The 111445-nt window shown below is 72.1% G+C and carries 117 protein-coding genes and 5 pseudogenes (1 of these 122 cut by a window edge); 66 read left to right on the top strand and 56 right to left on the bottom strand.

Going from position 1 to position 111445, the window contains the following annotated elements:
* The 3 genes from rocD to KYY02_RS17965 form a co-directional block, all read right to left on the bottom strand.
* Positions 1–165 carry the start of an ornithine--oxo-acid transaminase gene (gene rocD / locus KYY02_RS17975; protein WP_371238984.1) on the bottom strand. 1062 nt of this gene lie to the left of the window's left edge, so only the first 165 of its 1227 coding nucleotides appear in the window; it begins with the start codon at positions 163–165; its stop codon lies off the left edge, out of view.
* Positions 162–974, bottom strand: a complete 813-nt coding sequence (gene ddaH, locus KYY02_RS17970; protein WP_371238983.1) for a dimethylargininase — start codon at positions 972–974, stop codon at positions 162–164. The genes rocD and ddaH overlap by 4 nt, the downstream gene beginning before the upstream one ends.
* A 124-nt stretch (positions 975–1098) precedes the next feature.
* A complete protein-coding gene (locus KYY02_RS17965; protein ID WP_371238982.1) occupies positions 1099–1602 on the bottom strand; it encodes an Lrp/AsnC family transcriptional regulator in 504 nt (167 codons plus the stop codon).
* A 77-nt stretch (positions 1603–1679) separates the two neighbouring features.
* Between KYY02_RS17965 and KYY02_RS17960 the strand changes: the two genes are divergently transcribed.
* The 4 genes from KYY02_RS17960 to KYY02_RS17945 are packed head-to-tail and all read left to right on the top strand — an operon-like array spanning position 1680 to position 5743.
* On the top strand, positions 1680–2435 hold the full coding sequence (locus KYY02_RS17960) for a LytR/AlgR family response regulator transcription factor (RefSeq protein ID WP_371238981.1): 756 nt from the start codon (positions 1680–1682) through the stop codon (positions 2433–2435).
* 14 nt (positions 2436–2449) lie between these two features.
* The gene (locus tag KYY02_RS17955; protein ID WP_371238980.1) at positions 2450–2809 is read left to right on the top strand and encodes a hypothetical protein; all 360 of its coding nucleotides are present in this window, start codon (positions 2450–2452) and stop codon (positions 2807–2809) included.
* Between the two features lie 19 nt (positions 2810–2828).
* On the top strand, positions 2829–4541 hold the full coding sequence (locus KYY02_RS17950; RefSeq protein WP_371238979.1) for a sodium/solute symporter: 1713 nt from the start codon (positions 2829–2831) through the stop codon (positions 4539–4541).
* Complete coding sequence (locus tag KYY02_RS17945) at positions 4538–5743, top strand: sensor histidine kinase (protein WP_371238978.1); 1206 nt, start codon at positions 4538–4540, stop codon at positions 5741–5743. Before KYY02_RS17950 ends, KYY02_RS17945 begins: the two co-directional genes overlap by 4 nt.
* 21 nt (positions 5744–5764) lie before the next feature.
* Here the strand turns inward: KYY02_RS17945 and KYY02_RS17940 are convergent, their stop codons facing one another.
* The 5 genes from KYY02_RS17940 to KYY02_RS17920 all read right to left on the bottom strand — a co-directional run bounded on the left by KYY02_RS17940 (position 5765) and on the right by KYY02_RS17920 (position 10812).
* Complete coding sequence (locus KYY02_RS17940) at positions 5765–5941, bottom strand: membrane protein (RefSeq protein ID WP_030822347.1); 177 nt, start codon at positions 5939–5941, stop codon at positions 5765–5767.
* A gap of 479 nt (positions 5942–6420) precedes the next feature.
* Positions 6421–7371: a cytochrome c oxidase assembly protein gene (locus tag KYY02_RS17935; RefSeq protein WP_371238977.1), complete on the bottom strand. Its 951-nt coding sequence runs from the start codon at positions 7369–7371 to the stop codon at positions 6421–6423.
* A 208-nt stretch (positions 7372–7579) separates the two neighbouring features.
* The gene (locus KYY02_RS17930) at positions 7580–8605 is read right to left on the bottom strand and encodes a 6-phosphofructokinase (protein WP_371238976.1); all 1026 of its coding nucleotides are present in this window, start codon (positions 8603–8605) and stop codon (positions 7580–7582) included.
* Between the two features lie 214 nt (positions 8606–8819).
* On the bottom strand, positions 8820–9548 hold the full coding sequence (locus tag KYY02_RS17925) for a type 1 glutamine amidotransferase (protein WP_371238975.1): 729 nt from the start codon (positions 9546–9548) through the stop codon (positions 8820–8822).
* 25 nt (positions 9549–9573) lie between these two features.
* Complete coding sequence (locus KYY02_RS17920; RefSeq protein ID WP_371238974.1) at positions 9574–10812, bottom strand: Mur ligase family protein; 1239 nt, start codon at positions 10810–10812, stop codon at positions 9574–9576.
* Positions 10813–10957: 145 nt separating this feature from the next.
* On the opposite strand from KYY02_RS17920, the gene def reads away from it, so the two are divergent.
* Entirely contained in the window at positions 10958–11503 is a 546-nt protein-coding gene (gene def / locus KYY02_RS17915; protein ID WP_371238973.1) for a peptide deformylase, read from the top strand.
* Between the two features lie 4 nt (positions 11504–11507).
* Here def and KYY02_RS17910 read toward each other — a convergent pair whose 3' ends face one another.
* The gene (locus KYY02_RS17910; protein WP_371238972.1) at positions 11508–12149 is read right to left on the bottom strand and encodes a TetR/AcrR family transcriptional regulator; all 642 of its coding nucleotides are present in this window, start codon (positions 12147–12149) and stop codon (positions 11508–11510) included.
* A gap of 168 nt (positions 12150–12317) precedes the next feature.
* Between KYY02_RS17910 and KYY02_RS17905 the strand changes: the two genes are divergently transcribed.
* Positions 12318–13544, top strand: a complete 1227-nt coding sequence (locus tag KYY02_RS17905; protein ID WP_371238971.1) for an acyl-CoA dehydrogenase family protein — start codon at positions 12318–12320, stop codon at positions 13542–13544.
* Between the two features lie 101 nt (positions 13545–13645).
* Positions 13646–14302, top strand: a complete 657-nt coding sequence (locus tag KYY02_RS17900) for a transcriptional regulator (protein ID WP_371239083.1) — start codon at positions 13646–13648, stop codon at positions 14300–14302.
* Positions 14303–14389: 87 nt separating this feature from the next.
* On the opposite strand, the gene KYY02_RS17895 is transcribed toward KYY02_RS17900, so the two are convergent.
* The 5 genes from KYY02_RS17895 to KYY02_RS17875 form a co-directional block, all read right to left on the bottom strand.
* Positions 14390–14623, bottom strand: coding sequence for a DUF6213 family protein (locus KYY02_RS17895; RefSeq protein ID WP_371238970.1), 234 nt, complete (start codon positions 14621–14623; stop codon positions 14390–14392).
* A 25-nt stretch (positions 14624–14648) separates the two neighbouring features.
* Complete coding sequence (locus KYY02_RS17890; RefSeq protein ID WP_371238969.1) at positions 14649–16034, bottom strand: NADP-dependent succinic semialdehyde dehydrogenase; 1386 nt, start codon at positions 16032–16034, stop codon at positions 14649–14651.
* Positions 16035–16110: 76 nt separating this feature from the next.
* Complete coding sequence (locus KYY02_RS17885) at positions 16111–16575, bottom strand: NUDIX hydrolase (protein ID WP_371238968.1); 465 nt, start codon at positions 16573–16575, stop codon at positions 16111–16113.
* Entirely contained in the window at positions 16572–18110 is a 1539-nt protein-coding gene (locus tag KYY02_RS17880) for an ATP-dependent DNA ligase (RefSeq protein ID WP_371238967.1), read from the bottom strand. Before KYY02_RS17880 ends, KYY02_RS17885 begins: the two co-directional genes overlap by 4 nt.
* 51 nt (positions 18111–18161) lie before the next feature.
* The gene (locus KYY02_RS17875) at positions 18162–19124 is read right to left on the bottom strand and encodes an NAD(P)/FAD-dependent oxidoreductase (RefSeq protein ID WP_371238966.1); all 963 of its coding nucleotides are present in this window, start codon (positions 19122–19124) and stop codon (positions 18162–18164) included.
* Positions 19125–19183: 59 nt separating this feature from the next.
* Between KYY02_RS17875 and KYY02_RS17870 the strand changes: the two genes are divergently transcribed.
* From KYY02_RS17870 to KYY02_RS17845, 6 genes are all read left to right on the top strand, one after another.
* A complete protein-coding gene (locus KYY02_RS17870; RefSeq protein ID WP_371238965.1) occupies positions 19184–19759 on the top strand; it encodes a helix-turn-helix domain-containing protein in 576 nt (191 codons plus the stop codon).
* 116 nt (positions 19760–19875) lie between these two features.
* Positions 19876–20853: an NADPH:quinone oxidoreductase family protein gene (locus KYY02_RS17865; protein WP_371238964.1), complete on the top strand. Its 978-nt coding sequence runs from the start codon at positions 19876–19878 to the stop codon at positions 20851–20853.
* Complete coding sequence (locus KYY02_RS17860; protein ID WP_371238963.1) at positions 20850–22031, top strand: acyl-CoA dehydrogenase family protein; 1182 nt, start codon at positions 20850–20852, stop codon at positions 22029–22031. Before KYY02_RS17865 ends, KYY02_RS17860 begins: the two co-directional genes overlap by 4 nt.
* A complete protein-coding gene (locus KYY02_RS17855; RefSeq protein WP_371238962.1) occupies positions 22028–23104 on the top strand; it encodes an acyl-CoA dehydrogenase family protein in 1077 nt (358 codons plus the stop codon). Before KYY02_RS17860 ends, KYY02_RS17855 begins: the two co-directional genes overlap by 4 nt.
* Positions 23105–23282: 178 nt before the next feature.
* Positions 23283–24146, top strand: coding sequence for a phosphatidylinositol-specific phospholipase C/glycerophosphodiester phosphodiesterase family protein (locus KYY02_RS17850; RefSeq protein WP_371238961.1), 864 nt, complete (start codon positions 23283–23285; stop codon positions 24144–24146).
* A gap of 102 nt (positions 24147–24248) precedes the next feature.
* Complete coding sequence (locus tag KYY02_RS17845; RefSeq protein WP_073934709.1) at positions 24249–24443, top strand: hypothetical protein; 195 nt, start codon at positions 24249–24251, stop codon at positions 24441–24443.
* 21 nt (positions 24444–24464) lie between these two features.
* Here the strand turns inward: KYY02_RS17845 and KYY02_RS17840 are convergent, their stop codons facing one another.
* From KYY02_RS17840 to xylB, 3 genes are all read right to left on the bottom strand, one after another.
* Positions 24465–24866, bottom strand: a complete 402-nt coding sequence (locus KYY02_RS17840) for a luciferase domain-containing protein (protein WP_371238960.1) — start codon at positions 24864–24866, stop codon at positions 24465–24467.
* Between the two features lie 323 nt (positions 24867–25189).
* On the bottom strand, positions 25190–26398 hold the full coding sequence (locus KYY02_RS17835) for an ROK family protein (protein WP_371238959.1): 1209 nt from the start codon (positions 26396–26398) through the stop codon (positions 25190–25192).
* Positions 26399–26540: 142 nt separating this feature from the next.
* Positions 26541–27986, bottom strand: coding sequence for a xylulokinase (gene xylB / locus KYY02_RS17830; RefSeq protein WP_371238958.1), 1446 nt, complete (start codon positions 27984–27986; stop codon positions 26541–26543).
* 113 nt (positions 27987–28099) lie between these two features.
* On the opposite strand from xylB, the gene xylA reads away from it, so the two are divergent.
* Together xylA and KYY02_RS17820 are read left to right on the top strand one after the other, a co-directional pair.
* Positions 28100–29266, top strand: a complete 1167-nt coding sequence (gene xylA / locus KYY02_RS17825) for a xylose isomerase (protein ID WP_371238957.1) — start codon at positions 28100–28102, stop codon at positions 29264–29266.
* A gap of 174 nt (positions 29267–29440) precedes the next feature.
* Positions 29441–29653 (top strand): hypothetical protein, encoded by a 213-nt coding sequence (locus tag KYY02_RS17820; protein ID WP_371238956.1) that lies wholly within the window; start codon positions 29441–29443, stop codon positions 29651–29653.
* 190 nt (positions 29654–29843) lie between these two features.
* Here KYY02_RS17820 and KYY02_RS17810 read toward each other — a convergent pair.
* Positions 29844–30299 (bottom strand): annotated as a pseudogene (locus KYY02_RS17810) (ATP-dependent helicase); the annotation flags it as partial.
* A 111-nt stretch (positions 30300–30410) separates the two neighbouring features.
* On the opposite strand from KYY02_RS17810, the gene KYY02_RS17805 reads away from it, so the two are divergent.
* Positions 30411–30593 (top strand): tail-anchor membrane protein, encoded by a 183-nt coding sequence (locus tag KYY02_RS17805; RefSeq protein ID WP_371238955.1) that lies wholly within the window; start codon positions 30411–30413, stop codon positions 30591–30593.
* Between the two features lies 1 nt (position 30594).
* Positions 30595–30823: pseudogene (locus KYY02_RS17800) on the top strand (oxygenase MpaB family protein); the annotation flags it as partial.
* Between the two features lie 36 nt (positions 30824–30859).
* Here KYY02_RS17800 and KYY02_RS17795 read toward each other — a convergent pair.
* A complete protein-coding gene (locus KYY02_RS17795) occupies positions 30860–31459 on the bottom strand; it encodes a class I SAM-dependent methyltransferase (protein WP_371238954.1) in 600 nt (199 codons plus the stop codon).
* 149 nt (positions 31460–31608) lie between these two features.
* On the opposite strand from KYY02_RS17795, the gene KYY02_RS17790 reads away from it, so the two are divergent.
* The 4 genes and pseudogenes from KYY02_RS17790 (at position 31609) to KYY02_RS17775 (ending at position 34122) form a co-directional block, all read left to right on the top strand.
* Positions 31609–31776 (top strand): hypothetical protein, encoded by a 168-nt coding sequence (locus KYY02_RS17790; protein ID WP_371238953.1) that lies wholly within the window; start codon positions 31609–31611, stop codon positions 31774–31776.
* Positions 31777–31948: 172 nt separating this feature from the next.
* A pseudogene (locus KYY02_RS17785) lies at positions 31949–32489 on the top strand (GTP-binding protein); the annotation flags it as partial.
* 177 nt (positions 32490–32666) lie between these two features.
* The gene (locus KYY02_RS17780; RefSeq protein WP_371239081.1) at positions 32667–33074 is read left to right on the top strand and encodes a roadblock/LC7 domain-containing protein; all 408 of its coding nucleotides are present in this window, start codon (positions 32667–32669) and stop codon (positions 33072–33074) included.
* A gap of 127 nt (positions 33075–33201) precedes the next feature.
* A complete protein-coding gene (locus KYY02_RS17775; RefSeq protein ID WP_371238952.1) occupies positions 33202–34122 on the top strand; it encodes a DUF6397 family protein in 921 nt (306 codons plus the stop codon).
* 1 nt (position 34123) lies between these two features.
* Here KYY02_RS17775 and KYY02_RS17770 read toward each other — a convergent pair whose 3' ends face one another.
* Entirely contained in the window at positions 34124–34990 is an 867-nt protein-coding gene (locus tag KYY02_RS17770; RefSeq protein ID WP_371238951.1) for an acyl-CoA thioesterase, read from the bottom strand.
* A 19-nt stretch (positions 34991–35009) separates the two neighbouring features.
* Positions 35010–37523 carry a DEAD/DEAH box helicase gene (locus KYY02_RS17765; RefSeq protein ID WP_371238950.1) on the bottom strand — a complete coding sequence of 838 codons (2514 nt, stop codon included), beginning with the start codon at positions 37521–37523 and terminating at the stop codon, positions 35010–35012.
* Between the two features lie 145 nt (positions 37524–37668).
* Here KYY02_RS17765 and KYY02_RS17760 point away from each other — a divergent pair, with 145 nt between their 5' ends.
* The gene (locus KYY02_RS17760; protein WP_371238949.1) at positions 37669–38463 is read left to right on the top strand and encodes a metal-dependent hydrolase; all 795 of its coding nucleotides are present in this window, start codon (positions 37669–37671) and stop codon (positions 38461–38463) included.
* A 20-nt stretch (positions 38464–38483) separates the two neighbouring features.
* Here the strand turns inward: KYY02_RS17760 and KYY02_RS17755 are convergent, their stop codons facing one another.
* The 5 genes from KYY02_RS17755 to KYY02_RS17735 form a co-directional block, all read right to left on the bottom strand.
* Positions 38484–38738, bottom strand: coding sequence for a type B 50S ribosomal protein L31 (locus tag KYY02_RS17755; protein ID WP_371238948.1), 255 nt, complete (start codon positions 38736–38738; stop codon positions 38484–38486).
* A 15-nt stretch (positions 38739–38753) separates the two neighbouring features.
* Positions 38754–39224, bottom strand: coding sequence for a DUF5709 domain-containing protein (locus KYY02_RS17750; protein ID WP_371238947.1), 471 nt, complete (start codon positions 39222–39224; stop codon positions 38754–38756).
* 542 nt (positions 39225–39766) lie between these two features.
* On the bottom strand, positions 39767–41548 hold the full coding sequence (locus tag KYY02_RS17745) for an ABC transporter ATP-binding protein (protein ID WP_371238946.1): 1782 nt from the start codon (positions 41546–41548) through the stop codon (positions 39767–39769).
* Positions 41545–43377, bottom strand: a complete 1833-nt coding sequence (locus tag KYY02_RS17740) for an ABC transporter ATP-binding protein (RefSeq protein ID WP_371238945.1) — start codon at positions 43375–43377, stop codon at positions 41545–41547. The genes KYY02_RS17745 and KYY02_RS17740 overlap by 4 nt, the downstream gene beginning before the upstream one ends.
* Positions 43378–43563: 186 nt before the next feature.
* Positions 43564–44037, bottom strand: a complete 474-nt coding sequence (locus tag KYY02_RS17735; protein WP_371238944.1) for a MarR family winged helix-turn-helix transcriptional regulator — start codon at positions 44035–44037, stop codon at positions 43564–43566.
* 105 nt (positions 44038–44142) lie between these two features.
* Here KYY02_RS17735 and KYY02_RS17730 point away from each other — a divergent pair, with 105 nt between their 5' ends.
* Positions 44143–45945 carry an ABC transporter ATP-binding protein gene (locus KYY02_RS17730; protein WP_371238943.1) on the top strand — a complete coding sequence of 601 codons (1803 nt, stop codon included), beginning with the start codon at positions 44143–44145 and terminating at the stop codon, positions 45943–45945.
* A gap of 43 nt (positions 45946–45988) precedes the next feature.
* A complete protein-coding gene (gene mltG / locus KYY02_RS17725) occupies positions 45989–46846 on the top strand; it encodes an endolytic transglycosylase MltG (RefSeq protein WP_371238942.1) in 858 nt (285 codons plus the stop codon).
* A 17-nt stretch (positions 46847–46863) separates the two neighbouring features.
* Here mltG and KYY02_RS17720 read toward each other — a convergent pair whose 3' ends face one another.
* On the bottom strand, positions 46864–47952 hold the full coding sequence (locus tag KYY02_RS17720) for an NAD(P)-binding domain-containing protein (RefSeq protein ID WP_371238941.1): 1089 nt from the start codon (positions 47950–47952) through the stop codon (positions 46864–46866).
* 86 nt (positions 47953–48038) lie between these two features.
* Between KYY02_RS17720 and KYY02_RS17715 the strand changes: the two genes are divergently transcribed.
* Entirely contained in the window at positions 48039–48461 is a 423-nt protein-coding gene (locus tag KYY02_RS17715) for a secondary thiamine-phosphate synthase enzyme YjbQ (protein WP_371238940.1), read from the top strand.
* 429 nt (positions 48462–48890) lie between these two features.
* Here the strand turns inward: KYY02_RS17715 and KYY02_RS17710 are convergent, their stop codons facing one another.
* The 5 genes and pseudogenes from KYY02_RS17710 to KYY02_RS17680 form a co-directional block, all read right to left on the bottom strand.
* Positions 48891–49223 (bottom strand): hypothetical protein, encoded by a 333-nt coding sequence (locus KYY02_RS17710; RefSeq protein ID WP_442538153.1) that lies wholly within the window; start codon positions 49221–49223, stop codon positions 48891–48893.
* 444 nt (positions 49224–49667) lie between these two features.
* Positions 49668–50105, bottom strand: a complete 438-nt coding sequence (locus KYY02_RS33955) for a hypothetical protein (protein WP_442538152.1) — start codon at positions 50103–50105, stop codon at positions 49668–49670.
* A gap of 14 nt (positions 50106–50119) precedes the next feature.
* Positions 50120–53033 (bottom strand): annotated as a pseudogene (locus KYY02_RS33950) (putative T7SS-secreted protein); the annotation flags it as partial.
* A 133-nt stretch (positions 53034–53166) separates the two neighbouring features.
* A complete protein-coding gene (locus KYY02_RS17685) occupies positions 53167–53691 on the bottom strand; it encodes a hypothetical protein (RefSeq protein ID WP_371238935.1) in 525 nt (174 codons plus the stop codon).
* A complete protein-coding gene (locus tag KYY02_RS17680) occupies positions 53681–54127 on the bottom strand; it encodes a hypothetical protein (RefSeq protein WP_371238934.1) in 447 nt (148 codons plus the stop codon). Before KYY02_RS17680 ends, KYY02_RS17685 begins: the two co-directional genes overlap by 11 nt.
* 1013 nt (positions 54128–55140) lie before the next feature.
* Between KYY02_RS17680 and KYY02_RS17675 the strand changes: the two genes are divergently transcribed.
* Entirely contained in the window at positions 55141–56274 is a 1134-nt protein-coding gene (locus tag KYY02_RS17675) for an acyl-CoA dehydrogenase family protein (RefSeq protein ID WP_371238933.1), read from the top strand.
* Between the two features lie 2 nt (positions 56275–56276).
* Complete coding sequence (locus tag KYY02_RS17670; RefSeq protein ID WP_371238932.1) at positions 56277–58361, top strand: SpoIIE family protein phosphatase; 2085 nt, start codon at positions 56277–56279, stop codon at positions 58359–58361.
* A gap of 176 nt (positions 58362–58537) precedes the next feature.
* Here KYY02_RS17670 and KYY02_RS17665 read toward each other — a convergent pair whose 3' ends face one another.
* From KYY02_RS17665 to KYY02_RS17650, 4 genes are all read right to left on the bottom strand, one after another.
* A complete protein-coding gene (locus tag KYY02_RS17665; RefSeq protein ID WP_371238931.1) occupies positions 58538–61447 on the bottom strand; it encodes an ATP-binding protein in 2910 nt (969 codons plus the stop codon).
* Positions 61448–61620: 173 nt separating this feature from the next.
* The gene (locus KYY02_RS17660) at positions 61621–62631 is read right to left on the bottom strand and encodes a (-)-alpha-amorphene synthase (protein WP_371238930.1); all 1011 of its coding nucleotides are present in this window, start codon (positions 62629–62631) and stop codon (positions 61621–61623) included.
* Positions 62606–64018 (bottom strand): cytochrome P450, encoded by a 1413-nt coding sequence (locus KYY02_RS17655; protein ID WP_371238929.1) that lies wholly within the window; start codon positions 64016–64018, stop codon positions 62606–62608. Before KYY02_RS17655 ends, KYY02_RS17660 begins: the two co-directional genes overlap by 26 nt.
* Positions 64019–64380: 362 nt before the next feature.
* The gene (locus KYY02_RS17650) at positions 64381–65217 is read right to left on the bottom strand and encodes a universal stress protein (protein WP_371238928.1); all 837 of its coding nucleotides are present in this window, start codon (positions 65215–65217) and stop codon (positions 64381–64383) included.
* Positions 65218–65495: 278 nt separating this feature from the next.
* Between KYY02_RS17650 and KYY02_RS17645 the strand changes: the two genes are divergently transcribed.
* On the top strand, positions 65496–65981 hold the full coding sequence (locus tag KYY02_RS17645; RefSeq protein ID WP_503167868.1) for a cation:proton antiporter regulatory subunit: 486 nt from the start codon (positions 65496–65498) through the stop codon (positions 65979–65981).
* Between the two features lie 4 nt (positions 65982–65985).
* Positions 65986–67233: a cation:proton antiporter gene (locus tag KYY02_RS17640; protein ID WP_371238926.1), complete on the top strand. Its 1248-nt coding sequence runs from the start codon at positions 65986–65988 to the stop codon at positions 67231–67233.
* Positions 67234–67372: 139 nt separating this feature from the next.
* On the opposite strand, the gene KYY02_RS17635 is transcribed toward KYY02_RS17640, so the two are convergent.
* The 3 genes from KYY02_RS17635 to KYY02_RS17625 all read right to left on the bottom strand — a co-directional run bounded on the left by KYY02_RS17635 (position 67373) and on the right by KYY02_RS17625 (position 69965).
* Positions 67373–68449: a DNA polymerase III subunit beta family protein gene (locus tag KYY02_RS17635; RefSeq protein WP_371238925.1), complete on the bottom strand. Its 1077-nt coding sequence runs from the start codon at positions 68447–68449 to the stop codon at positions 67373–67375.
* Between the two features lie 431 nt (positions 68450–68880).
* Positions 68881–69369 (bottom strand): hypothetical protein, encoded by a 489-nt coding sequence (locus KYY02_RS17630; RefSeq protein ID WP_371238924.1) that lies wholly within the window; start codon positions 69367–69369, stop codon positions 68881–68883.
* A gap of 203 nt (positions 69370–69572) precedes the next feature.
* Positions 69573–69965 (bottom strand): DUF5997 family protein, encoded by a 393-nt coding sequence (locus KYY02_RS17625; RefSeq protein ID WP_371238923.1) that lies wholly within the window; start codon positions 69963–69965, stop codon positions 69573–69575.
* A gap of 58 nt (positions 69966–70023) precedes the next feature.
* Between KYY02_RS17625 and KYY02_RS17620 the strand changes: the two genes are divergently transcribed.
* The gene (locus tag KYY02_RS17620; protein ID WP_371238922.1) at positions 70024–70821 is read left to right on the top strand and encodes a LysR family transcriptional regulator substrate-binding protein; all 798 of its coding nucleotides are present in this window, start codon (positions 70024–70026) and stop codon (positions 70819–70821) included.
* A gap of 5 nt (positions 70822–70826) precedes the next feature.
* On the opposite strand, the gene KYY02_RS17615 is transcribed toward KYY02_RS17620, so the two are convergent.
* The 4 genes from KYY02_RS17615 to KYY02_RS17600 all read right to left on the bottom strand — a co-directional run bounded on the left by KYY02_RS17615 (position 70827) and on the right by KYY02_RS17600 (position 75813).
* Complete coding sequence (locus tag KYY02_RS17615; protein WP_371238921.1) at positions 70827–71576, bottom strand: DUF4142 domain-containing protein; 750 nt, start codon at positions 71574–71576, stop codon at positions 70827–70829.
* 92 nt (positions 71577–71668) lie between these two features.
* Positions 71669–74485: a beta-L-arabinofuranosidase domain-containing protein gene (locus tag KYY02_RS17610; RefSeq protein WP_371238920.1), complete on the bottom strand. Its 2817-nt coding sequence runs from the start codon at positions 74483–74485 to the stop codon at positions 71669–71671.
* Between the two features lie 135 nt (positions 74486–74620).
* The gene (locus KYY02_RS17605) at positions 74621–75316 is read right to left on the bottom strand and encodes an HAD family hydrolase (RefSeq protein ID WP_371238919.1); all 696 of its coding nucleotides are present in this window, start codon (positions 75314–75316) and stop codon (positions 74621–74623) included.
* Between the two features lie 20 nt (positions 75317–75336).
* Positions 75337–75813, bottom strand: coding sequence for an Lrp/AsnC family transcriptional regulator (locus tag KYY02_RS17600; protein ID WP_371238918.1), 477 nt, complete (start codon positions 75811–75813; stop codon positions 75337–75339).
* Between the two features lie 208 nt (positions 75814–76021).
* Here KYY02_RS17600 and KYY02_RS17595 point away from each other — a divergent pair, with 208 nt between their 5' ends.
* Positions 76022–77509 (top strand): FUSC family protein, encoded by a 1488-nt coding sequence (locus tag KYY02_RS17595; RefSeq protein WP_371238917.1) that lies wholly within the window; start codon positions 76022–76024, stop codon positions 77507–77509.
* A gap of 88 nt (positions 77510–77597) precedes the next feature.
* Positions 77598–78638, top strand: coding sequence for a lactonase family protein (locus tag KYY02_RS17590; RefSeq protein ID WP_371238916.1), 1041 nt, complete (start codon positions 77598–77600; stop codon positions 78636–78638).
* 72 nt (positions 78639–78710) lie between these two features.
* Here KYY02_RS17590 and KYY02_RS17585 read toward each other — a convergent pair whose 3' ends face one another.
* From KYY02_RS17585 to KYY02_RS17560, 6 genes and pseudogenes are all read right to left on the bottom strand, one after another.
* Complete coding sequence (locus KYY02_RS17585; protein ID WP_371238915.1) at positions 78711–79634, bottom strand: sirohydrochlorin chelatase; 924 nt, start codon at positions 79632–79634, stop codon at positions 78711–78713.
* 84 nt (positions 79635–79718) lie between these two features.
* On the bottom strand, positions 79719–80726 hold the full coding sequence (locus tag KYY02_RS17580) for an N-acetylglucosamine kinase (protein WP_371238914.1): 1008 nt from the start codon (positions 80724–80726) through the stop codon (positions 79719–79721).
* The gene (locus KYY02_RS17575) at positions 80723–81400 is read right to left on the bottom strand and encodes a uracil-DNA glycosylase (RefSeq protein WP_371238913.1); all 678 of its coding nucleotides are present in this window, start codon (positions 81398–81400) and stop codon (positions 80723–80725) included. The genes KYY02_RS17580 and KYY02_RS17575 overlap by 4 nt, the downstream gene beginning before the upstream one ends.
* A 91-nt stretch (positions 81401–81491) precedes the next feature.
* Positions 81492–82647: pseudogene (locus KYY02_RS17570) on the bottom strand (WD40/YVTN/BNR-like repeat-containing protein).
* Positions 82648–82730: 83 nt separating this feature from the next.
* Positions 82731–83528: a pectate lyase gene (locus KYY02_RS17565; protein WP_371238912.1), complete on the bottom strand. Its 798-nt coding sequence runs from the start codon at positions 83526–83528 to the stop codon at positions 82731–82733.
* Between the two features lie 237 nt (positions 83529–83765).
* Positions 83766–84845 (bottom strand): NADH:flavin oxidoreductase/NADH oxidase, encoded by a 1080-nt coding sequence (locus KYY02_RS17560; RefSeq protein ID WP_371238911.1) that lies wholly within the window; start codon positions 84843–84845, stop codon positions 83766–83768.
* Positions 84846–84969: 124 nt separating this feature from the next.
* Here KYY02_RS17560 and KYY02_RS17555 point away from each other — a divergent pair, with 124 nt between their 5' ends.
* On the top strand, positions 84970–85329 hold the full coding sequence (locus KYY02_RS17555) for an ArsR/SmtB family transcription factor (RefSeq protein ID WP_371238910.1): 360 nt from the start codon (positions 84970–84972) through the stop codon (positions 85327–85329).
* A gap of 42 nt (positions 85330–85371) precedes the next feature.
* Here KYY02_RS17555 and KYY02_RS17550 read toward each other — a convergent pair whose 3' ends face one another.
* Complete coding sequence (locus tag KYY02_RS17550) at positions 85372–86715, bottom strand: FAD-dependent oxidoreductase (protein WP_371238909.1); 1344 nt, start codon at positions 86713–86715, stop codon at positions 85372–85374.
* A 200-nt stretch (positions 86716–86915) separates the two neighbouring features.
* On the opposite strand from KYY02_RS17550, the gene KYY02_RS17545 reads away from it, so the two are divergent.
* Positions 86916–87431: a DUF6214 family protein gene (locus KYY02_RS17545; RefSeq protein ID WP_371238908.1), complete on the top strand. Its 516-nt coding sequence runs from the start codon at positions 86916–86918 to the stop codon at positions 87429–87431.
* 61 nt (positions 87432–87492) lie between these two features.
* Here KYY02_RS17545 and KYY02_RS17540 read toward each other — a convergent pair whose 3' ends face one another.
* Complete coding sequence (locus KYY02_RS17540) at positions 87493–88155, bottom strand: DUF305 domain-containing protein (RefSeq protein ID WP_371238907.1); 663 nt, start codon at positions 88153–88155, stop codon at positions 87493–87495.
* Between the two features lie 191 nt (positions 88156–88346).
* On the opposite strand from KYY02_RS17540, the gene KYY02_RS17535 reads away from it, so the two are divergent.
* Positions 88347–89849, top strand: a complete 1503-nt coding sequence (locus KYY02_RS17535; protein ID WP_371238906.1) for an LVIVD repeat-containing protein — start codon at positions 88347–88349, stop codon at positions 89847–89849.
* On the opposite strand, the gene KYY02_RS17530 is transcribed toward KYY02_RS17535, so the two are convergent.
* The 4 genes from KYY02_RS17530 to KYY02_RS17515 all read right to left on the bottom strand — a co-directional run bounded on the left by KYY02_RS17530 (position 89837) and on the right by KYY02_RS17515 (position 92901).
* Positions 89837–90514, bottom strand: a complete 678-nt coding sequence (locus KYY02_RS17530) for a TetR/AcrR family transcriptional regulator (RefSeq protein ID WP_371238905.1) — start codon at positions 90512–90514, stop codon at positions 89837–89839. The two genes, KYY02_RS17535 and KYY02_RS17530, sit on opposite strands and share 13 nt — an antisense overlap.
* Before the next feature lie 186 nt (positions 90515–90700).
* Positions 90701–92008: a tyrosine-type recombinase/integrase gene (locus KYY02_RS17525; protein ID WP_371238904.1), complete on the bottom strand. Its 1308-nt coding sequence runs from the start codon at positions 92006–92008 to the stop codon at positions 90701–90703.
* A gap of 24 nt (positions 92009–92032) precedes the next feature.
* Positions 92033–92221 (bottom strand): hypothetical protein, encoded by a 189-nt coding sequence (locus KYY02_RS17520; protein ID WP_371238903.1) that lies wholly within the window; start codon positions 92219–92221, stop codon positions 92033–92035.
* A gap of 134 nt (positions 92222–92355) precedes the next feature.
* Positions 92356–92901 carry a helix-turn-helix domain-containing protein gene (locus KYY02_RS17515; protein ID WP_371238902.1) on the bottom strand — a complete coding sequence of 182 codons (546 nt, stop codon included), beginning with the start codon at positions 92899–92901 and terminating at the stop codon, positions 92356–92358.
* A gap of 289 nt (positions 92902–93190) precedes the next feature.
* Here KYY02_RS17515 and KYY02_RS17510 point away from each other — a divergent pair, with 289 nt between their 5' ends.
* From KYY02_RS17510 to KYY02_RS17415, 20 genes are all read left to right on the top strand, one after another.
* On the top strand, positions 93191–93388 hold the full coding sequence (locus tag KYY02_RS17510; protein ID WP_371238901.1) for a helix-turn-helix domain-containing protein: 198 nt from the start codon (positions 93191–93193) through the stop codon (positions 93386–93388).
* Entirely contained in the window at positions 93375–93701 is a 327-nt protein-coding gene (locus KYY02_RS17505; protein ID WP_371238900.1) for a helix-turn-helix domain-containing protein, read from the top strand. The genes KYY02_RS17510 and KYY02_RS17505 overlap by 14 nt, the downstream gene beginning before the upstream one ends.
* A 108-nt stretch (positions 93702–93809) precedes the next feature.
* Entirely contained in the window at positions 93810–94088 is a 279-nt protein-coding gene (locus tag KYY02_RS17500; RefSeq protein ID WP_371238899.1) for a hypothetical protein, read from the top strand.
* On the top strand, positions 94085–94384 hold the full coding sequence (locus tag KYY02_RS17495; RefSeq protein ID WP_371238898.1) for a hypothetical protein: 300 nt from the start codon (positions 94085–94087) through the stop codon (positions 94382–94384). Before KYY02_RS17500 ends, KYY02_RS17495 begins: the two co-directional genes overlap by 4 nt.
* Positions 94381–94860, top strand: a complete 480-nt coding sequence (locus KYY02_RS17490; protein WP_371238897.1) for a hypothetical protein — start codon at positions 94381–94383, stop codon at positions 94858–94860. The genes KYY02_RS17495 and KYY02_RS17490 overlap by 4 nt, the downstream gene beginning before the upstream one ends.
* Positions 94857–95093: a hypothetical protein gene (locus KYY02_RS17485; protein ID WP_371238896.1), complete on the top strand. Its 237-nt coding sequence runs from the start codon at positions 94857–94859 to the stop codon at positions 95091–95093. The genes KYY02_RS17490 and KYY02_RS17485 overlap by 4 nt, the downstream gene beginning before the upstream one ends.
* A 1-nt stretch (position 95094) precedes the next feature.
* Positions 95095–95298, top strand: coding sequence for a hypothetical protein (locus KYY02_RS17480; protein WP_371238895.1), 204 nt, complete (start codon positions 95095–95097; stop codon positions 95296–95298).
* Entirely contained in the window at positions 95295–95561 is a 267-nt protein-coding gene (locus tag KYY02_RS17475) for a hypothetical protein (RefSeq protein ID WP_371238894.1), read from the top strand. Before KYY02_RS17480 ends, KYY02_RS17475 begins: the two co-directional genes overlap by 4 nt.
* Positions 95558–96013, top strand: coding sequence for a hypothetical protein (locus KYY02_RS17470; protein ID WP_371238893.1), 456 nt, complete (start codon positions 95558–95560; stop codon positions 96011–96013). The genes KYY02_RS17475 and KYY02_RS17470 overlap by 4 nt, the downstream gene beginning before the upstream one ends.
* Positions 96014–96121: 108 nt before the next feature.
* The gene (locus tag KYY02_RS17465) at positions 96122–96925 is read left to right on the top strand and encodes a DNA polymerase III subunit beta family protein (RefSeq protein WP_371238892.1); all 804 of its coding nucleotides are present in this window, start codon (positions 96122–96124) and stop codon (positions 96923–96925) included.
* A 119-nt stretch (positions 96926–97044) separates the two neighbouring features.
* Positions 97045–97170: a hypothetical protein gene (locus KYY02_RS17460; RefSeq protein WP_371238891.1), complete on the top strand. Its 126-nt coding sequence runs from the start codon at positions 97045–97047 to the stop codon at positions 97168–97170.
* The gene (locus tag KYY02_RS17455) at positions 97167–98054 is read left to right on the top strand and encodes a PD-(D/E)XK nuclease-like domain-containing protein (protein ID WP_371238890.1); all 888 of its coding nucleotides are present in this window, start codon (positions 97167–97169) and stop codon (positions 98052–98054) included. Before KYY02_RS17460 ends, KYY02_RS17455 begins: the two co-directional genes overlap by 4 nt.
* Entirely contained in the window at positions 98051–98881 is an 831-nt protein-coding gene (locus KYY02_RS17450) for a hypothetical protein (protein ID WP_371238889.1), read from the top strand. Before KYY02_RS17455 ends, KYY02_RS17450 begins: the two co-directional genes overlap by 4 nt.
* 72 nt (positions 98882–98953) lie before the next feature.
* A complete protein-coding gene (locus KYY02_RS17445) occupies positions 98954–99910 on the top strand; it encodes a DUF5131 family protein (RefSeq protein WP_371238888.1) in 957 nt (318 codons plus the stop codon).
* Positions 99903–100415 (top strand): hypothetical protein, encoded by a 513-nt coding sequence (locus KYY02_RS17440; RefSeq protein ID WP_371238887.1) that lies wholly within the window; start codon positions 99903–99905, stop codon positions 100413–100415. Before KYY02_RS17445 ends, KYY02_RS17440 begins: the two co-directional genes overlap by 8 nt.
* A gap of 60 nt (positions 100416–100475) precedes the next feature.
* The gene (locus KYY02_RS17435; RefSeq protein WP_371238886.1) at positions 100476–100883 is read left to right on the top strand and encodes a hypothetical protein; all 408 of its coding nucleotides are present in this window, start codon (positions 100476–100478) and stop codon (positions 100881–100883) included.
* Complete coding sequence (locus KYY02_RS17430) at positions 100880–101161, top strand: hypothetical protein (protein WP_371238885.1); 282 nt, start codon at positions 100880–100882, stop codon at positions 101159–101161. Before KYY02_RS17435 ends, KYY02_RS17430 begins: the two co-directional genes overlap by 4 nt.
* On the top strand, positions 101158–102030 hold the full coding sequence (locus tag KYY02_RS17425; protein ID WP_371238884.1) for a hypothetical protein: 873 nt from the start codon (positions 101158–101160) through the stop codon (positions 102028–102030). The genes KYY02_RS17430 and KYY02_RS17425 overlap by 4 nt, the downstream gene beginning before the upstream one ends.
* Positions 102027–102275 (top strand): WhiB family transcriptional regulator, encoded by a 249-nt coding sequence (locus KYY02_RS17420; RefSeq protein WP_371238883.1) that lies wholly within the window; start codon positions 102027–102029, stop codon positions 102273–102275. Before KYY02_RS17425 ends, KYY02_RS17420 begins: the two co-directional genes overlap by 4 nt.
* A gap of 67 nt (positions 102276–102342) precedes the next feature.
* Complete coding sequence (locus KYY02_RS17415; protein ID WP_371238882.1) at positions 102343–103518, top strand: hypothetical protein; 1176 nt, start codon at positions 102343–102345, stop codon at positions 103516–103518.
* Positions 103519–103571: 53 nt separating this feature from the next.
* Here KYY02_RS17415 and KYY02_RS17410 read toward each other — a convergent pair whose 3' ends face one another.
* Positions 103572–103856, bottom strand: coding sequence for a type II toxin-antitoxin system Phd/YefM family antitoxin (locus tag KYY02_RS17410; RefSeq protein WP_371238881.1), 285 nt, complete (start codon positions 103854–103856; stop codon positions 103572–103574).
* A gap of 157 nt (positions 103857–104013) precedes the next feature.
* On the opposite strand from KYY02_RS17410, the gene KYY02_RS17405 reads away from it, so the two are divergent.
* The 11 genes from KYY02_RS17405 (at position 104014) to KYY02_RS17355 (ending at position 111412) form a co-directional block, all read left to right on the top strand.
* Positions 104014–104775, top strand: a complete 762-nt coding sequence (locus KYY02_RS17405; protein ID WP_371238880.1) for an HNH endonuclease — start codon at positions 104014–104016, stop codon at positions 104773–104775.
* Entirely contained in the window at positions 104775–105743 is a 969-nt protein-coding gene (locus tag KYY02_RS17400) for a hypothetical protein (protein WP_371238879.1), read from the top strand. The genes KYY02_RS17405 and KYY02_RS17400 overlap by 1 nt, the downstream gene beginning before the upstream one ends.
* Positions 105740–106357, top strand: a complete 618-nt coding sequence (locus KYY02_RS17395; RefSeq protein WP_371238878.1) for a zinc finger domain-containing protein — start codon at positions 105740–105742, stop codon at positions 106355–106357. The genes KYY02_RS17400 and KYY02_RS17395 overlap by 4 nt, the downstream gene beginning before the upstream one ends.
* Positions 106354–106683 carry a hypothetical protein gene (locus tag KYY02_RS17390; RefSeq protein ID WP_371238877.1) on the top strand — a complete coding sequence of 110 codons (330 nt, stop codon included), beginning with the start codon at positions 106354–106356 and terminating at the stop codon, positions 106681–106683. The genes KYY02_RS17395 and KYY02_RS17390 overlap by 4 nt, the downstream gene beginning before the upstream one ends.
* The gene (locus tag KYY02_RS17385) at positions 106680–106988 is read left to right on the top strand and encodes a zinc finger domain-containing protein (protein ID WP_371238876.1); all 309 of its coding nucleotides are present in this window, start codon (positions 106680–106682) and stop codon (positions 106986–106988) included. The genes KYY02_RS17390 and KYY02_RS17385 overlap by 4 nt, the downstream gene beginning before the upstream one ends.
* Positions 106889–107218, top strand: a complete 330-nt coding sequence (locus KYY02_RS17380) for a helix-turn-helix domain-containing protein (RefSeq protein ID WP_371238875.1) — start codon at positions 106889–106891, stop codon at positions 107216–107218. The genes KYY02_RS17385 and KYY02_RS17380 overlap by 100 nt, the downstream gene beginning before the upstream one ends.
* 100 nt (positions 107219–107318) lie before the next feature.
* Positions 107319–110147, top strand: coding sequence for a DNA cytosine methyltransferase (locus tag KYY02_RS17375; RefSeq protein ID WP_371238874.1), 2829 nt, complete (start codon positions 107319–107321; stop codon positions 110145–110147).
* Positions 110147–110383 (top strand): DUF6011 domain-containing protein, encoded by a 237-nt coding sequence (locus KYY02_RS17370; protein ID WP_371238873.1) that lies wholly within the window; start codon positions 110147–110149, stop codon positions 110381–110383. The genes KYY02_RS17375 and KYY02_RS17370 overlap by 1 nt, the downstream gene beginning before the upstream one ends.
* Positions 110384–110409: 26 nt before the next feature.
* Positions 110410–110673, top strand: a complete 264-nt coding sequence (locus tag KYY02_RS17365) for a hypothetical protein (protein WP_371238872.1) — start codon at positions 110410–110412, stop codon at positions 110671–110673.
* Positions 110670–110906, top strand: coding sequence for a hypothetical protein (locus tag KYY02_RS17360; protein WP_371238871.1), 237 nt, complete (start codon positions 110670–110672; stop codon positions 110904–110906). The genes KYY02_RS17365 and KYY02_RS17360 overlap by 4 nt, the downstream gene beginning before the upstream one ends.
* Positions 110907–111010: 104 nt before the next feature.
* Positions 111011–111412 (top strand): hypothetical protein, encoded by a 402-nt coding sequence (locus tag KYY02_RS17355; RefSeq protein ID WP_371238870.1) that lies wholly within the window; start codon positions 111011–111013, stop codon positions 111410–111412.
* The last annotated feature ends 33 nt before the right edge of the window (positions 111413–111445 follow it).

Raw genomic sequence — 111445 nt, 5'->3', positions numbered from 1 at the left:
GTAGCCGGCCAGCATGTCGAGGTACCGTCGGCCCTCCACGTCCTCCACCCACGCGCCCTCCGCGCGGGCGACGACCACGGGCAGCGGATGGTAGTTGTGCGCGAGGACCGGCTCCTCCGCGCCGATCAGCTCGGCGGACGTACGTGCGGGGACGACAGCAGTCATGAGCGGATCTCCTGTGTGCAGCACTTGATGCCCCCGCCTGCCTTGTGGAACTCGGACAGGTCGACGGGAACGGGGACGTAGCCGCGGTCGGCGAGCCGGGCGGCGAGGGCCGTGGCCCCCGGGGAGACGAACACATGGCGGCCGTCGGAGACGGAGTTCAGCCCGAACGCCGTCGCGTCCTCACGGGTCGCGAGCACCGCGTCCGGATACAGCCGGGCCAGCACCTCGCGGCTGCCCGGCGAGAACGCCTCCGGGTAGTACGCGATGTTCTCCTCGTCCAGTACGAACAGCGCCGTGTCCAGGTGGTAGAAGTACGGATCCACCAGCGTCAGGCCGATCACCGGCATCCCGAAGAACTCCTGCGCCTCGCGGTGTGCCTCGGGGGCGGTGCGAAAGCCGGTGCCGGCGAGGATCCAGCGCCCGGCGGGCACCAGGTCGCCCTCGCCCTCGCACACCGACCCGGGATGGTGCACCTCGTACCCCTCGGCCTTGAACCAGGCCTCGTACGGCACGGACTCCGGGCGCCGCTCGGGCGCCAGGAACAGGGAGCCGAAGACGCGGCCCGCCACGACGACCGCCGCGTTCGCGGCGAACACCATGTCGGGCAGCCCGGGCTCCGGCTTCACGGTCTCCACGGTATGGCCGTGGTCGCGGTAGGCGTCGATCAACGTCCGCCACTGGCGTCGGGCGAGGGCGACGTCGACGGGACGGTCGGGATGCATCCAGGGGTTGATCGCGTACCGGACGGCGAAGTGTCTGGGTTCGCAGACGAGGTATCGCCGCCGGGACGCCACACGGAAGTCGGGCACAGAGGGGTTCCTCCGCTTCCACGCGGTCTCGGCAGGGGGTGAGACCACGGTAGGAAGCGGGCGGTACGAGCGACAAGGAACGAGAGCTGCGTGTTCGCGCAGGAACGCTGCGCAGTTCCGCGGCTCAGCGCACGTCTGATGCGCCCTGCGGCGCGGGCTGGCTCACTCCTGCCTCAGGACTGTCCGGCAGCAGGTGGGACAGCACCATCACGCTGATCGTCTTCCGGATGAACGGCTCCTGGCGGATCCGCTCCAGCACCTCCTCGAAGTGCTCCACGTCCCGCGCCCGCACGTGCAGCAGCGCGTCCGCACCGCCGGTCACCGTCATCGCCGCGGCGATCTCCGGATGGTTGCGCACCACCTCCGCCAGCCGCCGGGGCGGCGCCGCCCCCTCGCAGTACACCTCGACGTACGCCTCGGTGCGCCAGCCCAGCGCCGACGGCCGTACCGTCGCCGTGAAACCGGTGATCACCCCCGTCCCGCGCAGCCGGTCCACCCTGCGCTTGACGGCTGTCGACGACAGCCCGATGGCCGCGCCGATCTCGGCGAAGGAGGTCCTGGCATTCGCCATCAGCGCGGTGACGATCTTCCGGTCGAGTTCGTCGAACGACGCGGGCCTGCTGTTCATGCGGGCACTGTATCCAGCGCGAACGCCCACGTCCGGGGCATGTCCAGACGTGGAAAACCCCCCTACACTCCACCTTCATGCTGCGCGCCCTCGCCGTCGACGACGAACGCCCCTCGCTGGAGGAGCTGCTCTACCTGCTGAACGCCGACCCCCGCGTCGGCAGCGCCGAGGGCGCCGGTGACGCCACCGAGGCACTGCGCCGCATCAACCGCGCCCTGGCCTCGGGGCCCGACGGGCCCGAGGCCATCGACGTCGTCTTCCTCGACATCCAGATGCCCGGACTCGACGGCCTCGACCTCGCCCGGCTGCTCAGCGGGTTCGCCCGGCCGCCGCTCATCGTGTTCGTCACCGCCCACGAGGACTTCGCCGTCCAGGCCTTCGACCTCAAGGCCGTCGACTACGTGCTCAAACCCGTCCGCAAGGAACGGCTGGCCGAGGCCGTCCGCCGCGCCGCCGCGCAGCGCGCCGCCGCCCCGCGCATCCCCGTGCACGAACCCGACCCCGACCACATACCCGTCGAACTCGGCGGTGTGACCCGCTTCGTCGCCGTCGACGACATCACCCACGTCGAGGCCCGGGGGGACTACGCCCGCCTGCACACCGACCGGGGCAGCCACCTCGTACGGATCCCGCTCTCCACCCTGGAGGAGCGCTGGCGCTCCCGCGGCTTCGTCCGCATCCACCGCCGTCATCTGGTCGCCCTGCGCCACATCGGCGAACTCCGGCTCGGCGCGGGCACCGTGAGCGTCCTGATCGGCTCCGAGGAACTCCAGGTCAGCCGCCGGCACGCCCGCGAACTGCGGGACCTGCTGATGCGCCGGACCACGAGTTAGGCAGGGGAGCGCGCATGCCACAGGACCCGACCGAACGCCGCGTGGTCGTCACCGGCCCGCCCCGCCGTACCCTCCGCTCCTCCGGCTACTACCGTCCGCGCACCGAGATCGACGAGCAGACCACCCTCGGCCACACCTACGTCCGCTCCCTGATGCGCATCCAACTGCGCACCGGACTGGTCGTGTTCGCCGTCCTCGCCCTGCTCGTCGGACCGCTCCCGCTGGTCTTCGCCGCCGTCCCCGACGCCCGCCGTCCGGAGTGGGCGGTGCTCGGCTTCGGGCTCTACCCCCCGCTGGTCCTGCTCGCCCGCTGGTACGTGCGCCGCGCCGAACGCAACGAACGCGACTTCGTACGGCTCGTCGAGGACCGCTGAGACCGGGACGTCCCACGCCGTGAACTCCACCTACGCCGTGCCCGCCGTCGCCCTCGTCGTCCTCGCGACCGTCCTCGTCGGCGCCTTCGGCCTGCGCGTCTCCCGCACCACCTCCGACTTCTACGTAGCCTCCCGCACCGTCGGCCCCCGCCTCAACGCGGCCGCCATCAGCGGCGAGTACCTCTCCGCCGCCTCCTTCCTCGGCATCGCGGGACTCGTCCTCGTCCAGGGCCCGGACATGCTCTGGTACCCGGTCGGCTACACCGCCGGCTACCTGGTGCTGCTGCTGTTCGTCGCCGCCCCGCTGCGCCGCTCCGGCGCCTACACCCTGCCCGACTTCGCCGAGGCCCGGCTCGCCTCGCAGACGGTACGGCGGCTCGCGGGCGCCTTCGTCGTCGGCGTCGGCTGGCTGTACCTGCTGCCGCAGCTCCAGGGCGCCGGGCTCACCCTGGCCGTCCTCACCGGAGCGCCCGGCCGGCTCGGCGGCGTGATCGTCGCCGTGGTGGTGACCGTCATCGTCGGCGCGGGCGGCATGCGCAGCATCACCTTCGTGCAGGCCTTCCAGTACTGGCTGAAACTCACCGCCCTGCTCGTCCCCGCCCTCTTCCTGATCGCCGCCTGGCAGAGCGACGGCGCCCCCAGCCACGCCTTCGACGAACCGGCCGCCTTCCGCGAACAGCGGGTGGTCCACGTCGACGCCACCCTCGACCTCCGGCTCGAGAGGCCGCTCACCGTCACGGTGGACGGCACCGTCGACGGCCGCGACCTCGAGGGCGCCGAGACCGGGCTGTCCGCCGGTACCCACCGCATCGGCGGCGGCACCCGGCTCACCTTCGCCGAGGGCGCCGAGGTCCCCGCCGCCGGACGCGGCACCGACGACGCCCTGTCGCCCTCCCGCGCCGAGTCCCATGAGGAACGCCCGCTGTACGCCACGTACGGACTGATCCTCGCCACCTTCTTCGGCACCATGGGACTGCCCCATGTCGTGGTCCGCTTCTACACCAGCCCGCACGGCGTGGCCGCCCGCCGCACCACCGTCGCGGTCCTCGGCCTGATCGGCGCCTTCTACCTCCTCCCCCCGGTCTACGGAGCCCTCGGCCGTCTCTACGCGCCCGAGCTCGCCCTCACCGGCGACGCGGACGCCGCCGTCCTGCTCCTGCCCGGCCGGATGGTCGGGGGGACGGGCGGCGACCTCCTCGGGGCGCTGGTCGCCGGGGGCGCCTTCGCCGCGTTCCTGTCGACGGCCTCCGGCCTCACCATGGCAGTGGCCGGCGTGCTCACCCAGGACGTGCTCCCCTCGCGCGGGGTAAGGCACTTCCGGCTCGGCACCGTCCTCGCCATGGCCGTGCCGCTCGGGGCGAGCCTCCTGGTCGGCGGACTGCCGGTGGCCGACGCCGTGGGACTCGCCTTCGCCGTCTCCGCCTCGTCGTTCTGCCCGCTGCTCGTCCTCGGCATCTGGTGGCGCCGGCTGACCCCGCCCGGCGCGGCGGCCGGGATGCTGGTGGGCGGCGGCTCCGCGTTCGCCGCCGTCGCCGCGACCATGGCCGGCTACCCGGGCACGGGGCCCTGGCACGCCCTGCTCGCCTGGCCCGCGCTCTGGTCGGTGCCGCTGGGCTTCCTCACCATGACCCTGGTGTCCCTGGCCACCCCCGGCCGGGTGCCGCCCGGCACGGCGGCGGTCCTGGCCCGCTTCCACCTGCCGGAGGAACTCCGTACGGAGGCGCCCGCGTGAGCGGTTTCCTCGCCGGTCTGCTCGTCGCCGTCCTGCCCCTGCTGGCCGCGGGGTTCTGGATCGGCCGGCGCACCGCCCGCCCCACCAGCCTCGCCGGGCTCGGCACCCCGGTCGAGCACGCCACCTTCGAGACCCTGCACACCGCCTCCCTGGCCACGCCCCCGCTGCGGGCCGGCCTGACGGAGGAGACCGCCGGCAGGTCCGCCCGCAAACTGCGCTCCCTGCTCGGCACGGACGCCCTCTGCCTCACCGACCGCGACCAGGTACTCGTCTGGGACGGCGTCGGCGCCCACCACCGCGCCGAGATCATGGAACGCCTCGGCGGCCCCCTCGACACCGGCCGCGGCGAGGCCTTCCCGCTCACCTGCGACATCCCCGACTGCCCGGTGCGCTGGGCGGTCGTCGCCCCGCTCACCGTCGACGACCGGGTGCACGGCGCGCTCGTCGCCTGCGCACCCCGCGAGTCCGCCGTCCTCGTCCGGGCCGCCGGGGAGGTCGCCCGCTGGGTCTCCGTCCAGCTTGAACTCGCCGACCTCGACCAGTCCCGCACCCGCCTCATCGAAGCCGAGATCAGGGCCCTGCGTGCCCAGATCTCCCCGCACTTCATCTTCAACTCGCTCGCCGTGATCGCCTCGTTCGTGCGCACCGACCCCGAGCGGGCCCGCGAACTGCTGCTGGAGTTCGCCGACTTCACCCGCTACTCGTTCCGCAGGCACGGCGACTTCACCACTCTCGCCGACGAGCTCCACGCCATCGACCACTATCTGGCGCTGGTGCGGGCACGCTTCGGCGACCGCCTCTCCGTCACGCTGCAGATAGCCCCCGAGGTGCTGCCGGTCGCGCTGCCCTTCCTCTGCCTCCAGCCGCTGGTGGAGAACGCCGTCAAGCACGGCCTGGAGGGCAAGGCCGACACGTGCCGCATCCAGATCACCGCGCGGGACGCCGGCGCCGAGGCCCTCGTCGTCATCGAGGACGACGGCGCCGGGATGGACCCCGGCCTGCTGCGCCGCATCCTCGCCCGCGAGGTCAGCCCCACCGGCGGCATCGGACTGTCCAACGTCGACGACCGGCTCCGCCAGGTCTACGGCGACGACCACGGCCTCGTCATCGAGACCGCCGTCGGCGCGGGCATGAAGATCACCGTCCGGCTGCCGAAGTACCAGCCGGGCGTGCACCTGACCGGGCGGCTCACCCCGAAGTGAGGCAGGCCGCCCGGACACTCCTCAGGCGCTGCGGGTGGCGACCATCCCCAAGGTGATCAGCCCCAGGACGACCCAGCCGAACCACAGCCAGCCGTTGCTGCCGAGCGCCACCGTATAGGCCGTCACGGCGACCAGACCGCCGACGGTGAGCACTCCCATGGTCTTCGTCGACGTGGAACCGTTCGTGGAACCGGGCATCGCGACACCCTCCTCATGGTTCGGCTTCCTCCATGGTGCCCCCGTTCTGCCTCCTTACGGCGCACACGACGACACGTGTGCCCGATTTCCAGGACCCCTCACTGGTCCACGACCCCGCTCGTGGACCGACGGGTCGTAGCCGTGGTCACGCGGCGGAACGTCGCGCGCACACGCCGTGTCCGACTCGGTGCGCGCCCCGGCGAGCGTGACGTCCTCGTCCAGCCGGGTGAACCCGAGCACCTGCGCGTCGTACGTCCCGTCGCAGGGCGCCGGCCACGCCTCAGGGCGGGACCGTACGTCCAGGCGATTCCGCCGTTGCGCCGTCGCCGTCCCGGCGAACGCCGTCCCCGGGCGGCCCGTGCACCGGCCCGTGTCCCGCCCCGTGCACGAAGCGCGAAACACCGTCGCCGCTCCCCCCTGACGCATTCGTGCTGCCGGCGGACATTCCCCGCTCAAGGGGATCGGGAGGGACGGTGGATTCAGTTTCCGCGAGCGTTCAGTGAGGCCAGATAGGCGTTGTACGCCTCGAGTTCCTTGTTCCCGTCCCGGTCGGCGGCGCGGTCCTCGCGCTTCGCCTGCCGCTGGTCCGAGGCGTACCACTGGAACAGCAGCGCGAGCAGCACCAGTACGGAGGGGACCTCGCTGAACGCCCAGGCGATGCCGCCGGCCGCGTTCTGGTCGGACAGGGCCTCGATCCCGAGCGAGGCGGGCGGATCCCCGAACGTCGTGACCATCGGGGTCGACGCCATCATCAACGCGATGCCGAAGAAGGCGTGGAACGGCATGCCCGCGAACAGCTCCAGCATCCGCATCAGGTACCCCGGCCGGTGCGGCCCCGGGTCCACCCCCATGATCGGCCAGAAGAAGACCAGGCCGACGGCGAGGAAGTGCACCATCATCGCGATGTGCCCCGCCCCGGAGCCCATCAGGAAGTCGAAGAGCGGGGTGAAGTACAGGCCGTACAGGCTGGCGATGAACATCGGGATGGTGAACACGGGGTGGGTGACGACCCGCATGTAGCGGCTGTGCAGCAGCATCAGCAGCAGCTCGCGCGGTCCCTTGCGGCCCCGTCCGGCCGGCGGCAGCGCGCGCAGGGCGAGGGTGATCGGGGCGCCGAGCAGGATCAGGATCGGCGACACCATGCTGATCACCATGTGCTGCACCATGTGCACGCTGAACATGACCATGCCGTAGTCGTTCAGCTTGGTGCACATCATGAGCCCGACGCTCAGCACGCCGGTGACGAACGCGACGGTCCGCCCCACCGGCCACTTGTCGCCGCGCCGCACCAGACGGAACACGCCCCAGCCGTACAGTGCCAGCGCCAGCAGGCAGGAGACGAGGAAGAAACCGTCCGCCGACCAGGCGAGTCCTCGCCCCAGCGTGAACGGCGGCAGATCCATGGTCGTGCCGTGCCCGCTGTGATCCATCCACCGGCTCCTGTTTCGTGCGGGTTCTGCGCAATCTGTCCGCACCAGAGTAGAACCGCCCCCGGCGGCTTCTGTCGCCGGGGGCGGTGAACGCGCTCCCAAGGGGCGCGGGGCTGTACAGACATACGGCTCCGCCGTGTGGGCGAGGGGAACCACGGACGGTCCGCGTCTCGCGACCCGCCTCACGGACCGAGCCGCCCCCGGGGGGTCACAGCACGCACTCGGCTTCCGCGTACCGTGATTCCGGCACCGTCTTCAGCGTCTCGACCGCCTCGGCGAGTGGAACCGTCACGATGTCCGTACCCCGCAGCGCGGTCATCCGCCCGAACTCCCCCCGGTGCACCGCCTCCACCGCGTGCCACCCGAACCGTGTGGCCAGCACCCGGTCGTACGCCGTGGGCGTCCCCCCGCGCTGCACGTGCCCGAGGATCACCGGCCGCGCCTCCTTGCCGAGCCGCGACTCCAGCTCCAGGGAGAGCTGCCGCGCGATCCCGGCGAACCGCTCGTGACCGTAGACGTCCTTGTCGCCCTCGTCGAAGTCCATGGTCCCGGCCTTCGGCTTGGCCCCCTCCGCGGCGACCACGATCGCGAACCGCTTGCCGGCCGAGAACCGCTCGCCGACCTTCGCGGTCAGCTCGTCGATGTCGAAGGGCCGCTCGGGGACGACGATGGCGTGCGCGCCGGCCGCCATGCCGGAGTGCAGCGCGATCCAGCCCGTGTGCCGGCCCATGACCTCGACGATCAGCACCCGCTGGTGCGACTCGGCGGTGGTCTTCAGCCGGTCCAGGGCCTCGGTGGCCACACCGACGGCCGTGTCGAAGCCGAAGGTGACGTCGGTGACGGCGATGTCGTTGTCGATGGTCTTCGGCACGCCCACTATCGGCAGGCCGCCCGCCGACAGCAGCCGGGCCGCCTTCAGCGTGCCCTCACCGCCGATCGGGATGACCGCGTCGAGGCCGAGTTCCGCCACATGCCCCTTGGCCCGCTCCACGCCGTCCCGCAGGTGCTCGGGACGTACCCGGGAGGAGCCGAGGATGGTGCCGCCGCGGGCGAGGATGCCGCTCACCGCGTCGAGGTCGAGCTTGAGGTGGTCGCACTCCAGGAGGCCCTTCCAGCCGTCCCGGAAACCGATGACCTCGTCGCCGTGGTCGACGACGGCACGGTGCACGACGGACCGGATGACCGCGTTCAGACCGGGGCAGTCGCCGCCGGACGTGAGGACACCAATGCGCATAGCCCGAAACAACCTTCTCGATGTGGGCCGGGACCGGACCGCGCTGTCCGGCTCGATCACCGCCACCCTAGCGGCTGCGGGGGGCGGGACCGCACCTGGCGTCCGCCTGCTGGACGCCCCCGCTCACCTGTGCGGACCAGCCGTCGGACGGGCCGGTTGCGCCCGTCCGACGCCCAGGTGTACGCGCTCCGCGGACGGGGGCCCGCGGACCTGCTCAGGCGGCCTGCTGCGCCGCCGCGATGCGCTCGCTGCGCAGCGCCTCGTACCAGCGGTCGTCGGTCGGCGGCAGCGCGTTGACGTCGAGCGCCAGCTTCAGCAGCAGGTCCGCGATCTGCGGGTTGCGGGCCAGTACCGGACCATGCATGTACGTGCCGAAGACGGTCTCGTTGAACGCGCCCTCCGTGCCGTCCCCGGTGCCGTTGCCGTTGCCGAAGCGCACCTGGGCGAGCGGGCGGGCCGCGGGGCCCAGGTGGGTGACGCCCTGGTGGTTCTCGAAACCGGTCAGCGGGGGCAGCCCCAGCTGCGGGTTGACGTCCCCCAGCACGTCGCCCACGCACCGGGCGCCCTCACCGCGTACCGAGACCACGTCGAGCAGGCCGAGACCGGGCTCGCGCTGGCCGAGGTCGTTGATGAACTCGTGGCCGAGGATCTGGTACCCGGCGCAGACCGAGAAGACGATCGCGCCGTTCCCCACCGCCCGGTGCAGACCGCCGTCCCGGCGCAGCCGCTCGGCGGCCAGCCGCTGCGGACGGTCCTCGCCGCCGCCGATCAGGTAGATGTCGCCGGAGGTGGGGATCGGCTGGTCGCTGCGCACGTCGAGCCGCGCCACGTCCAGGCCGCGCTGCCGCGCCCGGCGCTCCACGACGAGGACGTTGCCCTGGTCGCCGTACGTGCTGAGCAGGTCCGGGTAGATCCACACGACCCGCAGCTGGTTGTCGCTCACTTCAAGTCCTCTGGGGTGTCGTTGGTCAGTTGCCGACGCGGCGGCGCAGGTCCTGGAACGCGGTGTAGTTGGCGATGACCTCGATCCGGCCCGGCGGGCACAGCTGCACCGCCTGGTCGAGGTTCTCGCAGACCTGGAACTGCTGGTTCGCGACCTCCAGGCGCACCGCGAGGTCCAGCTTCCGGTCGCCGATCACGCAGATCGGGTGGCCGGTCAGCCGGGTGTAGTCGACGTCCCACAGCCAGGAGGTGTCGGTGCCGTCGGCGGAGCGCGCGTTCACCGAGAGGATCACCGGCGTGGGCGGCGGGTCGATCAGCGAGAACGTCTCGAGCCAGCCCGCGGGGTTCTTGGCGAGCAGCAGACGCAGGTCACGGCCCTCGAACTGCACGACGTCGTAGCGGCCGGCCACGGCCTGGACCTGGTACATGCGTTCCAGGGCGACCTGCGGCGGCACCCCGAAGACGGCGGCGACGGCCGCGGAGCTCGCGGCGTTGGCCTTGTTGGCGCGGCCCGGCAGCTGGAGGTGGATCGGCCAGGCGGAGCCGTGCGGGTCGAGCACGTGGTCGCCGGAGAGCGCCCAGCTCGGGGTGGGCCGGCGGAAGCCGCACTCGCCGCAGAACCAGTCGTCGCCCGGGCGCTGCATCACACCGCCGCAGGACGGGCAGGACCAGGCGTCGTCCTTCCACATCTGGCCGGCGGCGACCCAGATCACGTTGGGGGAGGAGGACGCGGCCCACACCACCAGCGGGTCGTCGGCGTTGGCGACGATCACGGCCTTGACTCCGGCCAGGCCCTCGCGCCAGTTCTCCGCGAGCATCCGGGTCTCGGCGGCCCGGTCCAGCTGGTCGCGGGAGAGGTTGAGCAGTGCGATGCACTTGGGTTCGGTGTCCCGGGCGACGCCCGCGAGGTACTTCTCGTCGACCTCGATGACGCCGAACTTGGCCTCCGAGCCGCCGGCCAGCGCCGAGGTGATGCCGGCCGGCATGTTGGCGCCGAGCGCGTTGGAGACGACGGGCCCCGCGGCCCGCAGCGCCTCGGCGATGAGCCGGGTGGTGGTGGTCTTGCCGTTGGTCGCCGAGACCAGGACGCAGTCCAGGTTCTGTGCGAGCCGGGCGAGGAGATCGGGGTCGAGCTTGAGTGCCACCCGGCCGCCGATCACCGAACCGCTGCCGCGCCCGGCGGCGCGGGATGCCGCCGCGACCGCCTTGCCCGCGGTCACGGCCAGCTTGGCCCGCGGCGTGAGCGGGTCCGAGTTGCCTGCCATCAGTTCTCGATCCTCCTTGCGTACGCGCCGCGTCTGTGCCTGACGGCCACGTGGTGAGACCTCAGCCTATCGAGATCCGTTCGCACTCCAGAACCGCGGCACCATCGTGAGACGGGCGCTGCTGGTAGGACCGTACTCTTGCGCCATGCGACACGGCTCCATCCCCGGCGTCCACGGACGTGTGCGGCCCCTCACCCTGCTCGGCGACCCGGTGCTGCACGCGCCCTGCCGGGAGGTCACCGACTTCGGCCCGGAACTCGCCGGCCTGGTGGACGACTTGTTCGCCACGATGTACGCGGCGCAGGGCGTGGGCCTGGCCGCCAACCAGATCGGAGTGCCGCTCAGGGTGTTCGTCTACGACTGCCCGGACGACGAGGACGTCCGGCACCTGGGCCACGTGGTGAACCCGAGGCCGGTCGGGACGGACGGGGTGGTGGTGCGCGGCCCGGAGGGCTGTCTGTCCCTGCCCGGCCTGGAGGCGGGGACGGAGCGGTACGACCACGCGGTCGTCGAGGGCTTCACGGTGACCGGCGAGCCGGTCACCGTCCACGGCACCGGGTTCTTCGCCCGGTGTCTGCAGCACGAGTGCGACCACCTGGAGGGCAGGATCTACGCCGACCGCCTGACGAGGTGGCGGCACCGCAGGCTCATGCGGCAGGTGAGCCGGGCCTCCTGGCACCGGCCGGATTGAGCGCTCAGAACCCGGGCCCGCCGACCTTGTCGCCCGCGGCGGCCAGCCGCCCCCACAGCAGGTCCGCCAGGCTGTGTACCAACTCGGCCCGGGGGCAGGGGCGTTCGCCGAGCCACCAGTCGCCTGCCGCGTGCATCATGCCGACGATGCCGTGCCCCCACACCCGGGCCAGCTGCCGGCCGTCCGGCCCGAGGTCCAGTCGTTCCCCGATGACCTGGGCCAGCTCCTCGCCCATCCGGCGCAGCAACGGAGCCGAGTGCTTGCCGACGTCGAAGCCCTGGTCGCTCTGCGACTCCTCCGCCGGGTGCATCAGGAAGCGGTACACCTGGGGCCGTGCCTCGATCGCCGAGAGGTAGGTGTCCAGGGTGGCCTCGACCCGTTCGCGCCGGTCCGCCGGGGCGTCCAGCGCGGCCCGCAGCGAGTCCAGCAGGGCGTCGGTGTGCCGTTCGGCCAGGGCGGCGTAGAGTCCTCCCTTGTCGCCGAAGTGCCGGTAGAGGATCGGCTTGGTGATGCCGGCCTCGGCGGCGATCGCGTTCATCGAGGCCTGCGGGCCGTCGCGGAGCACCACCCGGTCGGCGGCCTCCAGCAGCTCGCGCCGGCGTCGGTCGGCGGACCGCTGCTGGTCGGTCCGCTGTGTGGTGTTCATGAGCTCTCCCCACCCGTGCTGGTTCGGTGACGCCTGCGCAAACTAACACTGAAGGTGATCCGCTCATCGAACGGATGCCGACGGTCCTGGGGAGTTGACTTCCCCTACCTGCTGGTAACAGACTCGGTGTTACCACAAGTAACACGCATGTGTGCCGCTGGAGGGGTCATGGCCGAGTTCACCATGGAACTCAACGACGAACAGAAGGAGGTCCGGGACTGGCTGCACGGCTTCGCCGCCGATGTGATCCGCCCGGCGGCCGCCGAATGGGACGAGCGTGAGGAGACCCCCTGGCCGATCATCCAGGAGGCCGCCAAGGCCGGCATCTACTCCCTGGACTTCTACGCCCAGCAGTACTTCGACGCGACCGGCCTCGGCATCCCGATGGCCATGGAGGAGCTGTTCTGGGGCGACGCCGGCATCGCCCTGTCGATCGTCGGCACCGGCCTGGCCGCCGTCGGCGTCCTCGCCAACGGCACCGAGGAGCAGATCGGCACCTGGATCCCCCAGATGTACGGCGACGCCGACGACGTCAAGGTCGCCGCGTTCTGCTCCTCCGAGCCCGACGCCGGCTCCGACGTGGCCTCGATGCGCACCCGCGCGGTGTACGACGAGGCCAAGGACGAGTGGGTGATCAACGGCACCAAGACCTGGGCCACCAACGGCGGCATCGCCAACGTCCATGTCGTGGTCGCCGTCGTCGACCCGGACCTCGGCTCCAAGGGCCACGCCTCCTTCGTCATCCCGCCGAACACCCCCGGCTGCTCCCAGGGACAGAAGTTCAAGAAGCACGGCATCCGCGCCTCGCACACCGCCGAGGTCGTCCTGGACGACGTGCGCGTCCCCGGCTCCTGCCTGCTCGGCGGCAAGGAGAAGCTGGACGAGCGCCTCGCCCGCGCCCGCGAGAAGGCCAGGAAGGGCGGCGAGCGCGTCAGGAACGCCGCCATGGCCACCTTCGAGGCGTCCCGCCCCGCCGTCGGCGCCATGGCCGTGGGCACCGCCCGCGCGGCCTACGAGGTCGCCCTGGAGTACGCCACCACGCGTGAGCAGTTCGGCCGCCCGGTCATCGACAACCAGGGCGTCGCCTTCCAGCTCGCCGACATGCGCACCCAGATCGACGCCGCCCGCCTCCTGGTGTGGCGTGCCTCCTGGATGGCGATCAACGGCAAGCCGTTCACGGCCGCCGAGGGTTCGATGTCCAAGCTGTTCGCCAGCGAGACCGCCAAGAAGGTCACCGCGCAGGCGATCCAGATCCTCGGCGGCAACGGCTACACCCGCGAGTACCCGGTGGAGCGCATGCACCGCGACGCCGCGATCTACACCATCTTCGAGGGCACGAGCGAGATCCAGCGCCTGGTGATCGCCCGCACCCTGTCGGGCGTGCCCATCCGCTGAGGCCGGCCACTCGGACACCCGGCGGCGGGGGCGGTGCCGCGGGTTGCCCCTGCCCCGCTCCCGGGGAAGGCTCGTGCGTGACCGACGTGACGGAGGACGCGATGACACGCACGGCCCGGGAGCTGCTGGAGACGACCGCCGGGGAGCTCGCCCCCGACCCGGGGGCCAACCCCCTGGTCCCTCTGATCGCCCGCGGCGGGGCCGACCGGTCCGTCCTGACCGCGCTCGCCCTGGAACAGCGCTGGGTGATCCCGGCGGACCGCAGGGCCTTCCTGCGTCTGGCGGAGCGGGCCGGCCCGGAGCCGGCCGCGTACTTCACCGCCCTGGCCGAGGGCGAGGCCCTGGCGGCGGAACACCTGAGGACCTTCACGGCCGCGTGCGGCGCGGACGAGGCGCACGCGGACGCGTACACCCCCCTGCCGGGCTGCCAGTCCTACCCCGCGTACGTCGCCTGGCTGGCCCTCGACGCCGAGCCGCCGGACGCGGTCCTGGCCCTGACGGCGAACTTCTCGGCCTGGGGCGGCTACTGCGCGTCGATCGCCGAGGCCCTGCGCACCCACTACGGCTTCGGGGACGAGGCCTGCGCCTTCTTCGACTTCTTCGCGGAACCGGCCCCCGACCTGGACCGCCTGGCCGTCCAAGTGGTCCAGACGGCCCTGGACGAGGGGTGCCTGGACGAGAACCGCGCCCACCGGTACGCCCGCTTGCTCCAGGCGTACGAGGCGCAGTTCTGGGCGACGCTGGGGGAACACGCCTAGGGTGCGGGATGGCGCACGACGTACGGGGTTTGCCGCACCCACGCGGCAAACCCCGTACGGCCGGCACCGGGGACGGAACACCGCGCCCTACGGCGTACCACTGCTGTGGGCGATACAGGCGACGTCGATCCGGTCGGCCAGTTTCGCGAGTTCGATGGTCAGCGCGGCCACCGTGTCCTCGTCGAGCCCGTCCTCCCCCGCCTCGACGAGCCGGACCCACCGCCCGCCCACCGTACGCAGCAGCTTGCTGACATCGGCGGCGGCCACCTGCAAGGTCCCGCGGTCGTCGACGATCAGAGGCAGAGTCACTTCGCGGTTCACAGTCGGGATCGTAACCGCGCGGCTGTCACGCACCCTGCCAAACCGTGGTGATGTTGCAGAACTCGCGGATTCCGTGCCCGGACAGCTCACGTCCGTAGCCCGACCGCTTCACCCCGCCGAAGGGGAACGCCGGATGGGACGCCGTCATCCCGTTCACGTACACACTTCCCGCCTCCAGGTCCCGTACGAACCGGTCGACCTCCGCCTCGTCGCGGGTCCAGACGTTGGAACTCAGCCCGAAGCCGGTGTCGTTGGCGATCAGGACCGCCTCGTCGACGTCCGCCGCGCGGTACAGCGTGGCCACCGGGCCGAAGGCCTCCTCGCGGTGGATGCGCATCTCCCGGCCGATACCGGCCAGGACGGTCGGCGGGTAGAACCAGCCGGGCCCGTCGGGGCGCTCGCCGCCGCACAGCACGGTGGCGCCCGCGCGGACGGCGTCGTCGACCAGTTCCTCCAGGTCGTCCCTGCCCCGTTCGCTGGAGAGCGGGCCGACGTCGGTCCCCTCGTCCATCGGGTCGCCGACCTTCAGCGCCTTCATGCCCGCGACGAAGCGCTCGACGAAGGCGTCGTAGACGTCCGTGTGCACGATGAACCGCTTGGCGGCGATGCAGGACTGCCCCGCGTTCTGCGTCCGCGCGGTGACCGCGACCTCGGCGGCCCGGTCCAGATCGGCGGAGGGCATGACCACGTACGGGTCGCTTCCGCCCAGTTCCAGCACCGTCTTCTTGATCATCTCCCCGGCGGTGGAGGCGACCGCACGGCCCGCGGGCTCGCTCCCGGTGAGGGTGGCCGCCTTCACCCGCTCGTCCCGCAGGATGTCGTCGACCGCGGCGGAGCCGATGAGCAGGGTCTGGAAGCAGCCCTCGGTGAAGCCCGCGCGGTGGAAGAGGTCCTCGATGTACAGGGCGGTCTGCGGCACGTTCGAGGCGTGCTTGAGCAGTCCCACGTTGCCCGCCATCAGCGCGGGCGCGGCGAACCGCACCACCTGCCACAGCGGGAAGTTCCACGGCATCACGGCGAGCACCGGGCCCAGCGGCCGGTAGCGCACCAGGACCCGGGAGGCCCCGGAGTCCTTCACGTCGGAGGCGTCGGGTTCCTCGTCGGCGAGGAGTTCCGCCGCGTGATCGGCGTACCAGTGCATCGCCTTGGCGCACTTCGCGGCCTCCGCGCGGGCCTGTGCGATCGGCTTGCCCATCTCCGTGGTGATCACCCGGCCGATGGTCTCCCGGTCCTCGTCGAGGATCTCGGCGGCCCGGTGCATCAGGCGGGCACGCTCCTCGAAGGCCGTCGTGCGGTACGTACGGAACGTGGCCTCCGCGAGCTGGATCCGGTGCCCGATCTCCTCCTCGTCCATGGGGTGGTACGTCTTGACCGTCTCACCGGTCGCCGGGTTCACCGTGGCGATGTGCATCGCTGACCTCCCTGGGGCGGGCTGTGCTTTCCGACCTTCCCGCGCGGTGGTGGACGGCGCAACGCGGAAGGTCTCCTCAGGGCGAGTGCTCCGCCAAGCGGTCGAGAAACGCGGCCTGCGCGCCGATGATCACGTCACGGGCCCGCTCCAGGGAGAACCACGCCACCCGGTCCAGCTCCGGGAACTCCCGGGTCCGCCCCGATCCCGGCGGCCACTCCATCGCGAAGGCGCCGGGGACGACCGTCGCCGGATCGAGGTCCGCCTCCACCGCCCAGGCCGTGACGGTCTTCCCGCCGGACTGCCGGACCTCCCCGAGCGGCAGCGCCTTCCCGTCCGGCGGCGGCAGCCCCAGCTCCTCCCGGAACTCGCGGCGCGCCGCCTCCCAGGCGGGCTCACCGGGCCCGTACTCGCCCTTCGGCACGGTCCACGCCCCGCTCTCCCGCCGGGCGAAGAACGGGCCGCCCATATGACCGAGCAGCACCTCGATGCCCTGACCGGTGTGCCGGAACAACAGCAGTCCGGCGCTCCGGGCGCCCTTCACGGCCGTACCCCGGGGTGCGCGGCGAGCAGGGCCTCGACCGTGTCCGCCTCCTCGGGGCGCTTGTCCTCGCGGTAGCGGATCACACGGGCGAACCGGAGGGCGACCCCGGCCGGGTAGCGGGTGGAACGCTGGAGGCCGTCGTAGGCGATCTCCACGACGAGTTCGGGGCGTACCGTCACGACGTATCCGCTCTCGTCGACCGACAGCTCCCGCAGCCGTTCGGTCTGCCAGGCCAGCATCGCGTCGGTCAGACCCTTGAAGGTCTTGCCGAGCATGGCGAAGCCGCCGTCGGAGGTGCGGGCGCCCAGGTGCAGGTTGGAGAGCTTCCCGGTGCGGCGGCCGTGGCCCCACTCGGCGGCCAGCACCACCAGGTCGAGCGTGTGGACGGGCTTGACCTTCAGCCAGGACGCGCCGCGGCGGCCTGCGCTGTAGGGGGCGTCCAGGCCCTTGACCACGACGCCCTCGTGGCCGCGTGCCAGCGTCCGGTCGAGGAACTCATCGGCCGCGCCCAGGTCCCCGGGCCCCGACACGAGGGTGCGCCGCACCCGCATGGCCTCCGGGACCAGCCGGGCCAGTTCCGCGTGGCGCTCGGCGAACGGCAGGTCCAGCAGGTCGCGGCCGTCCACGGAGAGTGCGTCGAAGAAGACGGGGGAGACGGGTACCTCCCGGGCGGCCGCGGCCACGTCCACCCGGGAGCCGACCCGTCCGGCGGTCTCCTGGAAGGAGCGGGGGCGGCCGTCCCCGTCGAAGGAGATGACCTCCCCGTCCAGGATGAACCGTCCGCCCCGCAACTCCCGGGCCGCCGCCGTCACTTCCGGCAGCCGGTCGGTGATGTCGTCGAGGGTGCGGGTGTGCACGCGCACGGTGTCCCCGTCGCGGTGGACCTGGACGCGGATGCCGTCGAGCTTCTCCTCCACCGCACAGGCGCCCAGCTTCTCCACCGCCTCGGCGACCGAGGAGGCGCTGTGCGCCAGCATCGGCAGCACGGGGCGGCCGACGGTGAGCCGGAACCGCTCCAGCGCCCCGGGACCGTCCGCGAGCAGCGCCGCCGCCACCGACTGGAGGGAGCCGGCCAGCATCACGGCCCGCCGTACGTCCGCCGGGGGCGCCCCGGTCGCCCGCGCCAGCCCTTCGACCGCGACCGCGTCCAGGGCACCCTGCCGGACCTCGCCGGTGAGCAGCCCGGACAGGAACCGCTGCTCCTCCTCGGTGGACGCGCCCAGCAACTCGCCGACCAGCCGGGCCCGCTCCGCCCGGGAGCCCGGGCCGGACACCTCGCCGAGCGTGGTGAGCAGCGCGTCGACCTCGCGCACCGTCAGGGACGGCCCGGCGGCGGGGGCGACCGGACGGCTCAGCACCTTCCAGCCGACCCCGATCCGGCCCTGCGGCAGCCGCCCGGCCAGATACGGGATGACGACGGGTACGTCGTCCGCCTCCGCCTCCCGGAACAGCTCGGCGAGCAGGGCGACCTTCCGGGACCGCGCCGAGGCGGCGGCGACCTCCTGGGACACGCGGGCCAGCCGGGACAGCAGCATGCAGCCATAGTGCTCCGGAGACGGGCGCTCCACACCTCCGCCGCCCGGCGCCTACCCGTTCACCGCGGCGTCCAGCTCGGCCCTCAGCAGGTCCCCGACGATCGCGGTCGCCGCGCGGTAGCCGCCGCTCGCCGCGTGCACCACCTGCTCGGAGAAGCCGATCAGATTGCCCGCCGCCCAGACTCCGGGCACCGTGGTCAGGCCGGTCGGGTCGATCACCGGGTACGTGCCGAACGGGGTCTCCTCCATCTCGGCGCCCAGCCGCTCCAGCAGACTCGTCCGCGGCACCGGGCGCGGCCCGACGAAGAGCACGGAGCGGGCGTGGGTGGTGCCGTCGGCCAGTCGCACTCCGGTGAGCCGGTCGTCCTCGACCACCAGTTCCGCGACCTCGCCGGGCACCACCTGGACCCCGGCGGCGGCCAGCCGGCGCAGATCCTGGTCGGAGAGCTCCTCCTCGGCGACCCGGTGCAGGAAGAAGACGACGTCCTTCGACCACCGGGACACCATCAGCGCCTGGTGCGCGCTCGCCGCGCTCGACGCGAGCACACCGAACGGCTGGTCGCGCACCTCCCAGCCGTGGCAGAACGGACAGTGCAGCACGTCCCGCCCGAACCGCTCGGCGACCCCGGGGACCGCCGGCATCTCGTCCTTCAGCCCGGTGGCGACGACCAGCCGCCGGGCCCGTACGGCCGGTCCCTCATCGAGTACGACGGTGAAGTCCCCGCCCCCGGTGACGTCCGTGACCCGGTCCCGGACGAGCTCCACGCCGTAGCGCGCGATCTCCTCCCGGCCCAGCGCCAGGAACTCGGCCGGCGCCATCCCGTCCCGGGACAGATAGCCCTGCATGTGGGACGAGGGCGCGTTGCGGGGCTCGCCCGCGTCGACGACCAGCGTGCGGTGCCGGGCCCGGCCGAGCACCAGTGCGGCGGACAGCCCCGCCGCCCCGCCGCCGACGACGACCACGTCGTACGTCTCGCTTCCGAATGTCTCGTTCATCATGACCACCTCCGTCATGACAGTCGCCCGGATACCGTCGTATTGACAAACGTCTTTGCCGAAACTGCAATGCCCGTATGACTACGGACGACGTCCTCGCGGAAGTGGGCCCCCGGCTGCGCCGGATCAGGAAGGAGCGGGAGGTGACCCTCGCGGCGCTGTCCGAGGCGACCGGCATCTCCGTGAGCACCCTCTCCCGGCTGGAGTCGGGACTGCGCAAACCCAGCCTGGAACTGCTGTTGCCGATCGCGCAGGCCCACCAGGTCCCGTTGGACGAACTGGTCGGCGCGCCGCCGGTCGGCGACCCCCGCATCCGTGCGTCCGAGCCGATCCGGCGCCACGGCCGCGCCCACTGGCCGCTCACCCGCCAGCCCGGCGGCCTCCAGGCGTACAAGGTGCTGGAACCGAAGCGGAGGATCGAACCCGAACCGCGCACCCACGAGGGCTACGAGTGGCTGTACGTGCTGTCCGGGAGGCTGCGGCTGGTGCTCGGCGAGCACGACGTGGTGCTGGCGGCGGGGGAGGCGGCCGAGTTCGACACGCGCGTGCCGCACTGGTTCGGGTCGACGGGGGAGGGGCCCGTGGAGTTCCTCAGCCTGTTCGGGCCGCAGGGGGAGCGGATGCACGTACGGGCGCGGCCCAGGCGGCCGTGACGGACGGGAATCGAGGTGTGCGGGGCGAGACTGTTCCCTCATCGGCAAGCGACCGCTTAGTATGTGATGGACCCGGTCAGGCGAACACGATGCCCACAGTCCCGTGGAGGCCCCGCATGCAGGCATGGCAAGTGCATGAACTCGGCGAGCCGGGCGAGGTGATGCGCCTCGCGGAGGCGGCGCGGCCGACGCCCGGTGACGGGCAGGTCCTGCTGAAGGTGCGCGCCGCCAACGTCAACTTCCCGGACGCGCTGATGTGCCGGGGCCAGTACCAGGTCAGGCCGCCGCTGCCGTTCACGCCGGGCGTGGAGATCTGCGGCGAGACCGAGGACGGGCGCCGCGTGATCGCCAACCCGGTGCTGCCCTGCGGCGGCTTCGCCGAGTACGCCGTCGCGGACGCCGCCGCGCTGCTGCCCGCGCCCGAGGCGCTGGACGACGCCGAGGCCGCCGCCCTGCACATCGGCTACCAGACCGGCTGGTTCGGCCTGCACCGCAGGGCCGGTCTGGAGGCCGGCGAGACCCTGCTCGTCCACGCCGCCGCGGGAGGGGTCGGCAGTGCGGCCGTACAGCTCGGCAAGGCGGCGGGCGCCACCGTCATCGGCGTGGTCGGCGGTGCCGCGAAGACGTCCGTCGCCCGTGAGCTGGGCTGCGACGTGGTGATCGACCGGCGCGAGCAGGACGTCGTCGCCGTGGTGAAGGAGGCCACCGGCGGCCGGGGCGCCGACGTGGTCTACGACCCCGTCGGCGGCCAGGCCTACGCCCAGTCCGCCAAGGCCGTCGCCTTCGAGGGCCGGATCGTCGTCGTCGGCTTCGCGAGCGGGTCCGTCCCGAGCCCCGCCCTGAACCACGCCCTCGTCAAGAACTACGCGATCCTCGGCCTGCACTGGGGCCTGTACAACACCAGGAACCCCAAGCTGGTCCGGCACTGCCACGAACAGCTCACCGCACTCGCCGCGCGGGGCGCGATCAGGCCGCTGGTGAGCGAGCGGGTGCCGCTCGCCGGGGCCGCCGACGCCGTGCGGCGGGTCGCGGACGGTGTCACCACCGGGCGCGTCGCCGTGCTGCCCTCGCTGGAGAACGGAGCCGCCGTATGACCGACGCCGCCGAACTGCGCCGCCGCATTCAGGAGTTCCTGTCCGCGTACCCACCGGCCGACACCGGCCGCCTCGACTTCCTGCGCGCCCGCTTCGACGCCGGACTCGCCTGGGTGCACTTCCCCGAAGGGCTCGGCGGACTCGGTCTCCCGCGCTCGCTCCAGACCGTCGTGGACGCCGAACTGGAGGCCACCGGGGCCCCCGACAACGACCCGCGCCGCATCGGCATCGGCCTGGGCATGGCCGCGCCGACGATCCTCCGGTACGGCACGCGGGAGCAGAAGCGGCGCTTCCTGAAGCCGCTGTGGACCGGCGAGGAGGTCTGGTGCCAGCTCTTCAGCGAGCCGGGCGCCGGCTCCGACCTGGCAGCGCTCGGCACCCGTGCCGTCCGGGAGGGCGAGCACTGGGTGGTGAACGGGCAGAAGGTGTGGACGTCCAGCGCCCACCTCGCCCGCTGGGCCATCCTCATCGCCCGCACCGATCCGGACGTGCCCAAGCACCGGGGCATCACGTACTTCGTGTGCGACATGACCGACCCCGGTGTCGAGGTGCGGCCACTGCGCCAGATCACCGGTGAGGCCGAGTTCAACGAGGTCTTCCTCACTGGCGTCCGCATCCCCGACGCCCACCGTCTCGGAGAGGTCGGCGACGGCTGGAGGGTCGCGCAGACCACCCTGAACAACGAACGCGTCGCCATCGGCGGCATGCGGCTGCCCCGTGAGGGCGGCATGATCGGCCCGGTCTCGAGGACCTGGCGCGAACGGCCCGAACTGCGCACCCACGACCTGCACCAGCGGCTGCTGAGGCTCTGGGTCGAGGCGGAGGTCGCCCGGCTCGCCGGCGAGCGCCTGCGTCAGCAGCTCGTCGCCGGACAGCCCGGCCCCGAGGGCGCCGGCATGAAGCTCGCCTTCGCCCGCCTCAACCAGGAGATCAGCGGCCTGGAAGTGGAACTGAGGGGCGAGGAGGGACTGTTGTACGACGACTGGACCATGCGCCGTCCCGAACTGGTCGACTTCACCGGCCGTGACGCCGGCTACCGCTACCTCCGCTCCAAGGGCAACAGCATCGAGGGCGGGACCAGTGAGGTCCTGCTGAACATCGTCGCCGAGCGCGTCCTGGGCCTGCCCGCCGAGCCGCGCACCGACAAGGACCTCGCGTGGAAGGACCTGGCCCGATGAGCGACCTTCTGTACTCGGAGGAGGAAGAGGCGCTGCGCGCCGCGGTCCGGGACCTGCTCACCGACCACTGCGACGCGGCGGGTGTGATCGCCCGTACCGAGTCGGACGCCCCGCACGACCTGTCCCTGTGGAAGGTGCTCGCCGACGGCATGGGACTCGCCGGTCTGCTGGTCCCCGAGGACCGGGGCGGCCAGGGCGCCACCCACCGTGAAGCCGCCGTCGTGCTGGAGGAGCTGGGGCGCGCGGCCGCCCCCGTGCCGTACCTGACGAGCGCCGTGGTGGCCACCGAGGCCCTGCTGGCCTGCCGGGACGGCGGCGACCTGCTCGCCGAGCTGGCGTCCGGGCGTGGGATCGGCGCCCTCGCCGTCGGCCTGCACACCGCTCCCGGTGCCGCGTTCACCACCGTACGGACGGCGGACGGCACGCTGCACGGGGAGCTGACCGGCATCGCGGACGCCACCGTCGCCGACGTCCTGCTCGTACCGGTCGACGACGGCGGGCTGTACGCGGTGCGGGCCGACGCGGTCACCGTCACCCCGCAGGTCTCCCTGGACCTGACCCGCCCGGTGGCCCGTGTGGTCCTGGACGGCGCGCCCGGACGCAGGCTGGGCGACGCGCAGACCGCCGTGCACCGCGCCCTGCGGGCCGGCGCCGGACTGCTCGCCTCGGAGCAACTCGGCCTCGTCGACTGGTCGCTGACGGAGACCGTCCGCCATCTGAAGGGGCGTACGCAGTTCAACCGCCCCCTCGGCGGCTTCCAGGCACTCAAGCACCGGATCGCCCAGCTGTGGCTGGAGACCGTCGGCCTCCGGGCCGCCGCCCGGGGCGCCGCCGCCGCGCTCGCGACCGGCGAGGACGCCGATGTGGCGGTCGCCGTCGCCCAGGCCTACGCCGCGCCCGTCGCGGTCAGGGCCGCCGAGGAGGCACTGCAACTGCACGGCGGCATCGGCATGACCTGGGAACACCCGGTGCACCTGTACCTCAAGCGGGCCAAGGCCGACTCGATCGCCTACGGCACGGCGGGCGTCCACCGCGAGACGCTCGCCGAGCTGGTCGACCTGCGAGCGCCCTGACCGGCCGGACCACAGGGAAAGCCCGTCCCGCCAGGGGCGGGCTTCTTCGCGCGCCCTGCGTCGGTGAGGTGAACGACCGACGAAGGATCGGTCAACTCCCCGAACGATCATGCTCCTTGACCACCTGAGGACCTCATACTCCCCATGGTCCCGTATGTCACTTCCAGGGAGGCAGAGCATGGCCCTCACCACCCGTCGCAGAGCCCTCACCACCCTCGGCGCCGCCCTCGCCGGCTCGGCCGCCCTCTCCGCGCCCCGGGCGTCGGCCGGCGAACACGAGCACCGGTCCCGCCCGTTGTGGCGGGCCCACGCCCACAACGACTACGAGCACCCCCGCCCCCTCCTCGACGCCCTCGACCACCGCTTCGGCAGCGTCGAGGCCGACGTCCACCTGGTCGGCGGCCGACTCCTCGTAGCCCACGATCCCGAGGACCTCGACCCGTCCCGCACCCTGGAGTCCCTCTATCTCGACCCGCTCGCCGTCCGGGTCCGCGCCCACCGCGGTTCGGTGTACCGCGGTCACCGCGGACCGCTCCAACTGCTGGTCGACATCAAGACCGAGGGCGCCTCCACCTACCTCGAACTCGACCGCCTTCTGCGCCGCTACCGGCACCTGTTCACCACCTGCGCCCACGGCAGGGTGCTGCCCGGACCAGTCACAGTCGTCGTTTCCGGCGACCGCGCGGCCCGTGCCCCCATGGAGGCCCAGCGGGTCCGCCACGCCTTCTACGACGGCCGGCTCGCCGACCTCGGCAGCGCCGCACCGGCCTCCTTCGTCCCCCTGATCAGCGACAACTGGACGCTCAACTTCACCTGGCGGGGCGTCGGCGCCTTTCCGGCCGCGGAGCGCCGGAAACTGCGCGGCATCGTGGGCGCCGCGCACGCGCGCGGGCAGCGGGTGCGGTTCTGGGCCACCCCCGACCTGCCGGGCCCCGCCCGCGACGCCCTCTGGGGCGAGCTGGTGGCGGCGGACGTCGACCACCTCAACACCGATGACCTCGCGGGCCTGGAATCCTTTCTCGACGCCCACCGGCGGGTGTGACACCACACGTTCGGAGGACAGGTCAGCAGCCCGGACGAACCCCCCGCTACGCCACACTTGCGGCCGAACGCCGCGAAACGGATGTGGCGGAGGAGGTTGACGATGGCCATTTCCATCTCTGTGGTGCTGCTGCTCTCGGTCCTTGCGGTGATCTTCCTGCGCAACGGCGGGCTGAAGATCTCCCACGCACTGGTCTGCCTGCTGCTCGGTTTCTACCTGGCCAGCACGAGCATCGCGCCCACGATCCACAGCGGCCTCACGGCGACCGCCGACATCGTCGGCGGTCTGCGGCCGTGAGGCCACCGCGCCCGGCACCGTTCAGCGGTCGGCGACCGCGTCCCGCGGCAGCACGGTGACGCGGTGGAAGTTGCACCCAGCCGACGCCGACGCCGACGGTGCGGACAGGGATCTGTTCTGGTGCGCCTTGAGGGCGACGCTCACCAGGCTCAGCAGCAGGTCCACGTCCGTGGCGCAGTCCAGGTGCACCGTCACCCAGCAGGAGTTCGGCACCAGTTGGATCGCGCTCGATCCGCTCAGGTCGTAGTGGAAGCGCTGGATGGCGCGACGAGTGAGGTGGAGGTCCACGTCCCGCGCGGAGTGGAAGTGGACGATCTCGTCACGGGCGGTGCGGAGTGCCTGCCCCGTGCCGCAACCGGCCGGACAGGCCGTGAGATCGGACCAGGTGAGCAGTGTCTCCATGGCTCGCTGCGCCGGTGTCATGACATCATCGTCGCCTGCTCAACGCCCGGACACCAGGAGTTGGGTGATTTGTAATCGAGTGGTGAGGTGGCGGGGCTGCCGGAACGCCGGCGGGAGCCCGACAGGTGATCATGTCATGGCGGCCGATGGGCTCGTGAACCGGCACCGCGTTGCCGTCCTCGGGCGCGACCGGGACGGCCGGGAGCCGAGCGGCGGTGACGCCGCCCTCGATCCGCGCGACGCCGTGCGGGAGGGGGACCGCGGCCGCCGGACGCGGTTCGTGGCCGGTCGCGCGGGACTCGAGGAAAGCCGCGCGGGCGGTCCGCGTGCTCCGGGGCCGCGCGTCAGGCCCGTTCGGCCACCGCCGCCGGGTCGTCCAGGACTCCCCGCACCACCGAGTGCGCCGCGCCCAGCAGCGGGCCCTCGGGGCCCAGCGGGGAGACGGAGACGGGACAGGCCGGTCCCGCGGTACGGCGGGCCAGTTCGGAGCGGAGCGACGGCAGCAGCCAGGGCGCGAGCCCGGACAGGGCTCCGCCCAGTACCACGCTCTCGGGGTCCAGCAGATTGACCGCCCCGGTCAGGGCGATCCCGAGCGCCGTCCCCGCGTCCTGCAGGGCGCGTCGTACGTCCGTGTCGCCCTGCTCGGCGCGGCCCGCGAGGAGGCCGACACGACCCTCGCCCGGCTCCAGTCCGGCCGCGCGCAGCACCGCCTCCTCACCGGCGTACTGCTCCAGGCAGCCCCGTCCGCCGCAGGCGCACTCCGGTCCGTCCGGCCGTACCGGTACATGGCCCAACTCGCCCGCGAAGCCGCGGTTTCCGTGCAGCAGCCGTCCGTCCACGACGACCGCGGCGCCGATGCCGATCTCGGCGGACACGTGGAGGAAGTCGCGCGGGGTGTCCTCGCCGAGCCACAGTTCGGCCAGCGCGCCGAAGTTGGCCTCGTTGGCCACGGTGAGCGGCAGGCCCGCCGGGAGCAGGTCGCCGAGGTCCGTGTCGAGCCAGCCGAGGTTCGGGGCGCGCACGACGGTCCGTGCGTCGCGCGCCACCAGACCCGGTACGGCCACGGCGAGCCCCGCCGGCCACAGGCCCTCGGCCTCCATCTCGGCGGTTACCCGCTCCGTCAGCTCGGTGAGCTCCCCGAGGACCGGCCCCGGGGAGCGGCCCCGGTTCGGGACGTGCCGCACCGCCCGCGACCGGACCCGTCCGCGCAGGTCGACCGCGCAGACCGCGAGGTGGTCGACGCCGATCTCGGCGCCGATCCCCGCGGGACCGCGCCCGCTGACGGCGAGCGCCGAGCCGGGACGGCCCACGCGTCCGGGCCGCTCGGGTCCCAGCTCCTCCAGCAGACCCGAGCGGATGAGTTCGTCGACCAGTGTGGACACCGCCGCGCGGGTCAAACCAATGCGGGAGGCGACGGCGGCCCGGGACAGCGGCCCCTCGGCGCTGACGGTGTGCATCACCCGCGAGAGGTTGCGGCGGCGCATGCCCTGCTGGGTGTCGGGCAACGCGCGCCCCGGACCGGCCGGGCGGGCCTTGTGCAGCGGTGCGCTCATTCCTCCGTCGTTCCTCGGTCTCCGCGGTCGTCGGTGCACCGACGACCGCTACGGCCGGCCCGTCGGTGCCGGCGGGTCCGTGCCTGCCGTCCTGTCTCCACCGGTCCGTGCCCGCCGGTCGGCGCCGTGCCGGCGGGTGCCGTCAGCCGACGGTCGTGCCGCGGTTCAGCAGCGGGGCCGCGTCGGAGAGTACCCCGGCCAGCCTGGTCAGCGTCTCCTCGTCCCGCTCCACGGCCTCCAGCACCGGGCCCGCCGCCGTGTCCCAGCGCCGGGCGACCGCGGCCGGGTCCTCCCCGGTGAGCAGCCCGGCGGCCTGCGCCGCCGCACCGAGCGCGACCAGTTCCCTGGCCAGGGGCACCTGCACCGACCGTCCCGACAGTCGCCGCACGGTCTGCTGCCAGGCGGCGCCCCGGGCGCCACCGCCGATCAGCAGCAGGGGCGCCGACGGGTCGGCGTCCTCGTCGAGGACGAGGTCGAGCGCGGCCAGCAGGGAGTACACGGCACCGTCGTAGGCGGCCTGGAGCAGCTGTCCGCCGGTGGTGTCGTGGCGCAGCCCGTGCAGCAGGCCGGAGGAGTGGGGGAGGTTCGGGGTGCGCTCGCCGTCCAGGAAGGGCAGCAGCGTGACACCGTGCCCGGGTTCGACGGCCTCGCGGTCCAGGTTCAGCAGCGCCGCGACCCGGTCCACGGCCAACGTGCAGTTGAGCGTGCAGGCCAGCGGCAGCCAGTCGCCGCGCGCGTCGGCGAACCCCGCCACCGTGCCGGTCGGATCGGCCGGCCTGCGCTGCGTCACTGCGTACACGGTGCCCGAGGTGCCGAGGCTCATCACCGGCGTGCCGGGACGCACCCCGAGGCCCAGCGCGGCGGCGGCGTTGTCACCGGTGCCGCACGCCACCAGGGTTCCCCTGGAGAACGGCAGGTCGTGGCTGTCGCGCACGGTCCCGGCGACCTCCCCGGGACGCACCACGCGCGGCAGCAGCGCCGGGTCGAGCCCCACGTGCGCGAGGATCTCCTCGTCGTACGCCTCCGTCCCCGAAGCCCACCATCCGGTGCCGGACGCGTCGCCGCGGTCGGTCGTGCCCTGCCCGGTGAGCCGCTCGGTGAGGTAGTCGTGGGGGAGACGGACCGCCTTGGTGGCGCGCACCGCGTCCGGCTCGTGCTCCGCCAGCCAGGCCCACTTGGTGACCGTGAAGGAGGCGGCCGGCACGCTCCCGGTGCGCTCGGCCCAGAACTTCGCGCCGCCCAGCTCCTCGATCAGCCGTCGGCCCTGCGGGGCGGAACGCACGTCGTTCCACAGCAGCGCGGGGCGGACCGGCTCGCCGTGCCCGTCCAGGGTGACCAGGCCGTGCTGCTGCCCGCCGATCGACACCGCTGCGGCCTCGTGCGCCGCCTCGCCGCACTGGCGCAGCGCCTCGGACAGGGCGTCCCACCACTGGCGCGGATCGCTCTCCCGGCCGGCCCCCGAGGTCACCGTGTGCGGGGCCTGGCCGCTCGCGACGACCCGGCCGGTGGCCACGTCGACGACCAGCGCCTTGGTGGACTGGGTGGATGTGTCCACGCCGACGACGAGCGGACCCTCGGCTGCTGACATCGGTCTCTCCCTCTTCCGCACCCGGCGGGGTGTGTCTCTTCCCAGAAATGTTCCTGCATACTAATTTGTAAACCGCCATGACGAAATAGCCCCAGCGAGCAAGGAGCCGCGGCATGAACTACCAGCCCACCCCCGAGGACAGGTTCACCTTCGGACTGTGGACCGTCGGCTGGCAGGGACGGGACCCCTTCGGCGACGCCACGCGACGGGCCCTCGACCCGGCCGAGTCGGTGCGGCGCCTGGCCGAGCTGGGAGCCCACGGCGTCACGTTCCACGACGACGACCTCATCCCCTTCGGTTCGAGCGACAGCGAGCGCGAGGAGCACATCAAGCGGTTCCGGCAGGCGCTGGACGACACCGGCATGAAGGTGCCGATGGCCACCACCAACCTGTTCACCCACCCGGTGTTCAAGGACGGCGGGTTCACCGCGAACGACCGCGACGTGCGCCGCTACGCGCTGCGCAAGACCATCCGCAACATCGACCTCGCGGTCGAGCTCGGCGCGCAGACCTACGTGGCCTGGGGCGGTCGTGAGGGCGCCGAGTCCGGTGGCGCCAAGGACGTGCGGGACGCCCTCGACCGCATGAAGGAGGCCTTCGACCTGCTCGGCGAGTACGTCACCGCCCAGGGCTACGACATCCGCTTCGCCATCGAGCCCAAGCCGAACGAGCCGCGCGGCGACATCCTGCTGCCCACCATCGGCCACGCCCTGGCGTTCATCGAGCGCCTGGAGCGCCCGGAGCTGTACGGCGTCAACCCGGAGGTCGGCCACGAGCAGATGGCCGGGCTGAACTTCCCGCACGGCATCGCGCAGGCGCTGTGGGCGGGCAAGCTCTTCCACATCGACCTCAACGGCCAGTCCGGCATCAAGTACGACCAGGACCTCCGCTTCGGCGCGGGCGACCTGCGGGCCGCGTTCTGGCTGGTGGACCTGCTGGAGTCGGCCGGGTACGAGGGCCCGCGGCACTTCGACTTCAAGCCGCCGCGGACCGAGGACTTCGACGGCGTGTGGGCCTCGGCGGCCGGTTGCATGCGCAACTACCTGATCCTCAAGGAGCGTGCGGCCGCGTTCCGCTCGGACCCGGAGGTGCAGGAGGCGCTGCGCGCGGCCCGGCTGGACCAGCTGGCCCGGCCCACGGCGGCCGACGGCCTGCAGGCCCTGCTCGACGACCGCTCCGCCTTCGAGGACTTCGACGTCGACGGGGCCGCCGCGCGGGGCATGGCCTTCGAGCGCCTGGACCAGCTGGCCATGGACCACCTGCTGGGCGCCCGGGGCTGAGACCCGGCCGCGCCCTCGCGCACGCCCGGGGGGACGGCCGCGCCCTCGGCGCGGTTCGCACCCGGTCGTGACCGACCGGGTGCGTATGCGCGGGCGTCCCGAGGCGCGGCGACCGCGCGGGCCCACGCACGCGGCGGCGCGCCACCGCACCGGCCGCCCGGCGGACACGGGGTCGTGCTCCTCCTGCTCGCCGCCGCCGTCGCGGCCGTGTCTCTCGTCGTCCTGGTGGGCACGGGCGACGACGCGCCGGACAAGGCGCCGGGCGGCAGCACGGGGACCGGCGGCCCGTCCGGCCCGCCGCCGGGCATCCCCTCCGAGCTGCCCAGCGGTCTGCCGAGCGGTCCGGAGCCGCTCCCGCCGTCCCTGGACGACGAGGAACCGCCCTGACGGCACGGCGCCGAGCCCGGCCCCCCGAAAGGACCTCCTCCGAGGCCGGTACCGCGTCCGTCCCCGCCGGGCCCCGGTGGCCGTGTTCCTCACGGTGCGACCGCCGGGGTCTCGACGGCGGGGTTCCACCAGCGGTCGTAGTGCACGACGTGCTCCGCGCGGGTGAGGTCCAGTCCGGTCCCCGCCGCCCCCGCACCGCGCGGCGGAGCGCGAGCAGGGCGTCCATCCGCGCGCGGGAGCCGAAGGCCGGGCCGAAGGGCCCGGCCCACACCTCGCCGGCGTCCGCGAGGAGCGCGGGGTCGCCCGCGCCGTGCATCTGGAGGACGGCCCGCAACGACACGTCCGCGATGTCGGCCGGGTCCGTGAGCCCGCGCACCTCGATTTGCGGGGACAGCCGTACGCCGGCGCCGTGGCCTGCGGCGACGTCGGCTGCCCGGGCCCGCAGCCCGGGCAGCCGCTGCGGCCCCGGTGCCGCGAAGGCGGCGGTGCCGGTCACGAGGTGGGCGGCGGGGGAGCGGGGGAGGGCGCCGGCGACCGCGTCGAGGAAGGCGCGCAGCAGCCGTTCGGGCTCGGGCGATCGCGACGGCACGGTGCCGTCCGCGCGTCGTGGCCTTCCGGGCGGGAGGCCCGCCACGGGTTCTCGGAGACCCTAGGGATGCACCTCAGGGACGTCTCGGGGTCGTGGTCCGGAACCGCCGAGGGCGCGGGCCCGTTCTCACGGCAGAGAGCGGCAGCGGCCGCGAAGGAGGCGACACTCATGTCGAAGAACGCCAAGATCGCCGCGGGGGGTGCGGCGGCCGGACTGATCCTGCTCATCTGGCTGCCCTGGTGGGCCGCGCTCCTGATCGTGCTGGGAGTCCCGGCCGCCGCGTACCTCGCCCTGGACCCCGCACAGCGGCGCAGGCTGCGCCGCGTCTCGCACAAGGAGCTGGGCCGCTGACCTTCTGCGCGCCTTCCGCCACTCCCCGTCGAGCGCGGCCACCCGCACGTGGGTCCGCCGCGGTGCGGCTGCGGGGCCGTGCAGTCCGACTGCTGCCGCCGCGGCGCGCCCCGTACTTCGCCCGGCGGAACCGGGAGACCAAGAGCTCCTCGAACGGCTACCGGTCGGCCGACCCGGGCACCGAACCCGTTCCGGGGCTGCGGGGTCGCCCGGTGCGGCATCCGGCCTGAGTGCCCGGCCATGCGGCCGGGCGCGCGGCCGGGCGCTCAGGCCGTGCGGACGGCCAGCGTCAGGAAGCGCGTGTCCTCGTCGGCGTACGACGTCATGCGCCACCCCGAACGGGACAGCAGCGCGCGGAGGTTGTGCTCCGCGCGGAGATCGTCCGGGGTGAGCGTACGACCCTGCCGGGCGGCGAGCGCCGCCCGGCCGATCGGATGGAACAGCGCGAGCACGCCACCCGGCCGTACCACCCGCGCGATCTCCCGGAGGCTGTCGGCCGGGTCGGGCAGATGGGCGATCAGACCCGCCGCGAACACGGCGTCCAGCGCGGACGGGCGCAGCGGCAGCGCGGCGACGTCGGTCAGCAGCAGCGCCCCGTCGCGGTCCCGTCCGGCCCGTGCCGCCTCCCGCAGCATGGCCGGCGTCAGGTCCGCGCCGAGGACCACGCCCGAGGGGCCCACGGCCGCACGCAGCGGAGGCAGGGCGCGCCCGGTGCCGCAGCCCGCGTCGAGCACCCGGTCCCCCTCGCGCAGACCGAGTCCGGCGACCGCGGCGGCGTAGGCCGGACCGTCGTCGGGGAAGCGGCGGTCCCAGTCGGCGGCACGCGCGGTGAAGAACTCCTGGACGTGGGTGTGGTCGTCGCTCATACTCCGCATGATCCCCCACCGGGACGGGCGATGTCCTTGCGCGCACGCTCGAGCGTGACGCGGTCGTCCCGGTGCGCCGCCGCGTCATGTTCCAGCCGTTTCCGAAACGCGTTCCCTTCGCGCGTCCGCACCCTCTGGCGTCCCGGGCCATGGGGCCCCTGGACCACGCCGCGCCAGGACGGCGCATCCTCGTGCTGTCGTACACGATGGCCGGCGCCGGACCGCGCCGGACCGTCCGCGCGCTCGCCGCCACCGGCCTCCGCTCCCGTGAGCGCCTCCTCCGCGAGGTGATCCAGGAGCTGAGGGCTCGTGGGTGACACCGCGCCACGGCCGGGACACCGCGCGGCGACGCCTCCCGGGTCCGCGGCACACCGTGTCCCCGCCGACCGCGGCCGGCGCTCCGGAGGAGAGCGGCCGACGGCCCCCGAACACTTTCGACGCCCCCGGCTACGAGACGGCCGCACCGGCTACGAGACGGCCGCACCGGCGCTGAAGACACCGGTCGCCGACGGGCTCGGCGGGGGCGGGGCCGTCCTGGTGGCGCGGTCAGCGAGATCCGGCTGCTGCGTACCGGGGGACTGCTCGGCGAAGCAGGCCGGCCGGTGGACGACACCGGCGGCGTGGGCCGGAGGGGCACCACGACCGTCGCCGTGGACTTCGGGCGCATCACCATCCGCTCGGGACCCTCCCCGTGCCTCTTCGGCGCCCCGGGCCAGTACCGCCTTCGGTTCCTGTGGGACGAGCCGGAGCAGGACGCCCCGGGCGCGGTGGTCCTCGCGGACACCAGGCGCCTGGAGGACTGCTTCCTCGCGGTGGACTGCTTCGAGCACCGGCGGATCCGTCCGCCGTCGCCGTCAACCGCTTCGTGGGGCCCGGAGCCACGGCACGGAAGACGTCTGCCACGCGCTCGACCTGGACGCCGGAACGCCCGTCGTGGTCGCGCGGCGCACGCGCCCCGGGGAGGGAGGTGCTGATCCGGCTCGTCGAGTACACCGGACGCGTACACCCCGCCCGGCTGCCCGACTCGGTGGAATGCCCGCGGGATCCGGGCTCGCGCCACTGTTCCCCGGTCATCTTCCGCCCCTTGGCCCCGACCTCCTCCTTGCCCGGCGCCCGGTCGTGGGGAAGGCTGGCGCCGGAGCCCTCCCGCCAGGAGGGAACGGCACACGGGGCAGACCACGGGGAAGACCAGGGGGAGACACACGACATGGCGCAGAACCAGGGACTCGACTGGCTGCTGGACGACCTGACCCAGCGAGTCGAACACGTACGGCACGCGCTGGTCCTGTCCAACGACGGGTTGGTGACGGGTGCGAGCACGGGGCTGCGGCGCGAGGACGCGGAGCACCTGGCCGCCGTCTCGTCCGGACTGCACAGCCTTGCCAAGGGCTCGGGACGGCACTTCGGCGCGGGCGGGGTGCGCCAGACGATGATCGAGTTCGACGACGCGGTGCTCTTCGTCACCGCGGCGGGCGCCGGCAGTTGCCTGTGCGTACTCAGCGGGGCGGAGGCCGACATCGGCCAGATCGCGTACGAGATGACCTTGCTGGTCAACCGGGTCGGCGAGCACCTGGGCGTGGACGCCCGCCAGCCGGGACCCGACACACAAATCTGACCTGCGGGTTCGTCCTTCGGCGTGGAGTTATCCACAGGCTTGCCACGGAGAGTGACGGAGCGGATACGGTTCTTCCGGGCTGGCGCACCCGGCGCCGACCGCCCACACTCCACGGGGGAGGACGAACATGCCCGGACAGCACACCGTCGCGCACGACATCACCGCCACTGCCGGGCGGTCCGTGGCGGCCCGGGACGCCTGGGTCGGTCCGGGCCGAGCGGCCCGCGAACTCGGCCTCAAGGAAACCGAGTTCGACCTCGCCGTGCAGCTCGGGCGGATCCGTACGCTCCCCGGCGGCGACAGAGGGGGCCGACGGGTGGCCCGGGCCGAGATCGAGCGGCTCCGCGCCGGGCCGGGGTTCCCGGAGACCCTGCGCCGGAGTGTGCAGGCGGTGGACACCACGGAGGGCGCAGCCCTCATCGACGTGTCGAAGACCCGTTTCACCGGCCTCGCGAGGCTGGGACTGCTGGCGCCCGTGAAGTTCCGCCTGAACCGCCGCCGTGCCGTGGTCTGGCTCTATCCGGCCGAGGAGCTACGGCTTTTCGGGGCCGACGACAGGAACACGCCCCTGCTGACGGGGCGTACGCCCGAGAGCTTCGGAAGCCAGCTCGACACCGGCGTCGACCTGCGCCCGCGGAACTGGCGCACCCGGCAGCTGGGCTTCCTGCTCCGCCGGGCCGGCGACCCCTGGGCGCGTGCCGGGGCCGTGGCGTCGCTGCTCGACCCGCTGCACGTGTCAGAGGCCGTCCCGGACCCCTACGACCGCTTCCACCTCAACCGGTTCCGCAGGCCGCCACCGTCCCACGGCGCGCCCGGCTCACCGGCCGCGAACCTGGCGGAAGAGCTCATGACCGCTCAGGAAGCGGACGAGGTCGCCCGGCTGCAGGCCGACTTGACCAGGCTGACGGAGGAGGCGCGGGCACACCGGCCGGCGCCCCGTCCCGCTCCTCGCAGCCCCGGACCGGGCCGGCGGAAGCGGGAAGCCGCCGAACCGGGCCGCGAGACGCCCCGCGGCCTGCCGACCCGGTGGTGGCGCGGAAACCGGTGACCTACAGCGCCCGGAACAGTCCTTCCTGGACGACGGACACCAGCATCCGGCCCTCCAGGTCGTAGATCCGGCCGCGGGCCAGGCCCCGCCCGCCCGTGGCGATCGGCGACTCCTGGTCGTACAGGAACCACTCGTCGGCGCGGAACGGACGGTGGAACCACATGGCGTGGTCCAGCGACGCCATGTCGAAGCCCCGCGGCCCCCACAGCGGCTCCACCGGGATCCGCACGGCGTCCAGGAGGGTCATGTCACTGGCGTACGTCAGGGCACAGGTGTGCACCAGCGGGTCGTCCCCGAGCGGGCCGACCGCGCGCATCCACACCGCGCTGCGCGGCTCGGAGTCCTTGACGGCGTCGGCGTCCCAGCGCAGCCGGTCCACGTAGCGGATGTCGAAGGGCTGACGGCGCGCCATCCGCTCCAACTGCTCGGGCAGCGCGCCCAGATGCTCACGGATCTCGTCCGACACCGTCGGCAGCGACTCGGGGTGCGGAACCTGACGGGCCGGCGGCAGCTGGTGTTCGAAGCTTCCCTGTTCAGGCTTGTGGAAGGAGGCGGTCAGATTGAAGATCGTGCGTCCCTGCTGCACCGCGGTGACCCGGCGGGTCGTGAACGACCGGCCGTCGCGCACCCGCTCGACCTGGTACACGATCGGCACCCCGGGGCGGCCCGGGCGAAGGAAGTACGCGTGCAGGGAGTGCACGGGACGGTCGCCCTCCGTGGTGCGGCCGGCGGCGACCAGGGCCTGGCCGGCCACCTGGCCGCCGAAGACCCGCTGGAGGGACTCCTGCGGGCTGCGGCCACGGAATATGTCGACCTCGATCTGCTCCAGGTCGAGCAGGGCGACGAGGCTCTCTGCCGGATTCGTCATGGGTGGGTCTCTCCTGTACTCACAGCTGGCCGACATCGGTGACGCGGACGACCGCACGGCCCTCCGCGTCGGAGGCGGTGAGGTCGACCTCGGCGCTGATGCCCCAGTCGTGGTCGCCGCTGGGGTCGTCGAAGATCTGCCGGACCCGCCACAGCCCGTTCTGCGGCTCCTCCTCGATCAGCAGCAGCTTCGGCCCGCGGGCGTCGGGGCCGGTGCCGAGCTCCTCGTACTCGTCCCAGTACTTGTCCATCGCCTCGCCCCAGGCGTCCGCGTCCCAGCCGCCCTCGGCGTCCAGCTCGCCCAGTTCCCCCACCTGATCGAGGGCGGCGAGCTCGACCCGGCGGAACATGGCGTTGCGGACCAGGACGCGGAAGGCACGCGCGTTGGCGGTGACCGGCTTGACCTGGTCGGCCCTCTCCTGCGCCTCCTCGGCGGTCATCTCCTCCGGGTTGGCCAGCTGCTCCCACTCGTCCAGCAGGCTGGAGTCGACCTGGCGCACCGTCTCGCCCAGCCAGGCGATCAGGTCCTCCAGGTCCTCCGACTTCAGGTCGTCCGGGACGGTGTGCTCCAGCGCCTTGTAGGCGCTCGCGAGGTAGCGCAGCACGATGCCCTCGGTGCGGGCCAGCTCGTAGTGGGACACCAGCTCGGTGAACGACAGCGCCCGCTCGTACATGTCCCGGATCACGGACTTCGGCGACAGCGGATGGTCACCGACCCAGGGGTGGCTCCTGCGGTAGGTGTCGTAGGCGTGGAAGAGCAGCTCCTCCAGCGGCTTCGGGTAGGTGATGTCCTGGAGCCGCTCCATGCGCTCCTCGTACTCCACGCCGTCGGCCTTCATCGCGGCGACCGCCTCGCCGCGCGCCTTGTTCTGCTGGGCGGCGAGGATCTGGCGCGGATCGTCCAGCGTGGACTCCACGACGGACACCATGTCCAGCGCGTACGACGGCGACTCGGGGTCCAGCAGCTCGAACGCGGCGAGCGCGAACGTGGACAGTGGCTGGTTCAGTGCGAAGTCCTGCTGCAGGTCCACGGTGAGGCGGACGATCCGGCCCTCGGCGTCCGGCCGGTCGAGCTTCTCGACGATGCCGCCGTCCAGCAGCGACCGGTAGATGGCGATCGCCCGCCGGATGTGCCGCAACTGCTGCTTGCGCGGCTCGTGGTTGTCCTCCAGCAGTCGTCGCATGGCCTCGAAGGCGTTGCCGGGCCGGGCGATCACCGACAACAGCATGGTGTGCGTGACCCGGAAGCGGGAGGTCAGCGGCTCCGGCTCGGAGGCGATGAGTTTCTCGAAGGTCTGCTCGCTCCAGGCGACGAAACCCTCGGGCGCCTTCTTGCGCACGACCTTGCGGCGCTTCTTCGGGTCGTCTCCGGCCTTGGCCAGCGCCTTCTCGTTCTCGATGACGTGCTCGGGGGCCTGGGCCACCACGAAGCCCTCGGTGTCGAAGCCGGCGCGGCCGGCACGGCCCGCGATCTGGTGGAACTCACGGGCCCGCAGCGTGCGCACGCGGCTGCCGTCGTACTTGGTCAGGGCCGTGAACAGCACCGTGCGGATGGGGACGTTGACACCCACCCCGAGCGTGTCGGTGCCGCAGATGACCTTCAGCAGACCGGCCTGCGCGAGTTTCTCCACCAGCCGCCGGTACTTGGGCAGCATGCCGGCGTGGTGCACGCCGATGCCGTGCCGGACGTAGCGGGACAGATTGCGGCCGAACTTGGTGGTGAAGCGGAAGTTGCCGATCAGCTCGGCGATCCGGTCCTTCTCCTCACGCGTGCACATGTTGATGCTCATCAGCGCCTGCGCCCGCTCCACCGCCTGCGCCTGCGTGAAGTGCACGATGTAGACCGGCGCCTGCCGGGCCTCGAGCAGATCGGTGAGCGTCTCGGTGAGCGGCGTGTACCGGTACTCGTAGGACAGCGGCACGGGCCGGGTCGCGGAGCGGACCACGGCGGTGGGACGGCCGGTACGGCGGGTGAGGTCCTTCTCGAAGAAGGAGACGTCGCCGAGCGTCGCCGACATCAGCACGAACTGCGCCTGCGGCAGCTCCAGGAGCGGAATCTGCCAGGCCCAGCCGCGGTCCCCTTCCGCGTAGAAGTGGAACTCGTCCATCACGACCTGGCCCACGTCGGCGTCCTTGCCGTCGCGCAGCGCGATCGACGCCAGCACCTCGGCGGTGCAGCAGATGACCGGGGCGTCGGCGTTGACGGACGCGTCGCCGGTGAGCATGCCGACGTTCTCCGTGCCGAAGATCTTGCACAGCTCGAAGAACTTCTCGGACACCAGCGCCTTGATGGGCGCCGTGTAGAAGGTGACCTCGTCGCGCGCCAGGGCGGCGAAGTGGGCAGCCGCCGCAATCATGCTCTTGCCGGAACCCGTGGGCGTCGACACGACCACGTTCGCCCCGGAGACCACCTCGATCAGCGCCTCCTCCTGGTGGGGATAGAGGGTGAGACCGCGTTCCCGGGTCCACGACTCGAAGGCTTCGTAGAGGGCGTCGGGGTCGGCGGTCGGCGGCAGCTGATCGATGAGGGTCACGCCCCCATCTTGCCTGCCCGCCCGCCCGATGGGGGAATCGGCTGCGGGCGCCAAGATCGCGAACGCTACGCTGTGTCGTCGGCGGAGCGCCAACGCGCCCGGTCGACCGGACAGCGGCGAACGAGGAATGGGGCGGGCAGCGGCGATGATGGGACCAGCACACTCACTGTCGGGCGCCGCGGCCTGGCTCGGGGTCGGCGCGGCGACGGCCGCGGCAGGACACCCCATGCCCTGGCCGGTCCTCCTGGCAGGCGCCCTGGTCTGCGCCGGCGCCGCCCTCGCCCCGGACCTGGACCACAAGGCGGCCACCATCTCGCGGGCCTTCGGCCCCGTGTCCCGCCGGCTGTGCGAGATCGTCGACAAGCTGTCCTACGCCGTCTACAAGGCCACCAAGAAGCAAGGCGACCCACGCCGCTCCGGCGGGCACCGCACGCTCACCCACACCTGGTTGTGGGCGGTCCTGACCGGTGCCGGCGCCGCGGCCCTGGCGGTCACGGGCGGTCGCTGGGCGGTGCTGGCGATCCTCTTCGTGCACATGGTGCTGGCCATCGAGGGCCTGCTGTGGCGGGCGACGCGAGGATCCAGCAGCGACGTCCTGGTGTGGCTGCTGGCGGCGACCAGTGCCTGGATCATCGCGGACGTTCTGGACCAGCCGGGCATGGGATCGGACTGGCTGTTCACCGCGCCCGGCCAGGAGTACCTGTGGCTGGGGCTGCCGATCGTGCTGGGCGCGCTGGTGCACGACATCGGGGACGCGCTGACCGTCTCCGGCTGCCCGATCCTGTGGCCGATACCGGTGGGGCGCAAGCGCTGGTACCCGATCGGTCCGCCGAAGGCGATGCGGTTCCGGGCGGGCAGCTGGGTGGAGCTGAAGGTGCTGATGCCCATGTTCATGCTGCTGGGCGGAGTGGGCTGCGCGGCGGCGCTCAACGTGATCTGAGGGACGCTCCCGTCCCGGACTCAGCCGGAACCCCCACCGCCGTACCGGCGCTCGAAGCGGGCGACGCGGCCCTCCGTGTCCACGGTCCGGGCCCTGCCCGTGTAGAACGGGTGGCTCTCCGAGGAGATCTCCACCTCCACCACCGGGTAGGTCTCGCCGTCGTCCCACTCGATGGTCCGGTCGCTGGTCGCGGTGGACCGGGTGAGGAAGGCGTATCCGGCGGCACGGTCGCGGAAGACGACCGGGTGGTAGTCGGGGTGCTTGTCCTGCTGCATGAGTGCTCCTCGGGGTCAGCCCGGCAGGTTGTCCTCGTCGACGACGTGCATCGCGGCCTCCTCGGCGGAGGCGGCCGCGCCGTCGATGCCGACGTCCATGGCGACCAGGGCCTCCTCCTCGTCCTCGTGCGCCCCTTCGTCGGGGGCCACGAGCCGGCCGGAGCGCGCGGCGCCCACCTCGTCGTCCAGGAGTTCCCCGTCCGTGTCCTGGGAATCACCCAGGCCGTCGCCGTCGGGGGCGGCGAGATCCGGCTGCTCCTCGGCGAGCCGCTGGTCGAGTGTCTCGCCCTCACGGCGCTCCGCCGCGGTCACCCCGTGGTGCTCCACGGCCCAGGGCCGCTCGGGAGGGGACCAGCCCCGGTCGAGGAGGTTCTCGACGCCGTCGTTCTCCAGGGTGTCCTCGACGTCGAGCAGCCCGGAGTCGTCCTGGATCTCGGAAGAGTCGGGCTGGTAGACGTCGTCTCCCCAACCGTCGGCGCTGTTCACGGGTACCTCCAGAGGGTGGGGCGGGCCCGTCCCCGCCGCGGCCCGCGCCGGGCCGCCGGTACGAGGCACTGGCGCCTCCGCTGCCCGGGCCGCCGGGCTCCCGGGTGCTCCCCGAACCGGTGCCTGACTCCAGCCTTCCACCGGAGCTCCTCACCGCGCAACGGCACACCCCGCGCCCGACGCCCTCCGGGCCCTCCCACAGCCGGGTCGGCATCCTCGCCGTCGACCCGGCACGGACCCGACCAGGGACCTTTCCGGCCCGGGCCCGCCCGCTCGGGCCCGGGCCGGGAGCCGTTCCCGGGCGGCGGCACCGCTCCGGAGCGCGTTCCGGCCGCGCCGGGGCAGGGACGCGCGGACCCGGGCGCCGGCACGGCCCGCGGCCGCCCGACCGGCCCGCTCGACGGGATCCCGGCCCGGGCCCCCGGAGCGGCGTGACGCCGTCACCGGGCCGGAACGCCGCGGGCTCGTCGTGGTCGACGGCCGGCTCCGGGACGTCACGCGCGCAGCCCTTCGGGAAGCCGGCCCGCCGGTGTGGCGCGGGCTCAGCCGTGCCAGGAGCGCCACAGTGCCGCGTACGCCCCGTCCGCCGCGACCAGGTCGTCGTGGCTGCCCAGTTCGCTGATGCGGCCGTCCTCCACGACGGCGATGACGTCCGCGTCATGGGCGGTGTGCAGGCGGTGGGCGATGGCGACGACGGTCCTGCCGTCCAGAACACGGGCCAGGGAGCGTTCCAGGTGCCGTGCCGCACGCGGGTCGAGCAGCGAGGTCGCCTCGTCCAGGACCAGCGTGTGCGGGTCGGCCAGCACCAGCCGGGCCAGCGCGATCTGCTGGGCCTGGGCCGGGGTGAGCGCGAACCCGCCGGAGCCGACCTCGGTGCCCAGGCCCTCGTCCAGCGCACGGGCCCAGCCGTCCGCGTCGACCGCCCCGAGCGCCGCCCACAGCTCGGCGTCCTCCGCGTTCGTCCTGGCGAGCCGCAGATTGTCGCGCAGGGAACCCACGAAGACGTGATGCTCCTGGTTGACCAGGGCCACATGCTCCCGGACCCGTTCCGCGGTCATCCGCGACAGCTCGGCGTCGCCCAGGGTGACCCGCCCGCCCCGGGGCGCGTAGATCCCGGCGAGCAGCCGGCCCAGGGTGGACTTGCCCGCGCCCGAGGGACCGACCAGTGCCAGCCGGGTCCCCGGGGCGACCTCGAGGGACACCTTGCGCAGCACGTCGACGCCCTCCCGGTAGCCGAAGTGCACCTGGTCCGCGTGCACTCGGCGCCCCTCGGGGGCGATCCCGGCGTCACCGGCGTCGGGCTCGATGTCCCGGACCCCGACCAGCCGGGCCAGCGACACCTGCGCCACCTGCAGCTCGTCGTACCAGCGCAGGATCAGTCCCACCGGGTCGACGAGCATCTGCGCGATCAGCGCGGCCGTGGTCAGCTGGCCGACACCGATCCAGCCCTGCAGGACGAACACCCCGCCGATCATCAGCACCGAACCGAGCACGGTCACATGGGTGATGTTGATGACGGGGACGAGCACCGACCGCAGCCAGAGCGTGTAGCGCTCCCAGGCCGTCCACTCCCCGATCCGCTGGTCGGACAGGGCCACGCGACGCTCGCCGAGCCGGTGCGCCTCCACGGTCCGCCCCGCGTCCACGGTCTCGGCGAGTGCGGCGGCCACGGCGGCGTAACCGGCGGCCTCCGAGCGGTAGCCGGCCGGCGCCCGCCGGAAGTACCAGCGGCAGACGACCACCAGCAGCGGCACGGCGACCAGCACGGCCGGAGCCAGCTCGGGCGCCGTGACGACCAGTCCGCCCAGTAGCAACACCGCCCACACCACGCCGATGGCCAGCTGGGGCACGGCCTCGCGCATCGCGTTGCCGAGCCGGTCGATGTCGGTCGTGATCCTCGACAGCAGATCTCCCGTTCCCGCCCGCTCCAGCACACCCGGCGGCAGCCCGACCGACCGCACCAGGAAGTCCTCGCGCAGATCGGCCAGCATCCGCTCGCCGAGCATCGCCCCGCGCAGCCGTACCTGCCGGACGAACACCGCCTGGGCGGCCAGCGCGAGCACGAACAGCGCGACCGTGAGCCCCAGGTGCAGCTCCCGCTCCCGGTCCGAGACCCGTTCCACGAGACCGCCCAGCAGATACGGGCCCACCATCGAGGCGACCACGGCGACCGTGTTCACGGTGACCAGCAGCGCGAAGGCCCGGCGGTGCCTGCGCAGCAGCTCGCCCACGTAGGCGCGGACGGTCGCGGGCGCACCCACGGGCAGCGTGGCGGCCGTGGTCGGGGCCGCCGGGTCGTAGGCCGGTGGCGCCACGCCGATCATGCTGTCTCCTCGATCTCTTCCAGCTGTTCCAGTCGGTGCAGGACCTCGTCCCGGCGCAGGACGCCGTCCTCGTCCGGGACCTCGGCCCGTGCGGCCTCGTCCTCGGTCTCGCGCGTCACCACGGCCCGGTACCGAGGCTCGGCGCGCACCAGTTCACGGTGGCCGCCGACGGCCGCGACGGTGCCGCCCTCCAGGAACACCACCCGGTCGGCGCGGTCCAGCAGCAGCGGGGACGTGGTGAACACCACGGTGGTGCGCCGCGCCCGCAGCTCCCGCACCCCCTGGGCGACACGGGCCTCGGTGTGCGAGTCGACGGCCGAGGTCGGCTCGTCCAGGACGAGCACCTCGGGGTCCGTGACCAGCGACCGGGCCAGCGCGAGCCGCTGGCGCTGTCCACCGGACAGGGACCGTCCGCGCTCGGTGATCCGCGCGTTCATCGGGTCCGCGGCGTCCACCGAGCCCTGCACCAGCGCCGCCAGCACGTCCCCGCACTGCGCGGCGTCCAGCGCGTGACGCGGATCGACCGCACCGGACGCCGGCACGTCGAGCAACTCGCGCAGGGTGCCGGAGAGCAGCACCGGATCCTTGTCCTGCACGAGGACGGCCCGGCGGGCGGAGTCCAGCGGCAGTTCGTCGAGCGGCACCCCGCCGAGCAGCACCGGGACGCCCTGCTCGGAGGCGTGGCCGCCGAGCCGTTCGGCCAGCCGTCCCGCCGTGTCCGGATCCCCGCACACCACGGCGGTGAGCCGGCCCGCGGGGGCGAGCAGACCGGTCGCCGGGTCGTGCAGGTCGCCCGACGGGTTCTCGGCGCCGCGCGATCCCGTGATGTCCGTGGCCCGCTCCAGGGACAGCACGCGCGCGGCACGCTTCGCCGAGGGACGCGAGAAGGAGTACGCCATCGCGATCTCCTCGACGTGCCGCAGCGGGTAGGTGAGCACCATGACCGAGCTGTAGACGGTGACCAGTTCGCCGACGGCGATCCGGCCCTCGCGGGCGAGGTGGACGCCGTACCAGACCACCGTGATCAGCAGGACCCCCGGCAGCAGCACCTGGATCGCGGCGATCAGGGCCCACATCCTGGCGCTGCGCACGGCGGCGTGGCGGACTTCCTGGGAGGCACGGCGGTAGCGGTCGAGGAAGAGCTCCTCGCCGCCGATGCCGCGCAGTACGCGCAGCCCGGCGACGGTGTCCGAGGCGAGTTCGGTGGCCCGGCCGGCCTTCTCGCGCTGGACGTCCGCCCGCCGGGTGGCGCGGGGCAGCAGCGGCAGCACCGCGATCGCCAGCACCGGCAGCCCCACGGCGACGACGGTCCCCAGCGCCGGCTGGTAGACGATCAGGCCGACGCAGACCAGCACGATGGTGACCGCCGCCGCGGTGAACCGCGACAGGGCCTCCACGAACCACCCGATCTTCTCGACGTCACCGGTGGACACCGCCACGACCTCCCCGGCGGCGACCCGCCGGGTCAGCGCGGAGCCCAGCGCCGACGCCTTGCGGGCCAGCAGCTGCTGGACGCGGGCCGCCGCGGTGATCCAGTTGGTGACGGCGGCCCGGTGCAGGAAGGTGTCGCCGATCGCGTTGCCCGCACAGGCCAGCGCCATCAGACCGCCGGCCAGGGCGAGCCGGCCGCCGGAGCGGTCGACCGCCGCCTGGACCGCGACGCCGACGCAGAACGGCAGCGAGGCGACGGAGGCGAAGTGCAGCAGGCCCCAGGCCAGCGACTTGAGCTGCCCGGACAGTTGGTTCCGGAAGAGCCACCACAGGAATCGGGGACCCGAGCGCGCGTCGGGCACCCCCGGGTCGGGAAACGGAAGGTCTTGGATCTGCATGACGTCCCAGTGGCTCGGGTCAGGGGGCGGCGGAGACGGGAGAAGGCGGCGGGTGGTGCGGGCACGGCTGCACGCCGTCCGAGGACGGAGGCAGCAAACCGTGACAGGTTGACCCCGCTGCGTACCGGAAGGCAAACGATTTTCCACACGACCGCACGGAACCGGCGGCCTCGCCGCACCGTCACGTCACACGGTTCGTACGGACGCGTCGCCGCACCGCGAGGGGACCGTCCCGTCGATCAGGGTGTCCAGCAGCTCGCCCAGCGCCTCGCGCTGTTCCTCCCCCAGCGGGGCCAGGATCTCCTTCGCGGCGGACCGGCGCGCGGCGCGCAGTTCCCGCAGGGCCGCCCGCCCGTCGTCGGTGAGCTCGATCCGGATCACCCGACGATTGGCCGGATCAGGCACCCGCCGTACCTTGCCGTTCGCCTCCAGCCCGTCGACCAGTGTGGTGACGGCTCGGGGGACCACCTCCAGCCGCTCGGCCAGATCGGCCATACGGGGCGGTGAGGCGTAGTGCGCGAGGGTGCGCAGCAGCCGCGACTGGGCAGGGGTGATGCCGAGTTCGCGCCGCTCCAGATGGCGCTTCTGGATGCGGTGCACCCGGCGGGTCAGCCGAAGCAGCTGCTCGGCCAGTAGGCCGTCGGGATCGGGAGCGGTCATACGGGAACAATATCAGGATGTCGTTCATTGTGAGTATAGGTAACAATGAGCTAGGCTCCGCTCGCCCTCGGGCCACCACGCCGGGAGCCCGTTCCGAAGGAGACCATGCACCCCGACCGCGAACCCGACTGGACTCCGCCCGCCGACGCCAGGGAGCAGCCCCGGCAGGTGCGGCGCATCCTGAGACTCTTCCGTCCCTACCGGGGCCGCCTCGCGGTCGTCGGCCTGCTCGTCGGCGCCGCGTCGCTGGTCTCGGTCGCCACCCCGTTCCTGCTGAAGGCGATCCTCGACGTCGCCCTCCCCGAGGGCCGCACCGGGCTGCTCAGCCTGCTCGCGCTCGGCATGATCCTCAGCGCCGTCCTCACCAGCGTCTTCGGCGTGCTGCAGACGCTGATCTCGACCACCGTCGGCCAACGCGTGATGCACGACCTGCGCACCGCCGTCTACGGCCGGCTCCAGCGCATGTCGCTCGCCTTCTTCACCCGCACCCGCACCGGCGAGGTCCAGTCCCGCATCGCCAACGACATCGGCGGCATGCAGGCCACCGTGACCTCCACGGCGACCTCCCTGGTCTCCAACCTCACCAGCGTGGTCGCCACCGTCGTCGCGATGCTGGCCCTCGACTGGCGGCTGACCGTGGTCTCCCTGGTCCTGCTGCCGGTGTTCGTCTGGATCAGCCGCCGTGTCGGCAACGAGCGCAAGAAGATCACCACCCAGCGCCAGAAACAGATGGCGGCGATGGCCGCCACGGTCACCGAGTCGCTCTCGGTCAGCGGCATCCTGCTCGGCCGCACCATGGGCCGCTCCGACTCCCTGACCGGCGCCTTCTCGGACGAGTCCGAGCGTCTGGTCGACCTGGAGATCCGGTCGAACATGGCCGGCCGCTGGCGCATGGCCGTCATCACGGTCGTCATGGCGGCCATGCCGGCGGTCATCTACTGGACGGCCGGCATCGCCCTGCGGTCGGACGGTTCCGGGGTGTCCATCGGCACCGTCGTCGCCTTCGTCTCGCTCCAGCAGGGGCTGTTCCGTCCGGCCGTGAGCCTGCTGTCCACCGGTGTCCAGATCCAGACGTCGCTCGCGCTCTTCCAGCGCATCTTCGAGTACCTCGACCTCCCGATCGACATCACCGAGCGCGCGGATCCGGTCCACCTCGACCGGGTCAAGGGCGAGGTCCGCTTCGAGGGCGTCACCTTCGGGTACGACGACAGGAGCGGCCCCGTCCTCGACGACATCGACATCACCGTCCCTCCGGGCGGCAGCCTCGCCGTGGTGGGGCCGACCGGCGCCGGCAAGTCCACCCTCGGTCACCTCGTGCCGCGGCTGTACGACGTCACGGGCGGCCGGGTCACCCTCGACGGCGTCGACGTCCGCGACCTCGACTTCGACACGCTGGCCCGTGCGGTGGGCGTCGTCTCGCAGGAGACGTACCTCTTCCACGCCTCGGTCGCGGACAACCTGCGCTTCGCCAAGCCGGACGCGACCGACGAGGAGCTGCACGCGGCGGCGCGGGCCGCGCAGATCCACGACCACATCGCCGCCCTGCCCGACGGGTACGACACGGTGGTCGGCGAGCGCGGCCACCGCTTCTCCGGCGGCGAGAAACAACGCCTGGCGATCGCCCGCACCATCCTGCGCGACCCGCCGGTCCTGGTGCTGGACGAGGCCACCAGCGCCCTGGACACCCGTACCGAGGCCGCCGTCCAGCAGGCCATCGACGCGCTGTCGGCCGACCGCACCACGGTCACCATCGCCCACCGGCTGTCCACCGTCCGCAGCGCCGACCAGATCGTGGTCCTCGACTCCGGCCGCGTGGTCGAACGCGGCACGCACGAAGAGCTGCTGGAGTGTGGCGGACGGTATGCGGCCCTCGTGCGCCGGGACGCCCGACTGGAGCCGACAAGATGAAGATATGCCGGATTTGTAGAGATGTGCGGGTTACCGTGCCCGCATGCAGACGAACACTCCGTCACGGAACACGATCCGACTGACGCGCCGGGGCCGCCTCGTCCTCGCGGCGCTCGGGGCCGTCGTGGCCGGCACCGCCGTGGCGGTGCCGCTGCTGATCCTGAACGGCGACGACGACTCCCGCCCCACGGCCCTGGTGGTCCCGGAGGGCTGGCGCGCGGGCCAGGTGTACGCCGCCGTCGACGAGGTCCTCGACCTGCCCGCGGGCACCGCAAAGAAGTCCCTCGCCAAGGCGGACCTGAAGCTGCCCGACGAGGCCGGGGGCAATCCGGAGGGCTACCTCTTCCCGGCGACCTATCCGCTCCGGGAGAAGGCGACCCCGCAGAAGCTGCTGTCCCGCATGGTCGACACCGCCCACAAGAAGTTCAACGGAGTCCCGGCCGTCGCCGGCGCGCAGCGCAACGCGATGAACGCCTACCAGGTGGTCACCGTCGCGAGCATCGTCCAGGCGGAGGCGGCCACCAGGGCCGACATGGGCAAGGTGGCCCGGGTGATCTTCAACCGGCTGGAGCGCGGGATGCCGCTCCAGATGGACTCCACCGTCAGCTACGCCCTGAACCGCACGACGCCGCGCACGACGGCCGCCGACACCGAGGTCGACAGCCCCTACAACTCCTACCAGCGCATGGGACTGCCCCCGACCCCGATCGGCAACCCCGGCGAGGACGCGGTGCGCGCCGCGATCAACCCGGCTCCGGGCGACTGGCTCTACTTCGTCACCGTCGAGCCGGGCGACACCCGCTTCACGGCCGACTACGCCGAACACCAGCGCAACGTCGCCGAGGCCGACGCCCGGCAGAAGGAAACGAGCGGGAAGGCGGGCGAACCGTCCGCGAAGTGAGTGGCCGGCCCCGGCCGTCACGCCGCGACCCGCTCCTCCCACGCCGGCAGCCGCCGGATGTCCCGCACTGCAGCGCGTCCGGCCCGGTTGGCCCCGATGGTGCTCGCCGAGGGGCCGTAGCCGACCAGGTGGACCCGCGGGTCGGCGAACGCCCGCGTGCCCTCGACCCGGATCCCGCCCCCCGGCTCCCGCAGCCGCAGCGGGGCGAGGTGCTCGATGGCGGGGCGGAAGCCGGTCGCCCACAGGATGACGTCCGCCGCCGCCCGCCGCCCGTCCGCCCATTCCACGCCGTCGGGGGTGATCCGGTCGAACATGGGCTGCCGGTCGAGCACACCGTCCGCCAGGCCCCGGCGGATCGCGTCGTTGAGAGGCAGCCCCGTCACGGAGACGACACTGCGCGGCGGCAGACCCTGCCGCACCCGCTCCTCGACGAGCGCCACGGCCGCCCGGCCCGCCTCCTCGTCGAAGGAGCCCTCCCGGAAGACCGGGGGGCGCCGGGTCACCCACGTCGTGGCCGCCGCGTACGGCGCGATCTCCAGCAGGTGCTGGGTCCCCGACGCACCGCCGCCCACCACGACCACCCGCTGCCCGGCGAACGCCTCCGGCCCCGGGTACCGCGCCGTGTGCACCTGCCGCCCCCGGAAGGTCTCCTGCCCCGGACAGTGCGGCCAGAACGGCCGGTCCCAGGTGCCGGTGGCGTTGATCAGCGTCCGCGTCGACCAGTCGCCGTCCGAGGTCTCCACCCGCAGCCGTCCGCCCGTCCCCTCCCGCACGGCCCGCACGGCCCGCACGGCCACCGGACGCCTCACCCGCAGGTCGAAGGTCTTCTCGTAGCGGTCGAAGTACTCGCCGATCACCTCGGAGGAGGCCCGCGCCGGATCGGCGCCGTCAAGCTCCATGCCGGGCAGCGCGTGCATCCCGTGCACCTTGCCGTACGTCAGCGAGGGCCACCGGAACTGCCAGGCGCCGCCGGGGCCGGGGGAGCGGTCCAGCACCACGAAGTCGCGGTCCGGCGCGAAGCCGGTCCGCCGCAGGTGATAGGCGCTCGACAGCCCGGCCTGCCCGGCGCCTATGACGACCACCTCGACCTCGCGCATGTCGTTCACGTCTCCACCAACCAGGAGAAGGCCGTGGATCTTCCCGGCACCGTCGTTCTCCCGTGGAGCCGGGCGCATGGGCCAGGATGGAGCACATGTCCGATGCCTTCACCACCCGAGTCCTGACCGTCGCCACCGGCTCCGCCGAGAGGGTCGTCGACATCACCGGCGACTGCGAGACCTTCCTGCGGGAGACGGCGGCCGGCCGGGACGGTCTGCTGAACGTCTTCGTGCCGCACGCCACGGCCGGTGTCGCCGTGATCGAGACCGGCGCCGGCAGCGACGACGACCTCCTGTCCGCCCTGCACACCCTGCTGCCCGCCGACGACCGCTGGCAGCACCGCCACGGCAGCCCCGGACACGGCCGCGACCACGTCCTGCCCGCCTTCGTCCCGCCGCACGCGACGCTCCCGGTGGTGGACGGGCGGCTGGAACTGGGCACCTGGCAGTCGGTGTGCCTGGTCGACACGAACATTGACAACGACAACCGTCAGGTCCGTTTGAGCTTCCTCGGCTGACCAGGATCGTCACCGGGGGCCGTGCAAGGCGCGCTCGAAGGTGCTCTGGCAAGCTGCTGAAGCGGTCCTCGAACAGGTGCCGGACTGGGCCAATCCGAATTCCGATGTCCCGACGGATCTCGTCAAGCTGCTTGTCGACGGCCACGATCACCGTTCTCCCCCACCGGCCCCAGAACGTACGAGAGGTCGTGCCGGCGGCCGTCAGCAGGATCAACATGGTCCCGGAGAACGTCGGAATGAGCGACTCGGCCTCGTCGCCGATGATTGTGCGGGCGGTGCCGTTCCGCAGCTCGATCAGCAGGTCGAGCTGGGGCTGGGAGGAAGAACGCTCATGCGTCGTAGGCGTCGAGTGATCCGTGAGCATGCTCACCGTCTCGTCGGGATGCCGGGCCAGGTGAGGCGCCGCGGTCCAGACGTCGGCCTTGCGGGTCAGCACTGCGGACAGCAGATCGTCGTCGTACCAGCCGGTGACGGCCCCGCGTCGTAGGCATAGGTCCACTCCTGCCCCTGCGTATCGGTCACCTTGATGAGGCGCAGGCAGGTGTCGTGGACGAACTCGAAGCGACCGCCGTCCGGGTCGGTGCGGGCAGCCAGCAGATCGAAGCGGGTGTACTCGGAGCGGGTCACCCCGCCCACCGGGTCCGTGTGCTCGACGCAGTTGCCCTCGCCGTCGTACCTCCATGACTCCGTCGTGCCGTCCGCGGCCACTCGCCGAGTGAGGTCGCCGTGCGGCGACCACTGCAGCCGAGTGGTGGCGCCCACCGGATCCGTGACCCGGACCGGGTGAGGTTCCCGTGCTCGTCGTACTCTGCAGCCAGCGGGCGTCGTCCGCGCCCCGCACTTCCGCAGGCCGTCCGCACGGGTCGAGGCCCACGCGTACTTCCGGTCCGTGCGGGGGGTGTCCCGGCGTGATGCCGTTCACCTCGAAACACCGAGGCCAGAGCGCCACTCTTACCCTCCGCAAGGAAAGGGTGCTCGACGTGCACGATCCGTTACCGCCGGATGTGCGACAGGGCCCGATGACCGGCGGATACCCGCTCTCAGTGGGCGTTCATTCGAGGGGCCTGCGGCGCGCTCCTGAGGATCGCGATCTCCTCGGCCTCGAAGACAGCATCGAACGACCGGCCGTACCTGCCGTCACGGTCACGCAGCGGGAAGCACAGGGACCCCATGCGCGTGCCCGGGTCGGCGGCGGGGTTCCGGGCCTCAGAACTCGTGCACGACCACCCAGTAGCAGTCGTCCTCCACCGCGGAGGCACACAGATGACGTCCGTCCACCGAGACGGCGATGAACTCGGGGGCGCCCGTCGCGGCGGCGACACGCGAGGGAAGGTTCTCGCCGACCCGGTCCCTCACCCGCACCCAGCCGACCTTGCTCCCGCCGGATCCAGGGGGCAGGACCAGGAAATCGCCGCTCTCCATGAACAAGCGCGCGAGCTCGGCCCGCCTGCGCCACTCCCTGCTCAGCTTCTCCAGGGCCTGAGGGGCCGAGTCGGAGACCTCGGCCAACGGCCGGACCTCGACCCCGTTCACCGCGTAGAGCGCGGCATTGACGGGAGGTCCGTCGTGCGTCTGGTCCTCCACGATCTCGAGACCGCAGTTCTCAAAGATCTCCAGCCAGTGTGGCGTCAGCCGGTCGTCCATACTGCTTGCTCTCCGTCGGTTCGCCGGGTTCGGCCGCCCGAATAGAAGCGGAGCGTCCTGCCGTCGAAGTCGGTCTCCGCGGCCTGCCGCGTCGTACTCGTACGTCCACCGCGTGCCCTGCGGATCGGTGACCTCGACGAGTCGGAGGCCGGCGTCGTACGCGAATGTGTACCGAGCGCCGTCGGGAGCGGTTCGGGCGGTCAGCAGAACGAAGTGGCTGTACTCGCAGCGGGAAACACCGCCGACCGGGTCGGTGTGCGTGAGCTGGTTGCCCTCCCCGTCGTAGGTCCAGGACTCGACGGTGCCGTCCGGTGCGACGCGTCGGACGAGATTCCTGTCAGCGTCCCACTCGAGGCAGGTCACCCCGCCGCCCGGGTCGGTGACACGGACCACGCTGCCCAGTGCGTCGCGCTCCAGGAGGACTCTGCCCCCCCTGCCGGGTCGGTGACCTGTACCGGCAGCCCCGTATCGTCGCACCGCACCGTGGTGACGGCGCCGAGGGCGTCGGTGACCGACGTCAGGCGACCTCGGGCGTCGTAGGCGAAGCGAGTCGTGCCACCGCCGGGGTCGGTGACGGAGGTGCGGTTACCGCGTTCGTCGAACTCCTGGAACCATCGCGCCCCGTCGGGTCCGACCAGTTCCGTGTGCCTCCCGAAACGCCCCGGCCTCATGGTGTGTCCGCTGCCGTCGGGGGCGGACCGTCGAGACGAGACGGCCGTCCTCGTCGTAGGCGAAGGCGGTCGTTCGCCCCAGTGGGTCGGTACGGCTCACGAGGTTGCCGTGGGTGTCGTAGCCGTACCGGCTGGTGTTGCCGGCCGGGTCGACGGTGGCGATCACACGGCAGCGGTGGTCGATGAGGTGCCGGGTGCTCCGCCCGTCGGTGGTGGTGAGGGTGGTGGTGCGGTGGCCGGTCTCGGGGTCGGGGTCGGTGTAGGCGAGGGTGATCTGGACGTGGCCGGCCTCGCCGCCCTCGGCGATGACGCGGTCGTGGTGGTCGTAGGTGTAGTCGTAGCGGCTGTTGTTGGAGTCGGTCCAGGCGGTGGCGCGGTGGCGGTCGTCGTGGAGGAAGGTGGTGGTGGCGCCGGAGGGCTTGGTGACGGTGGTGGGGTTTGCGTTCTCGTCGTAGCCGTAGGACATCAGGGTCAGGTCGGTGCCGTCCTCGCCCGCACCGACCAGGGCGAGGCGGGTGATCCGGCCGTCGGCGAGAGTCAGTTTCAGGTGGTAGCCGCCCGAGTGGACCAGGGCGAGCGGCAGCCCGTCCTCGGTGCGGTCGACGGTGATCGTGTGGCCGTTGCGGTCGGTGAGTGAGGTCAGCCAGGCGATGCCGTCGCCGCCGGGCTCCGCGCCCGCGGGGGCGGTGAAGCGGCGGACCAGGCCGGTGCCGGGGTCGGTGACCGTCCAGTCGCCGTCCGCCTCGCGGGCGAGCAGGGTGCGGGCGGTGCCGGACTCGGGGCGGGTGGGCGCGCCGGGGACGGGGTGCGGGTAGGTGATCAGCAGGCCGTCTGCGGTGGCGTGGACGACGCCGACCGCGTCGATGGCCAGCCGCTCGTCGACGGTGCAGGTCCAGGACGGGCCGAGGAACCGGCCGGCGGTGAGGCCGGACTCGGTGCGGCGGGTGAATGCCAGCGGCAGGAGACCGGGCAGGGCCACGTCCGTCTGCGGGAGGAACATCCGGCCGGACGCGAGGTCGACGGGGTCGGTGCCGTCGGTGGTGCGGGTGCCGTCGGGCCGGTTGTGGGTGCCGTCGGGCGCGTCGTCGACCGATTGCGCAGCCGGGCAGCGTCCGCAGAGCGTCGGCGGCGATCCGTACGCCCCTGACGCCTGCCCCCGCGCCGCCGGTGGCCACCGTCAGCGCGACGTCCGGCAGCAGCCGGCCGAAGCCCTCGTAGGGGTCCTTCATGAAGTCGCTGATCATCTGCTTGCCGGTGCCGACCGGGTCGTTGGCGGCGAGGACGAGGCCGGAGGCGAGGCTGTTGAGGTTGGTGACGTAGTCGGCGGGGTGGGTGATGTTGTAAGGGCCGAGCGGGTTGGTGCCGCGGACGAAGTCGACCAGCCCGGCGGTGCCCTTGATGATGCCGCCGCCGACGTGGTCGCCCATGATCTGCCATTCCTGCAGGCCGTCACCCAACTGCTGCGCGTAGGAAGGCTTCTCGGGGCCATGTCGCGGGCGGCGCGGACTGCCGAACGCGCGGTCTCGGCGGCGGTGTTCCGCTGCTCGCGGGCCTCCGCGAGGATGTCCTGCGCCTCCTGCATCAGCTTCTTGCCCGGGTCGGTGAACGTCGGCGCCGGGCAGGGGGGCAGGGTGCTGGGGTCGCGTTTGTCGGCGGGCTGGGCGTTGTAACGGTCGACGGCCTTGTTGTAGTCGTCGACCTTCCTCCGGTGGGCGTCGGCGGCCTCCTCGGAGGCCTTGACGCCTTCCTTCCACTTGTCGATCGCCGTCTGTGCCTGCCCTTGTGCCCAGGTGACGGTGGAGGCGAACGCCTCCAGCGCGGCGGCGGCCTTCTCGCAGGCGTCGGCGCCGGTGAACCACTTCGGCGGCTGGGCGCCGACCGCCTTGCGCAGTGCCTCGGCCGCCTCGCCCTTCAACCGGGAGGAGTCCAGCCCCTTCAGGCCGTTGCCCGCGTCGTCGAACGCGGTCTGGAAGCCGCGGAGTCCCTCCGCGGTGGAGCGGATCTTGCCCGGGCTGCCGTAGATCAGCTTCGTCTTGTCCTCGGTCTGTCCGAGGTCCATCTCGTCGACCTCGGCGCCCATCCGGTCCGCCACCGAGCGCGACTGCTCACGCACCCAGTCCGCGCCGGACTCCCAGCCGACGTCGTCCAGCCGGTCGGCGGCCCAGTTGCCCGCACCCTCGACCTTGTTCCCGACCCACTCGACGCCGTCCTCGACCGGGTCCGGCGTGATGTCGCTGATGAAGTCGCCGGTGCCCATGCTCAGTCACCCCCGTGGTCGTCACTCTGCCGTTGCTGCTGGGCGCGTTTCTCCGGCGACGGCCCGAAAGCGTCGTCCAGTGCCTGTCCACGCAGCTCCGGCGGGACGCCGAAAGCGCCCTCGATCCTCGACGTCAGACCGCCGCCCTGTCCCTCGGTGAGGACCGCGCGACCGGTGTCCTTCCAGGTCCGCCCCACCTCCTGGCCCGCCTGCTCCCAGGAGTCGGTGCTCCGGTCCGGGGCCGGACAGTCCGGCTTCCAGGCCTCCCCCAGTCCTGCCGGGCGGTCTCCTTTTCGGCGGCGTGCGGGTTTCCGCCCGCCGGGGTGTTGACGCCGACCTTGAGGACGCCCCCGACGTAATGGCCGTGCTCCCACCGGGTGCCCGCCATCGGACCGAGACGGTTCGCTATCGCGCTCGTGCCGCTCACCAGGGCACGCACGCCCTGTTCCCATCGCTCGCAGAAGTCCTCGAAGCCGGCGGACGGGCCGTGGTGGCCGGGGTCCATGCCGGTCGTCGTCCACTCCGAGAAACCCTTGCCCACCACCGAGCCGGTGGCGCCACCCAGGTCCCCGAGCCGGTCGATGGCCGTGCCGACGCCCTGGGTGAACTTGGCGACCGACGCCTGGTCGAAGTCGAGATCCATCCCGTCACCGCCCACGGCCGTCCCCCTTCTCGCACGCGTCGATGTCGACCGCCGAGGAGCCCGGGACGATGCCGGTCACCGGCGGGAAGAACATCGAGCCGTCCTCTGCCGCGATGTCGATCGCCAGACCGACCGGCTCGCCCAGGTCCGGCACGACCTCGTCCACGACCCGCGCACCCGGCAGCGCCGCGTAGTCCACCGGCCGGTCACCCGGACCGTGCCGCAACACGAAGCGCGCCAGCGCAGCCTCGTCCGTGAACGCGCAGATCCACCGCACGCCACCGGACCGCGCCGACCACGGACCACCGCCGTCCGGCGGCACCAGGAGCACCGACCGGCGCGTCCCGCCGACCAACGCCTGCGGACCGCCCCCTCCCTCTCCACGCTCGGTGATCCGCTCGACGAGCACCGTCCTTGCCGGCTCCACGGCCCCTCCCACCTCCTGGGTCACCACCGGCACCGTAGAACAGGACGCCCGTTCGGGAGAGATGGTTCGCGCCTACGCTCGGGGTTGTCTTGACGGGGCCGGGAGAACGGTCACGGGGATGGGCTGCGCCATGGACCTCGTGCACGGTGCCCGGCGCATCACCGGGCTCATGGAGCACACCGCCAAGCACGACGGTTCCGGGATCGTTCCTCGGCTCACGCTGCCCCTGACCGGCCGTCGGCTGCGGTGACGGCCGGGCGGGAACGGGTACAGGAGACCGTGGTCCGGACGTACAGGAATGTGGTGGTGCTGAGTGGATGTCCAGAGCCCGGCGTCGGACGGTGAAGGACGTCTCGGCGTCGGAGGCGGCGGGGTGGGCCGGCGGCGTCCGGTCGATGCGGGCCGTTCTGGCACGCGGCACCCGGGAGCGGGGACGGCGGCCAACGCCAGTGCCGGGTTCTCGGCTGCCGCTCACCGGTGTCCCGGAGCAGGCAGTTCAGTTCCGCCGAGTCGTGGAACGACACTTCCGTGAACTCCGGGAGGAGGTGCCCACCGCTGCGTGCGTCACCCGCTGGAGTCGCCGGCGCAGCGCCGGCTCGAAGGTGTGGTTCGTCACTCCGCTGCTCCCGGCCGCCAGGCCCTGGCCGGATACGGTGGCCCCCGCCGGGGGAACCGTGGACCGGCCGTACCCTTGCCAGGGTTTCACGGTATTTGAAGATCGTCCGAGAACGCTCCTTTGTCGTGCCTGCTGAGGGGGTGGATGCCGTCGGGTCTGTTCGTGAGGGACCGCCGGGCACAAGTGCGTCGCTGTTCCGTGCAGCAGCCCGCGGATCCGGGAGCGATCGGCGCGGCCGCGGGCGGCCGGGCACCGCGAATGCGGTGATCTTGCAGATGAGGGCCGAGCGCGCCATAGGGTGGGAGGCCATGGGCGTCTGGCAGCAGTGCGCCGGGAGGATCGTCATGCCCGCCGATTCTGTCGGCCGGGCCCTGTGAGGCAACGGAGTGCAGCGGTGACGCGAATGGAACTCGGGGCTGCGGTGTCCGTGGCTCGAGAGATCGGCGAGCAGGTTCTCGCCCCGGAGGCCGCGGCCGTGGACGAGGAGCAGAGATGGCCGGAGAAGGGTATGGCCGTGCTGCGGTCCCGGCTGGGCGGGCTGGTGGTGCCGGCCGAGTACGGGGGCATGGGGCACGGGCTGCTGGCGGTGGCGCAGGTCGGTGAGGCCACGGGACGTTCCTGTGCCTCGACGTCGATCTGTTTCGGGATGCACCTCGTCGGCTCGGCGGTGATCTCTGCGAAGGCCAGCCGCCGACAGCGGGAAGCCTATTTGGAGCCGATCGCCGCCGGTGACCATCTGACGACTCTGGCCCTGTCGGAGCCGGGGACGGGCGGCGAGTTCTGGTTGCCGCAGACCCGCATGGAGCGCGTGGGGGACGGCCGGCTGCGGTTGACCGGAGCGAAGAGCTTCGTCACCAATGCGGGCCACGCGGACTCCTATGTCCTCTCCACCCTGGCCGCCGGGCCGGGAACGCCGCCGGGTCAGTTCTCCTGCACGGTGGTCGACGCCACCGTGCCGGGACTGGAGTGGGGGGCGCCGTGGCAGGGTTTCGGCATGCGCGGCAACGCCTCGCGCGGGCTGGAGCTGCGAGGAGCCGAGATAGCCGACTGGTGCCTGCTGGGGGAGGAGGGCGACGAGATCTGGTACGTCTTCAACGTCGTCGCCCCCTACTTCCTGATGGCCATGGCCGGCACCTACCTGGGGGTGGCGGCGGCGGCCCTGGAGGAGGCCCGGGCCCACCTGCTGCGGCGCAAAGGGGCGCGTACGGGCCGGCCCGCCACGGGGCAGCCGGTCGTCCAGCACCGGCTGGGCACGATGTGGGCCCGCGTGGAACGCACCAGGCGGCTGATCTACCACGCCGCTACCGAGGCGGAGCTCGGCAGCCCGGAGGCTCTGCTGGGGCTGGCCTCCGCCAAGGCCGAGGTGGCCGAGGCCGCCGAGGCCACCGTCAACGACGCCCTGACCCTGGTCGGCGGTATCGGCTACGGCGAGCACTCCCCCCTGCACCGTCTGCTGCGCGACGCCCGCGCCGCGCACGTGATGTCCCCGGTGACCGACCTGCTGCGGGTGTGGACCGGCAGGGCCCTGCTCGACGAACCGCTCCTCGAGGGCTGAGGATGAACCACGGTCTGCCCTTGCTGCTGCTCGTCGACGTCCCGCTGGGGACGGTCAACGCGGTCACCTCCGAACTGGCCGCCACGACCGAGATCATTCAGTCCACGGCCGAGGACGTGCTGGCCTACACCGGCGGAACCCCCGGTCAGCGCCGGCCGACGGTGGTGGTGGTGGGGGAGACGGTCACGGCGCCTGTCGGCGTCGTCCACTCCCTACGGCCCCACCCCGCGGACCTGACGGTCGCCGTGACGGTCACTCCTGCCACGGAGAACAAGCTCGCCGCGCTTCCGATTCTGTTCTCCGACGACGTCGTGCGCCGTGTGCGGGGCGGCGAGGCGACGCAGCGGATGCCCCGTGTGATCAGCGAGCTGTTGCAGCAGCTCACCCGCCGCCGCGCGCATGCCGTGGCGCAGGCCACGGCCCAGCAACGGCTGTCCACGGGCGCGTCGATCGACCGGCAGATGGGGGAGCGGCTGCTGGGGCAGTTCCTCTCCCAGGCCCCGATCGGTGTGCTCATGCTGGACGGCGACGCGGTCGTCGCCTGGAACCGGCGGGCCGCCGACGTCCTGGAGTTGATCGAGCCGGAGGCGCTGCACCGGCCGGTGACCGACCTGTTCCCCGAGGACCAGCGCACGGTGCTGCACCGCCACCTGACTGCCTCCGGGCAACGGGACGCCGAACCCGACGCGGTCTTCGAACGCGTCCGCGGCGACGGCACCTCCCAGGCCCTGAGCATGGCCGTCCGGCAGGTCCTGGACACCGAGGGACGCAGCCGCACCCTCGTCCTCACCGAGGACGTCACCGACCGTCTGCACGCCCAGCGCAGACTCGCCGAACGCACCGTTCACGCTCTGCTCACCGCCGAAGTCGCCGCCGCCATGACGGCGTCAGGGCCTCTGGACAAACGCCTGCACAAGTGCGTGCGCGCCGCCACCGACCGCCTGGGCGCCGACCGCGTCTGCATCTGGACCCTGAACACCCGTGGCGAGCTGGTACACGCCATCTGCGCCGAGGACGACGCCGCGCCGTCCGGCACCTCCTTCTGCCAGACGACCCAGCGCGACCTGGTCGAACGCATCGTCGCGTCACGCAGCCCGCACCTGGACATCCCGCCGCGAAACGACCCGCACGCCTCTCCGTCCCCGAGCGGACGCGGCTCGTTCGCCGGCTTCCCGCTCATCTCCGGCGGGGAACTGCTCGGAGCCCTGTCGGTGACCACGCGCCTGGCACTGCCCGGCTCCGTCCTGGCCACCCTGGAGAACATCGCCGACCAGATAGCTGTCGGCACCCAGCAGGACCGCCTGCTCAACCGCCTGACGGAGACGACCCGCGCCCTCGAACGTCCCCTGCTCCCGCCTCGCCTGCCCGACCTGCCGGGCTTCGACCTCGCCGCCCGCTACACGCCGTTCAGCCAGGGCCTGCACATCGGCGGCGACTTCTACGACGCCTTCACCGCCTCCGACGACCGGCACGTCCTGGTCCTCGGAGACGTCTGCGGCAAGGGACCCGACGCGGCCGCCATCACCGGCCTGGTCCGCCACACCCTGTGGGCCGCCGCCCAGCACACCAGTGACCCCACCCACGTCCTGAACCTGATCAACAGTGCGCTGCGCCGTCAGAACACCCCCTTCTGCACCCTCGTCTACGTGGTCATCGACACCGCCCACGCCCCCGCCCGGCTTCGGATCGCCAGCGCCGGCCACCCCCCGCCGCTCCTGCGCCGAGCGGACGGCGGCACCGCACCGCTGGAGACACGGGGCCCCCTGCTGGGGGTACTGGACACGCCACGCCACCCGGTCACCGAAGTGGAACTACGAGTCGGCGACACCCTGGTGCTCTACACCGACGGCTTCACCGAAGGAGCCGGCGCCGCAGACCAGCGGACCCCGGAAGACCTCGCCGCCGTCGTCGACGCCCTGTCTCCGACCGATGAGCCGGCTTCCGCCGGGAACACAGCCACCGCCTTGATGGACGACGCCCACCGCTGGTGGGGTGAACGGCTGCGCGACGACCTCGCCGTCCTGACCCTGACGGCGACTGCGATCCACGGCCCGTCCGGCGAGGACACCGACACGGGCATCGCGTGACGGCGCGGACGGCCCCGGCCGCGTACGGCACGCCCGGCACCGGGCGCGCCCCTGGCACATGACAGGGGCGCGCCGGGTTTCGGCCCGCTCGGAGCCGGCTGTCGCGGTGGGTGTTCCGCCGCCTCTCCGGCGCGGAGGCCGCCTTGCCGCCCGCGGCCTTGCCGGCCCCGGCCTGTTCACGGCCGCTGGCGGGGAGACGACTCCAGTGCGGCCGCCAGGCCGGAGGGGTCCGTGCCGATCTTGCGGTAGACCGACGAGAGCAGACGGCGTACACCCTGCTCCGTGAGGTGCAGCCGCCCGGCGATCGCCGCCGTGGACACCCCCCGGACCGTCAGCTCGGCGGCCTCCCGTTCGGGCGCGGTCAGCGTGTCCGTCTGGGCGTACCGCAGGGGCAGCGGCCGCAGCCCGGAGGCGGCGAGCTCGCCCCTGGCCCGCGTCGCCAGCGCCTCCGCGCCGCAGTGCACGGCGCCCTCCAGCCCGCGGTAGAGGCGGTCGGCGGCCTCCTGCAACTGCCCGGTGCGGGACAGCGCCGCACCGTGGCCGACCAGGGCGCGGGCCAGCTCGTAGGCCGCGGGCGACTGTTCCAGCTGGCCGACGGCCTCCGCGTACAGGTCGAGCGCGGCCCGGCCGCCGGTCACCTCCGCCAGGGTGTGCACCGCCTGCCCGATCGCCGAGGCCGCCCCGAAGTCCCGGGCCCGCTTGACCGCGTCCTGCGCGTGCCGGACCGCCCGGTCGGGCGCGGTACGGACGAGCGCGGACGCCAGCCCCGACTGCCAGGCGCACCAGGCGGGATTGCGCCACTCCCGCCCGTCCAGCCACTCCCCGACGGCGGAGAGCAGCGCGGCCGCCTCGTCCGCGCGGCCCTCCGCCAGCAGCAGTTCGGCGTACACCGTCCGCGGGTCGGGGTAGATGACGGCGTTCGGGACCAGCCTGCCGTAGCGGTGCTGGTCGGCGACCTGGCGGGCCGCCGCCGTACGTCCGCGGGCCAGGAGCGTCTGGATGAGGATGCCGACGGCGAACCACTGGGCGGGCACCGCCCCCTCCACCCGGTCGGCGATGCGCAGCCCCTCCCGGACGAGGTTCTCCGCCTCGGCCAGGGCCCCCCGGCGGTAGCGGATGTACCCGGCGAGGGTCTGGCCCAGGGCGAGGTGGGAGCCGCGCCACCCCCTCGCCTCGCACTCCGCCATGCCCCTGCTGAACAGTTCCTCGGCCCGTCGCGGCTGGTCGGCGTAGAGGAACACCATCGCCACCGCCACCGGCACCTCGAAGCCCCGGTTCTCGTCGGTCCAGCTCAGCCCGCCCCGCAGGGCACGCTCGGCGTACTCGAGGGCCGTCTGCCGCGGCTCGCCGCAGACCACCGCCTCCCAGGCCCGCAGGCCCAGGATGTACCGCTCCTCCAGACCCCGGCCGGTCACCTTCGCGGCCAGCCTGGCGAGCCTGCGCGAGCGGGCGGCGGGATCCGGCTCGTCGGTGCGGTACGAGCTCCACACGAAGTGGTCGGCCTGCATCCGCAGCCGGATCCGGGGGTGGGTGGTGCGCCGCGCCTCGTCGGCGGCGACGGCCGCGGCCTCGGCCACCTGGTCGGTGTGCGCCAGCGCCTGCGTGAGCCGGTACACCATGGACGCCCGCAGCTCCGGGTCGATGCCGGGTTCCGCCAGTGCCTCACGGAGGTGCGCGACCGTGGCCGTGGGCTTGATGAGGAAGGTGGAGGAGGCGAGTTCGTGCAGCAGCCCGGCGCGCTGCTCGGGCAACGGCGGCTCCTGGAGCGCCCGTGTCAGCAGCCGCCGGGCCGCTTCCGGGGCGCCGGCGCGCATGTACTCGCGAGCGGCCTCGCGCAGACACGCCACCGCCTCGGTACGGCCGTCGCAGGGCACCTCCAGCAGGTGCCGGGCGGCCGCCGTCGGCCCGAACCCGGCGGCACGGATGGCCTCGGCGGCCCCATTGTGCAGTCCGACCCGCAGTGCCTGGGGGATGGAGCGGTAGATGGTGGTGGCGATCAGCGGGTGGACGAACGCGAGTCCGTCCCCGGTCCCGTCGTCCTCGGCCAGGATCCGGGCGGCGCGCAGCCGCTCCGTCGCCTCGGCGGCCGCCTCGCTGCCGACCACGGCGATGGTGGCGGCGAGCTCCTGCGGCACGGACTCGCCGAGCACGGCCGCGGCGTAGGCGAAACGGACGGTGGACGTCCCGAGGGCGAGCAGACGTTCGATCAGTCCGCGGCCCTTGACCGCCGCGGCGAGGTCCCGCATCGCGCGCAGCTCGTGCCGGGTGCCCCGCAGATTGTGTTCGCCCAGCCGGATGGCGAGTTCGACGGCCTCGAACGGGCTCCCCCCGGTGACCTGCCGGCATTCCTCGCAGAACTCGTCCTCGGCCTCGTCCCCCAGTTCGTCCCTGACGATCCGCGCCACCCCCTCGGAGGTGAGCGGCTCCAGCGCGTAGGGGCGGGTACCGAGGGTGCTCGGCAGGTCGCGCAGCGGCTCCGCCCCGGGCGGCAGGTCGTCGGGCCGGTGGGCGAGGACGATCAGCAGCGGCAGATCCGTCGCCCGGGGCGCGAAGGAGGTGAGCCAGTCGAGGGACTCGACGTCCGCCCAGTGCAGGTCGTCGAGCAGCAGCACCATGGGCGCCTTCCGCACGGCGAGCCGGGTCATGACCCAGTCCAGGCCCTCGCGGACCCCGGACGGGTCGGGCACATGAGGGCCGGACCCCGCCTCCAGACCGAGGGCGACGGCGACGACGTCGTACCAGCTGTCCAGGAAGGCGCGGAGCTCGCCGCCGTCCATCGCGGCCAGTGAGGGCTGGAGGAGCCTGCGCACCACACGGAACGCCAGCTCCTGCTCGTTCCGGCCGCCGCAGCTCGACAGCACGGTGAGGCCCTGGGCCAGCGCGCGGGAACGGGCCTGTGCCAGCAGCGCGGTCTTGCCCATCCCGCCCGGTCCGGTGAAGACGAGGAGCCCGCCGCGCGGCGCCTGCGGCACCCCGTCCCGGGTGTCCCGCAGGGCCGCCAACGCCTCGTCAAGGGCCCGGAGTTCCCGTCGGCGTTCCAGCAGCGGCCGGGACTCGGTGACGTGCAGCCGCCGCTCGATCGCCATGTGCCTTACCGCTTCCTGTCGTTCGCCCAAGGGGTGGCAGACGAGCGTACGCCTGTCGCGGCGCGCCGTGCCCGTATTCCGGTACGGCCACGACAGGACGGATGAATCGAAGGCGGCGGCGGCTTGAGGCTTCCTCCCCGTGGGTAAGGGCTCCCGGATTGACGGCGTTCGGGTCAGACGGGACCCGCCGCCGTGTCGGCGTAGCGCGGCACGGTACGGGACCAGTGGTAGCACCCGCGGATCCAGCCGGCCATACCTTCCACATAACCGACGGCCGAGGGACTCAGCCGCGGCCTGATCTCCTCGAAGAGGCCGACGAACTCGTCGGTCGTGCGGTTGATCTGCCGGATCGCCAGCATGACGGCGACCGGCAGGGAGCAGCGGCGGGCCCGCTGGTGGGCGAGGGCCAGATTGATCACCCCGCCGGTCCGCCGCTCCTTCGCCGCGGAGTACAGATCGGGGATCCACACCGCCGCGTCGGCCGACAGCCGGGTCAGCCGCCGCACCACCGGGTGCTGGAGCTCCGCGTCGGACAGTTCGCCCGGCTGCGCCGCCTCGCACAGCGGATGGAAGGGTTCGACCCCCGCGGTCAGCGACCGTATCGACGTGCACAGTCCGGTCGGCAGCGGAGCGGTGTCGGCCTGCGCCACCGCCTCGTACAGCAGACCGTGCACGTACTCACGGCTCTTGACGGCCCATCGCGCGGCCTGGGCGGGTGTGCACCGCTCACGGACCCGCCGGTGCAGATCGGCCAGGGCCGCGCCGAGCGGCGTCGACGGCGGCGCGTCGTCCCGCAGGACGGCGATGCTCTCGTCCAGCATGGGCAGCAGCCGGCCGGGCCCCTGCCGGCCGATCTCCTCCGCCCGGTCGTCGAAGACGAACTGATAGGCGATCTGATCGGCGACGATCTGCAGCAGACCGGAGTCCATCTCCGGCCCGTTGTAGGAGGCGAGCTGGGCCGGGCGGGTACGGGAGATCATCTCCGGAACCCAGTCTTCGTTCGCCAGTCCCGTCTCCCGCAGCCACTTCTCGACACCTGCTGTGACCTGGTGCTCGTGCGGATTGCTGCGGAAAGGGAACGGCATGTGCAGATGGGTGTCGATCAGTTCGTTGAGCGGGGGGCCGGGGATTCCGTGCAGTGCGCCGGCCGCGATGTCCTCATGCGTGGTCGACAAGGGTGTCACCCGCCCCCCGGTATCGCCGGTCGAGCCCGTCCCCGCGCGGTTCGCAGATCATCTGCAGCGACCGGGGGCCCAGTGTCACCGCGGGGCGCACCGGAGCGACGGGCCCCGGGGGGTGCCGCAGTCGCCAGCGCCGGGCGATGGTCGCGAGCGCCACCGTGCCCTGCGCCATGGCGAAGGCGTCCCCGAGGCATTTCCGGCTGCCCGCGGAGAACGGGACCATCGCGCCGTACGGCTGGGCGGTGTGCCCGCCCGTCAGCCACCGCTCGGGCCGGAACCGCTCGGGGTCGGGGAACGACGAGGGCGCGTGGTGCAGCAGGTACGGGCTGTACAGAACGGTGGCCCCACGCGGCAGGCGGCGCCCGCCGAACTCGACGTCCCTGGTGGTGGACCGGGTGAAGAGCCAGCCGGGCGGGGAGTGGCGCAGGGTCTCGCTGAGCACGGCCCGGGTGTAGGGGAGACGGGACAGGTCGTCGGAGGTGGGGAGGGCGCGCTCGGCCAGTACGGAGTCGACCTCGGCGTGCAGCCGGCGCTCGGCCTCCGGGTGCTGTGCGAGCAGGCTGAACGTGGAGGACAGGCCCAGGGAGGGGCTCTCCGACCCGGTGAGCAGCAGGGAGACGAGCTGGTCGTGCACCTCGTGGGGGGTCACCCCGTGCTCCCCGGCGTCGGCCGCCGCCAGCAGGGCTCCCAGCAGATCGTCGCGCGGCTCGCCCGCTCGGCGCTCGGCGATCGCCGCGTCCACGAGCCGGTGCAGACGGGTGACCGCGTCCCGGTACCGGCGGTTGGCGGGCAGGGGCACCCGGAACAGGACGTCGACCGGGACGACCGTACGCACGAACAGTCCGTGGACGATCCCGGCCAGGCAGTCCCGCACCTCGGCGCTCCTCGCCGCGTCGAGCGAGTCGGAGAGGAGGACCCGACTGATCGCCCCCGTGGTCAGGGCCATCATGGCCGCGTTGATGTCGACCTTCCGTCCTGCCCGCCACGCGCGGCACACCGACTCGGCCTCCTCGCCCATCACCCCCGTCAGGCCGGCGACGCGGGACGGGCGGAAAGCGGGCTGCAGCAGTCTGCGTTGCCTGCGGTGATCGTCGTGCGGGCAGGTGACGACCCCGTCCCCCATGAGGGCCCGGAGCCGCTCGTAGAGAGGGCCGCCCTTGTCGAAGGTGCGGGTGTCCCTGAGCATCTCGTGGACCAGTCGTGGGTGGCACACCACCCAGGCGCGTACGGGACCCAGACGTATCTCCACCAGATCGCCGTACGCGGACAGAGAATTCAGAAACTCCAGCGGACGCCGGAACAAGGCGATACCGTGTCCGACGGACGGTAATATGCCGGGTGCGATTCCCGACCTCCAGGTCGGTGCCGTTTCATGAACGCAATTGCTCATCGAATACCACCTGTCCCGAGTGACACAAACGGAATTCAGTGAGTCCACATAGAGGAGTCCACATACATGTGGCACTCGAACCTTGTCCTGCCCATACCGGACCGGCAGCCGACGCGCCTCGTCCCGTCGCCAAGGGGGCGCACGGGTGCACCAGGGAGCGCAAGGAATTGAGATGTGCGCCCCACGGAACGGGCCGGCCGAGCCCGTGCCGCGGTGATCGTCATTCGTGTCGCGCGGCAGTCTCCGCGCTCACCGGCGCCCGGGGGACGGACGGGACGCGTTCACACTCCCGAAGGCGGGGCCGTGCACACGGCCCCGCCGCGCCGCGGTGAGGAGGCCCCACGAGGAGCGGGGACACCCCTTCACTCCCTGCCGCGGACGACGGCGACGGGACAGTCGGCGTGGTACAGCAGTGCCTGGCTGACCGAACCGAGCAGCATTCCGGTGAAGCCGCCGTGACCACGGGCCCCGGCCACCACCAGCTGGGCCCCCCGGCTCGCGTCGAGCAACGCGTGCCGCACCCGCGCCCGCTCCAGGCGCAGCTCCACGGCGACCCGGGGACGGGCGTCCCGCCACGGGGCCACCGCCTCCGCCAGCAGCTTCCGGTGCCGCTCACGGAGCCGGTCGAGATCCACCACCACGTTCAACGGATCGGCGGGTCCCTCGTACGGCGTCGGCTCGCTCCAGGTGTTCCACACGTGCATCGCGACCAGCGGCGCTCCGCGCAGTTCGGCCTCGGCGAAGGCGAAGTCCGCCGCCGCGGCCCCGGCAGACGAGCCGTCCACGGCGAGGAGCACGGGCCCCTCGGGAGCGGGACGGCCGCGGACCACCAACAGCGGACCGTGCCCGTGCGCGGCCAGCTGCACGACCGTCGAACCCAGCAGCAGATCCCCGAACCCGCCGCGGCCCCGCCCGCCGACCACCGTCAGCACCGCGTGCCGCGACTCGCTCCGCAGCACCGTCAGCGTCTCGCCGGACGCCACGGTCCTGGCGATCTCCAGCCCCGGTGAGCGGTCGTGGGCGCGCTGCTCGGCCCACGCCAGGGTCCCGTGGATCATCGGGCCGAGGTCGGCCGGGCGGCTGAACGCGTGCACGATCCGCAGGCGCGCGCCGCGCAGCAGGGCCTCCTGCGCCGCGACGTCGACCGCGGCGAGACTGGACGGCGAACCGTCCACTCCTACGATCACCGTGTCGTTCACCACTCGCTCCCGTCCCCGGCCACGGCGGTGTCTCCGGGTACCCACGGGAGGCGGCCCGTACCCGCCCCTTCGATCTGCGGCGACACGGTTTCCCCGGACATCCCCGGCCCGTCGCGCATCCTGTCCATCGGTGACGACACCCATGTTCCGGCCGAATGGCGGGATGGCACCATTACCCCCGTGAGGTGGATCACCCGTGCCGTTCGACGGCGCGGCCGGCACCGCGCTTCGGACATCGTCGACAGAGGAACCGGGAAAACCGGGAAAGGGGACGGGCTGTGCCTGCTCCACGGATGAGCACCACGCCGCTGCCGGGCATCGGCGTGAAGTACGACCTCACCACGCGCGAGCACGAGCACCTGTCCGTGATCGCGCACCGCGACGGTGCCCGCACGGTCAACGTCTACCGCTCCGACGACCCGGACGCCTGCGCCCGTTCGATACGGCTGACCGTCGCCGAGTCGACCGCGCTGATCGACGCGCTCATGCCCGCCCACCACAGCCCCAACCTGTTGCACACCACCGATCTGGGACTGGTCGCCGAGCGCATCGAGCTGACCGCCGCCTCCCACTGGAACGGCCGACTGCTGGGCGACACCCGGATGCGCACCGACACCGGGGTCTCGATCGTCGCCGTGCTGCGGCGGGCCGAGGCGATCCCGTCCCCCGCGCCGGACTTCCGGCTGGCAGGCGGGGACACGCTGATCCTGATCGGCACCCGCGAGGGCGTCGACGCCGCCGCCGCGATTCTGGGGCGGGAGTGAGCGAGTGCACTCCTCCGCAACCTTCCTGATCGAGTTCGGCGCGATCATCCTCGGGCTCGGCCTGCTGGGGCGCCTCGCCGGACGTCTCCAGTTCTCCCCGATCCCCCTCTACCTGCTGGCCGGCCTCGCCTTCGGCAAGGGCGGGATGCTGCCGCTCGGCGCGAGCGAGGAGTTCGTCGCGATCGGCGCCGAGATCGGCGTCATCCTGCTGCTGCTCATGCTCGGCCTGGAGTACACGGCCAACGACCTCGTCTCCAACCTCAAGACCCAGTACCCGGCCGGCCTCGTCGACATGGCGCTGAACGCCCTGCCCGGCGCCGCCCTGGCCCTGCTGCTCGGCTGGGGCCCGGTCGCCGCGGTGGTGCTGGCCGGCGTCACCTGGATCTCCTCCTCCGGCGTCATCGCGAAGGTCCTCGGCGACCTCGGACGGCTCGGCAACCGCGAGACCCCGGTCATCCTCAGCATCCTGGTGCTCGAGGACCTGGCCATGGCGGTCTACCTGCCGATCATCACCGCCCTGCTGGCCGGCGTCAGCCTCGCGGCGGGCAGCGTCACGCTGGCCGTCGCACTGGGCGTCGCCGGGCTCGTGCTGTTCGTCGCCGTCCGCTACGGGCGGGTGATCTCCCGCTTCGTCTCCAGCGACGACCCGGAGAAGCTGCTGCTGGTCGTGCTGGGCCTGACCCTGCTCGTCGCGGGTCTCGCCCAGCAGTTGCAGGTCTCGGCGGCCGTGGGCGCTTTCCTGGTCGGCATCGCCCTGTCCGGGGAGGTCGCTGAGGGCGCGCACAACCTGCTGGCACCGCTACGGGACCTGTTCGCCGCCGTGTTCTTCGTCTTCTTCGGGCTGCACACCGACCCCCAGTCGATCCCTCCGGTGATCCTGCCCGCCCTCGCGCTCGCCGTCGTCACCGCGCTGACGAAGATCGCCACCGGTTACTGGGCCGCCCGCCGGGCCGGGATCTCCCCCAAGGGCCGCTGGCGTGCGGGCGGCGCCCTGGTCGCCCGCGGGGAGTTCTCCATCGTCATCGCCGGTCTCGCGGTGACCGCCGGCATCGAACCGGACCTCGGCCCACTGGCCACGGCGTACGTCCTGGTCCTGGTCGTCCTGGGCCCGCTCACGGCCCGCTACACCGAGCCCATCGCGCTGCGCCTGACCGCCCGGCGCAGCGCGTCCGCCGACATCGCGCCCGCACAGGTCGCGGTGCCGGCCGCGGAGACGCTGGAGCCGGTGGACAAGAGCCGGCCCGAACGCTGAACCGGCCGACGCCCGGCCGGCGGAAGAGGCCGGGACGCCGTTCGGATCGATCAGGTCGGCTCCGGTGAGCGGTACCCCGCAGGCGAGCCGGGCGGTGTCGCAACCCCGCGCCCCCGGCAGGAGCCGAACGGCACTGCCTCTACTCCTCGAGCCGTACCGGCATCAGGAGCGAGAACGTGTGCGCGTCGTCCGGCCGGCGGATCGCGAGGGGTGTGGTGGGAGCGCCGAACTCGAGAATCAACCGGTCGTCGCCCCCCGCGGCGAGCGCGTCCAGCAGGAAAGCGCGGTTCACGGCGACGGGGTCCCGGCCGTCGCAGCCGTCCCCGACCAGGGCGACCGAGCCGTCCTCCGTCACCTCCAGCACGCTGAGGCCTGCGGACGTCCCGCCCTCCCCGCCCGCGCGGACGGGGCCGGTACGCACCGCCTCCCGGAAGGCCGGCGCGTCCACCACGACGCGCCGCCCGGCCGGAAGGCGGACCAGCCGCCGGTAGTCCGGGAAGTCGTGGTCGAGGCACTGGCCGGCCGCCTGCCGCTCCCCGGTCTCCAGCGTCACCCGGTCACCGTCCACGGCGAGCCGGACCTGTCCCTCGCCGTCCAGCAACGCACGCATCGCGTCGGCGAGCGGAAGGGGCACGGTGACCTGGACGAGGGACCCGTCGTGCCCGTCGGCGGCGGCGCGCGCCACGGCCATCCGGTACCGGTCGGTGGCGACCAGGCACAGCGCGCCGCCCTCGACGTCGAAAAGGATCCCGCCGAGCATCGGCAGCTCCGGGTCGGTGCCGGCCGCGAACCGGACCGCGTCCAGCGCGGCGGCCAGCCCGGAGCCGGAGAGGGACAGCCGTACGGCGGTGTCGGTGCGGAGCGAGGTCATGGGGTTCTCCCTGTGGTCGAGGACGGCTCGGAGCGCGGAGAACTCGGCGCGGGCATCGGACAGCCCCTGCTCCAGCCGGCGCAGATGCGCCCGGAGCAGCTGTCGTACGAGATCGGTGTCGGCGCCCGTCCAGCCGGCCAGCACCAGCCGGATGTCCGCCAGCGGCATCCCGGACCGGCGCAGCCGGGCCAGCAGCCGGGCCTCGTCCAGCTGCCCGGGGGCGTACCAGCGGTAGCCGCTGGCCGGATCCACCCGGTCGGGGACCAGGACACCGGCACGGTCGTAGAACCGCAGGGCGCTCACGCCCAGCCCGCTGTCCCGGGCCATCTCACCAATGCTGCGCATCTCGCTCTCCACGCCGGAAACCCTGGTCCCTCGACAAGGTCGAGGGTCAACCCCGGCCCGCCCTGTCCACAGCGACTGTCCGGGGAGGGCCGTACAAGTGAGGGCTTCGCCCGGCCCGGCGGGCCTGGGGCCACCGGCGCACGGGAACGCGTCGGACCGGCATGGACAGCACTGGGACGGCGCGGCGCCTTCTCGGGCGCGACGCCGCGGGCCGGTCGTACGCCGAACCCACCAGCGGGCCCGGCGGCCGCACACCGGTCCGTACGGCCCTCGTCGCGCAGTGGCGGGCCGGGTGCCGGACGGTCCCGGAGCACCGCGACGGCCTGTGGGCCTCCCTCGCCGCTACGGCCGGTGAGCGCGCGACGGTGCCGCCCGTGCCCTTCCCCGCCCCCGCTGCTGCGACCGCCCCCCGGAGGACACCCGCAAGGAGCTCACCAGCCCTCCGGGCCCGCCGGCTCCGTGCCGACCGGCGCCAGCACGGCGAGCGTGCCGGCCGCCCCGCGCAGCGCCAGCTCGAGCGGGCCGGGGGCGTGCAGGGTGCCGGCGCCGTCCGGCGGGACCAGCCACTCCAGACGCCCGGCCGGCCGGTAGGGCGGCGGCACGGCGACCCAGGACCCCCGGCCCACGTGCCGCACCCCGAAGCCGATCCATTCGCCGACCGGGTCGGGCGGCAGGAAGAACCCCACCCTGCGGGCCGTGACGTCCACCAGCGTGGGACCGGGCGCCTTCAGGGGGTCGCGCCACAGGATGTCCAGGGCGAGCAGCCCGAGACGGTCGGGCACGCTCAGCACGTCCCAGTACCGGCCCGCCGCGAGCAGCGCCGTGCCCTTGCCGTGGTCCCACTCGCGCTTGCACTCCTGCGGGTCCGTGGCCGCCGCGGCCAGCCACTCGACGGCTTGTCTCCACATGGCGCTGTGCATGTCCCCACCCCGGGCGCGGTCGGCTGCGCCGCTGGGGGCGCATGCGATACGGACATGCTGGTGGATGTTTCTCTTCGCCGGAAGGGTGGCGAGGGCTGGCGTTCAAGGAGTCTCGTCCGGCTCCGGACGACGGCGCCTTCCGGCCGGCCCGGCCGGCGCCGGGGCCCGCGGCCCCGGCGGGGTCCGGACGAGACGCTCCGGGGTCAGCCGTCGCCTTCCGCGCGCTCCGCGTTCCGCTTCTTGATCCGGGCCGCCTCCTTGCGGACCTCGGCCTGGGTGGCGCGCTCCCGCTCCAGCCACTCGGGGCGCTCCTCCTTCAGTGCCTCGATCTGCTCGGTGGTGAGGGCCTCGGCGACCCCGCCGCGCGCGAGGCCGGCGATGGAGACGCCCAGCTTCGCCGCGACCACAGGGCGGGGGTGGGGGCCGTCGCGCCGCAGGTCCCGCAGCCACTGCGGCGGGTCCGCCTGGAGCGCGTTCAGCTCGGCGCGTGAGACGACACCGTCCCGGAAGTCGGCGGGGGTGGCGTCGAGGTACACACCCAGTTTCTTCGCCGCGGTCGCGGGCTTCATCGTCTGGGTGCTCTGGTGCTGCGTCATGGTGTCCAGGGTATCGAGCGTGTGCACGGCCGCCGACCACGGCCGGTAACCTGGCCAGGTGACAGGCTCGGAAGTGTCCCCCTCGTTCCGGCTCGTGTACGTACCCGGCGTGATGCCCGACAAATGGGTGCGCATCTGGAACGAGCGGCTGCCCGACGTACCACTGACCCTCACGCAGGTCCCCGCCGAGGCGGCGCAGGGCCTGCTGTTGGGCGGTGACGCCGACGCGGGCCTCGTCCGGCTGCCCGTCGACCGTACGGTCCTCAGCGCGATCCCCCTCTACACCGAGCGGACGGTCGTCGTGGTTCCCAAGGACCATCTCGTCACGGCGGTCGACACGGTGTCCCCCGAGGACCTGGCCGACGACATCGTGCTGCACCCCCTGGACGACGTCCTCGACTGGGAGAGCCTGCCCGGGCGGCCCGCACTGGAACGCCCCGCCACCACCGCCGACGCGATCGAGCTCGTCGCGGCCGGGATCGGCGTGCTCGTCGTACCGCTGTCGCTCGCCCGGCTGCACCACCGCAAGGACCTCACCCACCGGCCGCTCGAACCGGCCCCCGGGTCGAGCGTGGCGCTGTCCTGGCCCGAGGCGGCGACGACGGACCGGGTCGAGGACCTCATCGGGATCGTCCGCGGCCGGACCGTCAACAGCACCCGCGGCCGCAGGCAGCAGCCCGCGCAGGAGAGGAAGTCCGCGCAGGAGAAGAAGTCCGCGCAGGAGAAGAAGTCCGCGCAGGGGAAGAAGCCCGAACGCGCCGCCCGACGGCAGCAGCCGGCCGGCCGCGGCCACCGGAGCGCCACCGGCGGCACACCGAAGAGCCCGCGGCGGGGCAAGCCCCGCCGCGGGTCCTGATCCGGTCACCTGACCGTCGGCGACGGCGACGGCGTCGGGGACGCGGTGTCGAGGTCCTCCAGCCCCTCGGGGATCTCCAGCGCGAGGACCGGAGCACCCGCCTGCGGAGCCGGCGGGGTCACCTGCTCCCGTGGCATCTTCGGCGGGCTGGTCTGCTGGAAGTTGACCTGTTCGTGATTGACCAGCCCCGTCTTCTCCAGCACCGTGATGTGGTCGAGCACCGTGTCGTTGGCCTGGTCGGCCGGCTGCCGGACCGGGGTGTTCCTGGTGTTGGCCCGGATGCCGGCGATGACGGGGAAGATCTGCCTGTGCGTCACGCGCATGATGTTCACCGCCGTGGAGTCGAACTCCTTGCCGCTGGTGGGCCTCACGGTCTCCACGAACCCCTGCTGCTGCGGTGACGCCTGGTTCGGCGGCGTGATGCCGAGCTCCAGGGAGATCTTGCGGCAGCTCTCGTCGAGCCGGCCGTGACCGACGACCAGGTGCTCGCCCGCCTCCTTCATCTCCGCCGTCGTACCCCGCTCCCTCGCCAGCAGCCCCAGCGGGTGCTCCCACAACCCCGCCGCGCACACCCTCACCACGAGGTCGCGGTCCGCCTCGGTCAGCGGGCCGTAGTTCGTGTTGGCCACCACCCGGTCCTGCCTGGTGGATGTGTTCTGTGCGCCCAGCATGGTGGGACAGGCGAGCGCGGTGAGGGTGAGGATCATGGCTCCGCCCACGAACGCGGTTCCTGCCGTGCTGCGCGAGATGCGCATCGTGCCTCCTGGGACGAGAACGGCCCGACAGCAGGACGTACGGACGCCGGAAGCGGGACAATCACCGTTCGGGAAAGAATTTCCGGCCGGGGTCAGCGGGCGTAGGAGGCCTTCTGCGCCGTACTCACCACCCTGTCGCCGTCGGCGCGGCTCAGCAGCCCCTCGGAGACCCAGGCCGCCACGGTGGACCGCACCCGCGCCACCAGCGCTTCCTTGCCGTGGAAGGGAGCTCCGGCCCAGACCTCGTCGAGCAGGGTCGTGCCGTCGCCCCGGGCGGGGTTGGCGACTCCGGAGTCCACCGTGCCGAAGATCACACGCGGTTCCGAGCGCCGGACGTAGACGTGGGTCGGGTCCTCGGTGCCCTCCGCGAAGGGCGCCAGCTCGATGCCGTCCAGCGTGTAGTGCAGGGGTTCGTCCGGGACCGGGGCGAGGGAGGGCAGCAGGTCACCGGAGAGGCCGGCGTTGCGGTACAGCCCCAACCGCACGGCCTCCGGCCCCGGACGGCGGGCGACCAGGTTGACCGGGCCGTGGAACAGGGCCTGCAGCGTGGGGTCGTCGGGGGCCCGCTCCACCCGCAGCCGGAAGGGTACGGAGATCCGTACGGTGTCGCCGTCGCGCCAGGTCCGCGCGACCTCGAAGTAGCGGCCGGGGACCGGAGCGCCGGGCACGGCACGCCCGTTGACGGTCACCCGGAAGCCCGCGGTCGCCCAGGACGGCACCCGCAGCAGCAGAGCGAAGGAGGCCCGGCCGCCGCCGACGGTGAGCGTGCTGCCCTGCTCCTTTGGGTAGCGGGTGGTCTGCGTGACCGTGACGCCCTTCTCCGCCCAGGTCAGCCGGGAGGCGCTGTAGAGGTTGACGTACAGGGCGCTCCCGTCGGCCCTCGCGAAGTACACCGAGTCCTGGTACTTGGTGGCGCTCTCCATGCCGGTGCCCTCGCAGCAGGTGGTCCCCTGCTTGGGCGTGTAGTCGCGCACATGACCGGGGGTCAGGCCGATGAAGTAGGTGACGAGCGGCTTCTCCGCGTCCGGCCGGTCCTGCTTGGAACCGAGCACCTGGTTGAACAGGGTTCGCTCGTAGTGGTCCATGTACGCCGGATCCTGCTCGTGGAAGAAGAGCATCCGGCTCAGCTTGAGCATGTTGTACGCGCAGCACGTCTCGGCGGTGGTGTCGGAGACCGTGCCCGCGATCACGTCGCGGGCCTTCCAGAACTCGCCGCTGCTGGTGCCGCCGATCGCGTACGTGCGGTGGGGCACGACCATGTCCCAGAAGTTCTTCGCGGCCGTGAGGTAGCGCTGTTCGCCCGTCTCGTCGTACAGCCGCGCCAGGCCGGTGAGGATCGGGATGTGCTGGTTGGCGTGCAGCCCTTCCAGGACGTCGGTGCCGGCGGCGCAGGCGTCGATGAGCCGGTCCAGGTCGAACAGCTTGGCGAGCGCGAGATGCTCGGCCCGTCCGGTGATCGCGTACAGGTCGCAGACCGCCTCGACGACGCCGCCGAACTCCCCGCTGGAGAACAGGCCCCACATCCGCTGCAGAGTGGTCGCCGGCAGCACGGACAGCCGTGCGTGCATCCAGTCGCACATGCCGGACGCCAGATCGAGCGCCCGGTCGTCGTCCGTGGCGAGATACGCGTCGAGCAGTCCCCCGAGGATCTTGTGCGCGGTGTAGTACGGCGCCCACACCCGGGTGTAGTCGCTGCGGGTCATCGACTCCAGCTCGATGAACTGCGTCTCCGGGTAAGCGGCGAGGAAGCCCGGGTGGCTGGGCGCGCCCCAGGTGCGGCGCAGGGTGGCGTCGAGACCCCGGCCGGAGGCGTCCGCGAAGCCGGCCCCGGCCGTCTCGTCGAAGGCGTACGACGCGAGGTCGCCCCGGCCGGCGGGCGTGTCGGCGGCCCGACGGTTCTGCATCCCGGCGACCTCGGCGGCGGTCAGCGCCCGCGCGTAGACGTTGACGTCCTCGAGGGCGCCCGCGAAGACCGGATCGGCGGGGAAGTGGGAGCGTCCCAGCCAATGGTCCGCGAGGGTGCCGAGCGCGGCCGGGGTCAGCGTGATGGCCGTGTTCCGGGCCACGGCGGCGCCGTCGACGTAGAGGGTGCCGGTGCCGTCGGCCAGGGTCACGGCCAGATGGCTCCACTCGCCGACCGGCAGCGGCACGGCGCCGTCGAGGCCCTGTTCGCCGCCCGGCCCCGAGGTGGTGACGGCGAACCTCGGCACCCCGTTCGCGTTGCGGGCGGCCAGGTAAAGGTAGCGGGTGGTGCCGTCGCCGAAGTCGAGGATCCTGGCCCAGGCGGCGCCGTGGGCCGGCCGCACCCACGCGGACAGGGTGAGCGCCGGGGTGTCGGCGAGGACGGTCGCCGGAAGGTCCACGTACTGGTACGAGCCGCGCACGTTCTCCGCCGCGCGGCCGAACCGTCCCTCGACGCTCAGCACGGCCGGATCGCGCCGCAGCGCCTCCCGCACCTCGGTCAGGGCCCCGACCACGGTGGCGATCCGGTCGGCGAAGACCTGCTCGCCGGTGCTGCGGTACGCCTGCGCCAGCACGGTCAGGAAATGGCCGGTGTAGTGGCCGCGCAGATTGCCGTCGGCCTCCCCGTCCAGCCCCTCCCAGCCGCCGGGTGCGACCGCTCCCCGGGTGGACAGTCCGGCGTTGGCGCGGAAGACCTGGAGCAGCCGGTGCACGTCGTAGCCGCGGGCGTGGTCGAGCATCAGCTGTCGTTTGCCGGCGAAGACGCCCGGTCCGAGCGTCACGTCCTCCAGCCCGAAGGGCCGTACGGTCCACGCCGCCGGCGCACCGGAGGCGCCGGCCCGGGTGGCGGGTGCGGCGACGGAGCGTTTGACGTCCGCCGTGGAGGCCGTGGTCGCCGTCAGGGCGGCGGCCCGGAAGAGGGTCCGTCGGGAGAGGGGCGGTGCCATGGATGCTCCTCTGTTCGATATCGCGAACGCTGTGCGAACAATCGACCAGACGATAGGGAGGAGGCGGAGGGGCGTCAACGGTCCGGGAGCGATCGGTTCCGGACGTTCACCGGGGACGCGGAGGACGGAGGCCGGTCAGGAGCGCCGGACGGAGTCCGCCAGCCAGGCGAGCGCGGCCCGTGCCGTGAACTCCTCCTGCCCGCCGCGCAGCAGCAGGTCGGCGGTGGCGAACCCGGGGGCGTCGGCCTGGGCGGCGACGTAGGGGATTGCGATGCAGCGCATCCCGGCCGCGTGCGCGGCGGCGGCGCCCGGGGCCGCGTCCTCGACCACCACGCAGTCGGCCGGGTCCGCGCCGATCCTGCGGGCCGCCTCCAGGAAGACGTCGGGGGCCGGCTTGCCATGCGCGACCTCGTCGGCCGCGACGACGGTGCGCAGATGCGTGTCCAGGCCCGTGCCGGGCAGGATCGCCCCGATCGCCTCGGGTGAGGAGCCGGACGCCACGGCCATCGGCACCTCCTCGGCCGCCAGCAGCTCGACGAACGCCCGCATCTGCGGGTACACCCGCGTCGAGGCGGCGGCCAGCCGCAGGTAGTGGCGGTTCTTGACCGCGAGCAGCTCCTCCACCGGGGCGGACAGGTCGTACCGCTCCCGCCAGTCGGCGATCGTCTCCCGGGTGCTGATCCCGACGTAGCGCTCGTGCTCGGCCCAGGAGAAGTCCGGCACCCCGTACTCGGCGAGGGTCCGCCGGCCCGCCTCGTAGTAGTTCGGTTCGCTGTCCACGAGCGTTCCGTCGAGATCGAAGATGACCGAGAGGCTGCCGAGAGTGTTCATGGGGTCCAGGATGGCAGGACTCACCTGCGCGCCGTACGGCCGATCGACTCGACCAACGGCAGCAGCCGGTGCGGGACGCGTTCGCGCAGCGCCACCTCGCTGCGGGTGCGGACCACGCCGGGCAGGCTGATCAGCTTCTGGATCACGTCCTCCAGATGCGCGTTGTCGCGCGCCACGACCCGGGTCAGCAGATCGCCACCGCCGGTGATGGAGAACGCCTCGACGATCTCCGGTACGGCGGCCAGCGCGTCGCCCACCTCGTCCAGGTGCCCCTGGGTGACCTCGATGTGCACGAACGCGAGGACGGGATGGCCCAGCGCGGCGGGGGAGAGGGCGGGGCCGGTACCGGTGATCACTCCCTCGCGCTCCATACGGTCGAGGCGGGCCTGAAGGGTGCCGCGGGCGACCCCGAGGATCCGGGCGTACTCCCGCACGCTGGTGCGGGGCTGTTCCAGCAGTAGCCGCAGGATGCGGGTGTCGAGTGCGTCCACGGCCATCGGGCGCCACGTCCCCGGGTCGGCCATTGGCACTTCGATGGCCGTAGGAATGCCGCGATCACTGTACCAATGGCCCACTCTCACAAGAACCTGTTGAGCCACTGGTGGAAAGGATGCTGATATAGATGAGTCGATGGCGCTGCGGACGACCCCGCGGCGCCTTTTTCGTGCCACGGCGCACACCATCGGATCTCCCAGGGGGCGGTACGTGCTGAAGAGGGTGTTCACGGCTCCGGACCCGGGCCGGACGCGGCTGCGCTTCGCGGCGCGGGCCGTGCTCGGCATCGGTCTGGCCGTCGTCGTCTGCGGTCTGGCCGGACACTCGCTCACCGGCGTCGTCACCGGTGGGCTCGCCGCGCTGCTCGCCCTGTTCACCGTCACCGACGCCACGGTCCGCGGGCAGGCCGTCACCACGGCGCTGCTGCCCGCCGTCGGCCTGCCGGTGCTCGCCGCCGCGGCCGTGCTGCACGACCACCCGGTCGCCCGCGACCTCACCTTCCTCGCCGTGGTCGGACTCGGCGTGTACGCGCGACGCTGGGGCCCGCGAGGCCACAGTCTCGGGGTCTTCGCGTTCATGACCTATTTCGTGGCGCAGTTCCTGCAGGCGGGGACCGGCCAGCTTCCCGAGTTGTACGCCTCCGTCCTGCTGTCCCTGCTCGCCGCGGCCGCGGTGCGCTTCGGGCTGTGGTGCTACGAGCGCCGACTGCCCCCGCCCGTCGTACCGGCGCCGCCCGGCGGCACCGGACTGGCCCGTGTGACCACCCGCCAGGCGGTCCAGGCGACCGCAGGCGCGGGCTTCGCCCTGGTCGTGGGCCAGCTGGTGTCCGGGCAGCGCTGGTACTGGGCCGTCGGCGCCACCTGGTGGGTCTTCGTCAACACCGCCTCGCGCGGCGAGACCCTGGTGCGCGGCTTCCGCCGGGTGCTCGGCACCGTCATCGGCATCGGGCTCGCGCTCTTCGTCGCCGTCCCCGCGCACGGGGACGGGCCGTCGACCGCCCTGGTCGTCGCCGTCGCGGTCTTCGGGATCTTCTACACGGCCGCCGTGTCCTACACCTGGATGATGCTCTGGGTGACGGTGCTCGCCGCCATGCTCTACGGCCTGCTGGGCGTGCTCACCCCCGGCCTGCTGGCACTCCGGCTCGTGGAGACCGCCGTCGGCGCGCTCGGCGCCGTGCTGGCGGTGGCGTTCGTCCTGCCCGTGACCACGCACAGCGTCACCGACGCCTGGATCCAGCGGGCCCTGCGCTGCGTCCACGCGTGCACCGCCGAGGCGGCCGCCCGGCTGGCCGGGAGGGCGGACGCCGACCCGGCGCCGATGGTGGCGGAGCTGGAACAGCTGCTCGCCCGGGTACGGCTCTCGGTCGCCCCGCTGGTGCATCCGCTGAACCCCGTGCTCGGCCGCAAGCGGCGCGCCCGGCGGGTGCTCGACCTGCTCGACGACTGCGCCCGGGAGATCCGCGGCCTCGTCGCCGTCGCCGCCGACCCGGCGGCCTCGCACGACGCCCGTCTGGCCGCCGCCTGCTGGCGCGTCGAGGCCGCCGTCGAGGCACTCACCGGCGGCCGGGACATCACCGTACGGACCTCCCCGGCCGGGACGGAACCCGCCCTGGCCCACCTCTACGGCCTGGAACGCGCCCTCGCCGAGCTGGCCGCGCCGCTGCGGGCGCCGTCGGGCTCCCCGCTGGTCGGGGCCTGAGCCGCACGGGCGCCGGGTCTGTGGCCCGGACCCGATGTGGTCGGCTGCTACCGTCGCCCAGGTCGGCAGCGGACGAGAGGGGACAGCCGTGGCGGACGGCGGACGGCGGGCGTTCATCGGGTCGTTCACGGCGGCGGGAGGCCCGGGCATCGTCACCGCGGCCGTCGCCCCCGACAGCGGTGCGCTGACCGTCCTGAGCACCCTGAACGCCGTGCCCGACCCGTCCTACCTGGTCCTGTCGCCCGACGGCCGCATGCTGTACGCGGTCAGCGAGACGGCCGAGGGCGCCGTGGCGGCGTTCCGCGTGACCGGGGACGGGCCGGAGCCGGCCGGGCGCCGGGTGCGGGTGGACGGCAGCGGGCCGACCCACCTCACTCTCTTCGCCGGACACGTCCTCACCGCGAACTACGGCTCCGGCAGCGTCAGCGCCGTCCCCGTCCGCCCGGACGGCAGCCTCGCGCCGGTGTCCGGGGTGTTCCGGCACAGCGGCTCCGGTCCCCATCCACAGCGTCAGCAGGGCCCGCACGCCCACCAGGTGCAGCCCGACCCGAGCGGTCGCTGGGCGGTCGGTGTCGACCTCGGCACGGACTCGATACGGGTCTGCACCCTGGCCGACGGAGTGCTCGCACCGTACCGCGAGACCGCCCTGCGCCCGGGCTCGGGCCCGCGGCACCTGGCCTTCCACCCCGACGGGGCGTACGCGTACGTCCTCAACGAGCTCCGCCCCACCCTCGTGGTCTGCCGCTGGGACGCCGTCGGCGCCGCGCTGGGACCGCTGGCCGAGGTCCCGGTCCTGCCCGGCGCCCCGGCCGGCGACGCCTACCCGTCCGGGGTGGCCGTCTCGCCCGACGGACGCTTCGTGTGGACCGCGACCCGCGGCGAGGACGTCCTGTCGGTGTTCGCGGTCGAGGGGAGGGGCAGGGTGCTGGTCCTGGTCGCCACCGTCCCCTGCGGTGGGCGCTGGCCCCGCGCGATCACCGAGTCCGACGGTGTCCTGTACGTCGCCAACGAGCGTTCCGGGGACGTGACCTGGTTCGCGCTCGACCCGGACACGGGAGTGCCGCGACGCGCCGGCTCCGTCCCGGTGGCCGCGGCGTCCTGCGTGGTCACCGGCCGGCCGGGAGCCTGAAGGGGCATGACGAAGGGCCCGCGGCGGAGAACCGGAGCGGGCCCTTTCGGCGTCGTGCGGGAGCCGGCCGGGTCAGCGGGCCGGGGTGCTCTGCGCCTGCTGCGGGGCGATGCCCAGCGCGGTCGTGTACTTGGCCAGCGCCAGCTTGCCGATCGCCGGGTACGGGCCCAGCGCCTCGGCGGCGGAGCACCCCACCTCCTTCGCGGCCTCCTCGACCAGGCTGGCGTCGATCTCCGGGCCGATCAGGTACGGCGCGAGCGCCAGCTGTTGCGAGCCGGAATCCCGCAGCTGCTCGGCCACGGAGGCGATGGAGCCGTCCTGGTCCAGGGCCGCCGCCATCACCGGAACGGCGAGGCGCGCGGCGAGCAGCATGCCGGTGATCCCGGCCGCCTGCACGGCCTCGTCACCGCCCACGGAGGCCAGGATGATGCCGTCCGCCGCGGTCGCCACGGTGAACAGGCGGGCACGGTCGGCGCGGGCCAGACCGGCCTCGGAGAGCCGCACGTGCAGCGCCTCGGCGAGCAGCGGGTGCGGACCCAGCACATCGGTCAGTTCCGCGGCGACACGGCTGTCCATCACGGCCTGGCGGACCTGGCGCAGCAGCGCGCCGTCCGGACCGGCGAGCAGCGGCACGACGACGGCGACGGGACCCTCGGGTTCCCTGACGTCCATGCCTGCGGCACGGGCCTGCTCGAAGCGGGCCGTGCGCTCCCCGCCCGCGTGCGTGAGGACGGACGTCAGCGAGGGGAACTCCTCGCCGTCGCCGTCGAGGTAGCCGATCCGCGCGTCCAGACCGGGCAGCTCGGAACGGGCGATGCTCACGACCTCGTCGGCGAGCGAGCGGGTGGCACTACTGGGCGCACCCGGCACGGCGAGGACGAGCGCGGGCGCGTCCTCGGGAGCCACCAGCGGCTCGGGACGGCGGTGCCGCCCGGGCTGACGGGGGCGCGGCATTCGTACTGGCAGGCCGGACGCGGGCCCAGTGGGGGTGCTCATATTGCCGCATGTTAGTGGCTTCCCGGATTCCCCTGTTCGGGGAGGGTGCAGGTGAGCGGTATCCGTCCGGTTTTGTCTGATGAGTTACGTACGGACGCCGGCCGCCCGGGTGACGACCTCACCTTCAGGGCCCGTCACACACAACATCCTCTCGTCGTACGGAAGGGTGAACGAGCCGGCGAGGAGGTCCTCCGCGACGCGGACCGCCCCGTCCAGGGGGTCTCCTTCGGCCATGACCCACCGCACCCCCGGCAACCGCTCGGTCAGCTCCTCGTCCAGGGGGTCGAGCAGCGCGGCGCCCATCCGGAACAGGCCTCCGGCGAGACCGATCACCGGCGCGTCCGCCGCCGGGCACACCGCCTCGGCGGAGTCGGCCATGTGCCGGGCCGCGGCCCGCAGCACCTGCACGGCGACGGGGTCGCCGTCGGCCGCGCACTCGCCCACCCGGGGCGCGAAGGAGGCGAGCACGGCCGGTCGGCCGGTCCGCGGATACAGCCGGCCGGGCAGTTCGGCCGCCGGACCGAACACGTCCTCCGCGGCGGCCAGCAGCCGCGTGGAGCCGCCCCGCCGTCCGTCGTGCGCCCGCAGTGCCGCCTCCAGCCCCGCCCGCCCGACCCAGGCGCCACCGCCGCAGTCGCCGAGCAGGTGGCCCCAGCCGTCCGCCCGGCGCCAGCCGGTCAGGTCGGTGCCGATCGCGACCAGACCCGTACCGGCGGCGATCACCGCACCCGGCCGCGGCCCGAGCGCACCCACGTACGCGGTGACGGCGTCCGCGGCCAGCGCCGCCCGTCGCACGCCCAGCTCACGGTGGAGCGCGTCCGGCAGCTCCGCGCGCAGCGCGTCCCCCAGCCCGGCCAGCCCGGCCGCGCCCACGACGGCCACCTCCGGCCGCTCGATCCCGGCCTCGGCGCACAGGGCCCGGGCCATCGGCACCAGCCGCTCCACGAAGTGCCCCGGATCGATGCCACGCCCACCGGTCCGCACCGGTCCCCCCGAAGCGGCGCGGGCCAGCGGGCCGCGTCCGCCGGCCCCGACGGCCGCCCGCAGACCGGAACCCCCGGAGTCCACGGCGAGGAAACCGGGCCCGGTCACGGCAGGCGCCAGTCCACCGGTTGGCCGCCCTGCCGGATCAGCAGGTCGTTGGCCCGGCTGAACGGGCGGGAGCCGAAGAAGCCGCGGTCGGCGGACCTCGGCGACGGATGGGCCGACTCCACCGCGGGCAGATCGCCCAGCATCGGGCGGCAGTTGCGGGCGTCCCGCCCCCACAGGATGGAGACCAGGGGCTTGCCCCGGCCGGCCAGCGCCCGTATCGCCTGCTCGGTGACCTCCTCCCAGCCCTTGTCGCGGTGGCTGCCCGGCCTGCGCGGGGCCGTCGTCAGCGCCCTGTTGAGCAGCAGCACGCCCTGCTCGGTCCAGGGGGTGAGGTCGCCGTTGGACGGCTGGGGCAGCCCCAGGTCGGTGCCGAGCTCCCGGAAGATGTTGATGAGGCTGCCCGGCAGCGGCCGCACCTCGGGCGCGACCGAGAACGACAGTCCCACCGCGTGTCCCGGGGTGGGGTACGGGTCCTGCCCGACGATCAGGACGCGTACCTCGTCGAAGGGCTGCTGGAAGGCCCGCAGGACGTTCGCTCCGGCCGGGAGGTAGGTGCGTCCCGCGGCGATCTCCGCACGCAGGAAGTCCCCCATCGCGGCGACTCGTCCGGCCACCGGCTCCAGGGCCTTCGCCCAGCCCGCTTCGACGATTTCATTCAAGGGTCGTGGTGCCACGGGCGTCACCCTACTGCCGCGACGGCGGCGGGGATCAACCGGTGGCCGGGACCGGACGGAACTTTCGTGCGGCTGATGCGGCTGATGCGGCTCATGCGACGACCGCGGCCCGTACGCACAGCACGTCCGGCAGGTGCGACGCCAACTGCCGCCAGCTGTCGCCGTCGTCGGCGGACGCGTACACCTCGCCGTTGCGGTTGCCGAAGTAGACGCCCGCCGGGTCCGCCCCGTCGTGGCACATCGCGTCGCGCAGCACCGTGCCGTAGTGGTCCTCCCGCGGCAGCCCCGCCGTGAGCGGCTCCCAGTTCCGGCCCCCGTCCGTGGTCCGGTAGACCCGGCAGCGCCGGCCGGCCGGCACCCGGTCGGAGTCGGCGTTGATCGGGAACACGTACGCCGTGCCGACGCGGTGGGGGTGGGTCACGACCGTGAAGCCGAACGTCGACGGCAAACCCTCGCCGATGTCCGTCCAGCTTCCGCCCGCGTCGTCGCTGCGGTACACGCCCCAGTGGTTCTGCAGGTACAGCCGGTCCGGGTCGCCCGCGTCCCGGGCGACCTTGTGCACGCACTGCCCGAACTCCGGGTTCGGGTCCGGCAGGAACACCGCGGACACCCCGGAGTTGGACGGGGCCCAGATCGTACCGCCGTCCAGGGTGCGGAACACGCCCGCGGTGGAGACGGCCACCGTCACGGCCCTCGGGTCACGGGCGTCGGTCAGTACGGTGTGCAGCCCCTCACCGCCGCCGCCGGGCACCCACTTCGCTCGCGTGGGGTGCTCCCACAACGGCCGGACCAGCTCGAAGGTCTCCCCGCGGTCCTCCGAGCGGTACAGCGCGGCCGGTTCCGTCCCCGCGTACACCACGTCCGGCTCGGCTTCGGACGGGTGCAGCTGCCAGACCCGCTCCAGCGAAGCCCCCGTGTCCTTGGGGAACCTGACGGCGGGCCGGGCCGGTTCGGTCCAGCTGCGCCCCAGGTCGTCGGAGTGGAACACCGACGGGCCCCAGTGCGCGCTGTCCCCGGCGGCCAGCAGCCGCGGACTCCCGCCACGGGTGTCGACGGCGACCGAGTACACGGCCTGCGCGTTGAAGTAAGGGTTCTCGTCGAACTCCCAGGCGCCACCCCGCCGGCGCCCGATGAACAGGCCCTTGCGGGTGCCCACGGCGAGCAGTACCTCGGTCATGCCGATCACCTCCGAGACGTCTTCGTCGACGTCCTCGTTCCAGGACTCCGGTCAGTCTGCACCCCACCACTGACAGTCGCCCCTGGATCGGCGCCGCCGCAGGCCGTACGGGACGTCGCGCGGGACGCCCCGTACGGCCGTCACCCGTGGGGGCTACCGGTAGGTGATGTCGGACGACGCGTACTTGCAGTACGTGCTGTCGGGGCCGGAGCCGTTGCTGCTCGGCTCGTCGCCGTCGTCGTTGCCGATGTACTTCTGACAGGGGACGATCTTCCTGCTGCTGTCCCCGATGATCGTGATGTTCCGCAGGGTCGCGCTGTCGCCGTAGTTGGTGTTGATGCCGGCGATCCTGCTTCCCTTCCAGGTCACCTCGATGGTGTTGAGGTTGATCGTCCGCTTGTACTGCGTGGAGCAGTTGCCGCAGGAGCGGACGAAGGTGCCGAAGTTCTTGACCGCGAAGTTCGACACGTTCAGCGTTCCGGCCCCGTTGAACTGGAACACCTTGTCGCCGGCTTCCTTGGCGCCGCCGCCGCTGACGGTGTAGACCGACCCCGAGGACTTGCCCTTGAACGTGGCGGCGTCCTCGCCGACGTCCTCCCACCAGACGTTCTGCAGCGTGCAGGAGCCCTTGCAGTGGACGCCGTCGGCCGCGGGGGCGCCCAGGACGACGTTCTTCAGGACCGCGCCGTCCGCCAGTTCCAGGATCGGGCCCTGGTCCTCGTCCTGGCTGCCGGAGCCCAGGTCGCCGGTGCCGTACAGGCGCTTCATCCCGTAGTCCTTGGTGCCGGACACGGAGATGGTCGAGGAGACGCCCTGGCTGCCGTTCGCGGTCGGCCAGGTAGTGGCGCTCACCGAGGACGCACCTGTAGTCATGAGCATGCCAATGGAGAGGCCCAGGGTGGCGAGTGCGCCCGTCAGTGCGCGGACGCGTGGTCGTTTCGCGGAAGTCATGTCGTTCCTTCTGCCGTGGTGTGGGGGTACGAGCCATGTGCGTGAACGACGTTCGGGATCGTGCGCGACAAGCCCGCCCGGTTGACGTGGGCGGGTCATGCTGCTGAACGGAAGGTATGGGGCAAGCGCTTTCTGGTCAACGTCTCGCGCGCATCGCATTCGGCCGGGAAAGGCCGACGCCGGTGGCCCGGGGCGCGAGGAGGCGCCCCGGGCCACCGGCGCGGTGGCGGACGGTGCTCAGACCGAGCGGTGGTACTGGTCCGGTACGTGGACCTCGCCGCCCAGTTCGCGGGCCGCGTGCCGGGCCCACGAGGGATTGCGGAGCAGCTCGCGGCCGAGGAGCACCGCGTCCGCCTCGCCGTTGGCCACGATCTTCTCCGCCTGCTCGGCGTCGGTGATCAGCCCCACGGCGGCGACCGGCATCGGCGTCTCGTCGCGCACCCGCGCGGCGAAGGGGACCTGGTAGCCGGGCCCGGTCGGGATGCGGACGCCGGAGGCGTTGCCGCCGGTGGAGACGTCGAGCAGGTCGATGCCGTGGGCGTGCAGTTCGGAGGCGAAGCGGACGGTGTCGTCCGGGGTCCAGCCGGACTCCTCCAGCCAGTCCGTGGCCGAGATCCGGAAGAACAGCGGCTTGTCGTCCGGCCACTCCTCGCGCACGGCGTCGACCACCTCGAGCGCGAACCGCGTCCGGTTCTCGTACGAGCCGCCGTAGGCGTCGGTGCGGTGGTTGGAGTGCGGGGACAGGAACTCGTTGATCAGGTAGCCGTGGGCGCCGTGGATCTCGGCCACCTCGAACCCGGCGGCGAGCGCGCGGCGCGCGGCGGCGCGGAACTGTTCGACGACGCCGCGGATCCGGCCGGCGGACAACTCGTCCGGCACCGGGTGCCGCTCGTCGAAGGCGACCGCGCTCGGGGCCACCGGCTGCCAGCCGTGGGCGTCCGGCCCGACCGGCGCGCCGCCCTTCCAGGGCCGCTCGGTGGACGCCTTGCGCCCGGCGTGCGCGAGCTGGACGGCGGGGACGGTGCCCTGCGACGCGAGGAAGCGGGTGATCCGGCGGAACGCCTCGACCTGGGTGTCGTTCCAGATGCCGAGGTCGTAGGGCGAGATCCGGCCCTCCGGCGACACGGCGGTGGCCTCCACGACGATCAGCCCCGTGCCGCCGACCGCGCGGGCCGCGTAGTGCGCGAGGTGCCAGTCGCCGGGCGCACCGGCCCCGGGCCCTTCGGGAGCGGCCGAGTACTGGCACATCGGAGGCATCCACACCCGGTTGGGAACGGTGACGGCGCGCAGGGTGTACGGCTGGAAGAGCGTGCTCACGACGGGCTCCATTCGGCGGGGGCCGGGGCGGGGGCGAGTCGTACGATAAACATCGTAGTACGGGAGATGTCAAACTACGATGGTTCTCGTACCCTGAAGGTCCCCGTACCGAAGGTGAGCCGCCGTGACGACCGCCTCCTCCGCCTCCAGCAGCCGCGATCTGCCGCACCCGGCGCGCGAGGAGATCCGGCTGGAGGGGGTCCTGCACGCGCTCTCCGACCCCGTACGGCTGCGGATCGTCCGCGAGCTCGCCGCCGAGGGCGTCGAGCTGTCCTGCTCGTACTTCGATCTGCCGGTCACCAAGTCCACCACCACGCACCATTTCCGGGTGCTGCGCGAGAGCGGTGTGATCCGGCAGGTCTACGAGGGCACCGCCAAGATGAACGGCCTGCGCCGGGGGGACCTGGACGCCCTGTTCCCGGGGCTGCTCGACTGCCTGCTCACCGCGGCCGCCCGCCAGGCCGTCCGCCACGACGTGCCCTGACCGTCCGGGGCGCGGACGCGCCCCCTCCCGTCCCGGGCGGGGTCACCCGTCCGCTCCGTGAGCCGCCGACAGGAGGGACTCCCAGTCGGGGAGCTTGACGACGCTCCGGCCGAGGGAGGCGCCCAGCCGGGCCTCCGCCCGCTCGATCGCCTGCCAGCCCGCCCACGCGACCGGTTCGACGCCCTCGGCCCGCAGCGCCGCCAGCGGGTCGCCGGGCAGGTCGCGGTCCGTGAGGAAGGGTGCGTCCCGCAGCAGGGAGGACACCGTCTCCTTCGCGCAGGGCCGGTTGGTGCCGATGACGCCCGTCGGGCCCCGCTTGATCCAGCCCGCCACGTACTCGCCCGGAGCGGCGGTGCCCTCCCGCAGCACCCGCCCGGCGAGATGCGGCACCGTGCCGCGGTCCGGGTCGAACGGCAGTCCCTCCAGCGGCACCCCGCGGTACCCCACCGAGCGGAGCACCAGCTGTGCCTCGATGTCCTCGAACCGCCCCGTGCCCGTGACGCCGCCGTGGCCGTCCGGCACGGTCCGCTCGAAGCGCGCCGCGCCCACCCTGCCCTCCCGGGCGACCAGTTCGACCGGGCGGAGGAAGAAACGCAGCCGGATCAGCCGCCGGGCGCCCGGTGCCGGCGCCCCGGCCCAGCCGCGCAGCACCTCGACGTTGCGGCGCTGCGGGGCCGGCAGCGCGGACGGGTCCGTGTACGCCGGGTCCCGCGCCGCCTCGGCCGGGTCCACGGCGAGGCCCGTCTCCGGCAGGGTCCCCAGTTCGCGCAGCTCCTTGGTGGTGAAGCGGGCCTGGGACGGGCCGCGCCGGCCCACCATGTGGATGCGGTCCACCCGGCCGGCCGCGAGCGCGGTCAGGGCCGCGTGCGGTATGTCGGTCGGGCTCAGTTCCGTCGCGCCCCGGGCCAGGATGCGTGTCACGTCCACGGCGACGTTGCCCATCCCGATGACCACCGCGGACCGCACCCCGCGCAGGAAACCGTCGTCGACGGCGTCCGGGTGCGCGCTGTACCAGGACACGAACTCCGTCGCCGACCAGCTGCCCGGCAGTTCCTCGCCCGGGATGCCCAGCCGCCGGTCCGCGGCGGCGCCCACGCAGTACACCACCGCGTGGTACAGCTTCCGCAGCCGCGCGACCGGCACCCCGCCCGGTCCGACCGGCACTCCGCCGAGGAAGCGCACGCGCTCGTGCTCCAGGACCGTGCGGAGGGTGTTCTGCAGGGACTTGATCTTCTCGTGGTCCGGCGCCACGCCGTAGCGGACCAGGCCGTACGGACACGGCAGCCGGTCCAGGACGTCCACGCGCACCCGGGCGTCCTGCTGGACGAGGCTCTGGGCGGTGTAGCACCCACTCGGCCCGGAACCGACGACGGCGACACGCAGCACGGCGGAACTCCTCACCCGGGGGATCGACAGGAGATCGCTGGTGTCTCCAGCATGACACCGTCCGCGCTCCGCTGACAGGGTGCCGTCCGCCGCCCGGGGTGCGTGTTCCTACGGAGGGAAACTGATCACACGGTTACGTTGCGTGTGTGCTCGAGGCATCTTTTCTTCATCTTTCCGATCGTTCTCCGGTGGAGGGCGCGGTGTCCGTGTGGCCCGCGTGGGAGGTGCGGGAGGGGGAGTGGGCGACGCGGTGGCTCCATGTGCGGCTGGCCTTCGACGACGGGGCCCGTATCGACGCGCTGGCGACGGTGTGCGAGGGATGGGTCTGCGTCGAGGACGTACGGGCCCGGCCCGCGCTGGCCCTGGAGGACCTCCCCCTGTTCGCCGACTGGATCGAGGGGCCGCTCGCCCGGGCCTGCGGTGCCGCGGCCGAGCCGGATCCCGGGGGCGGGGCCGGACCGGACCCCGGCGCCGAGACCGAGCCGGATTCCGGGGGCGGGGCCGAGCCGGGCGCGCACCGGGAGCGGCCCGCCCGGCCGAGGGAGCCGGCGGGGTACGGTCCCGTGGCACGCGCGTACCGCGCGGCGCAGGAACGGGGAGCCGATCCGGTCCTCGCCGTGATGGACGAGACCGGGTACAGCCGGCGCGGTGCGCTCAGACTCATCGGCCGGACGCGCGACGCGGGACTGCTGCCCTCGCGGCACGCCCGGCGCTGAGCCGCCCGGCGCTGAGCCGCCCGGCCGGGCGCCGGCCGGGCGGGACACGTGTGGCGCACCGTCACATCAGGGCGCGCATCCGGCTGATCTCGCTGGTCTGCTGGGCCACCACGTCGTCCGCCATCTCCTCCATCCGGATGTTGTTGCCCTGCCCCTTCAGTTCGGTGGACATGGTGACCGCCCCCTGGTGATGCGTGATCATCAGGGTGAGGAAGAGCTGGTCGAAGGCCTTGCCGTCGGCCGCGCGCAACTGCTTCAGCTGGGCCTGCGTGGCCATCCCGGGCATCGTCGCGTGCTCGTGCCCGTGCCCGTCGTCCCGCTCCGCCTTGTCGTGGCTCCTCAGCCAGCCCTTCATCGCCTCGATCTCCGGCTGCTGCGCGGCGGCGATGCGCTCGGCCAGCTTGACGATCTTCGGCGATTCGGCGCGGTCCGGCACCAGTGCGGTCATCTCCAGGGCCTGCGCGTGGTGCTGGATCATCATCCGCACGTAGGACACGTCCGCCGAGTTGGGGGAGTCGTCCTCGACGCGCTGTCGTCGGGCCTCCTCGGCCGACAGGGTCCGGTTGGCCTCCCCGGGCTCACCCGGCGCGATGACCGAGGGGCCGCCCCCGGCGGCCGACCCGGTCTCGCCCGTGCCGGAGTCGCAGCCCACGAGCCCGAGCAGGGCCAGAGCGGTCAGCCCGGCCGCGGCGACGGACACGCGTGACACACGGCGGTAGTGCACAAGGACCTCCTGTGGCTGGCGGGTTGCAGGACACCTCGTGAGTGTCGACGACCGTCCTGGCATGCTTCCGCGCGACAGTGATCAGAAAACTTCGTTGCACGTGTGTTACCCCCTGTTGGTATGTGCATGCCCATGGCGATACTGCCGGTGCGAGAACCGTTCCGAGGTGAACGGAACCAGGGAGGAAAACAGTGATCCTGTTGAGCGTTTCCCGAACCCAAGGCAGACGCCTGGGAGTTGCCGCGGCGGCCGGCGGACTGCTGGCCGCACTGCTCACCGCCGCGCCGGCCGCGGCGATCCCCGACCCCGGAGACTCGCCGGCCTCCGGCAAGGAGGTCTCGCGCAGCGCCCAGGCCGAGGCGCGCGAGGCCGTCCGGAGCGGCGAGATACCCGGTCAGGACGAGATCGTCCACTCCGGCAACATCCGGCACGTGGCCAACATCCCCAAGGACGCGCTGCCCGGCACCAACTCGGACCTGGCCTTCCAGGGCCGGTACGCCTTCGCCGGCAACTACGACGGCTTCCGCATCTTCGACATCAGCAACCCGAAGGCGCCGAAGACGGTGGCCCAGGTGCTGTGCCCCGGCTCGCAGAACGACATCTCCGTCTCCGGCGACCTGCTGTTCCTGTCCACCGACTCCTCGCGCAGCGACAGCAGTTGCAACAGCACCACGCAGCCGGCGACCGAGAAGTCCTCGTGGGAGGGCATAAAGGTCTTCGACGTCAGCGACAAGCACAACCCGCGTTACGTCGCCGCCGTCGAGACCGCCTGCGGCTCGCACACCCACACGCTGGTGCCCGAGCGCAGGAACGTCTACATCTACGTCTCCTCGTACTCGCCGAACGCGGCCTACCCCGACTGCCAGCCGCCGCACGACGGCATCTCGGTGATCAAGGTGCCGCGCAAGGCCCCGCACAAGGCGGCGCTGGTCGGCTTCCCGGTGCTGTTCCCGGGTGAGGGCCCGGACGGCGGCGGCAACCCCGGCGGGCCCACCAACCCGGGCGTCGCCAAGACCACCGGCTGCCACGACATCACCGTGCTGCCGTCGAAGGACCTGGCGGCCGGCGCCTGCATGGGCGACGGCATCCTGTTCTCCATCAAGGACCCCGAGCGGCCCGAGGTGATCGACCGGGTGCAGGACAACGTCAACTTCGCGTTCTGGCACTCGGCGACCTTCAACCAGAAGGCGAACAAGGTCGTCTTCACCGACGAGTTGGGCGGCGGTGGCGGCGCCACCTGCAACGCGGAGATCGGCCCGAACCGCGGCGCGGACGGCATCTACGACATCGTCGGCACGGGCGACCGGCAGAAGCTGGTCTTCCGCAGCTACTTCAAGATCCCCCGTCACCAGGCGGACACCGAGAACTGCGTGGCCCACAACGGCTCGCTGATTCCGGTCAAGGGCAAGGACCTGATGGTCCAGGCCTGGTACCAGGGCGGCGTCTCCGTCTGGGACTTCACCGACTCCTCGAAGCCGAAGGAGATCGCCTACTTCGAGCGCGGTCCGCTGAGCACGGAGCGGATCATCACCGGCGGCTCCTGGTCGGCGTACTACTACAACGGCTACATCTACTCGAACGACATCGCCAAGGGCTTCGACGTCCTGAGGATCGACGACCGGCGCACGGACCCGGCCCGCCGGGTCCACCTGCGTGAGCTCAACGTGCAGACCCAGCCGGACTACTTCGACTGAGCGTCCGGCTCCGTGGCGAAGAACCGGGAGATGTCCGTCTGGTCCTTCCCGCCCGTCCCGCCGGGCACCTCGGTGTCCGGCGGGACACCCATCTCCCAGTCGAGCCGGTAGCGCTTGAACAGCTCCGCGCGCAGCACCGGGACAGGCATGGGCGCGCCCGGCATCAGGGCCGCGTACACGGCGCCCATCAACAGGGCGCGCAGCATCGGATAGTCCGCGTCCACCTCGTGGGAGCCGTGCCGGGCGACGGTGTCGCCCAGCAGTTCGGCCAGCCGCCGCTGCTCGGGGCAGGGCAGGAGCCCCTCGGCCTGCAGCAGTCCGGCCATGTGCTGACGCATCAGCAGCGGCCGGTCCCGCGCCAGGCCCAGGATCGCGTCGATGGCCCGTGCCATCCGCTCCCGGCCGTCCTCGGTGCGCGGCTCCCGCTCCAGGGCCTCCTCCAGGGTGCGGTGCATCAGCCGGTGCACGGCGGACTGCACGAGCTGGCGTTTTCCCGGGAAGTAGTACGACACCAGGCCCCGCGCGGAGCCCGCCCGGTCGGCGATGTCGCCCAGCGTCGTCGCCTCGTACCCGTGCTCGTCGACCAACTCCACGGCGGCGTGCAGAAGCCTCTCCTTCGAACGCCTCCGCAACTCTTCATTGACCAGGGCGCTGCGCGGGGACATGCTGGACTCCTGCGTTGACTGGTTGCCAGCCAACTATACTCAGCGCGTCCGGTGAGGCCCCCTGACGGGTCTTTCCGGGGTGCCGTTCACCTCGGGCGACGCGGGGGATCGTCCGAGGTGAACGGTCAGATTCCTAACGGGAACCGCAACCCCTGCTGTTAAAGCCCAGCTCGGATGCCCTCTCCATCATGCCCCAGCACCGCCCTTCGGGCCATGTTCGTTGGGTGTGGGAGATTCCTGGGAGATCAACTCGCTCCCCTTCTTCCGCCGCGGCCGGGCCGGCTCCCACTCCCCGGGGTCGTCCACCACGGCCACCGACGCCTCCCACAGCTTCTGCAGGTCGGTCGCGATCTCCTTCTCCATCGCCAGCGTCGTGTGCGAGTAGGTGCCCTCGACGCCCGGGATGGTGTGCCGCATCCGCTCCTCGACCGCCACCCGCGGATGCTTCAGCTCGTCCAGCCACACCTTCATACTGTGCCGCAGCCCGTGCGGCACCAGATTCTCGATCCCGGCGACCGCCTGCATGTCTGGCAGCCGAGAGGGCCGGCCGAACCGGTCCGTCTGCGCCCTGTGGCCGTCCACGAACCGACGCCAGATGTCCGCGTAGAAGTACGCGCCGACGTCCATCTTCTTGCCCCGTGCGCTGGGAAACACCCACTCATGGGTGTGGGAGGCAAGCGTCTCGCGCAGCAGCTCGGCGAGGAACGGCGGCAGGATGATGCTGCCCGTCGACTCGTACTTCGGCGCCACCTGCGCTTTCTTGCCGTCCACGTACTGGGACTGCTCCTGCACCAGCAGACGGCACCCCTGGCCGTGGTCCTCGAGGAGCAGGTGCTCGCGGCGCAGGCCGGCGACCTCCGAGATCCGCAGCCCGCAGTAGGCGATCGTGAGGACCATCGTGTAGCCGACCAGGCCACGCATCTCACGCGCGTTCCGGGCCAGCAGATAGGCCTGGCGGGGCGTGGCGATGACGACCTCGTCGTGCTGCTGCTTGCCCTTGTACCGGCCGCGCCGCCGTGACTTGAGAGTGGGCACCGGGTTGTCGGCGCGGACCTTCGAGGAGACGGCGTCGTCGAACATGACCCGCATCACCGACATGACGCTCTTCACGTAACGCGGCTTGTACTGCTTCCGCAGTTGCTGCTCCCACACCTTCACCGCGACCTCGGACACGTCCCCCACAGGAACGTCCTTCCACCGCGGCAGGATCACCGAGCGCAGCCTCTGCCGGTAGGTGGTGTCGCTGCGGTTCGCGAGCTCCACCGACTCGATCCAGAGTTCCGCCCACTCGCCGACGGTGATGCGGCCGTTCCTCGGGTCGAGGAACGTTTTGCGCCGCACGTCCGTCTCGAGGCCGGTCGCGTAGTCCTTGGCGGCCCTCTTCGTCGTGAACGGCTGCCCGTTGTCGTCTCGGGTGACCGACCCCCAGGTGCCGTCGGGGCGCTGATATCTGCCCCGCCACCGGTTTGGGCCCCGCTTCTCCGCATACGCCATGGATCACCTCACCGAACCCGCGTGTCAGCCGGTGACGGCGCGCAGAGCTGTACGGACTGCCACCTCGTCCAGCCGCTGCCAGCCGGTGACAGTGGTGCTCAGCATCTGCTGCATGATCTGCGCGCCGCGCTTGGTGATCAGCTTACGGTCGACGTAGACGGTGAACCGCCCGTCGTCCCGGTCTTCCACCCACATGTCAACGTTGAACGGCATTCCTGAAACACGCACAACCCGCACGCTCATAGGTCCCCCAAGACCCCCGCGGGCGCCCCTCCCTCGTGGTGCTGATATGAGATCACATTCGGGGCGGCTTAGGGAGGACATGTGTGCGATTGGTGCGCGCCCGGCTACGAGCCGTTCGCGGCCTGGGGGTCGTCATCCTCCTCGTCGGGCAGCCGTTGCAGCCGGCTCTCGGCGCGCCGCCAGGCGAGTAGCGCTTCCTGGATCTCCTCGGGGGTGGCCTCGGGCTGGCCGTGGACGACGACGGTCATGCGGACGCCCTTGACACCGGGGAGCTGGATGACTTGGGAGTCGAGCAAGGTGTCGTCGCTCTCCAGCTCGTCGACGATCCGTAGGGGGAGCTTCTCGCGCAGCTTGTCTTTGCCGCCGCGGAGGCTGGCAGACGTTTCGCGGGCGGCTGCGGGGGTGGGTTCGCCGCCGTTGAGGATGGTCATGCTGGAGCCCGCCGCCCATCCGAGGTGAGGTTCGATCTTGTCGATCGAGGGTGGAATGCGGCCGGGCCGGCGGGAGGGGTCTTCGAGGTTCTGGACGGTGCCTTCGCTGATGCCGGCGAGTTCGGCGAGGGCGAGCTGTGTGAGGCGGCGTGCTTCGCGGGCCGCTCGGATGGCGCTTGCGAGCTTTGGCCATTGCAGCTTGGTCCGGTCCTCTGTCATGGCTTTCATCATGCCGCACGGTTAGGCAACGCGCACCCACCGAATCCCCCAATTGACCAGGATTGATCGGTCTTAGGGGGCGCTTTTTGTTGCTTCGTTAGCCCCTCGTTGCGCCTCCACCCCGTAAGTACGCCGGTGCGCGCCGTGCACCTCTGGCCATGGTTCACGCCGCAACGGCCCAACGGGCACCAGATGGAACCCAGCGAACACCCAACGAATCCCGGTGAATGCCTTGCGCTTCCATCCTCGATGCGTCTACGTTGTGCCTGTGAGACACAACGGAGCCGCAATGAAGGCAATCCGCGAGGCACAAGGAATCAGCCTTCGGCAGCTCGCAGCAGACATCGGCCGAGACCCCGGCTTCCTCTCCCGAGTCGAGAAGGACCAACAGGGCGCGGGGGCCGAAACCCTCCACCGCTACGCCGACCGTCTGAACGTGCCCATAACCGCGATAACCCACAAGGAGACGCCCCGTGATCAGGAATGACCTGGATCCCCCCACTGCGGCCGGTGCGGGGGGAACCACCGAGATCGACACCACGCTCATCCTGCGGCTCACCTCCGCGGTCGAGCAGCTGACCTCCATGCAGACCATGGCCAGCCTCGAACTGCGCTGCTTCACCCCCGAAGAGGCCGCCGCGATCCTCGGCAAGACCGAGAACTGGGTCGCCGAGAACATTCGGGCCCGCCGGATCCCCTTCACCTACGTCGGCAGGACGCCGCGCCTGACCGCCGACCACATCCGGCAGATCCAGGCGCAGGGCGAGGTCCTCCCGCACAGGTACGCCAACGCCGCCTGAGTCGGTCCGTGCTGCTGCTTGACGGCAGCGAAGAGGCCGCCCCCGCGCCTACGGGAACGGCCTCGTGATCCACCCCTACCGAGCCAGTCGAAACGAAAGGGGCTTCACGTGAAGCCATCATCCCAGACCACCGGGACCATAACGGTCCGGGTCTGCGACCGAGGCACCGGCCGCGACTACGTCGGCGTCCGTATCCGCAAGGTCACGATCTCGGACCGCTGCCCACAGTGCGGTGGCCCTCGCGGTGTCGACACGATCCGCAACCACAACTTCCACGAGGACGGCGAGTGGCTGTCCGTGGACCGTTGGACCAACCCGTGTGGCCACATCGACATGTACTCCGCCGTACTCGTCGAAGCCCGCGACCGCTCGGACGGTGCGGCATGAGCGAGCTGACGCTGATGGTGCAGGTCGACGGTCAGATTCGGCCGCTGGCCGACTGCACATGGATCACGTGGGCGCCGTGCGGCTGCCCCTGCGGAGCCCTCACTGCCGCGTTCGGTGACGAAGCGTTCGCTACCGAGGAGCAAGCGTGGCGCGAGCACTACCCGCTGAAGCGTGAGCGCGACAAGTACCAGCGGCAGGGCTATCGCATGGAGCTCATGAGCTGGGACCGCTACCGCGCCGAGGTAGACCTTGCCGCCCGATGCCCGCACGTCAAGGCCAAGGAGGCGGCCCGATGAGCGACCGTCTGACGCCCGAACGTGAAGCCGAGATCGCCAAGCGTGCCGACGCCGCCAGCAGGGGCCTGTGGGGCTCCCACCGCGACCTGAACGGCGCGTACACGATCCAAGCCCGGCCTCGGACCACCCGCTACGGCATGGAGAACGACGGCGACATCGCCACCCTCGCCGCCGACCGGACCGATGCGGAGAGCTACGCGAACGCCCGCTTCATTGCCCACGCCCGTGAGGACGTCCCCGCGCTCCTCGCCGAGCTGGCCGCGGTCCGCGCCGAACGCGACCAGGCGCGGGCACGCATCGCCGAGCACATGCACGAGGCGGCGTGCCCCGTCGCTGAGATCCAGATGCGGATGCTCGGCTGCCCCGGCTTCGAGGGCAACCCGGTCGCGCCCGACTTGTGCGCCGGCTGCCACGAGCCCCGCGAAAACCACGAAGCCCTCACCACCAACCCCGGGCCGAAGGAGGCCGCATCGTGAGCGCTGACATCTACGGCGGGATCACCGTCGACCTGCACGACGCCCCGATCCGCTGCGAGTACGACCGCGACATCGACGGCAAGCAGATGGCCCGACTCGTCATCGGTGAGCCCGGCAAATCGCTCGCCATCACCGTCACCAACTCCAGCCCGGACACCGTCGCCGAGCTCGCCGAGGCCGTCGCCCAGCTCGCCGCCTGGACGAAGCGGCAGAACCTCCGGGAGGTGGCCTGACATGGCGGCGGTCGTCGAGGCCCGTCCTTTAGCGGACCTGGAGCAGGACGCCATCGCCCGCGTCGAGGCCGAGTTCGCGCGCCGGGCCCGCGGGGTGAAGCCGTGGACGCCCGCCGAGTACGTCGACCGGATCGCCCGAGTCCACGCCCGCTACGAGCAGCGCCGCCAGTGGCTGCGCCTTCACGAACAGGGGACCGTCTCATGACCGCACACGTCGACATGGGCGCGCTGCCGCCGGTGATGTCCGTCCCGGGCCTCGCCCGCTGGCTCGGCGTCGACACCGACCCGCCGCCGCCCGTCGACACCGACTCGCTCGCCGAGATCGCCCGGCTGAGCGCCCGCGAAGCGGAACTCGTCGCTGAGCTGGCCGCCCTCCGTGAACGCGACTTCGAGCTCCGCACCGCCCGCGACTTCGCCGACACCGAAGCCGCCGGCTACATCGACCGCACCGGACTGGAGACGCCGTGACCATCACCGACCTGATACCCGGCCTGAAGGGTCACGGCAGGCGCCGCGCCGTCGACAAGGTCGAGGAGCTCAGCGAGGACGTGAGGAGTCTCCTCACTTTCAAGATGGCCGCCGACGACTTCTTCGCGCTCCTCACCCAGGACCGCGACGACGTGTACGCCTGCTGGGACGAGGAGCGGAGCAAGCGGCACGAGGCCGAGGAGATCGTCGTCCAGCAGCTCGCCAGCATTGAGGCCCTGCGCGCCGAGAACGACCAGCTGTACGCCGAGCTTCTCGCGCTCAAGGCCGCCGCGGCGAATGCCGGTGCGGTCACCGTCCCGCCGATGGTTCGCCCGATCGACGGGCCCGAGGACCAGGCGACCGCACCCATCGACGTTCGTCCCCTGTGGGCGGCCCGCGACGCTGGACTCCTCGGCCCCGGCGACGACACCCAGCCCATCGAGGGCATCTGACTCGCCGCCCAGGCCGGATGACACCGGCCGGCCGGGCGGCGCAGCAAGAACCCCCGAGCGCGGCAATCGCCCGGGGATCCGACACCAGCATCCCACGGAGGGATTCCCATGACCGCCATCCTCGCAGCCGAACTGCACGCGGTGATCAAGCAGGTCGTCCCGCACATGAGCGACGACGACACCCTGCCCGTCATCAACTCCATCCATCTGGAGGTCGCCGACGGCTACCTCTTCGCCACCGCCACCGACCGCTTCACCATCGCCACCGCCCGCGCTGACGTCGCGGCCGAAGCCCACTGGACCAACGTCCACATCCCCGCGGAGCAGCTGGCCACCGTGCAGGAGTGGCTCAAGGCCGCGCTCGGCACCGTCACCATCGACATCGTCGAGGACAACGACGCCATGGCCGTCACCTTCCAGGCCAAGGGATCATCCCTGCGAGTCGAGTACAACGCCCGCGCCTACAAGCGGTTCCCGGACTGGCGGAAGCTCCTCCTCAAGGCGCTCGGCGACGCGAAGCCCGTCCCGATGACTGGGGTCACCACCAAGTACCTCGCCCGCTGGGAGGAGGCCGCCAAGACCATGCAGTACTGGCAGTCCCGGCCGGGCGCCCCGATCGTCTTCATGGACGAGATGGGCCACTTCATCGGCATGCAGATGCCGGTCGTCCACAACGTCACCCGCGAGGACCTGCTCGCGAAGTGGGAGTCGGTCATGGCGCCTAAGGCCCTCGTCAAGGGCCGGGAGTACCGACTCGACATCGAGTGGGCCGACGCGCAGGGCGACCCCTGGAAGTACACGGGCCGTGACGCCAATGACGGGGAGCCGCTGATGCAGCTCGTCGGCATCGCCGAGGACCACCCGCTCAGCACGGTCATCGCCGAGTTCGGCCCGCTCACCCCGGCCGCCTGACCCGACCGAGCCGGCGGTCGCGTCGAGGCCCCCGCTCCGCGACCGCCACCCAGGGCCAGCGCCCCACCACCCCGGTCGGGGCGCTGGCCCACCCACAGTCACACCCATCTGGAGAGCACATGAGCACCGAAACCACCACAAACCACACTGGCCCGCTCGGTTGCCGAAACTGCGGCGACACCGACGGCCCCTTCGACCCGCGCACCGGGCTCTGCGAGACCTGCACCGACCGGGGCCAGCAGTGACCGCCGCCGTCGAGATCGAAGCGCAGGTCGTCACCGAGCCCGGCATCTACCCGGATATGCCGATCGACGTCTACCACGCCGACCCCGTGCCCGGCGGCAGCCTTTCCTCCTCTGGCGCCCGCAAGCTCCTCGACCCCGGCTGCCCCGCCCTCTTCAAGTGGGAACGCGACAACCAGCAGCCCCGCAAGCGGGAGTTCGACCTCGGGCACGCCGCCCACCTACTCGTCCTCGGTGACGGCCCGGAGCTCCAGGTCATCGACTTCCCCGACTACAAGAAGGTCGCCGCCCGCGAGCTCCGCGACCTCGCCTACGACGAGGGCAAGACGCCCCTGCTCCGCAAGGAGTACGAGCAGGTGCAGGCGATGGCGGACGCGATCCGCCAGCACCCCACCGCAGGTGCCCTGTTCAACCCCGGCAATGGGATAGCCGAGCAGTCCCTGTTCTGGCAAGACCCCCGCCACGGCGTGTGGCGGCGGGCTCGACCCGACTGGATGCCCCACCGCCAGGAGAACGGTCGGCTCGTCGTCGTCGACTACAAGACCGCCCGCGCCGTCGACCCCAGCGCCCTGCAGCGGGCCGTGTACGAGCACGGCTACCACGCCCAGGCCGCCTGGTACCTCGACGCCGTCAAAGCCCTTGGCCTCACCGGCGACATCGAGCCCGCGTTCATCTTCGTGTTCCAGGCGAAGACCGCGCCCTACCTGGTGCACCTGGTCGAGCTCGACTTCCCCGCCCTCACCCTCGGGGCCGCCCGCAACGACCGGGCGCTCCAGATCTACGCCGAATGCCAGCGCACCGACACCTGGCCCGGCTTCAACGACCGCATCACCTACCTGCCCCTCCCGCCCTACGCGGAGAAGCGCGACGAACAGGAGTACCTGTGAACCAGCCCATCCCCCTCCCGTCCACCAACATGCCGGCCCGTATCGGGCAGGGCACCGCGGTCGAGCAGTCCCGTGCCGCCGCCGAAGTCCAGGCCGCGGTCGTCGTCGCCCAGCAGTGCCCCCGCAACATTCAGGCCGCCGTCGCCGAGATGCGCGAGTCCTGCAAGCAGCAGGGCCTCGCCGAGCGCGCGTTCTTCCGCTACTCCCGCGGCGGCCAGACCATCACCGGCGCCTCCGTGCACCTGGCCCGCGAGCTGGCCCGCTGTTGGGGCAACGTCCAGTACGGGCTCGTGGAGATGCGCCGCGACGACGAGTACGGGCAGTCCGAGATGCAGGCCTTCGCCTGGGACGTTCAGACCAACTCCCGTAACTCCTCGACGTTCATCGTCCCGCACCGCCGCGACACGAAGAGCGGGCCCAAGCAGCTCACCGACATGCGCGACATCTATGAGACGAACGCCAACAACGGTGCCCGCCGCGTCCGTGAGGCGATCTTCGCGATCCTCCCGCCCTGGTTCGTCGAAGAGGCCAAGGAGCTGTGCAACCAGACGCTGCGGGACGGCGGCGGCAAGCCGCTCGCCCAGCGCGTCGCCGACGCCATCAGGACGTTCGAGGGCATCGGCATCACCGCGGACCGCATCGAGAACCGCCTGGACCGGCCGTCGACGAAGTGGACCGAGCACGACGTCGCCCAACTGATCGTCATCTACAAGTCGATCCAGCGCGGCGAGGTCACGGCCGAGGACGAGTTCCCGGCCCCCCGCGTGTCCGCCGACGAACTGACCGGCGGTAAGGCCGACAAGCCGGCCACCGCCTCCACTGAGTAACCCGCCCCGCTGGCTGGGCTCCCGCCCGCCCAAATCAGGCGGGAGCCCGGCACCACCACCAGGAGACCACACATGAGCGACACGACAACGATCGAGTGGACCGACTCCACCTGGAACCCGGTCACCGGCTGCACGAAAGTCAGCCCCGGCTGCGACAACTGCTACGCCGAAACCTTCGCCGAGCGGTGGCGCGGCACGGCCGGCCACCACTTCGAGAACGGCTTCGACATCACCCTCCGCCCCAACGCGCTGACCCTGCCGCTGCGCTGGAGGAAGCCCCGCAAGGTCTTCGTCAACAGCATGTCCGACCTGTTCCACAAGGACGTGCCCGACAGCTACATCGCCCGCGTCTTTGCGGTGATGGCGCTCACCCCGCAGCACACGTACCAGGTGCTGACCAAGCGGCATGGGCGGATGCAGTCGCTGGTCGGCAGCCTCGTCGACGGCGGTCAGCGGCTGCTCGAAGCCGCGCCCGACGAGGAGACCGCGCAGACCCTGTACGACACAGTCTGGCCCCTGCCGAACGTGTGGCTGGGCGTGAGCGTGGAGGACCAGAAGCGCGCCGACCTCCGCATCCCCGCCCTCGTCGACACCGCCGCTGCCGTCCGCTTCCTGTCCTGCGAACCGCTCCTCGGCCCGGTCGACCTCACGCCGTGGATGCCTGCAGGCTTCGCGTCTTGGCGGTGCCAGGGCCCGGACTGCCGACGCTTCTACACCGGTCCGCTTCAGCAGCAGTGCCCCGACTGCGGAAGCGAGGGCATGTGGACCGGAAGCCACACCGGGAACGGCTATCCGAACGGCCAGCCCATCGGCTGGGTCATCGTCGGCGGCGAGTCCGGACACGGCGCCCGACCGATGAGCCCCGACTGGGCCCGCTCCCTCCACGACCAGTGCACCGCCGCCAACGTCCCGTTCTTCTTCAAGCAGCTCGGGACCGCGACAGCCCGCGAGCTCGGCATCCCGGGCAAGGGAGCCGATCTCGATCTGATCCCCGCCAACCTGCGCGTCCGGGAGTTCGTCAATGTCTGATGGCCTGACCTTCGCCTACCTTGCGGGCGTCATCGACAGCGACGGATTCATCACCATCAATCGGTCCGTCCGCAAGGGCAAGGCCTACTTCGGGGCCGTCATCGGGATCTCTGGTACGCGCCCTCAGCCGCACGAACTCGCCGCATCTCTCTGGGGCGGAACGGTCTCCTGCTACCAGCCGAAGAACCCCCAGCATCGAGTGCAGTACCAGTGGTCCCGCCAGGGGGACGCCGCGGTCGGACCGATCCTCGCAGTGCAGCCGTACCTGCGAATCAAGCAGGAGCAGGCACGGATCGCGCTGGAAGCCCAGGAACACATCCTTGAAGGACGCGGATACGACCCGTACCCATGGTTCGGCCCGGACTACGACCCGAGCCCAAGACTGAACGAACTGCGCGACGAAATGGTCTTCGTGCTGAACCAGGGACGCCGCGTCGGCAAGGGCAACGCCGGCCGCGAACTGGACGGCCGCACCTGGGACCAGTTCCCCGCCACGGCCATCTAGCCCCGATCGGGTGCCGCCGCGGCCCGAACCTGCGGCGGCGCCCGGAACCAGGAGACCACGATGTCCCACATACAGCCCACCTTCGACGGCATACACCTCGAGGCCCCGGCCCCCGCGAAGTCCCGCCGCCGCGTCGACGACTACGAGGCCTGGATCAGCGAAGTGTGGCCCGTATTCGTTGCCGCCGCCGACACCGGCCGACCGTTCACGATCGACGCCGTCGCCCGGGACAACGACCTGCCCGACCCGCCCCGCCCCAAGAGCCAGTGGGGCAACCTCCCCGGCCGGCTCCTCGACGCCGGAATCATCCGACACCACGACTACGGCCAGTCCGCCCGCTGCCGCCGCAGCCTCGTCCACGTGTGGATCGGTGTCCCCGCCCACCACCGCGAAACCGTCGCACGCCGCCGCCGCGAACACCGAGCCGCCCAACGCGCCGCCCGTGCCGCCGGAAAGAGGGCGGCATGAGCCTCGACCAGCTCTCCGCCGCCATCAACACCTGGGTGTGGATCGACCAGCAGATCACCACCTACGGGCCCGGCATCGACCTCTACGCGGTCATCGCCACCGCCAGGGCGATCACCAAACGCATCCACCGCCAACTGCGGGACGCCTCGCACCACATCAACGAACTCCTCACCCCCGCCACCCCCGCCGACGACACCCAGCCCGGCACCGACGACGACCTCCTCGCCGACTGCTGGGACGCCTGGAAAGCCCCCGAACCCCGGAAGGGGAAACCGTGAAGCCCCTCGCCGAACACGGCACCACAGCCCGCGCCAAAGGCCGCCCCACAGCCGGGATCAAGGGATGCCCGTGCCGCCCCTGCCGGGACGCCGAGAACACCTACGACAAGCGGCGGCGCTTCCTCAACGAATCCGGCCGCACCCGCATGGTCGACGCGAAACCCACACAAGCCCACCTCAAGAAGCTGTTCGCAGAAGGCGCCGGCTGGACTCAGCTCATCGCCGCGACCTCCTGCTCCAGCTCCACCCTCGTCGCCATCCTCAACGGCGAACGGGCCGAAATCACCCGCCGCGTCGCCAACCAAGTGCTCGCCGTCCAGGCCGCCGACGTACAGCCGCCCCACCGGCCCATCCCCGCGATCGGCAGCATCCGCCGCTGCCACGCTCTCGTCGCCATCGGCCACAAGCTCATCGACATCGCGGACGCCAGCCGCCTCGACTTCGCCACCATCCGCTACATCGTCAGCACCCAGCCGGGCAACGTCAGTGCCCGCACTGCGGCAGCAGTCGCCTCCGCCTACGACAACCTGCGCGGTCAGCCCGGTAAGTCGGTGCGGTCCCTGAACCGAGCCGCCCGGGAAGGCTGGCGAGACCCGCAGTGGTGGGAGGACTACGGGCACATCGACGACCCCGCCTTCGACCCCGCCAAGGCGGACGCCGAACTCAACTTCCACCAGCGCGCAGCCCTCCGCCGCGAGGAGATCATCCACCTCGCCTGGTGCGGCCACGAGCCCGAGCAGATCCTCGACCGCCTCAATAGTGAAGTCTCCATCTCCACCATCCGCGCCATCGTCCACGAGTGGCGCACCGGCCAGAAGCGTGACCGGAAGCAGGCAGCCGCCGAGCCGGAGATGGAGGCCGCCGCATGACCGCCGACTGGCGCCACCACGCCGCCTGCAGCAGCGAAAACACCCCCGACATCTTCTTCCCCAAAACCGAAACCGGCACCTACTCACAACCCCTCATCGCCGCCGCCAAAGCCGTCTGCGCCCGCTGCCCCGTCACCCACCACTGCCTCCAATGGGCCCTCGAAAACCGCATCACCGACGGCATCTGGGGCGGCCTCACCGAAACCGAACGCCGCAGCCGGCCGCGAACCCAACGCCACCACTAACCGACCACACGCGACAAAGGGCCCCGCGTCGGCGGGGCCCCGGAGGAACCGAGGGGAGCGCGTAGACGTGCTGAACAACCAGGTCATCATCACCGACACCAACGTGCGCGCCTACGCGCGCCGTAATGATCGGGGAGTCGTCGACGCGGCTGGACTCCCTAGCAGCGAGTGGGAGGAGCTGCGTGGCCGGAACGCGAACTCGACCAAGGTCCGCCTGGTCCAGTGCGCCAAGTGCTGGGAGCTGTACGGCGATATCCAGTGGATGAAGACGTACAACCTCGCCGGCACTCGCGTCGTCAGCCACCAGCCGGGCGAGTCACGTCCCGACCACGACTACGAGCCCGTAGAGACGGAAGAACACCGGGCCTACAACGACCGTGCGTTCATGATCGGCGAAGCGGAGGGCTACAACCCCCGCAAGGAGGCGTGGGCGCCGAACAGGAAGACCCGCGCGGACGTTCTGCTGACCGGGACTCTCACGATCGCTTACGAACACCAGCACTCCCCGTTCAGGGCCACTGGCCGCTACAGCGCACCGGAACGAACCCGTCTCGCGGCGGCAGTCGGACGCACCGCCATGTGGCACGCCACCAACGACAAGGTCCGCGGCCAGGTTCCGATCCTGCGTACCGACGGTGGCCTGCCGCCGAAGGTCATCCTCAACCCCAACTATCGGCACGAGTTCCGAGGCGGTATCTACCGCATCGAGATCTATACGTGCACCGTGCGTGAAGGCCATGAGTGCCCGAACCGCAAGTTCAGTGGTTGCGGCAAGCCTCACGCCCGCGGGCAGGTCACGGCCGGCCAGCTCGACGACGTCCTGCGCGGCGCTCCGATCGGGGCCTACATGCCCGTCGCCGACGCCAAGGTGCTCCGAGCCCCTCGGTTCTTCTGGACCGACATGGCGTCTTACGGCCAGTACCGCGCCTACATAGCCAGCCCGGCTGTCTCGCAGACCGACGGATCACCAGCCGATAAGACATGGACCCGAAAAGGTCGTCGCGGCGGGCACTCCCGATCCAAGGAACTGCAGCTCGAAGCGATGCGCGCCCAAGCTGTCGATCTGTCCATCTCGCCGCGGCTCGACCGTCCTGAGCCAATGCCTACCGCACCCGCCATCCCGCGTCCGGTGCCCGGCGCCTGCGACACCGGCCAGCCCAAGTGCGGCAAGCCTGCCCGTTTCTACGCCGCCGGATGGCGCTGCGACAGACACAGGCCCACCAGCTACTGGATCAACGCATGACAGGCACGAAAAGGGCCCCGCGCAGACGGGACCTGGAGGTGAGGAGGGGAATGTCAGTCGGAGTCGAGGGCGCGCCGCCTGGCCACGGCCAGGGCTTCGCCGAGCATGCGCGCCTTGTTCACGAGGTCCGGCGTCGTGCCGGCTTCCAGCTCCTTCAGGTAACCGCGGAGTTCGCGGAGCGTTGCGTAGTCCTCGTAGCTGACGATCACGGCCGCTTCCTTGCCGCGATTGATGAGGACGGTCGGCTCATTGGCGTAGCGGGCGCGCGAGATGACCTCACCGAGGACGTTACGGGCTTCGGCGATCTTGGCGCGGTGCTCGGTGGGGGTCGCGGTCATGGCAACAGCGTAGCGGATTTGTCACGCTGCACACCACAGCGACTTCGCTTTCTTAGCTATGATGGCTACAAGCGGGGTGGCAGTGACAAGCCGCCCTAGAGGCCCTGGTTCCGCGCGCCCAAAAGCCCTCGACCAGCACTCTCCGAAAGAAGACCCGATGGCCGTCTCCAAGCGCCTCCGATACGAGATCCTCAGGAGGGACAACCACGCCTGCAGGTACTGCGGCGCCGCGGCGCCCGATGCGAAGCTCAACGTCGACCACGTCATCCCGACGTCGCTCGGCGGCAGCGACAAGCCCGACAACCTCGTCGCCTCCTGCGCCGACTGCAACGCTGGCAAAACCAGCAGCCTGCCCAATGCGGAACCCGTTGTCGACGTGGATCAGGAGGCGTTCCGTCGCGCCGCACAGTTGAAGAACGAGGAGAAGCAGCGGCACGACATCATCGCGCTGCACCTCTGCATGGTGTGGGAATGGGCCCACGAAAAGACGGGGCGCAGGCCATCGCAGCAGGAGAAGCGATGGTTCATGGAGGAGACCTACAAGGTTCTCGCCTGCGGCTACTCGGGGCAAGTCGACCTCACCGAACCTGCATACAGGGCCGGCCTCCAGAACGCCCTGGACCTCCAGTCGTACATCCAGCTGCCGTGGAGGGAGGCATCCGCGGCCGATGGCCGCTTCCTCGCCACGATCGACGCCGTCGAGGCCTGGTCGAGCGCATGGAACCATGCCGCGGAAGACCGGGACCCCTATCTACGTGAGACGAAAGCGGTCGTCTCGGTCATCCACAAGCTGCTCGACGCGGGGCGGAACCGCACCGACGTCACCTACGCCGCCCACTGCGCTGGCAGCAAGCTCAGCTTGGACGTCGAAAGCTTCCTGGACTCCGCGCCGGAGACGACCAAGGGCGGGGCCATCTGATGCCCTGGTTCAGGATCGACGACAAGGCGCACTCCCACCCGAAGCTGATCAAGGCTGGGAACGCTGCGCTCGGTCTGTGGCTGCGCTGCGGCTCCTACGCCGCCCAGCACCTGACCGACGGCATCGTGCCCGGCGTCGTCGCCCAGCTGTACGGCACCAAGCCGCAGGCCGCCAAGCTCGTCAAGGCCGGCCTGTGGCACGAGCACGGCCACGACTGTCCCGACGGATGCCCGAACCCGGCGCCGGGTGACTACGTCTTCCACGACTTCCTCGAGGACGGCCGCAACACCTCTCGCGCCCGCGCCGAGGCCGAGCGGAAGAAGGCCCGCGACCGCCAGTCGAAGCACCGCGAGGGAGCCCGCGGTGACCGTGCCGGAGCCCAGAAAGACGACCGAAACGCCGAAGAATCGAGGGACTTTACCTTCGATTCGTCCTCGAAAAAAAGTGAAAGTGCTTCGGAAAAATCTCAAAGCTCCGACAGCAGTGCAGGTCAGAGGGGTCTGTCACGGCGTGACGCTTCCGTCACGGGTATCCATGCCGGTGCCACTCCATACCCCAGTACTTCCTACGGAAGTACTGGTGCTGCTAGCGAGCCGCGGCCGGACGGTCTGCCTGACCCCCTCGCAGACCTGAAGCGCGGCATCGCCACCGCAGGCCTTACAGGCGTCGCCTGGGACCTCCGTGAGTCCGGCTGGGAGTACACCCGCCAAGCCATCGAGCGGGTCGGCGTCCCGGCGATGGTCGCCTACGCCATCAACTCGGCCCGCCTCAAGGGCCAGCCCGCCGGAGCCTCCGCCTGGGTCCAGGGCTGGCGCTCTCTCGAAGCCCCGGAACAGCAGGACGGGATCGCCTACCTGCCAACCGCAGTCGGGCAGAGCGGACCCGTCGCCCGCCAGCAGCAAGAGACCAACGACCTCTTCGACCGCGCCATGCAGCGTGCCAAATCCCGCATGCAGGAGGACCAGTGACCCCCGACGAGACTGTGGTGCTCGCCCGCTACGTGCGAGCCCTCTGCCCCCAGCAGAAGTTCGACGAGTACACGCCGGACGCCTGGCACGACGTCCTCGCTGACTTCGCCCTCGCCGACGCCCGAACAGCTGCTGCCGCGGTAGCCCGTAAGCAGCCGTTCGTCAGCCCGGCCGAGATCATCGCCGAGATCCGCCAGACCCGCGATAACCGCGCCGCGGACATTCAGGGGCCGGGCCTTCCCGCTGAGGTGCCGGATGCCGATCCGGACGACGTGCAGGCCTACCTCGCGGCCCTCCGCGGGCAGCGCACCCGGGCCGCCGACGGCCAGGTGATGAGGCAGCGTCCGGTCGCCGAGTTGCTGGCCGGCGTCGGGCGGGAGATCCCGGACGAGGTGGCCGCGGTGAAGCGGCCGGGGCCGCTCGGTATCGAGTGCCCCGCCTGTGGGGCGCCGATAGGCCGGCCCTGCCGGATGGATAACGGCCGGGAGCGCGCCCCCCATTCCGCTCGGCACGGACGGGACGAGCAGTCCGAGATCCAGCGCCGCAAGGCGGCCTCTGCCCGCATCCTCGCCGACCAGCAGGACGACGCCGACATCGTCGAGGAGGCGTCGTGACGGGCGACTGGGAGCCGGACGTCGAGGACGTGAAGGCGATGCGTGCGGAGGGCGGGGGTGCGGATCTGCGGGCGTTCATGCGGCAGCAGATCGCCGCGGGAAAGGCCCGGCGCGAACCGGCGAAGAAGCCGCCCGCCCTGCGTCCGCCCGGTCACCGGCCTGGCGCCTGGCCGGCCGGGACGTCCCCGCCGGGCCGCCCGCCCGAGTGGGATCTGCCGTCCGAAGTCTGGGATGCCGCGGTCCGGCATTACCGCAACACCGAGCACTTCCCCGACCAGCCCTGCGACTGCGGCAACTGCCCGCCTGACATCGAGGAGAACCAGTGACCACTCGCCCGCCCGCCGCCTCCATGCCCGAGTCGATTCGCCACGTCCTGCGCGCGAAGCAGCACCCGGCCCGCGCGGTCGCCTGCCCGCACTGCGGGGCCGCCGCGCACCGGCCGTGCGTCCTCCGGACCCGTAACCAGGTGATGACGCAGCCGCACCCGCAGCGGGTGTCCGCGTGGGCGCAGTCGGTCGCCTGCTGCCCCGAGTGCCAGGTCGAGCCGACCACGCCGTGCCACGACGAGGGCCGCGCCCGCTTCACCGTCCACGCCCGCCGCTACCAGGAAGCCGGGGAGACCGCCGCGTGAGTGCTTGGCACAGGGTCCGTGAGACGTGGTCCACGGCCGATGAGGAGGAAGTCGAGTTCGTTGTTCGGGATCGGTCGCCTGATCACGGTCTGACTCGTCTTGGTCGGCGTATCGCGGCCCGGCAGTTGCTGGAGCGGGACGCGTCTGTCGAGGAGATCGCCGAGTTGATCGGTGTTACGCCTCGCACGGTCTATCGCTGGCAGGCCGAGCGCCGGAGGGCTGCCGCGTGACCGTCGCCCCCGCCCCGACTCCGCCGCCGGGCTGGTGCACCTGCGCCAAGTGCGGCAGCAACCCCAACACCACCCACCAACCCGGAGAGGACGCCGCCTGATGTACCGCCACGACGACGAATTGACCCTCATGGACTGGTTCTGCGCCGACACCGAGACCGAGATCCTCACCGTCCGCGGATGGCGGCGCTACGACCAGGTCGCGGAGGGGGATCTGGTCGCCAGCCTCAACACCGCGGATGGAGTGGCGCGCTGGGTGCCGATCCAGCGGATGAACATCTTCGACCTGACCGACGAGAAGATGCTGAAGGTCGAGGGCAAGGCGCTCTCCGCGCTGGTGACGGTCGGGCACCGCTGGCCCGTTCAGCAGCGCGTCGGTACGCCGTCCGGACGCCGACTGCAGTGGCAGGTCCGCACCTCCGACCAGCTCACCCTGGAGTCGTCGGTCGTCCGTAGCGCCCCCTTCGAGCACCCGGAGTACGCCAGCCACGACGACGCGCTCGTCGAGCTCGTCGGATGGGCGTGGACTGAGGGCAGCTACCGCTCGAACGGCGGACTCCACCTGTCGCAGTCGCCGTCGGTGAACCCCGGGAAGTGCGAGCGGATCGAGAAGGCGCTCACCGCGCTCTACGGGCCGCCCATGGGGCGAGCCGGCCGTCGGGTCGGCCAGCCCGCGTGGAACGTCGCGGACTACGAGGGCACCAGGTACTGGCGCCTCAACGTCGCTGCCGCGGAGCCCATCCTGGCCGCTGCCCCGGACCACGTTCTCGACCCGGCCTGGCTGCTCACTCTCACGGCCGAGCAGCTCGACCTGCTGGTGGAGACGTCGATGCTCGCCGATGGGACCACCCGCGTGCGTGACGGGGCGCGGGACTCGTCCCTGTCGCAGAACCGGAAGGACCGCGCCGAGGCATTCCAGTTCGCCGCCATCCTCGCCGGGCGGGCGACGTCCATCCATCGGTGGGAGATGCAGCACAAGGGTGTGGTCTACCCGATGTGGCGGGTGTCGCTTCTGGAGCGAGTCACGGCCAAGCCGCTGCGTCAGGCGGTCGCCGAGTGGACCACCTACACCGGCATCGTGTGGTGCCCCACCGTCGAGCACGGGACGTGGCTGTGCCGCCGCAACGGATTGGTGCACTGGACCGGGAACTGTGGGGCCGGTGGCTCCTCCCAGGGCGTGCACGCTGTGCCCGGGGTGCGGGTGGAGCGGGCCGCGAACCACTGGAAGCTGGCGATCGAGTCGCACGCCGCGAACTTTCCGACCACCAGCCACTACCAGGGCGACATCCGTAAGGCGCCGGTATGGGACTGGCCGGTGACCGACATCTTCTGGGCGTCCCCGGAGTGCACGAACTGGAGCGTGGCGAAGGGGAAGCGCCGAGACTTCGCCAGCGCCATGCAGGGCAGCCTCCTGGACCTCCTCGCCAGCGTGGACGAGGAGGAGGCGGAGCCGTCCGCCGAAGAGGAGTCCCGGGCGCTGATGGAGGAGGTGCCTCTGTACCTGCGGGGTGTGCAGGAGCGGGGCGGGCTGGTGAAGGCCGGGATCGTCGAGAACGTCGTCGACGTCCGCGCCTGGGACCAGTGGGACCGGTGGATCGGTGAGATCCACAAGCTGGGCTATCGGACGCGGATCATTGCGTTGAACTCGATGCACGCGAACCCGCGGTCCGTGCACGCGGCGCCGCAGTCCCGGGACCGGCTGTACGTGGGCTACTGGCACGAGTCGCTGGGCCGGACGCCGGACTGGGACAAGTGGCTGCGGCCGCGCGCCTGGTGCTCCGGCTGTGACACGTTCGTGCAGGCGATGCAGGTGTTCAAGGACCCGAAGCGGGACATGGGCCGCTACCGCCAGCAATACGTTTATCGGTGTCCGAACACCGCCTGTCGCAACCAGGTCGTCGAGCCGGAGGCACTGCCCGCCGCGGTGGCGATCGACTGGTCCATCCCCGGGCAGCGGATCGGGGACCGGGCGAAGCCGCTCGCGGAGAAGACGCTGAAGCGGATCGAGGCGGGGCTGAAGAAGTTTGCCCGGCCGATCACCCTGGAAGCTGCGGGGAACACCTTCGAGCGCCGTCCCGGGGTTCGTACCTGGCCGGTGGATGCACCGTTGACGACGCAGACCACGACTCCGACGAAGGCGCTCGCCTACGAGCCGATGCTCGTCCCGTCGGGCGGAACGTGGCGCAACGCTGCTTCCTCGGTCGCCGACCCGATGCCCGCCCGCACGACTCGAGAGAACGACGCGCTTGTCATTCCGCCGCTGCTCGTTCCCGTTGAGGGTCGGGAAGGGAAGAGCGCAGCGTCCGCGCACAGCCCGCTGCGCGCCATGACCACCCGGAATGAAACCGGGTTGGCGTGGCTGCCGTTCATTGCTGAACTCCGCGGCGGCGGCTCGGTGGCCCGGACCGTGGCGGAGTCTCTCGCCACCGTGACCGCGTCCGGGAACCACCACGGCCTGGTGACGCCGCCGATGCCCGCGATGGTGATGCGGAACAACGGCAGCAAGGGCGACGGGGGCGAGCACTGCACCTCGCCGGCGGAGCCGTTCCGGACGATGACGACGGCCGGGCACCAGTCGCTGCTGACGTGGGAGCACATGCTGGTGCCGTACTACGGCAACGGTGCCCCGCGGTCCGTCGCTGATCCGATCGGGGCGCTGACGACTCGGGACCGGTACGCGCTGGTGCGCGGCGAGGTCGACATCGATGACGTGCTGTTCCGGATGCTGGAGCCGCACGAGATCGGCCGGGCGATGAGCTTCGCCGACAGCTACGTCGTACTCGGCAACAAGCGGGAGAAGGTCCGCCAGTACGGCAACGCCGTTACCCCGAACGCTGCCGAAGTCCTCGTCTGCGCCCTCGTCGAGGCCATCACCGGCGAGGAGCTGTCCCGGCACGAGGAGACGGCCAGCTTCGAGGCCGTGGCCTGATGCCGGAGCGCCGGTTGTGCGAGGGCGGCTGCGGCCGGTGGCTTACGTCTCCGGAGGCGGTCGCTCTCGGCTATGGCCGGGTCTGCGCCGAGCGCCTGGGCATCGAGTCTGCCCGCAGCGCTCGTCCTCGTCGGCTGCGTCCCGTGCTCCGCCCGGCCGATACGCCATCCGAACCGATCCCCGGGCAGACCGAACTGCCGCTCCAGTCCATTCAGCCCAGCCTCTGGTCCTTGTGACCAGATCAACCCTGAGGAGACAACCCGTGCCGATGACACACGAGCAGTACGAGCGCGAGCAGCAGATGCGCGCCGAGTTGGAGACCGGCTTCACCGACTACGACGGCTTCGTGGGGTGGGTTATCTGCCCCGCCCGGGAGAAGTGCCCGTCCGGTCTCCGTGGGGTGTTCAAGCCGTTGAAGAACGGCCGTCTGCCGATGCACCGGCACGGCACCTACGGCGAGCCCTGCATTGGAGCCCGCCAGAAGCCGATGCGCCCCGCCCCCGTGACCACCGAGGAGCCCCGATGAGCCGCCCGTTGCTCTGTACCAGGTGCGGTGGCCCCGCGGAGGTCGTCGCGGACGGCGAGGTCCACGACGTCTGGGGCGCCGCGGTCATCGACGACGACGGTGTCGTCCGGCCCGTCGCGAAGAAGGCGGAGGTCTGGAGCGGCGAGTACCTCCGCACCCGCGCCGTCTGCACCAACAGCGAGTGCCGCCACCAGTGGACGCTTCGCCGCCGCTTCGAAACCCCCACCCCGTGAACGCAGGTCGGCTCGGGGCGCTGGTATCGCCCCGAGCCTGCCCCGCACCCTACCCAGCCGACCGGGAGACCGGACGACCGCAAACCAGCCTGGAGGAGAACCTGATGAGTGACGAGCACGTGCAGCACACCTGGAACCTGGTCCGCGACGCCGACGGCGATGAGATCAGTATTGATCTGCTGACTGACGGCGAGACCGTCCAGGTCGACGGCGGGGACGGCGAGTCCTACTCGGCCGTGAACGCCCGGCGGGACATCGAGGAGCAGCTGCTGCCGAAGTACACCGGCCGCGGCTACCGGGTGGCGAGCGCCTACGCGGTGAACGATCCCGAGCCCCACACCGCCGACGAGGCCGTCGTGGACGACGCCGAGCCGGACGGCCGGCCCGAGCGCTGCCCGGAGTGCGGGAGCCCCGTCGAATACGAGCCCCGCCACTGCACGGACCTCCGTGAGGGCGAGGCGTGGCTGTGCACCGGATGTCGGTGGGGCCGGTTCGTCACCGCATGACGCAGAACACCGGCCGCCCCGCAGGCCTAGTGC

Origin of the sequence: Streptomyces pimonensis (genome assembly GCF_041380215.1) — a bacterium.
Taxonomy (GTDB): Bacteria; Actinomycetota; Actinomycetes; order Streptomycetales; family Streptomycetaceae; genus Streptomyces; species Streptomyces pimonensis.
The sequence above is the reverse complement of the archived record's forward strand: the minus strand, read 5'-3'. Positions and strand labels throughout refer to the sequence as shown.

Coding starts and splice junctions, on each gene's coding strand:
- KYY02_RS17965 (WP_371238982.1), bottom strand. CDS start 1,602: ATGAACAGCAGGCCCGCGTCGTTCGACGAACTCGACCGGAAGATCGTC.
- KYY02_RS17960 (WP_371238981.1), top strand. CDS start 1,680: ATGCTGCGCGCCCTCGCCGTCGACGACGAACGCCCCTCGCTGGAGGAG.
- KYY02_RS17955 (WP_371238980.1), top strand. CDS start 2,450: ATGCCACAGGACCCGACCGAACGCCGCGTGGTCGTCACCGGCCCGCCC.
- KYY02_RS17940 (WP_030822347.1), bottom strand. CDS start 5,941: ATGCCCGGTTCCACGAACGGTTCCACGTCGACGAAGACCATGGGAGTG.
- KYY02_RS17935 (WP_371238977.1), bottom strand. CDS start 7,371: ATGGATCACAGCGGGCACGGCACGACCATGGATCTGCCGCCGTTCACG.
- KYY02_RS17930 (WP_371238976.1), bottom strand. CDS start 8,605: ATGCGCATTGGTGTCCTCACGTCCGGCGGCGACTGCCCCGGTCTGAAC.
- KYY02_RS17920 (WP_371238974.1), bottom strand. CDS start 10,812: ATGGCAGGCAACTCGGACCCGCTCACGCCGCGGGCCAAGCTGGCCGTG.
- def (WP_371238973.1), top strand. CDS start 10,958: ATGCGACACGGCTCCATCCCCGGCGTCCACGGACGTGTGCGGCCCCTC.
- KYY02_RS17910 (WP_371238972.1), bottom strand. CDS start 12,149: ATGAACACCACACAGCGGACCGACCAGCAGCGGTCCGCCGACCGACGC.
- KYY02_RS17905 (WP_371238971.1), top strand. CDS start 12,318: ATGGCCGAGTTCACCATGGAACTCAACGACGAACAGAAGGAGGTCCGG.
- KYY02_RS17900 (WP_371239083.1), top strand. CDS start 13,646: ATGACACGCACGGCCCGGGAGCTGCTGGAGACGACCGCCGGGGAGCTC.
- KYY02_RS17890 (WP_371238969.1), bottom strand. CDS start 16,034: ATGCACATCGCCACGGTGAACCCGGCGACCGGTGAGACGGTCAAGACG.
- KYY02_RS17880 (WP_371238967.1), bottom strand. CDS start 18,110: ATGCTGCTGTCCCGGCTGGCCCGCGTGTCCCAGGAGGTCGCCGCCGCC.
- KYY02_RS17875 (WP_371238966.1), bottom strand. CDS start 19,124: ATGACGGAGGTGGTCATGATGAACGAGACATTCGGAAGCGAGACGTAC.
- KYY02_RS17870 (WP_371238965.1), top strand. CDS start 19,184: ATGACTACGGACGACGTCCTCGCGGAAGTGGGCCCCCGGCTGCGCCGG.
- KYY02_RS17865 (WP_371238964.1), top strand. CDS start 19,876: ATGCAGGCATGGCAAGTGCATGAACTCGGCGAGCCGGGCGAGGTGATG.
- KYY02_RS17860 (WP_371238963.1), top strand. CDS start 20,850: ATGACCGACGCCGCCGAACTGCGCCGCCGCATTCAGGAGTTCCTGTCC.
- KYY02_RS17855 (WP_371238962.1), top strand. CDS start 22,028: ATGAGCGACCTTCTGTACTCGGAGGAGGAAGAGGCGCTGCGCGCCGCG.
- KYY02_RS17850 (WP_371238961.1), top strand. CDS start 23,283: ATGGCCCTCACCACCCGTCGCAGAGCCCTCACCACCCTCGGCGCCGCC.
- KYY02_RS17845 (WP_073934709.1), top strand. CDS start 24,249: ATGGCCATTTCCATCTCTGTGGTGCTGCTGCTCTCGGTCCTTGCGGTG.
- KYY02_RS17840 (WP_371238960.1), bottom strand. CDS start 24,866: ATGACACCGGCGCAGCGAGCCATGGAGACACTGCTCACCTGGTCCGAT.
- KYY02_RS17835 (WP_371238959.1), bottom strand. CDS start 26,398: ATGAGCGCACCGCTGCACAAGGCCCGCCCGGCCGGTCCGGGGCGCGCG.
- xylB (WP_371238958.1), bottom strand. CDS start 27,986: ATGTCAGCAGCCGAGGGTCCGCTCGTCGTCGGCGTGGACACATCCACC.
- xylA (WP_371238957.1), top strand. CDS start 28,100: ATGAACTACCAGCCCACCCCCGAGGACAGGTTCACCTTCGGACTGTGG.
- KYY02_RS17805 (WP_371238955.1), top strand. CDS start 30,411: ATGTCGAAGAACGCCAAGATCGCCGCGGGGGGTGCGGCGGCCGGACTG.
- KYY02_RS17795 (WP_371238954.1), bottom strand. CDS start 31,459: ATGAGCGACGACCACACCCACGTCCAGGAGTTCTTCACCGCGCGTGCC.
- KYY02_RS17790 (WP_371238953.1), top strand. CDS start 31,609: ATGGGGCCCCTGGACCACGCCGCGCCAGGACGGCGCATCCTCGTGCTG.
- KYY02_RS17780 (WP_371239081.1), top strand. CDS start 32,667: ATGGCGCAGAACCAGGGACTCGACTGGCTGCTGGACGACCTGACCCAG.
- KYY02_RS17775 (WP_371238952.1), top strand. CDS start 33,202: ATGCCCGGACAGCACACCGTCGCGCACGACATCACCGCCACTGCCGGG.
- KYY02_RS17770 (WP_371238951.1), bottom strand. CDS start 34,990: ATGACGAATCCGGCAGAGAGCCTCGTCGCCCTGCTCGACCTGGAGCAG.
- KYY02_RS17760 (WP_371238949.1), top strand. CDS start 37,669: ATGATGGGACCAGCACACTCACTGTCGGGCGCCGCGGCCTGGCTCGGG.
- KYY02_RS17755 (WP_371238948.1), bottom strand. CDS start 38,738: ATGCAGCAGGACAAGCACCCCGACTACCACCCGGTCGTCTTCCGCGAC.
- KYY02_RS17745 (WP_371238946.1), bottom strand. CDS start 41,548: ATGATCGGCGTGGCGCCACCGGCCTACGACCCGGCGGCCCCGACCACG.
- KYY02_RS17740 (WP_371238945.1), bottom strand. CDS start 43,377: ATGCAGATCCAAGACCTTCCGTTTCCCGACCCGGGGGTGCCCGACGCG.
- KYY02_RS17735 (WP_371238944.1), bottom strand. CDS start 44,037: ATGACCGCTCCCGATCCCGACGGCCTACTGGCCGAGCAGCTGCTTCGG.
- KYY02_RS17730 (WP_371238943.1), top strand. CDS start 44,143: ATGCACCCCGACCGCGAACCCGACTGGACTCCGCCCGCCGACGCCAGG.
- mltG (WP_371238942.1), top strand. CDS start 45,989: ATGCAGACGAACACTCCGTCACGGAACACGATCCGACTGACGCGCCGG.
- KYY02_RS17715 (WP_371238940.1), top strand. CDS start 48,039: ATGTCCGATGCCTTCACCACCCGAGTCCTGACCGTCGCCACCGGCTCC.
- KYY02_RS33955 (WP_442538152.1), bottom strand. CDS start 50,105: ATGGACGACCGGCTGACGCCACACTGGCTGGAGATCTTTGAGAACTGC.
- KYY02_RS17670 (WP_371238932.1), top strand. CDS start 56,277: ATGAACCACGGTCTGCCCTTGCTGCTGCTCGTCGACGTCCCGCTGGGG.
- KYY02_RS17665 (WP_371238931.1), bottom strand. CDS start 61,447: ATGGCGATCGAGCGGCGGCTGCACGTCACCGAGTCCCGGCCGCTGCTG.
- KYY02_RS17655 (WP_371238929.1), bottom strand. CDS start 64,018: ATGAGCAATTGCGTTCATGAAACGGCACCGACCTGGAGGTCGGGAATC.
- KYY02_RS17635 (WP_371238925.1), bottom strand. CDS start 68,449: ATGCGCAGCATTGGTGAGATGGCCCGGGACAGCGGGCTGGGCGTGAGC.
- KYY02_RS17630 (WP_371238924.1), bottom strand. CDS start 69,369: ATGCACAGCGCCATGTGGAGACAAGCCGTCGAGTGGCTGGCCGCGGCG.
- KYY02_RS17625 (WP_371238923.1), bottom strand. CDS start 69,965: ATGACGCAGCACCAGAGCACCCAGACGATGAAGCCCGCGACCGCGGCG.
- KYY02_RS17615 (WP_371238921.1), bottom strand. CDS start 71,576: ATGCGCATCTCGCGCAGCACGGCAGGAACCGCGTTCGTGGGCGGAGCC.
- KYY02_RS17610 (WP_371238920.1), bottom strand. CDS start 74,485: ATGGCACCGCCCCTCTCCCGACGGACCCTCTTCCGGGCCGCCGCCCTG.
- KYY02_RS17605 (WP_371238919.1), bottom strand. CDS start 75,316: ATGAACACTCTCGGCAGCCTCTCGGTCATCTTCGATCTCGACGGAACG.
- KYY02_RS17600 (WP_371238918.1), bottom strand. CDS start 75,813: ATGGCCGTGGACGCACTCGACACCCGCATCCTGCGGCTACTGCTGGAA.
- KYY02_RS17585 (WP_371238915.1), bottom strand. CDS start 79,634: ATGAGCACCCCCACTGGGCCCGCGTCCGGCCTGCCAGTACGAATGCCG.
- KYY02_RS17565 (WP_371238912.1), bottom strand. CDS start 83,528: ATGACTTCCGCGAAACGACCACGCGTCCGCGCACTGACGGGCGCACTC.
- KYY02_RS17530 (WP_371238905.1), bottom strand. CDS start 90,514: ATGTCCCCGCGCAGCGCCCTGGTCAATGAAGAGTTGCGGAGGCGTTCG.
- KYY02_RS17525 (WP_371238904.1), bottom strand. CDS start 92,008: ATGGCGTATGCGGAGAAGCGGGGCCCAAACCGGTGGCGGGGCAGATAT.
- KYY02_RS17520 (WP_371238903.1), bottom strand. CDS start 92,221: ATGCCGTTCAACGTTGACATGTGGGTGGAAGACCGGGACGACGGGCGG.
- KYY02_RS17515 (WP_371238902.1), bottom strand. CDS start 92,901: ATGACAGAGGACCGGACCAAGCTGCAATGGCCAAAGCTCGCAAGCGCC.
- KYY02_RS17510 (WP_371238901.1), top strand. CDS start 93,191: ATGAAGGCAATCCGCGAGGCACAAGGAATCAGCCTTCGGCAGCTCGCA.
- KYY02_RS17495 (WP_371238898.1), top strand. CDS start 94,085: ATGAGCGAGCTGACGCTGATGGTGCAGGTCGACGGTCAGATTCGGCCG.
- KYY02_RS17490 (WP_371238897.1), top strand. CDS start 94,381: ATGAGCGACCGTCTGACGCCCGAACGTGAAGCCGAGATCGCCAAGCGT.
- KYY02_RS17480 (WP_371238895.1), top strand. CDS start 95,095: ATGGCGGCGGTCGTCGAGGCCCGTCCTTTAGCGGACCTGGAGCAGGAC.
- KYY02_RS17475 (WP_371238894.1), top strand. CDS start 95,295: ATGACCGCACACGTCGACATGGGCGCGCTGCCGCCGGTGATGTCCGTC.
- KYY02_RS17465 (WP_371238892.1), top strand. CDS start 96,122: ATGACCGCCATCCTCGCAGCCGAACTGCACGCGGTGATCAAGCAGGTC.
- KYY02_RS17460 (WP_371238891.1), top strand. CDS start 97,045: ATGAGCACCGAAACCACCACAAACCACACTGGCCCGCTCGGTTGCCGA.
- KYY02_RS17445 (WP_371238888.1), top strand. CDS start 98,954: ATGAGCGACACGACAACGATCGAGTGGACCGACTCCACCTGGAACCCG.
- KYY02_RS17440 (WP_371238887.1), top strand. CDS start 99,903: ATGTCTGATGGCCTGACCTTCGCCTACCTTGCGGGCGTCATCGACAGC.
- KYY02_RS17435 (WP_371238886.1), top strand. CDS start 100,476: ATGTCCCACATACAGCCCACCTTCGACGGCATACACCTCGAGGCCCCG.
- KYY02_RS17430 (WP_371238885.1), top strand. CDS start 100,880: ATGAGCCTCGACCAGCTCTCCGCCGCCATCAACACCTGGGTGTGGATC.
- KYY02_RS17420 (WP_371238883.1), top strand. CDS start 102,027: ATGACCGCCGACTGGCGCCACCACGCCGCCTGCAGCAGCGAAAACACC.
- KYY02_RS17410 (WP_371238881.1), bottom strand. CDS start 103,856: ATGACCGCGACCCCCACCGAGCACCGCGCCAAGATCGCCGAAGCCCGT.
- KYY02_RS17405 (WP_371238880.1), top strand. CDS start 104,014: ATGGCCGTCTCCAAGCGCCTCCGATACGAGATCCTCAGGAGGGACAAC.
- KYY02_RS17400 (WP_371238879.1), top strand. CDS start 104,775: ATGCCCTGGTTCAGGATCGACGACAAGGCGCACTCCCACCCGAAGCTG.
- KYY02_RS17375 (WP_371238874.1), top strand. CDS start 107,319: ATGTACCGCCACGACGACGAATTGACCCTCATGGACTGGTTCTGCGCC.
- KYY02_RS17370 (WP_371238873.1), top strand. CDS start 110,147: ATGCCGGAGCGCCGGTTGTGCGAGGGCGGCTGCGGCCGGTGGCTTACG.
- KYY02_RS17360 (WP_371238871.1), top strand. CDS start 110,670: ATGAGCCGCCCGTTGCTCTGTACCAGGTGCGGTGGCCCCGCGGAGGTC.
- KYY02_RS17355 (WP_371238870.1), top strand. CDS start 111,011: ATGAGTGACGAGCACGTGCAGCACACCTGGAACCTGGTCCGCGACGCC.